This window comes from Variovorax sp. GW821-FHT09D04, from assembly GCF_059416405.1.
The window spans coordinates 392,687-483,993 of sequence record NZ_JBWKPA010000004.1 but is presented as its reverse complement, the minus strand read 5'-3'; the positions used below and the strand labels follow the sequence as shown (position 1 = coordinate 483,993).

At 69.2% G+C, this 91,307-nt stretch carries 93 protein-coding genes (1 of these 93 cut by a window edge); 47 read left to right on the top strand and 46 right to left on the bottom strand.

Annotated features, from left to right (window positions below; genetic code table 11):
- Positions 1-1,029, bottom strand: a 1,029-nt coding sequence (locus tag AC07O4_RS16615) for an ABC transporter substrate-binding protein (RefSeq protein ID WP_495305134.1), incomplete at its 3' end; no start/stop codon positions are given.
- A gap of 228 nt (positions 1,030-1,257) precedes the next feature.
- Here AC07O4_RS16615 and AC07O4_RS16610 point away from each other — a divergent pair.
- Genes AC07O4_RS16610 through AC07O4_RS16595 form a run of 4 tightly spaced genes read left to right on the top strand, consistent with a single transcriptional unit; the run spans position 1,258 to position 8,745 of the window.
- A complete protein-coding gene (locus AC07O4_RS16610; protein ID WP_495305133.1) occupies positions 1,258-5,994 on the top strand; it encodes an Ig-like domain-containing protein in 4,737 nt (1,578 codons plus the stop codon).
- A gap of 53 nt (positions 5,995-6,047) precedes the next feature.
- Positions 6,048-6,800 carry a 2-amino-5-chloromuconate deaminase CnbZ gene (cnbZ, locus tag AC07O4_RS16605; protein WP_495305132.1) on the top strand — a complete coding sequence of 251 codons (753 nt, stop codon included), beginning with the start codon at positions 6,048-6,050 and terminating at the stop codon, positions 6,798-6,800.
- 38 nt (positions 6,801-6,838) lie between these two features.
- On the top strand, positions 6,839-7,870 hold the full coding sequence (locus AC07O4_RS16600; protein ID WP_495305131.1) for a TRAP transporter substrate-binding protein: 1,032 nt from the start codon (positions 6,839-6,841) through the stop codon (positions 7,868-7,870).
- Between the two features lie 29 nt (positions 7,871-7,899).
- Positions 7,900-8,745, top strand: a complete 846-nt coding sequence (locus AC07O4_RS16595; RefSeq protein ID WP_495305130.1) for a fumarylacetoacetate hydrolase family protein — start codon at positions 7,900-7,902, stop codon at positions 8,743-8,745.
- 56 nt (positions 8,746-8,801) lie between these two features.
- On the opposite strand, the gene AC07O4_RS16590 is transcribed toward AC07O4_RS16595, so the two are convergent.
- Both AC07O4_RS16590 and AC07O4_RS16585 read right to left on the bottom strand, forming a co-directional pair.
- On the bottom strand, positions 8,802-9,272 hold the full coding sequence (locus AC07O4_RS16590) for a hypothetical protein (RefSeq protein WP_095746724.1): 471 nt from the start codon (positions 9,270-9,272) through the stop codon (positions 8,802-8,804).
- A 5-nt stretch (positions 9,273-9,277) separates the two neighbouring features.
- The gene (locus AC07O4_RS16585) at positions 9,278-9,547 is read right to left on the bottom strand and encodes a hypothetical protein (RefSeq protein ID WP_307589336.1); all 270 of its coding nucleotides are present in this window, start codon (positions 9,545-9,547) and stop codon (positions 9,278-9,280) included.
- A 304-nt stretch (positions 9,548-9,851) separates the two neighbouring features.
- Here AC07O4_RS16585 and AC07O4_RS16580 point away from each other — a divergent pair, with 304 nt between their 5' ends.
- Positions 9,852-12,065, top strand: a complete 2,214-nt coding sequence (locus tag AC07O4_RS16580) for a TonB-dependent receptor domain-containing protein (protein ID WP_495305129.1) — start codon at positions 9,852-9,854, stop codon at positions 12,063-12,065.
- 24 nt (positions 12,066-12,089) lie between these two features.
- Here the strand turns inward: AC07O4_RS16580 and lhpI are convergent, their stop codons facing one another.
- The 5 genes from lhpI to rtcR are packed head-to-tail and all read right to left on the bottom strand — an operon-like array spanning position 12,090 to position 16,434.
- Positions 12,090-13,040: a bifunctional Delta(1)-pyrroline-2-carboxylate/Delta(1)-piperideine-2-carboxylate reductase gene (gene lhpI, locus AC07O4_RS16575; RefSeq protein WP_495305128.1), complete on the bottom strand. Its 951-nt coding sequence runs from the start codon at positions 13,038-13,040 to the stop codon at positions 12,090-12,092.
- Positions 13,037-13,906 carry an alpha/beta hydrolase gene (locus tag AC07O4_RS16570; protein ID WP_495305127.1) on the bottom strand — a complete coding sequence of 290 codons (870 nt, stop codon included), beginning with the start codon at positions 13,904-13,906 and terminating at the stop codon, positions 13,037-13,039. Before AC07O4_RS16570 ends, lhpI begins: the two co-directional genes overlap by 4 nt.
- Complete coding sequence (locus AC07O4_RS16565) at positions 13,903-14,211, bottom strand: hypothetical protein (RefSeq protein WP_495305126.1); 309 nt, start codon at positions 14,209-14,211, stop codon at positions 13,903-13,905. Before AC07O4_RS16565 ends, AC07O4_RS16570 begins: the two co-directional genes overlap by 4 nt.
- A gap of 49 nt (positions 14,212-14,260) precedes the next feature.
- Positions 14,261-14,788: a 2'-5' RNA ligase family protein gene (locus tag AC07O4_RS16560; RefSeq protein ID WP_495305125.1), complete on the bottom strand. Its 528-nt coding sequence runs from the start codon at positions 14,786-14,788 to the stop codon at positions 14,261-14,263.
- A gap of 23 nt (positions 14,789-14,811) precedes the next feature.
- Positions 14,812-16,434, bottom strand: coding sequence for an RNA repair transcriptional activator RtcR (rtcR, locus tag AC07O4_RS16555; RefSeq protein WP_495305124.1), 1,623 nt, complete (start codon positions 16,432-16,434; stop codon positions 14,812-14,814).
- Between the two features lie 684 nt (positions 16,435-17,118).
- Here rtcR and AC07O4_RS16550 point away from each other — a divergent pair.
- The 5 genes from AC07O4_RS16550 to rtcA all read left to right on the top strand — a co-directional run bounded on the left by AC07O4_RS16550 (position 17,119) and on the right by rtcA (position 21,619).
- Positions 17,119-18,270, top strand: a complete 1,152-nt coding sequence (locus AC07O4_RS16550; protein WP_095746717.1) for a slipin family protein — start codon at positions 17,119-17,121, stop codon at positions 18,268-18,270.
- Between the two features lie 300 nt (positions 18,271-18,570).
- On the top strand, positions 18,571-19,791 hold the full coding sequence (locus AC07O4_RS16545; protein WP_070061937.1) for an RtcB family protein: 1,221 nt from the start codon (positions 18,571-18,573) through the stop codon (positions 19,789-19,791).
- A 2-nt stretch (positions 19,792-19,793) separates the two neighbouring features.
- On the top strand, positions 19,794-20,081 hold the full coding sequence (locus tag AC07O4_RS16540) for a hypothetical protein (RefSeq protein WP_139140277.1): 288 nt from the start codon (positions 19,794-19,796) through the stop codon (positions 20,079-20,081).
- 59 nt (positions 20,082-20,140) lie between these two features.
- On the top strand, positions 20,141-20,494 hold the full coding sequence (locus AC07O4_RS16535) for a zinc-ribbon domain-containing protein (protein WP_495305123.1): 354 nt from the start codon (positions 20,141-20,143) through the stop codon (positions 20,492-20,494).
- Between the two features lie 24 nt (positions 20,495-20,518).
- Positions 20,519-21,619: an RNA 3'-terminal phosphate cyclase gene (rtcA, locus tag AC07O4_RS16530; RefSeq protein ID WP_495305122.1), complete on the top strand. Its 1,101-nt coding sequence runs from the start codon at positions 20,519-20,521 to the stop codon at positions 21,617-21,619.
- Here the strand turns inward: rtcA and AC07O4_RS16525 are convergent, their stop codons facing one another.
- Together AC07O4_RS16525 and AC07O4_RS16520 are read right to left on the bottom strand one after the other, a co-directional pair.
- Positions 21,620-21,979, bottom strand: coding sequence for an alpha/beta hydrolase (locus AC07O4_RS16525; RefSeq protein ID WP_495305121.1), 360 nt, complete (start codon positions 21,977-21,979; stop codon positions 21,620-21,622).
- Between the two features lie 117 nt (positions 21,980-22,096).
- On the bottom strand, positions 22,097-23,755 hold the full coding sequence (locus AC07O4_RS16520) for an adenylate/guanylate cyclase domain-containing protein (protein ID WP_495305120.1): 1,659 nt from the start codon (positions 23,753-23,755) through the stop codon (positions 22,097-22,099).
- Positions 23,756-23,810: 55 nt separating this feature from the next.
- On the opposite strand from AC07O4_RS16520, the gene AC07O4_RS16515 reads away from it, so the two are divergent.
- Positions 23,811-24,524, top strand: a complete 714-nt coding sequence (locus AC07O4_RS16515; protein ID WP_495305119.1) for a Crp/Fnr family transcriptional regulator — start codon at positions 23,811-23,813, stop codon at positions 24,522-24,524.
- 1 nt (position 24,525) lies between these two features.
- On the opposite strand, the gene AC07O4_RS16510 is transcribed toward AC07O4_RS16515, so the two are convergent.
- From AC07O4_RS16510 to AC07O4_RS16495, 4 genes are all read right to left on the bottom strand, one after another.
- Positions 24,526-24,999 (bottom strand): DoxX family protein, encoded by a 474-nt coding sequence (locus tag AC07O4_RS16510; RefSeq protein WP_492744341.1) that lies wholly within the window; start codon positions 24,997-24,999, stop codon positions 24,526-24,528.
- 139 nt (positions 25,000-25,138) lie between these two features.
- On the bottom strand, positions 25,139-26,143 hold the full coding sequence (locus tag AC07O4_RS16505) for a tripartite tricarboxylate transporter substrate-binding protein (protein WP_495305118.1): 1,005 nt from the start codon (positions 26,141-26,143) through the stop codon (positions 25,139-25,141).
- A 46-nt stretch (positions 26,144-26,189) separates the two neighbouring features.
- Entirely contained in the window at positions 26,190-27,602 is a 1,413-nt protein-coding gene (locus AC07O4_RS16500; RefSeq protein WP_495305117.1) for an amidase family protein, read from the bottom strand.
- Between the two features lie 117 nt (positions 27,603-27,719).
- The gene (locus AC07O4_RS16495; protein ID WP_070061946.1) at positions 27,720-28,502 is read right to left on the bottom strand and encodes a FadR/GntR family transcriptional regulator; all 783 of its coding nucleotides are present in this window, start codon (positions 28,500-28,502) and stop codon (positions 27,720-27,722) included.
- Positions 28,503-28,677: 175 nt separating this feature from the next.
- On the opposite strand from AC07O4_RS16495, the gene AC07O4_RS16490 reads away from it, so the two are divergent.
- Positions 28,678-29,436: a sulfite exporter TauE/SafE family protein gene (locus tag AC07O4_RS16490; protein ID WP_062479543.1), complete on the top strand. Its 759-nt coding sequence runs from the start codon at positions 28,678-28,680 to the stop codon at positions 29,434-29,436.
- 6 nt (positions 29,437-29,442) lie between these two features.
- Here AC07O4_RS16490 and AC07O4_RS16485 read toward each other — a convergent pair whose 3' ends face one another.
- The 5 genes from AC07O4_RS16485 to AC07O4_RS16465 form a co-directional block, all read right to left on the bottom strand.
- Positions 29,443-29,805: a DUF1428 domain-containing protein gene (locus AC07O4_RS16485; protein WP_062479540.1), complete on the bottom strand. Its 363-nt coding sequence runs from the start codon at positions 29,803-29,805 to the stop codon at positions 29,443-29,445.
- Between the two features lie 70 nt (positions 29,806-29,875).
- On the bottom strand, positions 29,876-31,351 hold the full coding sequence (locus tag AC07O4_RS16480) for a DHA2 family efflux MFS transporter permease subunit (RefSeq protein ID WP_495305116.1): 1,476 nt from the start codon (positions 31,349-31,351) through the stop codon (positions 29,876-29,878).
- Between the two features lie 52 nt (positions 31,352-31,403).
- Positions 31,404-31,823: a VOC family protein gene (locus AC07O4_RS16475; RefSeq protein WP_062479535.1), complete on the bottom strand. Its 420-nt coding sequence runs from the start codon at positions 31,821-31,823 to the stop codon at positions 31,404-31,406.
- 47 nt (positions 31,824-31,870) lie between these two features.
- Positions 31,871-32,398: an SRPBCC family protein gene (locus tag AC07O4_RS16470; RefSeq protein WP_492684830.1), complete on the bottom strand. Its 528-nt coding sequence runs from the start codon at positions 32,396-32,398 to the stop codon at positions 31,871-31,873.
- 46 nt (positions 32,399-32,444) lie between these two features.
- The gene (locus AC07O4_RS16465) at positions 32,445-32,888 is read right to left on the bottom strand and encodes a VOC family protein (protein WP_062479529.1); all 444 of its coding nucleotides are present in this window, start codon (positions 32,886-32,888) and stop codon (positions 32,445-32,447) included.
- A 121-nt stretch (positions 32,889-33,009) separates the two neighbouring features.
- Here AC07O4_RS16465 and AC07O4_RS16460 point away from each other — a divergent pair, with 121 nt between their 5' ends.
- Complete coding sequence (locus AC07O4_RS16460) at positions 33,010-33,663, top strand: TetR/AcrR family transcriptional regulator (protein ID WP_062479525.1); 654 nt, start codon at positions 33,010-33,012, stop codon at positions 33,661-33,663.
- 24 nt (positions 33,664-33,687) lie between these two features.
- Here the strand turns inward: AC07O4_RS16460 and AC07O4_RS16455 are convergent, their stop codons facing one another.
- The 6 genes from AC07O4_RS16455 to AC07O4_RS16430 are packed head-to-tail and all read right to left on the bottom strand — an operon-like array spanning position 33,688 to position 40,396.
- Positions 33,688-34,179 (bottom strand): MarR family winged helix-turn-helix transcriptional regulator, encoded by a 492-nt coding sequence (locus AC07O4_RS16455; RefSeq protein WP_062479522.1) that lies wholly within the window; start codon positions 34,177-34,179, stop codon positions 33,688-33,690.
- Between the two features lie 36 nt (positions 34,180-34,215).
- Positions 34,216-35,955 carry an acyl-CoA dehydrogenase family protein gene (locus AC07O4_RS16450; RefSeq protein ID WP_495305115.1) on the bottom strand — a complete coding sequence of 580 codons (1,740 nt, stop codon included), beginning with the start codon at positions 35,953-35,955 and terminating at the stop codon, positions 34,216-34,218.
- Between the two features lie 5 nt (positions 35,956-35,960).
- On the bottom strand, positions 35,961-36,953 hold the full coding sequence (locus tag AC07O4_RS16445; protein ID WP_062479517.1) for a Bug family tripartite tricarboxylate transporter substrate binding protein: 993 nt from the start codon (positions 36,951-36,953) through the stop codon (positions 35,961-35,963).
- 34 nt (positions 36,954-36,987) lie between these two features.
- Positions 36,988-37,752 carry an SDR family NAD(P)-dependent oxidoreductase gene (locus tag AC07O4_RS16440; protein ID WP_489057682.1) on the bottom strand — a complete coding sequence of 255 codons (765 nt, stop codon included), beginning with the start codon at positions 37,750-37,752 and terminating at the stop codon, positions 36,988-36,990.
- A 20-nt stretch (positions 37,753-37,772) separates the two neighbouring features.
- Positions 37,773-39,626, bottom strand: coding sequence for a feruloyl-CoA synthase (locus tag AC07O4_RS16435; RefSeq protein WP_495305114.1), 1,854 nt, complete (start codon positions 39,624-39,626; stop codon positions 37,773-37,775).
- Positions 39,623-40,396 carry a crotonase/enoyl-CoA hydratase family protein gene (locus AC07O4_RS16430; RefSeq protein WP_062479508.1) on the bottom strand — a complete coding sequence of 258 codons (774 nt, stop codon included), beginning with the start codon at positions 40,394-40,396 and terminating at the stop codon, positions 39,623-39,625. Before AC07O4_RS16430 ends, AC07O4_RS16435 begins: the two co-directional genes overlap by 4 nt.
- 104 nt (positions 40,397-40,500) lie before the next feature.
- Between AC07O4_RS16430 and AC07O4_RS16425 the strand changes: the two genes are divergently transcribed.
- Positions 40,501-41,376: an amidohydrolase family protein gene (locus AC07O4_RS16425; protein ID WP_062479505.1), complete on the top strand. Its 876-nt coding sequence runs from the start codon at positions 40,501-40,503 to the stop codon at positions 41,374-41,376.
- A 3-nt stretch (positions 41,377-41,379) separates the two neighbouring features.
- On the opposite strand, the gene AC07O4_RS16420 is transcribed toward AC07O4_RS16425, so the two are convergent.
- Entirely contained in the window at positions 41,380-42,276 is an 897-nt protein-coding gene (locus AC07O4_RS16420; RefSeq protein ID WP_159275422.1) for a MurR/RpiR family transcriptional regulator, read from the bottom strand.
- Positions 42,277-42,398: 122 nt separating this feature from the next.
- Here AC07O4_RS16420 and AC07O4_RS16415 point away from each other — a divergent pair, with 122 nt between their 5' ends.
- Together AC07O4_RS16415 and AC07O4_RS16410 are read left to right on the top strand one after the other, a co-directional pair.
- Positions 42,399-43,400 carry a Bug family tripartite tricarboxylate transporter substrate binding protein gene (locus AC07O4_RS16415; RefSeq protein ID WP_495305113.1) on the top strand — a complete coding sequence of 334 codons (1,002 nt, stop codon included), beginning with the start codon at positions 42,399-42,401 and terminating at the stop codon, positions 43,398-43,400.
- A gap of 16 nt (positions 43,401-43,416) precedes the next feature.
- Positions 43,417-44,367 (top strand): M14 family metallopeptidase, encoded by a 951-nt coding sequence (locus tag AC07O4_RS16410; RefSeq protein WP_495305112.1) that lies wholly within the window; start codon positions 43,417-43,419, stop codon positions 44,365-44,367.
- Between the two features lie 9 nt (positions 44,368-44,376).
- On the opposite strand, the gene kefC is transcribed toward AC07O4_RS16410, so the two are convergent.
- Positions 44,377-46,239 (bottom strand): glutathione-regulated potassium-efflux system protein KefC, encoded by a 1,863-nt coding sequence (gene kefC / locus AC07O4_RS16405; protein WP_495305111.1) that lies wholly within the window; start codon positions 46,237-46,239, stop codon positions 44,377-44,379.
- Between the two features lie 2 nt (positions 46,240-46,241).
- Positions 46,242-46,967, bottom strand: coding sequence for a glutathione-regulated potassium-efflux system oxidoreductase KefF (gene kefF / locus AC07O4_RS16400; RefSeq protein ID WP_495305110.1), 726 nt, complete (start codon positions 46,965-46,967; stop codon positions 46,242-46,244).
- 92 nt (positions 46,968-47,059) lie between these two features.
- Here kefF and AC07O4_RS16395 point away from each other — a divergent pair, with 92 nt between their 5' ends.
- Both AC07O4_RS16395 and AC07O4_RS16390 read left to right on the top strand, forming a co-directional pair.
- Complete coding sequence (locus tag AC07O4_RS16395; protein WP_070061962.1) at positions 47,060-47,680, top strand: nucleotide-binding protein; 621 nt, start codon at positions 47,060-47,062, stop codon at positions 47,678-47,680.
- A 73-nt stretch (positions 47,681-47,753) separates the two neighbouring features.
- The gene (locus AC07O4_RS16390; protein WP_062479484.1) at positions 47,754-48,224 is read left to right on the top strand and encodes a MaoC family dehydratase; all 471 of its coding nucleotides are present in this window, start codon (positions 47,754-47,756) and stop codon (positions 48,222-48,224) included.
- A gap of 25 nt (positions 48,225-48,249) precedes the next feature.
- Here AC07O4_RS16390 and AC07O4_RS16385 read toward each other — a convergent pair whose 3' ends face one another.
- The 3 genes from AC07O4_RS16385 to AC07O4_RS16375 form a co-directional block, all read right to left on the bottom strand.
- Positions 48,250-48,540 carry a DUF4148 domain-containing protein gene (locus tag AC07O4_RS16385; RefSeq protein ID WP_495305109.1) on the bottom strand — a complete coding sequence of 97 codons (291 nt, stop codon included), beginning with the start codon at positions 48,538-48,540 and terminating at the stop codon, positions 48,250-48,252.
- Positions 48,541-48,656: 116 nt separating this feature from the next.
- The gene (gene trmL, locus AC07O4_RS16380; RefSeq protein ID WP_495305108.1) at positions 48,657-49,118 is read right to left on the bottom strand and encodes a tRNA (uridine(34)/cytosine(34)/5-carboxymethylaminomethyluridine(34)-2'-O)-methyltransferase TrmL; all 462 of its coding nucleotides are present in this window, start codon (positions 49,116-49,118) and stop codon (positions 48,657-48,659) included.
- 31 nt (positions 49,119-49,149) lie between these two features.
- The gene (locus tag AC07O4_RS16375) at positions 49,150-49,866 is read right to left on the bottom strand and encodes a ComF family protein (RefSeq protein ID WP_495305107.1); all 717 of its coding nucleotides are present in this window, start codon (positions 49,864-49,866) and stop codon (positions 49,150-49,152) included.
- A 22-nt stretch (positions 49,867-49,888) separates the two neighbouring features.
- On the opposite strand from AC07O4_RS16375, the gene AC07O4_RS16370 reads away from it, so the two are divergent.
- From AC07O4_RS16370 to AC07O4_RS16335, 8 genes are all read left to right on the top strand, one after another.
- Positions 49,889-50,803 (top strand): class I SAM-dependent methyltransferase, encoded by a 915-nt coding sequence (locus AC07O4_RS16370; RefSeq protein WP_062481352.1) that lies wholly within the window; start codon positions 49,889-49,891, stop codon positions 50,801-50,803.
- A 163-nt stretch (positions 50,804-50,966) separates the two neighbouring features.
- Positions 50,967-51,443, top strand: coding sequence for a DUF2244 domain-containing protein (locus AC07O4_RS16365; protein WP_056578078.1), 477 nt, complete (start codon positions 50,967-50,969; stop codon positions 51,441-51,443).
- A 59-nt stretch (positions 51,444-51,502) separates the two neighbouring features.
- Positions 51,503-52,681, top strand: coding sequence for a cytochrome c oxidase subunit II (gene coxB, locus AC07O4_RS16360; RefSeq protein ID WP_062481354.1), 1,179 nt, complete (start codon positions 51,503-51,505; stop codon positions 52,679-52,681).
- 43 nt (positions 52,682-52,724) lie between these two features.
- Positions 52,725-54,362: a cytochrome c oxidase subunit I gene (gene ctaD / locus AC07O4_RS16355; protein WP_062481356.1), complete on the top strand. Its 1,638-nt coding sequence runs from the start codon at positions 52,725-52,727 to the stop codon at positions 54,360-54,362.
- Between the two features lie 40 nt (positions 54,363-54,402).
- Entirely contained in the window at positions 54,403-54,519 is a 117-nt protein-coding gene (locus AC07O4_RS16350) for a cytochrome oxidase small assembly protein (protein ID WP_217493469.1), read from the top strand.
- Positions 54,520-54,556: 37 nt separating this feature from the next.
- The gene (locus AC07O4_RS16345; protein ID WP_056577955.1) at positions 54,557-55,186 is read left to right on the top strand and encodes a cytochrome c oxidase assembly protein; all 630 of its coding nucleotides are present in this window, start codon (positions 54,557-54,559) and stop codon (positions 55,184-55,186) included.
- A gap of 53 nt (positions 55,187-55,239) precedes the next feature.
- Positions 55,240-55,407 (top strand): DUF2970 domain-containing protein, encoded by a 168-nt coding sequence (locus AC07O4_RS16340; protein ID WP_082818316.1) that lies wholly within the window; start codon positions 55,240-55,242, stop codon positions 55,405-55,407.
- A gap of 82 nt (positions 55,408-55,489) precedes the next feature.
- Positions 55,490-56,371 carry a cytochrome c oxidase subunit 3 gene (locus AC07O4_RS16335; protein WP_062481365.1) on the top strand — a complete coding sequence of 294 codons (882 nt, stop codon included), beginning with the start codon at positions 55,490-55,492 and terminating at the stop codon, positions 56,369-56,371.
- Positions 56,372-56,451: 80 nt separating this feature from the next.
- Here AC07O4_RS16335 and AC07O4_RS16330 read toward each other — a convergent pair whose 3' ends face one another.
- Complete coding sequence (locus AC07O4_RS16330; protein WP_062481367.1) at positions 56,452-56,682, bottom strand: twin transmembrane helix small protein; 231 nt, start codon at positions 56,680-56,682, stop codon at positions 56,452-56,454.
- Between the two features lie 27 nt (positions 56,683-56,709).
- Between AC07O4_RS16330 and AC07O4_RS16325 the strand changes: the two genes are divergently transcribed.
- From AC07O4_RS16325 to AC07O4_RS16300, 6 genes are read left to right on the top strand one after another with little or no spacing between them, the layout of a single operon-like run.
- Positions 56,710-57,585, top strand: coding sequence for an SURF1 family protein (locus AC07O4_RS16325; RefSeq protein ID WP_495305106.1), 876 nt, complete (start codon positions 56,710-56,712; stop codon positions 57,583-57,585).
- Positions 57,569-58,252, top strand: coding sequence for a redox-active disulfide-containing membrane protein (locus AC07O4_RS16320; RefSeq protein ID WP_062481371.1), 684 nt, complete (start codon positions 57,569-57,571; stop codon positions 58,250-58,252). The genes AC07O4_RS16325 and AC07O4_RS16320 overlap by 17 nt, the downstream gene beginning before the upstream one ends.
- A gap of 24 nt (positions 58,253-58,276) precedes the next feature.
- Positions 58,277-59,500, top strand: coding sequence for a COX15/CtaA family protein (locus AC07O4_RS16315; protein WP_495305105.1), 1,224 nt, complete (start codon positions 58,277-58,279; stop codon positions 59,498-59,500).
- Positions 59,497-60,402 carry a heme o synthase gene (gene cyoE / locus AC07O4_RS16310; RefSeq protein ID WP_095950890.1) on the top strand — a complete coding sequence of 302 codons (906 nt, stop codon included), beginning with the start codon at positions 59,497-59,499 and terminating at the stop codon, positions 60,400-60,402. The genes AC07O4_RS16315 and cyoE overlap by 4 nt, the downstream gene beginning before the upstream one ends.
- 17 nt (positions 60,403-60,419) lie before the next feature.
- Positions 60,420-61,040, top strand: a complete 621-nt coding sequence (locus AC07O4_RS16305; protein ID WP_082818315.1) for an SCO family protein — start codon at positions 60,420-60,422, stop codon at positions 61,038-61,040.
- Between the two features lie 16 nt (positions 61,041-61,056).
- Positions 61,057-61,887 carry a DNA alkylation repair protein gene (locus tag AC07O4_RS16300; protein ID WP_495305104.1) on the top strand — a complete coding sequence of 277 codons (831 nt, stop codon included), beginning with the start codon at positions 61,057-61,059 and terminating at the stop codon, positions 61,885-61,887.
- A gap of 67 nt (positions 61,888-61,954) precedes the next feature.
- Here the strand turns inward: AC07O4_RS16300 and rpoH are convergent, their stop codons facing one another.
- Together rpoH and AC07O4_RS16290 are read right to left on the bottom strand one after the other, a co-directional pair.
- Positions 61,955-62,896: an RNA polymerase sigma factor RpoH gene (rpoH, locus tag AC07O4_RS16295; RefSeq protein ID WP_056577975.1), complete on the bottom strand. Its 942-nt coding sequence runs from the start codon at positions 62,894-62,896 to the stop codon at positions 61,955-61,957.
- A 136-nt stretch (positions 62,897-63,032) separates the two neighbouring features.
- The gene (locus AC07O4_RS16290; protein WP_495305103.1) at positions 63,033-63,950 is read right to left on the bottom strand and encodes a LysR substrate-binding domain-containing protein; all 918 of its coding nucleotides are present in this window, start codon (positions 63,948-63,950) and stop codon (positions 63,033-63,035) included.
- A gap of 114 nt (positions 63,951-64,064) precedes the next feature.
- On the opposite strand from AC07O4_RS16290, the gene AC07O4_RS16285 reads away from it, so the two are divergent.
- Positions 64,065-64,883 (top strand): aminotransferase class IV family protein, encoded by an 819-nt coding sequence (locus tag AC07O4_RS16285; RefSeq protein ID WP_495305102.1) that lies wholly within the window; start codon positions 64,065-64,067, stop codon positions 64,881-64,883.
- Positions 64,884-64,927: 44 nt separating this feature from the next.
- Here the strand turns inward: AC07O4_RS16285 and AC07O4_RS16280 are convergent, their stop codons facing one another.
- Complete coding sequence (locus tag AC07O4_RS16280; protein WP_495305101.1) at positions 64,928-65,392, bottom strand: Mpo1 family 2-hydroxy fatty acid dioxygenase; 465 nt, start codon at positions 65,390-65,392, stop codon at positions 64,928-64,930.
- A 155-nt stretch (positions 65,393-65,547) separates the two neighbouring features.
- Here AC07O4_RS16280 and AC07O4_RS16275 point away from each other — a divergent pair, with 155 nt between their 5' ends.
- The 3 genes from AC07O4_RS16275 (at position 65,548) to AC07O4_RS16265 (ending at position 69,294) form a co-directional block, all read left to right on the top strand.
- A complete protein-coding gene (locus tag AC07O4_RS16275; RefSeq protein WP_495305100.1) occupies positions 65,548-66,267 on the top strand; it encodes a response regulator transcription factor in 720 nt (239 codons plus the stop codon).
- Positions 66,264-68,063, top strand: a complete 1,800-nt coding sequence (locus AC07O4_RS16270) for an ATP-binding response regulator (protein ID WP_495305099.1) — start codon at positions 66,264-66,266, stop codon at positions 68,061-68,063. Before AC07O4_RS16275 ends, AC07O4_RS16270 begins: the two co-directional genes overlap by 4 nt.
- Positions 68,064-68,256: 193 nt before the next feature.
- The gene (locus AC07O4_RS16265) at positions 68,257-69,294 is read left to right on the top strand and encodes a hypothetical protein (RefSeq protein WP_495305098.1); all 1,038 of its coding nucleotides are present in this window, start codon (positions 68,257-68,259) and stop codon (positions 69,292-69,294) included.
- A gap of 128 nt (positions 69,295-69,422) precedes the next feature.
- Here the strand turns inward: AC07O4_RS16265 and ftsY are convergent, their stop codons facing one another.
- A complete protein-coding gene (ftsY, locus tag AC07O4_RS16260; RefSeq protein WP_495305097.1) occupies positions 69,423-70,739 on the bottom strand; it encodes a signal recognition particle-docking protein FtsY in 1,317 nt (438 codons plus the stop codon).
- Between the two features lie 29 nt (positions 70,740-70,768).
- Here ftsY and AC07O4_RS16255 point away from each other — a divergent pair, with 29 nt between their 5' ends.
- Together AC07O4_RS16255 and AC07O4_RS16250 are read left to right on the top strand one after the other, a co-directional pair.
- Positions 70,769-72,214, top strand: a complete 1,446-nt coding sequence (locus AC07O4_RS16255) for a M16 family metallopeptidase (protein ID WP_159272995.1) — start codon at positions 70,769-70,771, stop codon at positions 72,212-72,214.
- A gap of 19 nt (positions 72,215-72,233) precedes the next feature.
- The gene (locus tag AC07O4_RS16250; RefSeq protein ID WP_495305096.1) at positions 72,234-73,598 is read left to right on the top strand and encodes a M16 family metallopeptidase; all 1,365 of its coding nucleotides are present in this window, start codon (positions 72,234-72,236) and stop codon (positions 73,596-73,598) included.
- Between the two features lie 7 nt (positions 73,599-73,605).
- Here the strand turns inward: AC07O4_RS16250 and AC07O4_RS16245 are convergent, their stop codons facing one another.
- Entirely contained in the window at positions 73,606-74,517 is a 912-nt protein-coding gene (locus tag AC07O4_RS16245; RefSeq protein WP_070061978.1) for a LysR family transcriptional regulator ArgP, read from the bottom strand.
- 79 nt (positions 74,518-74,596) lie between these two features.
- On the opposite strand from AC07O4_RS16245, the gene AC07O4_RS16240 reads away from it, so the two are divergent.
- From AC07O4_RS16240 to pcp, 7 genes are read left to right on the top strand one after another with little or no spacing between them, the layout of a single operon-like run.
- Positions 74,597-75,232, top strand: coding sequence for a LysE/ArgO family amino acid transporter (locus AC07O4_RS16240; protein WP_095746682.1), 636 nt, complete (start codon positions 74,597-74,599; stop codon positions 75,230-75,232).
- A gap of 36 nt (positions 75,233-75,268) precedes the next feature.
- Positions 75,269-75,931 (top strand): RsmD family RNA methyltransferase, encoded by a 663-nt coding sequence (locus AC07O4_RS16235; RefSeq protein WP_495305095.1) that lies wholly within the window; start codon positions 75,269-75,271, stop codon positions 75,929-75,931.
- A gap of 43 nt (positions 75,932-75,974) precedes the next feature.
- Positions 75,975-76,478: a pantetheine-phosphate adenylyltransferase gene (coaD, locus tag AC07O4_RS16230; protein ID WP_062481439.1), complete on the top strand. Its 504-nt coding sequence runs from the start codon at positions 75,975-75,977 to the stop codon at positions 76,476-76,478.
- Between the two features lie 40 nt (positions 76,479-76,518).
- Positions 76,519-77,166: a 5-oxoprolinase subunit PxpB gene (gene pxpB, locus AC07O4_RS16225; protein ID WP_070062022.1), complete on the top strand. Its 648-nt coding sequence runs from the start codon at positions 76,519-76,521 to the stop codon at positions 77,164-77,166.
- On the top strand, positions 77,163-78,161 hold the full coding sequence (locus AC07O4_RS16220) for a 5-oxoprolinase subunit C family protein (RefSeq protein ID WP_492731064.1): 999 nt from the start codon (positions 77,163-77,165) through the stop codon (positions 78,159-78,161). The genes pxpB and AC07O4_RS16220 overlap by 4 nt, the downstream gene beginning before the upstream one ends.
- 55 nt (positions 78,162-78,216) lie before the next feature.
- Positions 78,217-78,957 (top strand): 5-oxoprolinase subunit PxpA, encoded by a 741-nt coding sequence (gene pxpA / locus AC07O4_RS16215; RefSeq protein ID WP_095949159.1) that lies wholly within the window; start codon positions 78,217-78,219, stop codon positions 78,955-78,957.
- Positions 78,958-78,962: 5 nt separating this feature from the next.
- Positions 78,963-79,634: a pyroglutamyl-peptidase I gene (gene pcp / locus AC07O4_RS16210; protein ID WP_492745880.1), complete on the top strand. Its 672-nt coding sequence runs from the start codon at positions 78,963-78,965 to the stop codon at positions 79,632-79,634.
- A 9-nt stretch (positions 79,635-79,643) separates the two neighbouring features.
- Here the strand turns inward: pcp and AC07O4_RS16205 are convergent, their stop codons facing one another.
- A complete protein-coding gene (locus AC07O4_RS16205) occupies positions 79,644-80,354 on the bottom strand; it encodes an alpha/beta fold hydrolase (RefSeq protein WP_172438372.1) in 711 nt (236 codons plus the stop codon).
- Between the two features lie 116 nt (positions 80,355-80,470).
- On the opposite strand from AC07O4_RS16205, the gene AC07O4_RS16200 reads away from it, so the two are divergent.
- Positions 80,471-81,166 carry a histidine phosphatase family protein gene (locus tag AC07O4_RS16200; RefSeq protein ID WP_139706433.1) on the top strand — a complete coding sequence of 232 codons (696 nt, stop codon included), beginning with the start codon at positions 80,471-80,473 and terminating at the stop codon, positions 81,164-81,166.
- 9 nt (positions 81,167-81,175) lie between these two features.
- Here AC07O4_RS16200 and AC07O4_RS16195 read toward each other — a convergent pair whose 3' ends face one another.
- From AC07O4_RS16195 to AC07O4_RS16185, 3 genes are all read right to left on the bottom strand, one after another.
- A complete protein-coding gene (locus AC07O4_RS16195) occupies positions 81,176-82,768 on the bottom strand; it encodes an N-acyl-D-amino-acid deacylase family protein (protein ID WP_495305094.1) in 1,593 nt (530 codons plus the stop codon).
- A gap of 117 nt (positions 82,769-82,885) precedes the next feature.
- Entirely contained in the window at positions 82,886-84,247 is a 1,362-nt protein-coding gene (locus AC07O4_RS16190) for a tetratricopeptide repeat protein (protein ID WP_495305093.1), read from the bottom strand.
- Between the two features lie 50 nt (positions 84,248-84,297).
- A complete protein-coding gene (locus AC07O4_RS16185) occupies positions 84,298-84,696 on the bottom strand; it encodes a tautomerase family protein (protein ID WP_062481337.1) in 399 nt (132 codons plus the stop codon).
- Between the two features lie 125 nt (positions 84,697-84,821).
- On the opposite strand from AC07O4_RS16185, the gene AC07O4_RS16180 reads away from it, so the two are divergent.
- Positions 84,822-85,685 (top strand): LysR family transcriptional regulator, encoded by an 864-nt coding sequence (locus AC07O4_RS16180; protein ID WP_495305092.1) that lies wholly within the window; start codon positions 84,822-84,824, stop codon positions 85,683-85,685.
- A 12-nt stretch (positions 85,686-85,697) separates the two neighbouring features.
- Here the strand turns inward: AC07O4_RS16180 and AC07O4_RS16175 are convergent, their stop codons facing one another.
- The 5 genes from AC07O4_RS16175 to AC07O4_RS16155 all read right to left on the bottom strand — a co-directional run.
- Entirely contained in the window at positions 85,698-87,107 is a 1,410-nt protein-coding gene (locus tag AC07O4_RS16175) for an amidase (RefSeq protein WP_492697507.1), read from the bottom strand.
- Positions 87,108-87,115: 8 nt separating this feature from the next.
- On the bottom strand, positions 87,116-88,603 hold the full coding sequence (locus AC07O4_RS16170; RefSeq protein WP_139706421.1) for an ABC transporter substrate-binding protein: 1,488 nt from the start codon (positions 88,601-88,603) through the stop codon (positions 87,116-87,118).
- A gap of 275 nt (positions 88,604-88,878) precedes the next feature.
- Entirely contained in the window at positions 88,879-89,700 is an 822-nt protein-coding gene (locus AC07O4_RS16165; RefSeq protein WP_095949168.1) for an ATP-binding cassette domain-containing protein, read from the bottom strand.
- Positions 89,697-90,686 (bottom strand): ABC transporter ATP-binding protein, encoded by a 990-nt coding sequence (locus AC07O4_RS16160; protein ID WP_495305091.1) that lies wholly within the window; start codon positions 90,684-90,686, stop codon positions 89,697-89,699. Before AC07O4_RS16160 ends, AC07O4_RS16165 begins: the two co-directional genes overlap by 4 nt.
- An 11-nt stretch (positions 90,687-90,697) precedes the next feature.
- On the bottom strand, positions 90,698-91,307 hold the 3' portion of the coding sequence (locus AC07O4_RS16155) for an ABC transporter permease (RefSeq protein WP_495305090.1). The gene runs 266 nt beyond the window's last position; 610 of the gene's 876 nt are visible here — the last part of the coding sequence; the start codon falls outside the window, past its right edge — the gene reads right to left on this strand; it ends in the stop codon at positions 90,698-90,700.

Genomic DNA, 91,307 nt, shown 5'->3' with positions numbered 1-91,307 from the left:
CTTGGGGAAGTGGTTGGCCTCGGCCACGAAGAAGCGCGTGTCGCCGAAGCCGGCCGCGAGCATCTCGCCCTGGCCCATCGCCGTCTGCAGGGCCTGGCGCACGGCCTGGCTGGCGAGCGGGCCTTCCTTGGTGTTGAAGACCACCAGCGGAAAACCGAAGGCGGGCGTGATGATCGGCAGCGTCTTGCCACTGGCCTTCTCCAGGCGCGGCAGCGCTTCCACCGGCAGCAGGTCGGCAAAGTCGTACTGGCCCGCGAGTGCACCCTCGACGCGCGTGCTGGCGTTGGGCACGGGCACGAAACGCAGTTCTTCGATGACCGCTTCGCGCTTGCCGCCGTAGCCGCTCGCAGGTTCCTTGCGCGGGCTGTACTTGTCGAAGCGCGAGAGCAGAACGAACTGGTCGGGGCGGCGCTCCTTGAACTTGTAGGGGCCGGTGCCGACGAAGTCCTTCAGCGGCGAGGCCATCGATTCCTTGGCCATCATCGCGGCGGTGCCATTGCTGGGCAAAGCCAGTTGCGAGAGCAGCGGTGCATAGGGCGCCTTCAGCACGATCTCCACGCCCAGAGGGCCCTTGGCCTTGAGGCTCTCGATTTCCTTGCCCACGGCCTTGCCGCGCGGCGACTGGTCCATCCAGCGCTGCAGGCTGGCGACCACGTCGTCGGCCGTGAGCTCGCGCCCGTTGTGCAGCGCCACGCCCTTGCGCAGCGTGATGGCGTAGGTTTTGCCGTCTGCGGAGATCTTGGGCATCGTCTCGGCCAGCATCGGCACCACGTTCCACTTGGCATCGAAGGTGTACAGCGTCTCGTACACGTGCTGCATGATGGTTCCGACCAGATCGGCCGTGGAGGCCATCGGGTCGAGCGTCTGCGGCTCGGCCACCATCGCCAGCGTGGCGAAGTTGCGCGGGCTTTGCGCGTGGGCTGGATGGTGGGGCAGCGTGGTGCACAGCATGGCGAGCAGCGAAGCGCCCAGCAGGCTGCGCTTGGACAGACGAGGCAGGCGCTGGACAACAAGACCGGCGTGAGACATGGGGTGTTCCTTCATGGGCGATCGGTGGGCAATGAATTCACTTTTTTCAGGCCCGAACTTTGAAGCACAACCTATGCCAAAACATCACCATTTACCCTGAGCAATGATCTAAATATTCGAACTCTCCCTTCGAAATTCAATGCCGTTCGCGCACGCATCCGCTGCTAGATTCCGGTCGAATCTTTTCCCACCGAAAGATGGCGTCCGATCGAATTTGCGAGGATGAAAATGAGCACCAAGAAAGTTCTTGCGGTAGGTTTTCTGTTCGGCTGTGCGTTGCTGACGCATGCGGCGATCACCGGGGTGAACCCCCTCGACACGATCAAGAAGGCCGCCACCAGCATGGCCTCCGCGGCCGCTGACCTGGTGGCCGATCCCTTGCCGCTGCAGGGCCCCGGACTGGGCAACCTGACCTACACGCAGGCCGAGCTGTTCAAGCCCATCTCGATGATCAAGGAGGAGGTCGACACCGGCGTCGGCGCCGGCACCGGCGCCGACGTGCCGAAGATCCCCGGGGGCAGCGTGACGCACCCCACCGCCGGGTACACGAAGTACCACTACGGCCAGAACGTGGGCCTCATGATCAACGGCTACTTCCTGACGACGTTCACGCCCGACGGCGGGCTGGGCCCTGGCGGCTTCCTGCTCTACGACGTCTCCGATCCGCGCAACCTGCGGCTTGTCAAGCGCATCTACGAGCCGGACGGCCGCACCAAGGAACTGAGGGAGCCGCATTCCATCGGCATCGCCACCATCGGCGGCAAGCAGTACGTTGCCGTTCCCAGCGTGTTCGGCATCGAGTTCTGGGACTTCACCGACATCAACGACGTCAAGCAAGTGAAGAAGCTGGTGCTGCCCAACGTCAACAAGGGCGACTACAACAACGTGAGCTGGCAGCTGTGGTGGCAGGCGCCCTACCTGTACGTGGCGGCGGCGGAGCAGGGCGTGTTCGTCATCGACGCCGCAGACCCCGCGAACGCACAGCTCGCGAACCGCGGCGCCGGCAAGCCCAACCCGATACCGACCGGCGAGCTCGGCGGCTTTCGCGTGGGACCGATTTTCACCATGGGCAACCACATGGTGCTGACGTCCATGACCAACACCAGCGGCTTCGCCAGCCTGGACATCTCGGACCCGCTGAATCCCAAGGTGCTCGACACCGTCTCCGGGTCCACCGCCAGCTACTACTCCACCTGCTTCGACGGCAAGAAGGTCTACGCCTCCGCACAGGAGAGCGGCGGCAAGATGTACGGCTACGACCTGAGCGACCGCTCGCGCTTCGTGGCCGAGGACAACCGGCTGGTGATCAACCAGCAGCTGTACTGCAGCACGCAGGACAACTTCGTGTTCCAGGGCGCGCAGAACTACATCCACAAGGTCGATGTGAGCAACCCGCTCAACCACGTCGAGGTCGGGCGCGGCGGACTGTTCGCAACGACGCATCCCGATTTCTCGAGCTCCGACCATGGCCAGGTGTCGCCGTTCGGCAATCTGATCTACGTCGGCAACGACCACGGCTCGGGCAGCGGTTTCATCGTGCATGCGGTGGACCCCGACACCACCAAACCCGAAGTGAAGCAGGTCTCTCCCGTGAACGGTGCGAAGCAGCAGGCCCTCACCTCGCGCATCGGCCTGGGCATGACCGACAGCATCCGGCCCGAGAGCGTGAACGCCAACACCTTCATCGTGCGCCCGGTCGGCGGCAACACGCTCGCGGGCACCTACAGCGTGCAGCTGGGCATCGTCAACTTTCACCCCGCGCAGCCGCTGCAGCCGGGCACCGCCTACGAGGTGTTCCTGCCCGCCAACGGCCTGAAGGACTATGCGGGCAATGCCATCGCGGCCGACTACCGCTCGACCTTCAACACCGGCAACGCCAACGACATCAACCTGATGCACCACTGGGCGCTGACCGGCAACCTGGGTGACCAGATCAGCGCCAACAACGGCACGCCCGCCACCGGCGACGCGTTCGAGAGCATCGGCCTGAACTTCGCGAACCGTACCGCGGGCGTGCAGCTGAAGAACGACAGCGTGTCCACCACGCTGGGCGGCACCGCCTCGCTGAGCTTCTACATGAAGACCACGCAGGCCGGCGCTGCGAACTCGTGGACCGCGCCCGGCATCTTCGGGCGCGACCAGTCGCCGGGCGTCGACGACGTGTTCTGGGGCTGGCTCGACAGCACCGGCAACATCAAGCTGTCGGTGGGCGACCACGCAGGCACGCGCTCGCAAAGCGCCGTGAACGACGACAACTGGCACCACGTCGTGCTCACGCGCGATGCAGCTTCGGGCGCGCAGGCGGTGTACGTGGATGGCGTGAAGACCACCTCGACTGGCCCGACCGGCACCAAGGGCTTGTCGACCAAGTTCCAGCTGCTGGGGCAGATCCAGGGCAACGCCGCACTCTTCAAGGGCACGCTGGCCGAGGTGCGCGTGTACGGCCGCGTGCTCGGCGACACCGACGTGGCGGCGCTGCGGGCGCAGGCCGTGATCGGCGATCCCGGCATCGTGGGCGCACCGAAGATCGTCAATGGCCAGCTGAACTTCAACCCGGCCACGCTCGGTGCCACCGGCGCGCAGTTCCGCTGGAACTTCGGCGACGGCACGCAGAGCGCGTACGCCTCGCAACCCGGCGTCACGCACACCTACAGCAGCCCCGGCCACTACACCGTGACGCTGACGGTGAAGGCCGCGAACGGCCAGGAGACCTTCTACACCTACAACCTCACGGTGATCGCACCCGTCACGGCGGCGGCGCCGACGCACACGACCAACATCGCGGGCGATGCGAACGCGGTGTATTCGGTGAACCCCGACAGCGGCACGGTGGCCGCCATCGACGCGCAGACCTTCGCCAAGCGCTGGGAAGTACGTGTGGGTGACGAGCCGAAGACGCTGGCCGTGGGGCCCGACGGACGCATCTGGGTCACGGTGCAGGGCGAAGACAAGCTGGTGGCGCTCAACGCCGCCGACGGCACGCTGTCGACGACGGTGCCGCTGGCCTACGGCAGCGGCCCGTACGGCGTCGTCTTCACGCCCAACGGCACCAAGGGCCTGCTGACGCTGGAAAGCAAGTCGGCGCTGGTCAGCTTCGACCCGACCACCGGCGCCGCTACGGGCACGCTCGCCCTGGAAGGCAGCGTGCGCGGCATCGCGGTCGATGCGGGTTCGCAATCGGCCTACGTGACGCGCTTCAAGTCGAAGATGACGGGCGGGCAGCTGCACAAGGTGAACCTGCAGAGCTTCAGCGCCGCCACCCCCATCGCGCTGGCGGTCGACACGACCACGGTCGACACCGAGGCCGCCTCGCGCGGCGTGCCCAACTACCTGAGCCAGGTGGTGATCTCGCCCGACGGGGCGCGTGCGCTGCTGCCTTCGAAGAAGGACAACATCGTGCGCGGCACCTTCCGCGACGGCCTGCCGCTGGAGCACGACAAGACGGTGCGCTCCATCCTGTCGCAGGTGAACCTGCAGACGGCGGCGGAAGTGTTCAGCGAACAGCTCGACTTCAACGACCGCGCCCCCGCACGCGCCGCGCTGTACTCGCCGGCCGGCGACTACATCTTCGTGGCGCAGATGGAAGGCAACCGCATCGCCATCGTCGATGCCTACAACCGTTCGGTGCGCGGCGAGATCAACGCCAGCAGCGCGCCGCACGGCCTGTACCTCGATGCGGCGCGCAAGCGGCTGTACGTCAACAACTTCCTGGCGCGCTCGGTGTCGGTGCACGACGTGGCGCAGGTGCTGTCCTCGGAGTCGGCCGCGCCGGCCTTCCTGCAGAACATCACCACGGTCGCGCAGGAGCCGATGGCCGCCGCGGCGCTGCGCGGCAAGCAGGTGTTCTACAACGCGTCCGACCGGCGCATGAGCATGAACAACTACATGTCCTGCGCGAGCTGCCATGCCGATGGCAGCGACGACGGCATGGTGTGGGACTTCACCCAGCGCGGCGAGGGCCTGCGCCGCACCATCAGCCTGCAGGGACGGCGCGGCACGGGCCACGGCAAGCTGCACTGGACCGCCAACTTCGACGAGGTGCAGGACTTCGAGCACGACATCCGCAACGAATTCGGCGGCACGGGCTTCCTGACGAACGCCGACTTCTCGGCCACGGGCGACCCGCTCGGCGTGCCGAAGGCCGGCCGCAACGCGCAGCTCGACGATCTCGCGGCCTACCTGAACTCGCTGAACAAGTACATGCGCAGCCCGGCCCGCGCGGCGGACGGCAACCTCAGCGTGGACGCGGTGCGCGGACAGACCGTGTTCAACACGGCACAGTGCGCGACCTGCCACACGGCCGGCAGCCTGCGCGACGGGCTGCGGCACGACGTGGGCACGATCCAGCTCTCGTCGGGCAAGGGCAGCAACCAGCCGCTGGCCGGCGTGGGCTTCGACACCCCGACGCTCTACGGCACCTGGAGCAACCCGAGCTTCTTCCACAACGGGCAGAAGGCCACGCTGCAGGACGTGCTCGCGGGCGGCCACGGCAATGCCTCGGGCCTGCCGGCGGCCGACCTGCTGGCGCTGGGTGAGTACGTGAAGTCGTTCGACACCGCACCGGCGATCGACACGCGCATCCGCTCGGAAGTCAACAACCTGTGCGTCAACGTGTCGGGCGGCTCGACGGCCAGCGGCACGACGGTGGTGCAGTGGGCCTGCGGCAACGGCGCCAACGAAACCTTCACCGTCAACAGCAGCGGCGGCTACAGCCAGTTCGTCGCGAAGCACAGCGGCCTGTGCCTGGCGCAGGGCAACACCAACGCGGGCGGCGGCCCGGTGGTGCAGCTGGCGTGCACGGCGGGCGCGGCCACGCAGTGGAGCGTGGTCGGGGCGACGCTGCGCAACCGAGTGTCTTCGGGTGCGTGCCTCGATGTGCCCGGCTCGACCACCACGCAGGGCACGGCGCTGTCCACCTACGCCTGCCATGGCGGGGCCAACCAGCGCTGGAGCCAGATTCCCTGAGCTCTTCTGCCCGTTCTCTCTCTTTTTCTCTCGCTCTCCAAAAAGGAAATCACGTGTCGGCACTCCAACTCTCCCTCCCAGGCGGCTATCGGTTCATTCCGGGCGTCCAGCAGTACTCGGCTGGCGTGGCCGCCGAACCTGGGTTTCGCATCGAGCGCGTGCGGTTCCTGGAGCCTCTGCCCCTGAAGCAGGGCTTTCAGCGCATCAAGGAAATCCTGGAGGAGGCCTCGCGTCCGCTGGCCGCCTTCTGCGCGTGCGAACTGCGGTCCCCGGCACCGTTCACCGAACAGGGCTTCGTCGAGTTCAACAACCTCTACGTGGGCACTTTGAAGGAGTGGGGCATCTTCATCGGCGACCTGAACCCGGTGGCGCGAAGCAACGTGTGCCCCGCGCTGTCGCCGCCGTCGGAGCCCTCGTTCCATGCCTTCAGCTACACCGTGCCCGACGCCGAGGCGGCGGCGTCGTTCGTGGTGGCCGGCAGCGCCGAAGCGCCGGAAGGCAAGGGGCACTACCGCGACCATGCCGTGCGCCTGGGCGACACCTCGCCGCCCGCCATCCTGAAGAAGGCGCAGTGGGTGCTCGACGAAATGGAACGCCGCCTGGCGTCGCTGGGCTTCACCTGGGCCAGCACCACGGGCTCGCAGCTGTACACGGTGCACGACATCCATCCCTTCATCGCCGACGAGATCGTCAAGCGCGGTGCCGCGCGGCACGGGCTGACCTGGCACTACAACCGCCCGCCCGTGGTCGATCTCGAGTACGAGATGGATTGCCGCAGCGTCCAGTTCGAACGCGTCGCGGTCTGATCGCACGCGGGTCGCCACACCCTTTCACCGAGACGCCCATGCCCAAGAAATTGCCGCATCGCCTGGCCGCCACCTGCCTCGTCCTGAGCGCGTTCCTGGCCGCCGGCCTCGCCGCTGCGCAGAACATCCAGGAGCGCACCTTCAAGTTCGCCTTCGTGAACCAGAAGGAGCATCCGCAGGGCATGGGGGCGCAGCGCTTCTCGGAGATCGTCGAGAAAAAGAGCGGCGGCAAGATGAAGGTGAAGCTCTTTCCTTCGGGCGTGCTGGGCGGCGATGCCTCGGTCATCGCCTCGCTGCAGGGCGGCACGGTGGAAATGACGATGGCGATCCCGGGCCTGCTCTCGGGCATGGCCCGGGAGTTCTCGCTGTTCGACCTGCCGTTCCTGTTCAACAACGAGAAGGAAGCCGACTTCGTGCTCGATGGTCCGGTCGGCCGCAAGCTGCTGGACAAGCTGCCCGAGAAGGGGCTGATCGGCCTCACCTACTTCGAGCACGGCTTTCGCAACGTCACCAACAGCCGGCGGCCGGTGGCGAAGATGGAAGACCTGCAGGGCCTGAAGCTGCGCGTGATGCAGATCCCCGTGATGATCGATGCCTTCCGCGCGCTGGGCGCCAACCCGTCGCCGCTGCCGCTGCCCGAGGTCTACACCGCGCTGGAGCAGAAGGCCGTCGACGGCCAGGAAAATCCGTACTCGCTGGTGGAAGCCTCGAAGTACTACGAGATCCAGAAGTACGGCTCCAACACGCGGCACGTGTTCAACCCCGTCGTGCTGCTGTTCAGCAAGAAGCGGTGGGAGCAGCTGTCGGACGACGAACGCAAGATCCTTCTCGATGCGGCCCGGGAGACGCAGCCCTTCCAGCGCGCCGCCAACCGCGACGTCAACGCCAGGGCCGCCGAGTTCCTGAAGGGCCAGGGCATGGTGTTGACCGAGTTCCCCGCCGCCGAGCGCGAGCGCCTGCGCGAGAAGCTCGCGCCGGTCACGGACAAGCATGTCAGGCAGATCGATCCGGCGCTGGCCCAGGAACTGTTCTCCGAGCTCGGCAAGGCGCGCAGCAGCGCCGCCAGATAGCCAGCCAACCAACCACCAAGGAATGACGAATGAAGCTGTTGCGTTACGGGGCCGTCGGCCGGGAAAAGCCGGCGATGCTCGACGCAGAAGGCCGCTTGCGCGACCTCTCCATGCACGTGAACGACATCGCACACGAGGTGCTGTTGCCTTCCGGCCTGGCGCGCCTCGCCGCGCTGGACCCGCAGAGCCTTCCGCTGGTGGAAGGCGCCCCGCGCATCGGCGCCTGCGTGGCCGGCTCGGGCAAGTTCATCTGCATCGGGCTCAACTACTCGGACCACGCGGCCGAGACGGGCGCCACGGTGCCGCCCGAGCCCATCGTTTTTTTGAAGGCCACCTCGGCGATCGGCGGACCGAACGACGTGCTCGAGATTCCACGCGGTTCCACGAAGACCGATTGGGAGGTGGAGCTGGGCGTGGTGATCGGTAAGACCGCGAAGTACGTCAGCGAGGCGGATGCGATGGAGCACGTTGCGGGGTACTGCCTGATCAACGACGTGTCGGAGCGCGCCTTTCAAACCGAACGCCAGGGCCAGTGGACCAAGGGCAAGTCGGCCGACACCTTCGGACCGATCGGGCCCTGGCTCGTGACGCCCGATGAAGTGCCCGACCCGCAGCAGCTGGACATGTGGCTGGAGGTCAACGGCGTGCGGCGCCAGAGCGGCTCCACGGCCACCATGGTCTACGGCGTGCGCTACCTGATCGCGTACCTCTCGCAGTTCATGAGCCTGCGCCCGGGGGACATCATTTCCACCGGAACCCCGCCCGGCGTGGGCATGGGGTTCAAGCCGCCGGTCTACCTGAAGGGCGGCGATGTCGTCACGCTGGGCATCGAAGGGTTGGGCACCCAGCGGCAGGTCGCGACACAGTTCGACTGAAGGGGAGGTGGCAGGGGGCGGCAGCGGGCCGTGAGGCGCCCGCTGCTGCCGCTGTGTCAGACCAGCGTGGCGCTCACGCCGCGCTGCACCACGGGCGCGATGCCGGCGTAGAAGAACGCCAGGCTGTCTTCCGGCCCGTTGACGGCGCGCCCGCGCACCTTGGCCATGGCGCAGACGCCGACCTGTGCGCTGTCGGGGCCGATCACGAGGACGAAGGGGTTGTCGTCGTCGCCGCGCAGGTAGCGTCCGCCGAACTCGCGGCGTGCGGTTTCGAACACGTAGGCCGACGCCAGGAAGTGCAGGTCGTCGGGCAAGGGCGCCTGCTGCTGGAAGAAGTCTTCGAGCACCTGGTCGACCAGGACCAGCGAGGCTTCGGAGTAGTCGAGCGCCGCGCTGTCAATGGGCGCGCCGGGTTGCGAGAAGGCGCCGATGAAGTCTTCCGCCTGCGAGGCCATGCCGGCCTCGAGCGTCGACGGCATTTCCACTTCCGGCTGCTTTTTCTTCTTCAGGAAATCGAACAGTCCCATGGTGCTCAGGCCTGCACCGCGGCCGACAGTTGCCGCAGCATGGCCGACTGCCGCGCCTCTTCGGCGTCGCGCAGGCTCTTCGCGGCGCGCGCCGCGACGTAGGTGACGTACAGGGTCTCGACGGCCCGCGCCCATTCGTGCGCCTTCTGCGACACGCCTTCCGCCTTCACCGGCGAGCCGGTGGCCATCGGCGTCGACAGGTCGTCCAGCGGACGGGCCGGTACGTCGACGCCGGCCTTCCCGAGGATCACGGCTTTCTGAAGGATGGTGAGCATGGCGGACCTCTCTTTTTTCTTGTTCCAGAGTAACAGCGCCCTTCGTGGGCTGCCATTCGCCAGATGACGTATCCGCCTCCGAATTCAAGATGAACTTTCGGCTGACATGGGGTTTGTCTGGGTGGCCGGAAGCAGGGCCTACACGAAGCGCCATCGGCCTCTCGCAATGTCCCTTCGATGGTTCTGGATGCAAATAATATTTGTTTTCATTCTCAATAGAATTGATGCTGATCAGTTGGTACGCAACAACAACGCATCCCGAGAGCGGCCCTGTTTTTCCTGCCGTTTCCCCTGGAGTTTTTGCATGTTGTTTTCGCGTTGCGGCCGTCGGCCGCGTCCGTCGGTGCTGGCGCTGGCCGCCGCATCTCTTTTTTCTCCCGCCCTGTTCGCCCAGACGCCCGCTGACCAACAGCTGCGCGAGGTCGTCGTCAGCGCGACCGGCTTCGAGCAGGAGCTCAAGGACGCGCCCGCTTCCATTTCGGTGATCACGCGCCAGGAGCTGGAAACGCGCCAGTTCCGCGACCTGGCCGAGGCGCTGCAGAACGTCGAAGGCATCGACGTGGGTGGCTCGACCGGCAAGACCGGGGGCCTGGACATCTCGATCCGCGGCATGCCCAGCGACTACACGCTGATCCTCATCGACGGCCGCCGCCAGAACGTGGCCGGCGACGTGACGCCCAACGGCTTCGGCGCCGCGCACACCAGCTTCATGCCGCCGCTGGCGGCCATCGAGCGCATCGAGGTCATCCGCGGCCCGATGTCCACGCTGTACGGCTCCGACGCCATGGGCGGCGTGGTCAACATCATCACGCGCAAGGTGGCGCGCGAATGGGGCGGCCAGGTCACGATGGAAACCGGCATTCCGCAGGACAGCGAGTGGGGTTCGCAGACGCGCTCCAGCGTCTACCTGAGCGGCCCCGTGGCCACCGACCTGCTGGGCCTGACCCTGCGCGGCAACATCTACCGCCGCGAAGCCGCCGACTGGGTGCTGGCCCCCGGCCAGGCGCAACCCGCGACGGCGCGCAACCCCGCGCCCGCCGAAAGCCGCCAGCACAGCGTGGGCGGGCGCCTGATGCTCACGCCCAACCGCCAGCACGACATCTGGCTCGACGTCGAATCGGGCCGCAGCTGGTACGACAACGAAGACGGGCGCCTGGGCACGCGCGACGCCGCCGCGCCCAACCGCACCGGCAACAACCCGCCGGGTTACCTGGACGCGCTGCGCTTCAACCGCGACCAGGTCGCCATCGGCCATACCGGGCGTCTGGGCTTCGGCACGGTGGAAAGCAGCCTGATGCACACCACCACCGAGACCGTCGGCCGCACGATTCCCGGCGGTGCCATCCCGCGCAATGCCGCGGCCCGCCGCACCGTGTACTGGCTGAACGAAGCCGACCGCGGCCGCGCGCGCGAACTCAAGACCACCAACCTCGTGCTCGACAGCAAGCTCGTCGCGCCGGTGGGCGACGCCCACGTGCTCACCGTCGGTGGCCAGTGGTGGGACGCCAAGCTGGTCGACGGCCTGCTGCCGCGCTCGCAGAGCCAGACCATGTGGGCGCTGTTCGCCGAAGACGAATGGCGCCTCGCGCCCGGCCTCACCGCCACACTGGGCGGGCGCTACGACCACCACAGCGCCTTCGGCGGCCACGTGAGTCCGCGCGGCTACCTGGTCTGGGACGCCACGCCGCAGTGGACCTTCAAGGGCGGCGTCAGCAAGGGCTTTCGTGCGCCGCGCCTGAACCAGCTGATCGACGGCATCAGCGGCGTGAGCGGCCAGGGCGCCACGCTCAACATCGGCAACCCGAACCTCAAGCCCGAGACCAGCACCAGCACCGAGCTGTCGGCGCTGTTCAACAACCAGAAGGGCCTGACCGCCTCGGCGACCCTGTTCCACAACAAGGTGAAGGACAAGATCGCCAGCGGCGGCGACTGCAGCGTGGCGCGCATCTCCAGCTGCGTGGTCGACCCGACCGCCAACTACTCGGTCAACGTCGACCAGGCCAAGACCTGGGGCATGGAACTGAGCAGCCGTGTGCAGCTCACCAAGGCCTGGGGCCTGAAGGCGGGCTACACCTGGACCGACAGCGAAGTGATCGAAGGCGGCGTGAAGAACGGCAAGCTGGCCGACACCGCGCGCCACCTGCTGCATGCGCAGCTCGACTGGAACCCCGACGCCAAGTGGCGCTTCTGGCTGCGCGGCGAGTACCGCGGCAAGAGCCCGCGCTTCACCGGCGACCCGGCGCGCCTCACGGGCAACAACCTGGCGATCTACCGCGCGGTGGGCGACATCAAGGCCTACCACCTGTTCCACCTGGGCGGCTCCTACCAGGTGTCGAAGAACGTGCGCCTGAACGCCAACATCAACAACCTGTTCAACAAGGACTTCCGCAAGTTCCAGCAGGTGAACCTGGCGGGCACCTCGGCCTGGGTCAACGAGTACTTCCAGGGTGGCGCGTCGGTGGCGGGCACCACGCCGGCCGGACGCACGATCTGGCTGTCGGCGAACGTGACGTTCTGACGCTGGCGATGGGCGGCGCGGACCTCAGGGGTCCGTGCGTGCCTGCCACACCAGCGTGGCCGCGCTCAGGTCTTCGAGCGCGCTGCCCACGGCCTTGAACACCGTGCGCTCGGCATCGCCCGTGCGCCCGGGCCGCGCGCCACGGCACAGCTCGGCCAGCGTGCCCTGCACCGCGTCGGCGCGCAAGGTGCCGGCGGCGATCGCATCGAGCAGATCGCCGGCCTTCTGCAAGGCCTCGGGCGTGTCGATGAAGGTGCGCGTGCCATCGAAACAGCGCACATCGGCTTCGCGCATCGCGGGCGTGAAGCTGCCGATCAGGTCCAGGTGCGCGCCCGGTGCGAGCCATTCGCCACGCACCAGCGGCGTGGTCGCCAGCGTGGCGCAGCTCACGATGTCGGCACTGCGCACGGCCGCTTCGAGGTCGGTGCCGGCCGCTTGTGCATTCCATCCTTCGGCACGCCATTGCTCGGCCAGCGCCTCGGCGCCTTCCGGCCGGTGGTTCCACACCCACACCTCGTCGATGGGTCGCACGCTCGCGTGCGCGGCGGGCAGCATGCGCGCGATGCGGCCGGTGCCCAGCACCAGCAGCTTGCGCGCATCGGTGCGGGCCAGGAACGAGGCGCCTAGCGCCGATGCGGCCGCCGTGCGCCGCGCGGTGATCTCGTTGCCGTCCATCATCGCCAGCGGCACGCCGGTGCGCGCGTCGTACAGCACGTAGGTCGCGTGCAGCCCGGGCAGGCCGCGCGCGCCGTTGCCCGGAAAGATGTTGATCGTCTTGATGCCCAGGAAGCCCGCGTCGCTCCACGCCGGCATGATCAGCACCGTGCCGCGCGTGGCCGCGTCGCCGCCGGTCTCGATGCTGTGCACGTGGCGCGGCGGCACCTGCGCCTCGGCCGCGAAGGCGGCGCGCAGCGCGGGCACCAGCCGCTCGAAACCCAGGGGTGCGGCGGTGGCGGCTTCGTCGAAGTGTTTCATGGGCGTGCAGGCAGCGCCGGGGCGCTGTCGAAGAAGGTGGTGAGGGCTTGCTGGTAGGTGGCGCCGAAGCGCGGCGCCGCCATCGGCTCGAGGTGACCGGCGCCCGGCACTTCGATCAGCTGCTTGGGTTCTTTCGCATCGGCCAGCAGGCGCTGCGAGTGGCCGTGCGGAATCACCGCGTCGGCCGTGCCGTGGATCAGCAGCAGCGGAATCGGCGCGATGGCCGCGACGAACTTCGAGGCTGCGTAGTCGTCGCGCACCAGCAGGCCGGCGCCCGGCAGCTTGTCGTTGGCGATCGAGCGGTACGAATAGAAGGTCGACTCGATCGCCACCGCCTTCACGCCGGCCCGGTTGCCCGAGCCCACGGCCGCGATCGCGTTCGTGCCGCCCAGGCTCTGCCCGAAGACGAACAGCCGCGACGCATCGACGTCCGCGCGGGCGCGCACATGGTCGAGCGCGGCGTTCGAATCCTCGAACACGCCCCGGGGTTCGGGCTCGCCGTCCGATTCGCCATAGCCGCGGTAGTCGAACACGAAGACGTTGTAGTCCTGCGCGGGCAGCCACGCCACGAAGCGCCAGTGGCTGCTCATGTTCTGCGCGTTGCCGTGGAAATGCACCACGGTGCCCTTGGCCGCCTTCGGGTCCGCCCGGCCTGCGGCGGGAATGAACCAGCCGCTCAGGCGCGTGCCGTCGGCGCTGGTGAAGCGCACGTTCTCGTAGTGCAGGCCCAGCGCGTCGGGCGTTTCGTAGCGCACGCGGTCGGGGTAATAGAACATCGACTGCACGCAGCCGCCGAGCAGGAAGAGGGGCAGGGCGGCGAGCGGCAGCTGCCACCAGCGGCGCGTGGGTGTCGCGGTTCTGGTCATATGCGGCGCGATGTCGGCGTTTCCGGTGGTGGAGTCTGTCGGTTGAAGAACTTCAGCAAGAGGTTGATGCAAAGCGCGTGCAGGCCGAACGCAAGCAAGCCAGGTACATAGACCATGAAGAAATCGCGCCAAAAAAAGTCAGGCCTGCCGCTAGAGCCAGCAATCAGTGAAGCAAGAAACAACGCGGCGATCAGTGTGGAAACGGCGAACGGACGAGAGGTCGAGCGACAGCAAAGATAGAGGTAGTACGCGGTAAGGATGGCACCGAGCCAGAGGCCCGGAATGATCAGTGCTTCGGGGCCCATGCAAGTTCCTTGTTCGGGTGAATCGAGTCCTGGCTGCCGCCGACCTGGATCAGGTAGCGGCTCTCGGCAACTGAAAGACATGCATGTCCAACCACTGCCCCGACGCGTTCTCGATGAGCACGACCTCCGTGCAGCGCGCCTGCACCGGCCCCGACGCAAGCAGCCGCGCCTGCAGCTCGATGGCCGCTTCTTCCGCGTGCAGCGCGTTGCCGTGCGCCACCGACAGATGCGCAACGATGTCGTCATGCGCGCCGTCGTACGGCGGGAAGTCGGGAAACTCTTTCACCAGCGCGCGCGTCATTTCGATGAACGGCGCAGCGGGCTCCGGTGCGAGGTAGGCGGTCTCGGGAAAGCGCCCAACCTTGCCGAGCACGAACGAGAACGGCGCCGTGCGCTGCAGCACGCGCCGCGCACGGGCGAGCACCTCGTCGGTGATCAACGCGGGGTCCATGAAAGGAACGAGCAGCGTGATGTGCGCGGGCACGCCGAGCGCCACGGTGGGGTCGAAGCGGCGGCGAAGGTCTGCGGCGATGGTTTCAGCCGCGGGAACCTTCACGGCGAATGCGGAGATGGGCATCGGGCGGAGGATAGCCCACGCCCTCAGGGGCGCGCATCGGCTGAAACGCGCGCCCAGTCCAGCCCCATCTTGGCCAGGTATTTGCGCAGCCGGTCTGCATCGTTGACCACGCTGCGCTGCGTCCGCGAGGCCTGGAACAGCTGGCGCCCCGCCTCCGACAAGCTGCGCGCCGGCCGGCACACACGCACCACCGCTTCGAGCTGCAAGCGGTCGAACAGGTCGAGCGCCGCGAACTTCTCTTCGCCGAGCAGGGCTTCCAGGTCGACGTCGTCGCCCGCCGCTGCCGCCGATGTGCCCGTGCCTTCGTGCTTCCACAGCCAGCGCAGCCGCGCGATCTCCGCCTCGACCAGCGCGACGGCGATGCGCCCGCCGTCGGCCAGTGTGGCAAGCCGCGTCACGCTGGCCGACAGGTCGCGGAAGTTGCCGCGCCAGATCGCCTCGCTGCTTTGTGCAAAGCGCAGGTAGGCCGTGCGCGCCTCGGCGTTGAAGCGCACCACGCGGTGGTTCTCGGCCGCGTGCAGGGCCAGCAGGTGGTCGAGGTTGGGCTCGATGTCCTCGGGCCGCTGCGCGAGGCCGGGCAGGTCGTAGGTCCAGAGGTTGATGCGCGCGAACAGGTCTTCGCGAAAGCGCCCCTGCGCCACGTCGCGGCGCAGGTCGCGGTGGGTGCCGGCGATGAGCTGGAAGTCGCTCTCCACCTCCTTGTCGGCGCCCACGGGGAAGAAACGCTTTTCCTCGATGGCCTTGAGCAGCATCGCCTGTTCGTCCAGGCCGAGCTCGCCGATCTCGTCGAGAAAGAGCGCGCCCTGGTGCGCGGTGCGCAGCAGCCCCGCGCGGTCGCTCGCTGCGCCGGTGAACGAACCCTTCTTGTGACCGAACAGCGTGGAGGCCGCGCCGTCGCCGCGCAGCGTGGCGCAGTTCACCTCGACGAACGGCCCCGTCACCTGGTGGCGCGCCTGCTTCAGTTCGAACATGCGGCGCGCCAGGAACGACTTGCCCGCGCCCGTCGGCCCCACCAGCAGGATCGGCGCGCGCGAGCGCACGGCCACGCGCTCGATCTCGTCGATGAGCGCGTTGAAGCGCGCGTTGCGTGTGGCGATGCCGCTCTTCAGGAAGGCGACCGCGTCGCGCTGGTCGGCATCGAAGCGGCGCGCAATCGGGTCGTAGCGCGACAGGTCGAGGTCGATGAGCGCGACCTTGCCGGCGTCGCCCTGGCGCTGCTTGCGCGGCGGCGAGGTCTGGGCCAGCACGCCGGGCACCACGCGCGATTCCGACAGCAGGAACATGCAGATCTGCGCCACGTGCGTGCCCGTGGTGATGTGCGTCCAGTACTGCTCGCGCTCGGGCTGGAAGGGGTAGGCGCGCGCCCAGTCGTACAGGCGCGTGTAGACCTCGCCGAAGTCCCACGGGTCTTCGAGGTCGAAGGGCACGAGGTTGACGGTGGTCTCGGGCGACACGGCGGCGATGTCGGCCTTCACCAGCTCGGCCAGCGCCGTGTGCTTGCGCGTGTGCAGCAGCTCGATGCGCGCCACCACCATGTCGTCGTGCTGCGCGAGCGAGACCGTGGGGCGCCACTTGTTCCAGCGGCCCGCGCCCTGGCCGGCATCGAGCTGGGTGCCGAGGAAACCGATGACGACGATGGGCTTCATGGATAAAGGACTAGCTGAATTTCTAGAAATTATCTGAATGCTAGCAAGGGATGGGCGCCGTGTCATACCGGGCGAAGAAGAAATTTCCCTTTTCGGTCAATGACTTGCATCGCCGTCGCCGTGTTTTCTGCCGGCGTGCACGCAAGTTGGCACGCTCGCTGCAATAGAGAACCTGTCCGGATGCAGTTCATCCGCTCCCAGGTGCCGCATGAAAGCGGCCCGGTGCCGCAGGCCAGACCTGTTCTTGGGTCCGCGGTATGCCGCTGTTGAACTGTGCTGGTCACTGGACTTGTTCCAGTCTGCTCATGGTGGAGCACCGTGCTAACCACGCGGCGTGGCGGGTTCGATTCCCGCAAACAACCTTCGGCGGTGTTCGCACCGCCGCTTTGATGGGGGCGAAAGCCCCACCGCCCCGGCACACCGGAGCGAGGCGCAGGGCAGGGCCCGGCCGAGCGACACCGTGCCAGTGCAGGCGGCTTGCGCATCGCGCGTTCTGCAAGGAACCGCATGCAGCCATCGACGCAGAAGGAGGCGATGGCGCAGCCACCGCACCGACCCGTCGACCGCTGTGTTGCTGACCTCGCAAGCCACGGTGCCCGCCGCCTGCCCTTCGTGGGCCCCGATACGAAACGTAGACGAACAACGAACGACAACCGCAACGAAGAAGAAGAGAGAGGAAAAAAAATGCTGGGATTCACCCAATTCACCGTGAAGAAGAACGAACGCGTGCTGCTGCTGCGCAACGGCGATTTCGAGGGCCTGTACGCCGCCGGCAAGTACCGTGTGTTCACGGGCTTCGACACCGTGCAGCTCGAGCGCTTCTCGCTGGCCGAGCCGGCCTTCGAGCACGAGCTGGCCGACTACTTCCTGGCGCGCGAGCCGCAGCTGGTGCAGCGCGAGTTCGTGCAGGTGTCGCTGGGTGAGACCGAGGTCGGCCTGCGCCATGAAGACGGCGTGCTGGTGCAGGTGCTGCCGCCCGCCACCCGCAAGCTCTACTGGCGCGGCCTGCGCGAGCAGCGCGTCGACGTGATCGACGTGGCTGCCGATGCACGCCTGCCGGCCGAGCTGCTGGCCAAGCTGCAGAGCGTGGCGTTGCGTCCGCGTGCGGTGCAGGGGCTCGAAGGCGTGCTGCTGGTGCAGGTGCCCGAGTTCCACGCCGGCGTGCTGACCCTCGAAGGCCAGATGCAGGCCCTGCTGCCGCCGGGCAACCACGGCTTCTGGCGCTTCAACCGGCAGGTGGCCGTGACCAGCGTGGACCTGCGCTCGCAGATCGCCGAAGTGAGCGGCCAGGAAATCCTGACCCGCGACAAGGTGGGGCTGCGGCTGAACCTGTCGGCGGTGTGGCGTTTTGCCGATGTGCGCCAGGCCCTGGCGCAGATGCCCAAGCCGGCCGAGCATGTGTACCGCGAGCTGCAGTTCGGCCTGCGCGCGGCGGTGGGCGAGCAGACGCTCGACGCCCTGCTGGAGAACAAGTCCGCCATCGACCAGACGGTGTTGGCGCAGGTGCGTGAGCGGTTGGAAGGTTCGGGCCTGGTGCTGGAGAGCGTGGGCGTGAAGGACATCATCTTGCCGGGCGAGATGAAGACCATCCTCGCGCAGGTGGTGGAGGCCGAGAAGTCGGCCCAGGCCAACGTGATCCGCCGCCGCGAGGAAACCGCGGCCACGCGCTCGCTGCTGAACACCGCCAAGGTGATGGAGGGCAACCCCGTCGCCTTGCGCATGAAGGAACTCGAGACGCTGGAACGCGTGGCCGAGCGCATCGACAAGATCTCGGTGGTCGGCGGCCTGGACCAGGTGCTCAACGGACTCGTGACGCTGCGGCCGAACGGGTCCTGAGCGGTAGAGAAAAGAGAAAGAGACACGGGCACGCAGGCACAGAAGGGAGCGCCACTGCCAAAAATGTTTGAAATTGCCGGCAGCCTGGGTAAGACGAGGTACGGCGGGCAAGTCGGTTGACGAGCAAGGTTGAGGATGCAGGTGCTGGCTCCGATGACGGGTCTGTCACTGGCGCGCGTTTCCAATCGTCGACTGGGCCATCGGACTCAAACACCATGGTCGCCGTATTGATGCGGGTTCGAATCCCGCCGTGTCCACCAACGAGTGTGAAGAATAGACAGAGATAGAGAGGAAAGAAAAATGACGAACTACAAACTGCATGAAGTCGCCAACGGCGTCCCCGTGAAGATGTGGACCAATGGCGTGCCCGTGGAAGACGAGGCGCAGAAGCAGCTCGAGAACGCTGCGCGTCTGCCCATCGTGTTCAAGCACATCGCGGCCATGCCCGACGTGCACTACGGCATCGGTGCGACCGTGGGCTCGGTGATCCCGACCTTCAAGGCCATCATTCCCGCCGCTGTCGGTGTGGACATCGGCTGCGGAATGATGGCCTGCAAGACCACGCTCAACGCACGCGACCTGCCCGACAACCTGGGCCCGCTGCGTTCGGCGATCGAGAAGGCCGTGCCGCACGGAAGCAACCCCAAGCGCATGGGCCGCGACAAGGGTTCGTGGGAAACCCCCCCCGACGAAACCGATGCCGCCTGGGCCAAGCTGGTGGACGAGTTCGAACTGATCTGCGAGGACCATCCACGCATCAAGAACACGAACAACCACAAGCATCTGGGAACGCTGGGTACCGGCAACCACTTCATCGAGGTGTGCCTCGATGAAGCGGGCGCCGTGTGGTTCATGCTGCACTCGGGTTCGCGTGGCGTGGGCAATGCCATCGGCACGCACTTCATCGAACTCGCGAAGAAGGACGCGCAGCTGCACCAGCGCAACCTGCCCGATCAGGACCTGGCGTACTTCGAGGAAGGCGCCCAGTACTTCGGCGACTACGTGCGCGCAGTGGGCTGGGCCCAGAAGTTCGCACGGGCGAACCGCGAAGTGATGATGCAGCGCGTGGTCGCGGCCGCGCGCAAGGTCATCGCCAAGCCCTTCGAAGCGCACGTGGAAGCGGTGAACTGCCACCACAACTACGTGAGCCGCGAGACGCACTTCGGGCAGGACGTGCTCGTGACGCGCAAGGGCGCGGTGAGCGCGAAGCTCGGCGAGCTGGGGATCATCCCCGGCAGCATGGGCGCCAAGAGCTACATCGTGCGCGGCAAGGGCAACCCAGAGAGCTTCATGAGCTGCAGCCACGGCGCGGGCCGGAAGATGAGCCGGACGAAGGCCAAGAAGCTCTTCACCGTCGCCGACCAGATCGCCGCGACCGAAGGCGTCGAATGCCGCAAGGACGCCGACGTGATCGACGAGATCCCGATGGCCTACAAGGACATCGACGCGGTGATGGAGGCGCAGAAGGACCTGGTGGAGGTGGTTTACACGCTCAAGCAGGTGGTGTGTGTGAAGGGCTGACCGTGGGCATCGAGTACCGCGTCAAGGTCGCATTGCCGTCGCGCGAAGTCGCGCAAGGCATCTGCAGGAAGGCAGGCATCGGCGGCCATCTGAACGTCGAGGGCGAGCGCGCGGATTTCTATCCGGCGCCGCCGTCGACGCCTTCGGAATGGGCGCAGGCCGTGGTCAGCATCGAGGCCGATGGCTTTGTGGTCTGCCTGCTTGCGAACACCGACTTTGCACGACAGGTGTTGGGCAGCATCGTTCAACTCGCTGCGGGCGAAGGTATCGTGACAGTGGAAGAGCTATAGGAGGGGATCGGAAGACCGACCTGCCTTCGTAGCGACGTATTGCGGAGGTTCAAAGAAAAATGAAAAGCAACAAACAACGCCGCGCCGAAATCAAGGCGCACCGCCTCGAACGCGCCGCGCGCGCCGTGGCACTGCAGAAGCGCCAGGCCGATGCACGGCTGCTGCGCGCCGAAGGCATGGTCGCTGCCGACACGGCCTTGCTGGCCGCGCACAACAACACCTACGGCCCGCTGCCCAGCTTCTACGTCGACAAGGCGTTCACCTGCCGCGATTGCGGCGCGCAAGAGGTGTGGACGGCCAAGCAGCAGAAGTGGTGGTACGAGGTGGCGCTCGGCAGCATCCACAGCACGGCGGTGCGCTGCCGCGCATGCCGGCTCGGAACCGCGCGAACAGGAACAACGACAAACGACTGAACAAAAAAAGAAAGAAGTGTCCCGATGACGGAAGCACAAGAAGAACAACGAGCACTCGATGCCGTCGAACTCGACGGCTCCCAAGGCGAAGGCGGTGGCCAGATCCTGCGCACCGGCCTCGCGCTGTCGATGGTCACGGGCCGGCCGCTGGCCATCGCGAAGATCCGCGCGGGCCGGGCCAAGCCGGGCCTGATGCGCCAGCACCTGGCGTGCGTGCATGCGGCGGCGCAGATCAGCGGCGCGCAGGTCGAAGGTGCCGAGCTGGGCTCGCAGTCGCTGCGCTTCGTGCCGGGGCCGGTGCGCGCGGGTGACTACCGCTTTGCGATCGCCGGCGCGGGCAGCTGCATGCTGGTGCTGCAGACGGTGCTGCCGCCGCTGCTGCTGCAACCCGCGGGGCAGGTGAGCCGGCTGCGGCTGAGCGGTGGCACGCACAACCCGATGGCGCCGCCGTTCCACTTCCTGGAGCGTGCGTTCGCGCCGCTGGTGCGTCGCCTCGGCGGCGACCTGCAGCTCGAGCTGCGCCGCTGCGGCTTCTATCCGGCCGGTGGCGGCGAGGTGGACGCGACGATCGTGCCGGCGGCGGATGGCGCGCGGCTGCAGGCCTTCGACCTGCTGTCGCGTGGTGAGCTGCGCGCGGGCCATGCGGAGTGCCTGGCGCCCGGCCTGCCGCGCCATGTGGCGGCGCGCGAACTTGAGACGGTGGGGACGGCGATGGGCTGGTCGGTGGAAGCCGAGCAGCTGCGCACGGTGCCGACGCGCCAGAACGAAGGTCCGGGCAATGCGCTGCTGGTGACGCTGGCCTACGCCCACCTCACCGAGGTGTTCACGGCCTTCGGCGAGAAGACGCTGAGCGCGGAGCAGGTGGCGCACGGCCTCGTGAAGGAGGTGCGTGCGTTCCAGAAGCACGAGGACGCGGCCGTGGGGCCGCACCTGGCCGACCAGCTCGCGCTGCTGCTGGCGCTGGCGGTGTTCCGGCAACCGGGGCAGTCGGGCGCGTTCACCTGCAGCGAAGTGACGCCGCACACGCGCACGAACTGCGCGGTGATCGAGCGCTTCCTGCCGGTACGCTTCACGATCACCGAGGCCACCGGCCCGCGCGCGGCGCGGGTGCAGGTGGCGTCGTGATTACAGGCCGGCCTGGCGCGTGAAGCTCACGGCCGGCTTCTTGTAGGCGGCGGGCACTTCGTCGCGGTAGAAGGCGCGGCGGTCCAGGCTTTGCAGCGGGTTGTGGGCAGCGGCCACGGCCTGGTCGCGCACGGCCTGGCGGTCGAGCGTGGAGGTCACGGCGACAGTGCCTTCGGCGGCAGCGTCCGAGTACTCGTTGCCATTGCGCGCGGCGGCGACGGCCTGGGTGCGCACGTCGGCACGGCTGGCGGCCGAGGTGATGGCGTGCACGCCTTCATACGTTTCGGCGTGGGCCGCGCCCACGGTGCCCAGCAGGGCGAAGGCGGTGGCGGAAATGGCGAGGAGTTGCTTGCTGTTCATGGTGAGATTTCCCTTGAGTCTGTGGGCGGCGGACAGTCGTCGTTGCCACAAGCTGCAGTGTGAAACCGCTTCACGGAAGGCGCTGTGCGTTTGCGCACCGAATCCGGCAGGTGGTGCTCAGGCCGCTTTCCCGGCGCGTGAATACATCACGGCCAACGGTTCGGAGCGCCCGCGCACGTTCAGCGTGTCGACCGGCCCGAGCGTTGCTTCGGCACCGGCCTGTTGCGCCGCGAACTGCGAGACCACGAGCCGCGCTGAAGCAGTCTTCGATTGGTCCTGCAGGCGGCTCGCGGTGTTGACCACTTCGCCGATGGCGGTGAAGGTGGTGGTCTCGAGGTAGCCGACCTCGCCGACGGCCGCGCGTCCGGCGTGCAGGCCCATGCCGAAGTCCAGGTGCTGGCCGAACTGGGCCTGGAAGTCGATGTTCCATGCGTCCATGCGCTCGCCGATGAGCTGGGTGGCGTGCAGGGCCTGCCGGCAGGCGGTGGGCAGGTCGCTCTCGAGGCCGAAGATGGCCATCACGCTGTCGCCGATGAACTGGTTGGGCACGCCGCCGCTCTCGCGCACGGCAGCACCGACGATGGCGAAGTAGCGGTCGAGCACGTAGGCCAGGTCGAAGGGCCACTGCCGCTCCGACAGGCCCGACCAACGCCGCAGGTCGACGAACAAAATCGCCACGTCGCGCTCGTGCCCGAAGCGGCCGACCGGCGCGGGCCGGCCTTCGCGCGGCAGCGGCGCGAACAGCGGCGTCACCTCGATGCTGCCGCGCGGGCGCAGCTGGCAGGCCAGCCGCACGTCGTGCGGGGCGCGCACGCGTTCGAGTGTGCGCTGCTCGTCGCGGCCCGGCGTGCCGATGTGTTCGGGTGCGCCGCCCACGCGCACGCGGCAGGTGGAGCAGCGCGCGCGCCCGCCGCAGATCGACACATGCGCGATGCCGTGCGAGCGGCTGGCTTCGAGCACGCTCCAGCCGGGCGGCACGTGCACGGTGCGGTCGGGGTAACGCAGCGCGACGGTGGCGCCGCTTGCGCGTCGCGCGAGTCTGCTGCGCGCCGCGTAGGCCGCGAGCAGGGCCAGCAAGGCCAGCGCGTAGTAGAGCTTGAGGTTGGTCTCGGCGGTGTTGAGCGCGCGGCCCTGTTCGGGCGTCGGCAGCACGACGGGCGGTACGCCGGTCCACTGGAACTCGCGCCCCATCGAGACGAAGCCCATCGCGGCGGTCACTGGCAGCAGCACGGCCACGGCGAGCAGCGGCGCGAACAGGCGTCGGTAGAGCGGGCGCACGCGCAGCGCGAAGTGCAGGCCGAGGCAGCCGTGGGCCCAGGCGGCGAGCATCATGCCCAGCTGCGCGCCCGCGCCGGCCAGGTCCCACAGGCCCCAGACCACGCGCACGTACGAGCCCTCGATGCCGTAGGCCAGCCAGGCGCCGCGCATGGCAGTGAGGTGGGTGGCCAGCAGCAGCGGCAGCGCAAAGCCCAGCAGCACGCGCAGGGCTTCGAGTGGCGGCATGCGCAGGGTGCGGCGTTCCCACAGGGCGGCCACGGCGAGCACGAGATGGGTGACGGCGGCGCCGTACAGCAGCAGCGTGCCGGGCAGGCTGTGCCAGAACTTCTGCACGCCGCGCAGCACGGTCTCGGCCGCGGCGAAGGAGACGATGCCCAGCGAATGGTTCAGCAGGTGCGCCGTGATGTAGGCCATCAGCACCAGCCCGCTCGCCCAGCGGAGGTTGCGCCGTGTCGGCGTTCTCAGCAAAAAAGGGGAAGGAGGGGAACGTCTGTCCATGAACGGGTTCGAAGCGGCACCCGAGCATAATGCGCGCGCTTCGATGACCACCGGCATGGCCCTACCCGAACCCACCCCCCGCTCCAGCCTCGCGCTGCGCCGCATCGCGCTGCTCGAAGGCCTGTCCGACGACCGTTTCGACCATCTGGCGCGCCAGTGCCTGTGGCACAGCGTGGCGGCCGGCAAGCCGCTGATGCTGCGCGCCGACCTGCAGGGCGAGGTGTTCCTGCTGGTGTCGGGCCGGGTGCGGGTGACGACCTACGCGGCCAACGGCCGGCAGGTGACGTTCCGCGATTCGGAAGCCGGCGCGCATTTCGGCGACATCGCCGCATTGGACGGCGGGCCGCGTTCGGCCGACGTGGTCACGCTCGAACCCTGCGTGGTCGCCAGCCTGGACCGCACGGCCTTCCTGGCGCTGCTGCGCGAGGAGCCGCTGGTGGCCGAGCGCGTGATGCAGCGGCTGGCCGCGCTGGTGCGGCAGCTGTCGGAGCGGGTGATCGATCTGAGCACGCTGGGCGTGCAGAACCGCCTGCATGCCGAACTGCTGCGCCTGGCGCGCGAGGCGGGCATCGACGGCAACGAGGCCCGGCTGGAGCCCGCGCCCAAGCACGCGGCGCTGGCCAGCCAGATCAGCACCAACCGCGAGCAGGTGACCCGCGAACTCAACACGCTGGTGCGCGGCGGCGTGCTGCGCAAGGACGGCAAGGCGCTGGTGGTGGCCGATGCCGAGCGCCTGGCGCTGATGGTGTCGCAGGTGCGCGGGGACTAGATCAGTTCCAGCGGCCGTTGGAGCCAGCCACGCTGTAGCGGCCGGCGCCCATCAATGCCACGCTCAGTGCGCCGAACAGGTACAGGCCCTGCAGTTCCAGCGCCCAGCCGCCCTGCTTGGTCAGCGCGAACAGGTCGGCCATGTGCACGAGGCCGAAGGCGAAGAGCATGTTGATCACCACCACGGCGGCGGCGGCGCGCGTCCACAGGCCCGCGATCATCAGCAGCGGCGCGACGATCTCGCCCACGAACACGAGGTAGGCCAGCCCGCCCGGCAGGCCGGCCTTGGCCAGCATGCCGCCGATGAAGCCGACGCCGGCCGAGAGCTTGAAGATGCCGTGCAGCAGCATCAGCACGCCGACCGACACGCGCAGCACCAGCTTGCCGGCGTCGTCGCGGGCCGCGGGCGTGGCAAGGAACGACGAGGAGGAAGACGCCGAAGCGGCGGAGGCGATCGGGGCAGCCTGGGTGTTCATGGCGAATCCTTGAGTGGAAGAAAAAAGGAAGAAGGCCGCCGCGGACTGCGGCGGTTGCCATGCCAGTGTGAGAGCCCCGCCGCCGCCGGTCGGTGCGTTTACGCACACTTTTCGGCGGTTGGGGCGCTGCCGCCGGGCCTCAGTCGCCCTTGTAGCCCGAGGCCTTGATCACCGGCAGCCAGCGTGCGGCCAGCGCGTCGGTGTAGCGCACCACCTCTTCGCTCGACGCGCCGGGCAGCAGGTCGTAGCCCACGCGGCCCAGCTTTTCGCGCACGTCGGGCAGGGCCAGCACCTTGCGCACGGCCCGGTTCCACTGCGCCAGCGTGGCGGGCGCGGTGTTGGCGTGGGCGTACAGCACGTAGCGCGACGAGGCCACGAGCGTCGGGTAGCCCGACTCGGCGAAGGTCGGCACGTCGGGCAGGCCGTCGGCGCGCTTGTCGCCGGCCACGGCCAGCACGCGCAGCTTGCCGGCGCGGTGGTACTCGGTGAGGGTGGTGGTGGCGTCCATGCCCGAGGCCACCTGGCCGCCGATCAGCTCGGTGACCATGGCCGCGCCGCCGCGGTAGGGCACCAGGGTGGCGCCGCTGCGCGACAGGGCCACGAAGTCCATGGCCAGGAAGTGCAGCAGCGAGCCCACGGTGGTGATGCCGATCGAGCCCTGGTCGGGGTGGGCCTTGGCGGCCTGGACGAACTGGGCCAGCGTCTTCACCGGCGAGGCGGCGCTCACGGCCAGGCCGAACTGGATGCCGCTCACGTCGGTCACGGGCTTGAAGTCGGTGGCCGGGTTGAAGCGCATGTTGGCGTAGATGGCGGGGCCGATGAACATCGGGTCGACCGGCGCCAGCAGCATGGTGGTGCCGTCGGCGGGGCTGTTCTTCAGCACCTCGGCCGCCAGCCGCGTGCCGGCGCCGGGGCGGTTGTCGACCATGACCGAGCGGCCGAGCTCGTCCTTGAGCTTTTCGGACAGCAGCCGGCCCATGAAGTCGGCCGGGCCGCCGGCGGGGAAGGGCACGATCAGGCGGTTGACCGCCGGCTGCGCGTTCGCGCCGTACGGCAGCAGGCCGCCCAGGCCCGTGGCCGCTGCCGCGCGGATGAGGCCGCGCCGCGAGAGCGCGGGGCCGGTGGGGAAAGAGAAGGGGTTCATCGAAAGTCTCCGAGTGGTTGGAATCGTTGGAACAGGGAAAGAAAGCTCAGGCCTGTGCGACCAGCGGTATGAAGCGGGCCGCGTCCTCGATCGCCTGGCCGGCCTCCAGCAGCAGGTCTTCGCGGAAGCGCCAGGCCAGCAGCTGCACGCCCATGGGCGCGCTGCCGGCCATGCCGGTGGGCACCGCGAGGCCGGGCATGCCCAGCGCGGCGGTCGCGAGCAGCGGGCTCTGGGCGTCGATGAGGGCGCGGGCGCGCTCCAGGCTCGCGACGTCTTCGTCCTGCGGGCAGGGGCGCTGCCACGACACGGGCATCAGCACGAGCGGATGGGTTTGCATGAACACCGACCAGCTGCGCAGCAGCGCCTGGCGCCGCGCGAGCGCGTCCAGAAAACCGTCGCGGTCGGTTTCGGCCATGCCTTCGAGCAGGTAGCGCTGGCTGCGCCGCATGAGGTCGTCGCCGTGCTGCTCGACGCCCGCGATGATGTTGCGGCGGGTGTCGTCCACGATCAGCGTGCGCCACAGGGCGGCGGCTTCGCCGAAGCAGGGCAGCTCGGCTTCGTCGACCGCGTAGCCCGCCTGCTGCAGCCAGCGCGCGGCGTCGTCCAGGGCCTGGGTGACGGCCGGGTCGACCGGAATGCCCGGCGCGCGCTTGAACAGCGCCACGCGGATCGGGCCGGCGGGGCGCGGCAGCTCGTGCGGCACCGGCACCCAGTTCGGGTCGCGCGCGTCGGGGCGCGCCATGGCCTCGTAGCCCAGGCGCAGGTCGGCGATGCTGCGCGCCAGCGGCCCCTGCACCGACATGAGCTGCGGCGTGATGCCGCGCTCGCTGGTCGCGCTCGGGTTGAAGGCCGGCACGCGGCCGGTGGTGGGGCGCAGGCCGGCCACGCCGCAGGCGTACGCGGGGTAGCGGATCGAGCCGCCGATGTCGTTGCCGTGCGCCAGCGCGCCCATGCCGCTGGCCACCGCCGAGGCCGCGCCGCCGCTGGAGCCGCCGGGGGTGATGGCCGCGTCCCACGGGTTCAGCGTGCGGCCGTGCACGCCGTTGTCGGTGAACCAGCGCGACGAGTAGGTCGCGGTGTTGCTGCGCCCCACGATGACGGCGCCCGCGCTGCGCCAGTGCGCCACCACCGGCGCGTCTTCGCGGGCGATGTGGTCCTTCAGCGGGATCACGCCGTTGGTGGTGGCGTGGCCGGCCTGGTCGACGTTGACCTTGATGCTCACGGGCACGCCGTGCAGCGGGCCCAGCGGCTCGCCGCGCAGGGTGCGGGCGTCGGCCACGTCGGCGCTGGCCAGGGCCTCGTCGGCCAGCACCTCGGCCAGGGCATTGAGGCGCGGGTTGAGCTCGGCGATGCGCGCGAGCACGCTGGTCGTCACTTCGCGGCAGGACACCTCGCGGCGGCGCACGGCGTCGGCGAGGTCGGTGGCGCTGCGCTGCCAGAGGGCGGGGGATGCAGTCATGGGTGGTCTCGAGGAAAGTTCAGGCAAAGGAAACCCCGCACCCCGGCGCGACCGGGGTGAAGGCAAGAGAGAGCAGGAGAAGAGGGCAGCGGCGGGTCAGCCCGCGCCGCGCGGGCGTCAGCCGGTCGGTTTCTTCATGAGCAGGCTGCCGCGGTCGACGCGGGATTCGGCCTCCAGGGCCAGGGCTTCGGCGTGTTCCATGTGCACGCGCATGACCTCGCGCGCACGCGCGGGGTCGCGGGCGCGCAGCGCGTCGAGCAGTTCGGTGTGGCTGTCGACGATCTCCTCGTCGAACTGGTCGAACTCGGTGAGCGCGTTGCGCACGATGATCACGCGGCGGATCACGTCGTTGAGCAGGCGGCACACCAGCGCCAGGAAGGGGCTGCTGCAGGCCTCGGCCAGGCGGTCATGGAACAGCAGGTCGGCCTCGCGGCGCTCGTTCCAGTCGGCGCTGCCGCCGTGGGCCGGGTGGCTGTGGCCGATCAGCGCCTCCAGCGCGGCCAGGTCGGCCTCGGTGAGGCGCGTGGCCACGTTGGCGGCCAGCTCGGGCTCGACCACGCGCCGCAGCGCGTACAGCATCGTGATGTCGACCGGCTGGAAGTACAGGAAGTTCGACACCGCTTGCAGGCACTGCTCGTACGAGGCCTGCGTGAGCGTGGCGCCCCCGTTGGGGCCGGTGCTGATCGCGACCAGCCCCTGCACCTGCAGCGCGGCCAGCGCCTCGCGCACGGTGCCGCGCGACACGCCGAGCTGCTCGATCAGCTCTTTCTCCTGCGGCAGCTTGTTGCCGACCTGCTGCTGGGTCTGCACGACCCAGCGCTTGATGTTGTCGACCACCTGGTCGGAACGCTTCACGCGCTTGTCGCGCGTGAGCGAAGGCTTGGGTTGGGAAGGGGGCATCTGCGTTCCGTCTATTTATGATCATAAATGTCATAAATCTCGAAAACGCTGTCAAGCGGGTTGTCCCGTGAGGCGTGTGCCGGGCGGGCCGCCGGCAGGAATCCGGGCTTCCTGCTACGCTCCCCGACGGCCCGCCTGCCCCTGGCGGGCTTTTTTCTGCGCTGCTGGTTTTCCCATGGTTTTTCCCCTCATCACCGACCCGTCGTTCTACGCGGTCGCCGTCCCCGCCGTGCTGCTGCTCGGCATCAGCAAGAGCGGCTTCGGCGCCGGTTTCGGGTCGCTGGCCGTGCCGATGATGGCGCTGGCCGTCACCGTGCCGCAGGCGGCGGCCATCCTGATGCCGCTGTTGCTGCTCATGGACCTGCTGGGCCTGGCCGCGTTCCGGCGCGACTTCGACCGCTCGCTGCTGAAGTTCCTGATTCCGTTCGGGCTGGTCGGCACGGTGATCGGCACGCTGCTGTTTCGCGTGCTGTCGGCCCACACGGTGGCGGGCATCGTGGGCGTGTTCACGCTGGTGTTTCTGGCGCAGCGCCTGCTGTTTCCGCCCAAGCCCAACGACCCGCTGCCGTCGCGCGCGGTGGGCGCGGTGCTGACGACCGTGTCGGGCTTCACCAGCTTCATCGCGCATGCGGGCGGGCCGCCGATCAATGCCTACGTGATCCCGCTGAAGCTCAAGCCCGTGGTGTTCACGGCGACGATGGCCTACTTCTTCTTCGTGGTGAATCTCAGCAAGTGGATTCCCTACGCGTGGCTCGGCCTGCTCGACTTTCGCACGCTGGCCACCTCGCTCGTGCTGATGCCGATCGCACCGCTGGGCGTGTGGATCGGCATCCGCATCGCACGCCGCATCGATGCGACGTGGTTCTATCGCTTCGTCTATCTGGGCATGCTGCTCACGGGCCTGAAGCTCGTCTACGACGGCTTCCTGGCCTGAGCATGCTCAGAGCTCGACGATGCTCTTGAAGCCGCCGAAGATCATGCGTTTGCCGTCGAACGGCAGGTTCTTCATGTCCATCATGGCCTCCAGGCGCGGGTCGGCCATGACCTTCTTGTTGATCGTGTCGCGGTGCTTGCGCGACTTGTAGGTGATCCACGAGAAGGCCACGGTCTCGTCGGCCTTGAGCTTCACGCTTTGAGGGAACGACGTGAGCTTGCCGGGCTTCACGTCGTCGGCGATGCACTCCACGTACTCGAGCGCGCCGTACTCCATCCAGACCTTGCCGGCCTTGCGTGCGAGCTTGCGGTAGGCCTCGACGTTCTTGGTGGGAATGGCGACGATGAATCCGTCTACATAACGAGCCATGTCTGTTCTCCTGAATAGGGGATAGAAACGTTGAAAAAGAAAAAGCGGGGGCTGCATGGCGCCGTCGCGTTCACGACGACGCCGTCTCGCCCGCCGCGCCCGGGGCCGACGCTGCTTCGTTGTTGTTCTGGGTGTGCCCCGGCAAGGCCGGGCGAAGCAGCAGGACCCCGATCAGACCCGCCGCCGCCGCGAACACGGCGCCGACCAGGAATGCCAGGTTGTAGCCACCGGTGAGCGCCAGCGGCGTCTGCGCGCCGGCGGTGGCCATGGCGGTGGTGCGTGCCGCCGCGGCACTGGCCAGCACGGCCAGGCCCAGGGCGCCGCCCATCATGAAGGCGGTGTTGACCACGCCCGAGGCCAGGCCCGAGTCGGCCGGGTCGACCTCGCTCATGGCCGCCAGCAGCACCGGGTTGAAGGCCATGCCCGCGCCCAGGCCCAGCAGCACCATGCCGGGCAGCACGTCGAGCACGAAGCTGCCGTTGACCGGCGCGCGCGCGAACAGCGCCAGCCCGAGGGCCGCGAGCCACAGCCCCGCCGCCAGCGGCTTGCGGATGCCGAAGCGCATCACGATCTTGGCCGAGAGGCCGAGCGAGAACACCGCCATGATCACGTTGGCCGGCAGGAAGGCCAGCCCGATCTGCATCGGCGTGTACTGCAGCACCAGCTGCATGTACAGCGCCGAGATGAAGAACCACGCGAACATGGCCGCAGCCCACAGCACGCCCACCACGTTGGCCACCGACACGCTGCGCAGCTTGAACAAACCCAGCGGCATCAGCGGATGCTGCACGCGCGCCTCGATGGCGATGAAGACGGCCAGCAGCACCACGGCCGCGCCCAGCAGCCCCATCGTCTGCGTGGAGCCCCAGCCCGCCTCGTTGCCGTTGACCACGCCGTACACCGCGAGCATCAGCGACGAGGTGACGGTGATGGCGCCGGCCACGTCGAGCTTCTCGCCGTGCGCATGGCCGCGCGCGTTGGGCAGCAGCGCCACGCACAGCGCGTACACCGCCACGCCGATCGGCAGGTTGACCAGGAAGATCCAGTGCCAGCTCAGCGTGCTCGTGAGCAGGCCGCCCAGCAGCACGCCGATGCTGCCGCCGCCCGCGCACACGAAGCCGTACACGCCCATCGCCTTGGCGCGGTCGGCCGGCTCGGTGAACAGGTTCATGATCAGCGAGAGCGCCACGGCCGACACCACCGCGCCGCCCAGGCCCTGCACCGCGCGCGCCGCCACCAGCAGTCCCTGCGAGGTCGAGACCCCGCAGGCCAGCGAGGCCAGCGTGAACAGCACCAGGCCCGCGAGGAACACGCGGCGGTGGCCGTACAGGTCGCCCAGCCGCCCGCCCAGCAGCAGGAAGCCGCCGAAGGTCAGCATGTAGGCGTTCACCACCCAGACCAAAGACGTCTCGGAAAAACCGAGGTCGGTGCGGATCGAAGGCAACGCCACGTTCACGATCGTGGTGTCCAGCACGATCATCAGCACGCCCAGGCACAGCACCATCAGGGCGAGCCAGCGCTTTCGGTTGTCGAGGGTTTCGGTCATGGAAGGTGCTTCCTGCGAAGAAGGGAAAAAGTAAAGAGAGGCGGCTCCGTGCTCAGACCAGTGCCTTGCCGCCGTTGATGAGCCACGGCGTGCCGAAGCGGTCGGTCACCATGCCGAAGCCTTCGACCCAGAAGGTCTTCTCGAAAGGCATGCCGATCGAGCCGCCGTCGGCGAAGGCGTCGAAGATGCGCCGCGCTTCGGCCACGGTGTCGAGCGTGAGCGCCACGCCGAAGCCCTTCATGCCTTCGAAGGGCTGGCCCGGCATGGTGTCGGAGGCCATGAGGATGCCGTCGCCGTAGGTGAGCGACGCATGCATGATCCGCTTCTTGGCCTCGGCCGGCATCTGCTCGGTGTCGGGCGCTTCGCCGACGGTCATCATCATCTGCATGGTGCCGCGCAGCGTCTTCTCGTAAAAGCGCATGGCCTCGGCGGCGTTGCCGTCGAACGTGAGGTAAGCGTTGATGGGGGACATGAGAGTTCCTTGAATGATTGAGGTGAGTCGATGAGGGGAGGAGGCGTTTACTTTTCGGTTGCGCTCTTCAGATTGGCCAGGCCCGCCTCGAAGTCCTTGCCGATCATCTGGTCCATGTCGAAGAAGATGCCCATGAGCTTGGCCATGTAGGGGCTGGGGCCGTACATGGCCCAGGTGACCTGCGTGGCGCCGCCCTGCGGCTGCAGCGTGAACTCGGCCGTGTTGTGGCCTTCGAAGGGCTTCACGAAGTCGAGCTTGATCGCGACCTTCGACGAGGGCTGCGACTCGGTGATTTCCATCGTGCCCGCGCCCGCCTTGCTGTTGCCTTCCCAGGCGTAGGTGGCGCCCTTGCCGCTGGCGGCGCCGCCGTAGGTGCGCTTCATGGCCGGGTCGAGCTTCTCGTAGGGCGACCACGCGCTCCAGCGGTGGAAGTCGTCGATCAGCGGAAAGATTTTTTCGGCCGGCGCGTCGATGCGCGTGGTGCGCTCGACGCGGAAGCTGTCGGGCCGCGTGGCGCCGTAGATGAGCAGCGCGGCAATCAGCGCGAGGACGGCGAGGACGATGGTCTTGAGCATGATGAAGAAAAGCGTGTGGGAAGAGTGAAGAACGAGCCCCCGCGCATCACGCGGCGGCCGGGTCCGCCACCAGCAGCCAGCCCACGCCGAAGCGGTCGCTGAGCATGCCGAAGCTGGTGGTGAAGAAGGTCGGGATCAGCGGTTGCATCACCTGGCCGCCATCGGCCAGTGCGTCGAACCACTTGCGGGCGTCGGCGTCGCTGTCGGCCGACAGCGACAGCATGATTCCCTTGAACTCGGCCTGGCCGGAGCAGCGTCCGTCGGACAGCATGAGCTCGGTCTGGCCGATGCGCAAGACCGAATGCATCACTTTGTCAGGGCCGGGCATGCCGCCTGCGCAGCCGGCTTCGGGGTTGCCCTCGGGGCCGCCGGTGGCCGGCGCCTCGCTGTAGCGCATGAGCTGCACGACTTCGGCGCCGAGCGCCTTCTTGTAGAAGGCAATCGCTTCGTCGCAACGACCTTCGAAGGACAGGTAAGACTGGACTTTCATGGCGTTTCCTTTTGGTTGGTTCACGGGCACAACGGGTCTGCGCGAAAACAATGGAATTACTTTGTGTACACCGTCCACAAAGAATAGCAGAGATAATGGACAGTGTCCACATGGAGTCGCGATGAAGCTCAACAACGTTCCCGAAAGCCTGCCGCCCGCGCGCAGCACCTACCGCCACGGCGATCTGCGCCGTGCGCTGCTGGATGCCGGCATCGAACTGGCGCGGGACGGGGGCCCCAGTGCCGTGGTGCTGCGCGAGGCCACGCGCCGCGTGGGCGTGGTGCCGAACGCGGCGTATCGCCACTTCGCCAGCCGGCACGACCTGCTGCTGGCGGTGCGCGCCGCGGCGCTGTCGGAGGCGGCCAAGGCGATGGAGGGCGAACTCGCCGTGCTGCCCTGCGACCAGCCGCCCGCCGACTTCGCGCGCGCCCAGGTGCGCGCCATCGGCACCGCTTATCTGCGCTTTGCGCAGGCGCAGCCGGGGCTGTTTCGCACGGCCTTCGTGGTGTCGGAAGACGCGCAGGGCGACGTCGGTCCCGACGGCGCGGGCGCCAGCGGCATGAACCCGTTCGAGTTGCTGGGCGCGGCCGTCGACCGGCTCGTGGACGCGGGCCTGCTCGACCCGGCGCGGCGCCCGGGCGCCGAATACCTCGCGTGGTCGGCGGTGCACGGGCTGGCGTTGCTCATCATCGACGGCCCGCTGCGCGGGGTCGACGCAACGGCCACGCACGCGCTGGGGCAGCGCCTTATCGACATGGTGGAACGCGGCCTGTAGCCGCAGCGTCGCCGCGCTCCGGTCTCAGAGATAGATCTTCTGCAGCAGCTTGATGAGCGTCTCGCGCTCGCGCGTGCTCAGGCGGCTGCTGGCTTCGGTTTCCAGTTGCACCACGGCCTGCTCGGCCTCGCGGATCAGCGTCTCGCCGGCCGGCGTGAGGTGCAGGCCGACGGCGCGGCCGTCGTGCGGATGCGGGCGGCGTTCGATGAGGCCGCGGCCGTCCAGCGTGGCCACCAGGCTCACGAGATTGGGCGGCAGGATGTCCAGCGTGTTGCACAGCTGCCGCGAGGTGGCGCCCGGGTTGTGCGCCAGCAGCGAGAGCACCGAGAAGTCGATCTGCTTGAGGCCGTAGGGCGCCATGCGGTCGGCGAACACGGTGCTCACGATCAGCCAGGCGCGCCGGGCGTTGTAGCCGACCAGCCCTTCGAGCACGCGGGCGTCGAGCCGGTCCGTGCGGGGCGACGGCGCAGCGGCGGATTCGGTTTTGGCGGACGGTGTTTTCGCGGGAGGAGGCATGCGGCGAGCGTAACCGCGCGTTGCTTTCTCGAACAACTAGCGTGACGCCTCTTGTGCGGAATGCGCCAGTGCGACACCCTCACAAGCCCGCTTGACGATGCCCAGTCGCATCTCGAACTCGGGCAGCACCCAGCGCCGGAAGGCCGCCGCGGCGCGAAGGCGATCCGCATCGTCGGGCGCGGCCACCTCGATGCGGGCCCAGGCCCACGCCATCAGCGTGAGCGCGGTCACGCGCAGGAAGTCGTCCGCCACCTCGTAGGGCAGCACGGGGTTGGCGTGCGCCGCCATCGCCACCGTGGTGCCCAGGTAGCGCAACTGCGCCAGCCGGCGCTGCACGTCGGCATCGGCCTCGCGCGAGGCGTCGAGCGTGTCGCGCAACTCGAGCAGCACGGCCGACAGCGCCGCGCCGCCGTCGGGCAGCACCTTGCGCACCAGCAGGTCGATGGCCTGGATCTCGTTGGTGCCCTCGTAGATCATGGTCACCCGCGCGTCGCGCACCACCTGCTCGACGCCCCATTCGCGCACGTAGCCGTGGCCGCCGAACACCTGCAGGCAGTCGCTCGCGCCGTGGAAGGCCTGGTGCGTGCAGGCGGCCTTGAGCACCGGCGTGACCAGCGAGCACCAGCGCTGCGCGCGCTCGCGGGCCTTGGGGTCGCTGTCGTGCGTGGCGATGTCGAGCATCAGCGCGCTGCGGTAGGCCAGCGCGCGCGAGCCGTCGATCCAGGCGCGCTGGGTGTCGAGGATGCGGCGCACGGCCGGGTGCTCGGCGATCAGGTCGGCCGCCTCGCTGCCGCGGCTGGCGGGCGCGGCGCCGGGCGCGCGCATCTGGCGGCGCTCGGCGGCGTAGGCGTCGGCCTTCTGCCAGGCGGCGTCGAGCAGGCCGATGCCCTGCAGCGCCACGTGCAGGCGCGCCGCATTCATCATCACGAACATCGCGGCCAGCCCGCGACCGGGTTCGCCGACCAGCCAGCCGGTGGCGTCGTCGAAGCGCATCGTGCAGGTCGGGCTGCCGTGCAGGCCCATCTTTTCTTCGATGCGCTCGCAGTGCACTGCGTTGCGCGCGCCGTCGGGCAGCCGCTTCGGCACCAGCGCCAGCGACAGGCCCTTGGGCCCCGGCGGTGCATCGGGCAGGCGGCACAGCACGAGGTGCACGATGTTCGACGTGAGGTCGTGCTCGCCGCCCGAAATGAAGATCTTGCTGCCGTTCACGCGCACGCTGCCGTCGGCCTGCGCCGTGGCGCGCGTGCGCACCTGGCCGAGGTCGCTGCCGGCATGCGCTTCGGTGAGGCACATGGTCGCGAGCCATTCGCCGGTCGCGATCTTCTGCAGATAGCGGCCTTTCAACTCGTCGCTGCCGTGGTGCTTGAGGCAGGCGTACGCGCCGTGCAGCAGCCCCGGCGCCATGGTGAAGCCGTGGTTCGCGGCGCTGAGCCATTCGTAGAGGATGGCCTCGAGCACCGCGGGCAGGCCCTGGCCGCCGTCTTCGGTGGCGGCCGACAGGGCGGGCCAGCCGCCGTCCACGAAGGCCTGGTAGGCCGCGCGAAAGCCTGGCGGCGTGACGACCTCGCCGCCGTCGAAGCGGCAACCGACCTCGTCGCCCTCGCGGTTCAGCGGCGCGATCACCTCGCCGACGAAGCGTGCGGCTTCTTCGAGCACCTGCGACTGCAGCGGCTCGTCGACCTCCGCGAAGGGCGCGAGTGCGCGCAGGCGCGTGGGTGCATCGAGCACCGCGTTCAACAGGAAGCGGACGTCTTCGGGGTGAGGCTGGTAGTGCATGGGGCTCAGGACTCGGCGGTGAAGCCGATCTTCTTGACCAGCGGGCCCCAGCGTTCGTACTCGGACTGCAGCGACTTCTTCATCTCCTCGGGCGAGGAGCCGTGCGCGATCAGGCCCACCGACAGCAGGCCGTCGGCCACGGCCTTGTCCTTCAGCGCGGCCTGGATCGCGGTGCTCGCGACGGCGATGGTCGCGGCCGGCGTCTTCGCCGGTGCGAAGAAACCGAACCACTCGTCGGCCACGATTTCGGGGAAGCCCTGCTCGGTGAAGGTGGGCACGTCGGGCAGGTAGGCCGGGCGCTGCGCGCCCGAGGTAGCGAGCACGCGCAGCTTGCCGGCCTTGGCGAACGGCAGGCAGTCGCCCGCGGGCGTCAGGCACGAGGCGATCTGGCCGCCCACCACGTCGTTGATGCCGGGCAGCGAGCCGCGGTAGGGCACGTGGCGCAGGTCGGTGCCGGTGCTCAGGCCCAGCAGCGCGCCCAGGAAGTGCGGCGTGGAGCCCGCGCCCGGCGAGCCGTAGCTGGCCTGGCCGGGGTTGGCCTTGGCCCAGGCGATGTAGTCCTTCAGCGTCTTCACGCTGGCCGGCACCATCGGCCCGACGGCCAGGCCGTGCGTCATCACGGCGCCGATAGAGATGGGCGCGAAGTCGGGGATGGCGTAGCTGAGCTTGGTGTAGATGTGCGGGTAGATCGACAGCGCCGAGGCCTGCGCGAGACACAGCACCGAACCGTCGGCCGGCGAGGTCTTGAGCGTGTCGAGCGCGATGCGCCCGCCCGCGCCGGGCTTGTTCTCGACCACCGGGTTGGTGGCGGTGAAGGGCGTGTTGCCCAGCTTGTCGGCCACGCGGCGGGCCACGCTGTCGCCCGCGCTGCCGGCCGGGAAGCCGTAATAGATCTTCACCTGCTGCTGCACCGCCTGGGCGAGTGCGGCAAGGGGATGCAATGCGGCGAGCGCGGCGGTGCCGCCGAGCGCCGCCGTGAATTGGCGTCGGGTGGTCATGGTCTTGTCTCCTGGTTGTCTGCGGGGGCGGGAATCAGCGCGGCGCCATTCGGAGGGCGCCGTCGAGGCGAATCACTTCGCCGTTCAAGTGGCCGTTGGTGACGATGTGGCAGGCCAGCTCGGCGAACTCCGACGGCTTGCCCAGGCGCGGCGGGAACGGGATCGACGCGGCCAGCGAGTGCTGCACCGGCTCGGGCAGCTCCAGCAGCAGCGGCGTGGCGAAGAGGCCGGGCGCCACGGTGCACACGCGGATGGCGTGCTGCGCGAGGTCGCGCGCCATCGGCAGGGTCATGCCGACGAGGCCGCCCTTCGAGGCGCTGTAGGCCTGCTGGCCCACCTGGCCGTCGAAGGCCGCGACCGAGGCGGTGAAGAGCATCACGCCCTTCTCGCCGTTGTCGAGCGCGTCGAGCTTCGCGCAGCGCGCCGCGAACAGGCGCGCCATGTTGTAGCCGCCGATGAGGTTGATGTTGACCACGCGCACGAAGTCTTCGAGCGGCGCGGGGTTGCCGTCCTTGCCGACGATGCGCTTGGCGCTGCCGATGCCGGCGACGTTCATCAAGATGCGCGCGGGGCCGTGTGCGGCCTCGGCCTTGTCGAGCGCGGCGTTCACGCTGTCGGTGTCGGTGATGTCGCAGACGCAGGCGACGCCGCCGATCTCTGCGGCCACCTTTTCGGCGAGTGCGGCGTTGCGGTCGAGCACCGCGACCTTGGCGCCCAGGCGTGCGAGTTCGCGCGCGGTGGCCTCGCCGAGGCCCGAGGCGCCGCCGGTGACGAGTGCGGCTTGTCCTTCGATCTTCATGGGTTGTCTCCTGGATGGGGTTAGCGGGGCTTGAGCGTGAAAGGCAGCGTGTCGGCGTGCAGCGCGTCGGCCAGTGCGGCGCGGTGCTTGAGCACGGCGCGCTGGTTGATGGAGCCCTTGTCGGTCACTTCGCCCTTGTCGATCGAGGGCGACTCGGCCATCAGGTGCAGCCGCGCGATGCGGTTGGCGCTGCCGGTGGCGCCGGCCGCGAGCGTGTCAACCACCTGCTGGAAATGCGCCTGCACCGGCGCGCTTTCGAGCACCTGCTGCAGCGGGGCGTCGCCGGGCAAATCGCAGAGCTGGCGCACCTTCTGCGTAGTGAAGATCAGCGCGCCGACTTCCTTCAGGTTGATGCCCGTGAGCACCGCGTCCTGCACGTAGGGCGAGCCGGCCGCGATGATCTTCGCGCGCAGCGGACCCACGCTCACGAAGGTGCCGGTGGCGAGCTTGAAGTCTTCGGCGATGCGGCCGTCGAAGCGCAGGCCGCGATGGATGTCGTGGTCGTCGATCCACTTCACCGCGTCGCCGGTGGAGAAGAAGCCTTCGTCGTCGAAGGCCTCGGCCGTGGCCTCGGGCGCGCGCCAGTAGCCGGGCGTGATGTTGGGGCCGCGGTAGCGCACCTCGGTCTTGCCGTCGACCTCGATCAGCTTGAGCTCGATGCCGGCGGCCGGCAGGCCCACGTCGCCCGACTTCACGTCGGGGCCGGTCACGTACAGCGCGAAGGGGCCCGACTCGGTCATGCCCAGGCCGGTGCCCATCACGATGCGCTCGCCGACTTCCGACTCCTGCGTGCGGTGCAGGCTGTCCCACACGGGCTGCGCGAGCGCGGCACCCGAGTAGAAGAACATCTTCACGCGCGACAGCAGGTTGCGGCGCAGCACGGCGTCGCTTTCCATCGCGTTGGCGATGGCCTCGAAGCCGGTGGGCACGTTGAAGTAGATGGTGGGCGCGACTTCGCGCAGGTTGCGCAGCGTCTCGGCCATGCCGGCGGGCGTGGGCTTGCCGTCGTCGATGAACAGCGTGCCGCCGTTGTCCAGCACGATGCCCACGTTGTGGTTGCCGCCGAAGGTGTGGTTCCAGGGCAGCCAGTCGACCAGCACGGGCGGCTCGTCGCCCAGGGCGGGAATCGACTGGCGCAGCTGCTGCTGGTTGGCGCACCACATGCGGTGCGTGTTGATCACCGCCTTGGGCATCTTGGTCGAGCCCGAGGTGAAGAGGAACTTGGTGATGGTGTCGGGGCCGGTGGCCTGCATCGCCGCGTCGATGGCGGGCGTGGCCGGCGTGGCGGCAAGCACGTCGAAGCGCGTGGTGGTGCGGCCTTCGAGCGTGCCTTCGGCGAGCACGACCTCGGTGCCGGCCGGCACGGTGGCCGCGATGGCCTTGGCGAAGCGCGCGGCGTCGGCGGCGAACACCAGGCCGGGCGTGAGCGTGTCGATGACGTGGCGCAGCTTGTCGTAGTCCTGGCTCACGATCGCATAGGGCGGCGACACGGGGCAGTAGGGCACGCCCGCGTAGAGGCAGCCCAGCGCGAGCAGCGCGTGTTCGATGCCGTTCTCGCTGAGGATCACGACCGGGCGCTCGGCATTCAGGCCGCGATCGAGCAGGGCCTGTCCGATGCCGCGCGCTTCTTCCAGCGCCTGCGCGTAGCTCACGCGCAGCCAGTCGCCGGTGCGGCCGTCGGGCAGGCGCTCGCGGCGCGCGATGAAGGTGCGATCGGGCGCCACCTGCGCCCAGTGCGCGAGCCGGTCGGTCATGCGCTCGCGGTAGGCCTGCAGCGGCGTCTCGGCCGTGAGGTAGCGCGTGCCCGGCGCGCCGTCGCGCAGCACCGCGCGCGTCACGCCGAAGGCCAGCGGGCGGTAGCGGACGGCGGTCATCCCTTGCTCACCTTGGCGCCGCGACCTTCGAGGAAGTCGCGCACGCGTGCCTTGGCCTCGGGCGCGGCCTGGACGATGCCCGACATCAGCGCTTCGGTGAAGAAGCCGTGGTCGGCCGATTGCTCGGAGATGCGCGGCAGCGCGTGCATCAGCGCGTAGTTGGTGAGCGGCGCGTTGGTGGCGATGCGCTTGGCAAGCTCCAGGGCCTTGTCGAAGGCGGTGCCTTCGTCGACCAGGTACTGCGCGAAGTTGGCGCGCTCGCCGTCTTCGGCGTTGTAGACGCGGCCGGTCATCATCATGTCGGTCATGCGGGCCACGCCGATCAGCTTGGGAATGCGCACCGAACCGCCGCCGCCCACGAAGATGCCGCGCGAGCCTTCGGGCAGCGCGTAGAAGGTGGAGCGGTCGGCCACGCGGATGTGGCAGGCGCTGGCCAGCTCGAGCCCGCCGCCGACCACCGCGCCGTGCAGCGCCGCCACCACCGGCACCGGGCCGTGCTGGATCAGGTCGAGCGCGCTGTGCCACAGGCGCGAGTGCTGCATGCCCTGGCCGGCGTCGCGCTCCTTGAGCTCGCTCAGGTCCAGGCCGGCGCAGAAATGCGGGCCCTCGCCGTCGAGCACGGCCGCGCGCACGGTGGCGGGCAGCGTCTCGAAGGTGTCGCGCAGCGCGAGGATCAGGCCGTCGGACAGCGCGTTGCGCTTGGCGCCGCGCGTGAGACGAACGATGGCGACGTCGTCGCGGATGTCGAGGTGGAGGTCTGGATTGGTCATGATGGTGTTCGGGGTTGCGTTGGATTATGGTTATGAGAAATAATCAATTCAAGGCATTGGAGCCTCCCGAAACCTAGGGACTTACCCGAACCGGAGACAACGACATGGACCCACGGAACCTGATCGCGATCGACATCCACACCCACGCCGAAGTGAGTTGCTGGAACCCTTTCGACAACTACGGCGAGGAATACGACCGCGCGGCCGACAAGTTCTTCGGCTCGAACCGCCGCCCCACCATCGCCGAGAGCGTGGCGTACTACCGTGAAAGGAAGATCGGGCTGGTGATGTTCATGGTCGACGCCGAGTCGAACATGGGCCGCCGGCGCATCCCGAACGAGGAGATCGCCGAGGCCGCGCAGCAGAACAGCGACATCATGATTGCCTTCGGCAGCGTCGATCCGCACAAGGGAAAGATGGGCGCGCGCGAGGCGCGCCGGCTCATCGAGGAGCACGGCGTGAAGGGCTTCAAGTTCCACCCCACCGTGCAGGGCTACCACCCCTACGACCGCATGGCCTGGCCGATCTACGAGGTGATCGCCGAGTACAAGCTGCCGGCCATCTTCCACACCGGCCACAGCGGCATCGGCTCGGGCATGCGCTGCGGCGGCGGCCTGCGGCTCGAATACAGCAACCCGATGCACCTGGACGACGTGGCCATCGACTTCCCCGACATGCAGATCGTCATGGCCCACCCCAGCTTCCCCTGGCAGGACGAGGCGCTGAGCGTGGCCACGCACAAGCCCAACGTGTGGATCGACCTGTCGGGCTGGAGCCCCAAGTACTTTCCGAAGCAGCTGGTGCAGTACGCCAACACGCTGCTGAAAGATCGCGTGCTGTTCGGCAGCGACTACCCGCTGATCACGCCCGACCGCTGGATGAAGGACTTCGAGGCCGCCGGCTTCAAGCCCGAGGTGATGCCCGGCATCCTCAAGGACAACGCGGTGCGCCTGCTGGGGCTCGGAACCCCGGCGGCCTGAGGCTCAGGCGGCGCGCGGCGCCGCCTCGTTCCAGTGCGGCTCCCACAGCGCCGCGCCGCGCTCGAACACGGCGGCCAGCTCCTTCTTGCGCCGCTGCGCCACCGCGGTGATCAAGGCATTGCAGACCGACAGCGCCGCCGTGTACGAATCGAAGGGCGAGGCGCTGGAGGTGCGCACCAGCAGCAGGTGATCGGCCGAGGCCGCCGCGGGCGCCGTGGGGCTGTCGGTGACCATGACGACCTTCGCGCCCTTCTCGCGGAAGTAGGCCGCCGTGCGCGCGATCGCGAGCGAGTGGCGGCGGAAGGTGAGCGTGAGCAGCAGGTCGTTGTCGTCGATGCGCAGCAGCTGGTCTTCGAGCGGCAGCGCGCCCGCGCCGCCCAGCAGCCGCACGTCGGGCAGGCACAGGTTCAGGTTCAGTGCGAGGTGGCTGGCCAGCGGCAGGCCGTTGCGCTGGCCGAGCACGTGCACGCGCACCTTGCGCTGCGTGAGCAGCTTCACCGCCGCCTCGAACGCGCCCACGTCGAGCGCCGCGAAGGTGGCGGCCAGGTTGTGCTGGTCGTGCAGCAGCGCGTTGTCCAGGCAGCTGCGCACGGAGGTGTCGTCGCCGATGACCGCGTCGGCGCGCGTGGCGGGCGAGGCCAGCAGGGCGGTGACTTCGGCGCGCGCCTCCATCTGCGCCTGGGCGTAGCTCTCGTAGCCCAGCTTGGCGAGCAGCCGCACCACGGTCGAGGCGCTGGTGCCCACCTTTCTTGCAAGGCTCGTTGCAGATTCGAGCAGCCCCTGCGGGTGGTGCGCCTGCAATTCCTCGATGAGGCGTCGCTCGCTTTTCGTGAGCTTCTTGCCGTAGCCCGAGATGCGCTGGTTCAGGCTGGGGGCGGCGGGGGTGTCTGCGTGCGGCATCGGAGAAACCTCATGTTTGCAACGAGTATTGCAAAAATTAGACCTCCTTGCAAAAATGAATGCACGATTTCGGCCGGACCTGTCCGCCCGATTGCCCGCTTCTTCTGCAGAAAGACCTTGCCATGCGTTCCACCACCCCCGCCGTGCCCGCCCTGCGTCGGCGCGAGATCCTCGGCGCCGGCCTGACGGCGGCGCTGCTGCCCCTGTCCGCGCGCGCCCAGGCCTTTCCGGCCCGTCCGGTCACGCTGGTGGTGCCGTTCCCGGCCGGCGGCTCGGTCGACCTGATCGCGCGGCTGTACGCCGAGCCGCTGTCGAAGGCGCTGGGCACGCCGGTGGTCATCGACAACCGCGCCGGCGCCGGCGGCTCCATCGCCAGCGCCCAAGTGGCGCGCGCCAAGCCCGACGGCTACACGCTCGTGGTGTCGTCGCAGAGCTCGCACCTGGCCAACCCGCTGACGCAGGCCAACCCGGGCTACGACCCGATCAAGGATTTCCTGTCGATCAGCCAGCTCGCGCGCTCCATCAACGTGCTGCTGGTGAACCCGGCCGTGCCCGCCAAGACCTTCAAGGAGTTCGTGGCGCTGGTGAAGTCGCGCCCGGGCGAGCTCAACTTCTGCAGCGCCGGGCCGGGCAGCATGGGCCAGCTCAACGTGGAGCTGATGAAGTCGCAGTTGCAGCTCAACGCCACGCACGTGCCCTACCGCGGCGGCGGCCCGCTGGTGACCGCGCTGATCTCCAACGAAGTGCAGTTCGGCCTGGACAACCTCGCGCCCTTCCTGCCGCACATCCAGGCCGGCAAGCTGCGCGCGCTGGCCGTGGCTTCGCCCACGCGCGTCGCGGCGCTGCCCGACGTGCCGACCTTCACCGAACTGGGCTACCCGGTGCTGAACACCACCTCGTGGATTGGCCTGGCCGCGCCCGCGAAGACGCCGCCCGAGGTCATCGCCGCGCTGCACAAGGCCGTGCGCACGGTGGCCGAGCAGCCGGCGATGGTCGAGGCGCTGCTGGCGCGCGGCTCGCTCGCGCCCGAGGCGCAGTCGCCCGCGCAGTTCACGGCCATGATGTCGGAGCGGCTCGCGCTGTACGGCGAGATGGTCAAGCGCGCCGGCATCCGCGGCGAGTGAGCGGGCGGCTGGTTCCATGACGCAGACACTGCCGACCTTCGCTCCCGACACCGCACCGCTGGAGGTGCTGCCGCGCGACCTCTCGGCCTACCGCCAGGGCAACACCGGCATCGACTACGTGCACCGCTTCGCGTCCGGCAAGCCGGGCCCGCACGTGCTCGTCAACGCGCTCACGCACGGCAACGAGATCTGCGGCATGGTCGCGGCCACGCACCTGCTCGACACCGGCGTGCGCCCGAAGATCGGCACGCTCACCGTGAGCTTCGCGAACGTCGAGGCCTACGAGGCCTTCGACATCGACCGGCCCTACGAGAACCGCCAGCTGGTGCACAACCTGAACCGCATCTGGTCGCCCGAGCTGCTCGACGGCACCGGAGACAGCCCTGAGCTGCGCCGCGCGCGCGAGCTGCGGCCGGTGCTCGATGTGGCCGACTACGTGCTGGACATCCATTCCACGCGCGCCCCCGTGCAGCCCTTCTGGGTCTACCCGGAGTTCGAACGCAATGCAGGCTTGGCGCAGGCCGTCGGCGGCCCGGCGGTGCACCTCGTGATGCCCGTGGGCGCCGCGCCCGGCACGGGCGTCACGGCGTATGGCCGGCACGGCGAGCCGGGCATCGACGGCGGCGCGGTGGTGGTCGAGTGCGGACAGCACTTCGCGCAGCCGGCGGCCGATCTGGCCACGGATGTGTCGCTGCGCTTTTTGGCGCACCTCGGGCTCGTCGACCCGGTGCCGCGCGTGCCGGTGGCCGCGCGCCGCTTCCGGCTGCTCGAGGTCCACATGGTCACGTCGGACGACTTCGCCTTCGTGCGGCCCGTGCTCGGCTTCGAGACCTTCGACCAGGGCGCACTGATCGCGGTGCAGGCCGGGCGCGAGATCCGCTCGCCCTGCGACGGCTGCACGATCTTCATGCCGACCCGTGCGCCGGTGATCGGCCGCGAGGGCGTGTACCTGACCGTGCCGGTTTGACCCCGGGCCTCAGGGCGCCTTCGCGTCGCCCGTTGGCTCGTCTTCGCCGAGCCGGTCCCAGTCCTGGCCCGAGCGCAGTTTGCGCTCCTCGCGCTCGCGCGCCATCTGTTCCTCGAACTGCTGGCGGCCCGCCTTGTTGGCGGCGATCAGCTTGGCGCGGTCCTTGTAGTGCGGGTAGATCTCGTCGCTGAGCTTGAGGTTTCGCTGGCGGAAACGCATCGACGCCTCGCGCGCCTCGGCCGCCGGCCAGCCCAGCGCCTCCAGCGCCGAGCGCGCGCTGCGCAGCGACGACTCGAACACCTCGCGCTCGATGTCCTGCACACCGCGGTCGCGCAGCTGGAACAGGTGGGTCACGTTGCGTGCGCGCGCAATGATGCGCGCCTGCGGAAAGTTCTCGCGCACCAGGTCGACGATGTCCAGCGACTGCTCGATGTCGTCCACCGCCACCACGATGGCGCGCGCCGTGCCGGCGCCCGCGGTGCGCAGCAGGTCCAGCCGCGTGGCGTCGCCGTAGAACACCCGGAAGCCGAACTGGCGCAGGCCTTCGACGGTGTCGGCGTCGTGGTCGAGCACCGTCACGCGCAGGCCCTGCGACATCAGCAGGCGACCGACGATCTGGCCGTAGCGCCCGAAGCCGCAGATCAGCACCTTGGCGTCCTGCTGCTCCGAAATCTCTTCGAGCTGCGGCCCGCCCGCGTGGCTGTAGCGCGGCAGCACGAACTTGTCGAGCAGCACCAGCAGGAGCGGCGACAGCAGCATCGACAGCGCCACCGCTCCGATCAGCAGCGAGGTGGTCTGCGGCGGCAGCACGTCGGGCCCGGCGGCCTGGAACACCACGAAGGCGAACTCGCCGCCCTGCGCCAGCAGCAGCGTGAACACCGGCCGCTCCTGGTAGGCCAGGCCCATGGCCTTGGCCAGCGCGTAGATCACCACCAGCTTGATGACCAGGAAGCTCACGACCAGCAAGGCCATGATGCCCGGGTTGGCCAGCAGCACGCCGAAGTTGATCGACATGCCCACCGCGATGAAGAACAGCCCGAGCAGCAGGCCCTTGAAGGGCTCGATGTCGGTCTCGAGCTCGCGCCGGTACTCGCTCTCGGCCAGCAGCACGCCGGCAAGGAAGGCGCCCAGCGCCATCGACAGTCCGACGAACTGCATCAGCGCCGCGATGGCCACCACCAGCAGCAGCGCGGCGGCGGTGAAGATCTCGGGCGTGTCGCTGCGCGCGATCCAGCGCAGGATGGGGCGCAGCAGCAGCCGGCCGCCAAGGATGATGCCGGCGATCACGCCGACGATCTTCAGCGCCTCGAGCGCGCGGTCCAGCCCGCTCACGGCCTGCTCGGCCGCGGTGGCGCCGGCCAGCAGCGGCAGCAGCGCGAGGATCGGGATCGCCGCCACGTCCTGGAACAGCAGGATCGAGAAACCGGCCTGGCCGCTGGGCGTCTTCAGCAGGTTGCGTTCGCCGAACACCTGCAGCGCGATGGCAGTGGACGACAGCGCCAGCCCGAGCGCGGCCACCAGCGCCACGCGCCACGGCGCGCCCACGGCCCAGCCGACGGCGAACAGCACCGCCGCGCAGCTGAGCACCTGCGCCGACCCCCACCCGAAGATCGGGCGGCGCAGGCTCCACAGGCGCTTGGGCTCGAGTTCGAGGCCCACGAGGAAGAGCATCAGCACCACGCCGAACTCGGCGAAATGCAGCACGTCCTCGACGCTGGACACGAGGCCCAGGCCCCAGGGGCCGATGGCGATGCCGGCCACGAGGTAGCCGATGATCGAGCCCAGGCCCAGGGCCTTGGACAGCGGCACCACCAGCACGGCGGCGCTCAGGTAGATCAGGCTGCTGGTCAGCCAGGCGGGTGCGTGTTCCATGCTCAGGCCGCCTTGTGGGTGCTGCTGCCGTTGGCGACGGCCAGGCCGTGCGTCATCGCGCTGTGGAACGCGCCGGCCATCACCTGGCCCACGTCGTCGGATTCGGCGGGGCGGTCGGTCTCGGGCACCGGGCAGGCGATGCAGGCATCGAGCTCGTCCATCTCCGGCCAGACCGGGTAGCTTTCCAGGCGCTGCACGAACACCTCGACGTGCGCGGCCACCTCGGCCTCGCTGGCGCGGCGCGCGCCGTGCAGCAACAGCGGCGGCAAGAAGCGCATGCCGCACAGCGCGGCGGTCTGCTCGTAGGGCGGCAGGAAGGCGTCGAAGAAGTAGCGGTTGTAGCTTTGCGGGTGGTAGCTCGGCTCGGGGCCGCCGGTGGTGGCGACCAGCCAGCAGTCCTTGCCCTGCAGGGCCGTGCCGCCGGGGCCATAGGCCCAGCCGTAGCCCAGCACGTCGTCGACCCAGAGCTTCTGCAGCGGCGGCATCGAATACCACTGGATCGGGTGCAGCAGCACCACGAGGTCCGCGCGCGCCAGCCGCTCGCGCTCGGCCTCGACGTCGATGGCGAAATCGGGGTAGCTGCCGTACAGGTCGTTCACGTCGGCGCCGGGCACGCGCTGGGCCGCGGCGAACAGCCGGCGGTTCACGCGCGAATCGCGCCAGTGGGGGTGGGCCGCCAGCACATAGATGCTGCTGGCGGGGTTCTCCGCGGATGTTGTTGTCGTCATGTGGCGAACATAACGCAGACGGCCCGCCGTCGCCGACGCGCAACCCGGGGCGACTACCATCCAGCCCTGTTCCCGTTCTGGAGGAGATCCTCATGCCGGTGGTTCTGGTCGCCAATCCCAAGGGAGGCGTGGGCAAGTCGACGATTGCAACGAACATTGCGGGCTACTTCGCGAGCCGCGGCCATGCCGTGATGCTCGGCGACGTGGACCGCCAGCAGTCTTCGCGGCTGTGGCTCGGCCTGCGCCCGCCGCAGGCCCGCCCCATCGCCACCTGGGAAGCCACCGGCGACAGCACCGTGGTGCGCCCGCCGCGCGGCACCACCCACGCGGTGCTCGACACGCCGGCCGGCCTGCACGGCTGGCGCTTCAAGGAGGTGCTGGCGCTGGCCGACCGCGTGATCGTGCCGCTGCAGCCGAGCATCTTCGACATCTACGCCACGCGCGATTTCCTCGACCGCCTGCTGGAAAGCCGCCGCGCCGAGAAGACCCGCATCGGCCTGGTCGGCATGCGCGTGAACGCCCGCACGCTGGCGGCCGACCGGCTGCACGAGTTCATCGCCGGCCTGGGCGTGCCCGTGCTGGGCGAGCTGCGCGACACGCAGAACTACGTGCAGCTGGCCGCGCGCGGGCTCACGCTGTTCGACATTGCGCCGGGGCGCGTGCAGCGCGACCTGGACCAGTGGGCGCCGATCTGCGAATGGCTCGACGCCTGAACTGATCCCCCGGATTTCCCTGAATCCCGGTTGTCGCAAGTCCGACAGCCAGCCTTGTGCCCTTGGCACCAGAATGCCCCGCATGACCAAAAAGACATTCCAGACCCTTCAGGATCTCGCCGCCTGCGTCGGCCAGGAAGTCGCCGTGAGCGACTGGATTTCCGTGACGCAGCAGCAGGTCAACCAGTTCGCCGAGGCGACGGGCGACCACCAGTGGATCCACGTCGATGTGGAGCGGGCCAAGTCCGGCCCCTTCGGCGCGCCGATCGCGCACGGGTTTCTCACCTTGTCGCTGCTGCCGAAGTTCTTCGAGACCGCCATCGACGTGGTCGAGTCGCGCATGGGTGTGAACTACGGCCTGAACCGCGTGCGCTTCATGTCGCCGGTGCCGGTGGGCCAGCGCCTGCGCGCGCGCATGAAGCTGCTGAGCGCCGAGCCGATTCCCAACAACGGCCTGCAGATGACCTGGGAAACCACCATCGAACTCGAAGGCGCCGCCAAGCCGGCGTGCGTCGCCGAGTCGGTGGTGCGCCGTTTTCCCTGAGCGGACTTTTTCTTCTTCTCTTTGCTTACATCCGGCGGTTGGTGACTTCGCCGTAGGTGGCGGCACCCTGCCGGGTGATGCCGACGGCGCTCGCGCGCACCGCTGCACGGTCGACGTTGCCGGCGGTCGGGCGGGCCACGCCGGTGCCGCCGTTGCTGATCTGCAGCGGCTGCAGGGCTTGCTGCTGGACCTGGGCGCGCGTCAGCGACGACTGGAAGGGCGCGGGCGGCAGCGGGTTCTGCTCGCCCTGGAAGGCATGGGCGCCGCCGGCGCAGGCGAGGGCGGCGAGGGTGATGAGGCGCAGAGTGGTGTGCATGGCGGGACTCCTTGGCAGTCAGCGTTGAGGGGGCGGATGCCGGTGCGAATCACCGGCATGCCTTCCCATACGCCGCGCGGTGCCGATCGGATGTGCCCCTGCCGTGCGAAGGGCCGTCAGGCGAAACCGTTCTGCCGCCAGGCCTCGAACACCGTGACCGCCACCGCGTTCGACAGATTCAGGCTGCGCTGGCCGGCGCGCATCGGCAGCCGCAGGCGCTGCGCTTCGGCAAAGCCGTCGCGGATCGGCGGCGGCAGGCCGGCGGTTTCCGAGCCGAACACCAGCCAGTCGCCGGGCTGGAAGCGCACGTCGTGCACGGCGCGGGTGCCGCGCGTGGTCAGCGCGAACATGCGGTCGGCCGGCGGCTGCTGCGTGGCCAGCAGCGCGGCCCAGTCGGCGTGGCGCTTGACCTCGGCGTACTCGTGGTAGTCGAGCCCGGCGCGGCGCAGCAGGCGGTCGTCCATCGAAAAGCCGAGCGGCTCCACCAGGTGCAGCGTGCAGCCGGTGTTGGCCGCGAGCCGGATCACGTTGCCGGTGTTCGGCGGAATTTCAGGGTGGACCAGGACGATATGGAACATGCGCCGATTGTCGCGGGCGCCGCCGGTGGGTTCAGCGCGGCGGATCGGTCCGCGCCAGCACCACGCCGGTGATGTGCGCCGCGCCGGCCAGGCGCAAGGTGGCGGCCGCGGCGAACAGCGAGGCGCCGCTGGTCATCACGTCGTCCACCAGCACCACGCGCCGCCCCCGCAGGCCGTCGGCGCGCAGCGGTTCCACGGCGAAGGCGCCGCGCAGGTTGCGCAGCCGGTCGGCGCGCGGCAGGCCGCTCTGCGCGGGCGTGTCGCGCGTGCGCAGCAGCAGGGTGGCGTCGGTCTTGGCCGGTGCCAGCCGGCGCGCGAGCTCGTGCGCCTGGTTGAAGCCGCGCTCGCCCAGTCGGCCGGGCGCCAGCGGCATCGGCAGCACGAGGTCGCACTGTTCCAGCGCCGGCTCCACCCACGGCGCGCTGCGCAGCAGGGTGGCCAGCGGGCCGGCCCAACCCGCCTCGCCGCGGAATTTGAACTGGGCGATGCAGTCGGGCCACGGCCAGGCGTAGGTGCAGGCGGCGAGGCAGGCATCGAGCGGCGGCGGGTGTTTGATGCATTCGCCGCAGCGCGCCACGCCCTCGGGCATCGGCAGGGCGCAGCCGCCGCAGCGCGGGGTCGGCGGCGCGAAGCGGGCCACGCAGGCGTCGCACACGCGCTGCGCCGGCCAGGCGCGGCAGACCTCGCACTGGCTGGGCAGCCGCGCGAGCAGCGAGGTGAAAGGCCTCAGGGCCCGGCGGTTGTGCATGCCTCAATATACTCACGGCCCCATGGCCACCGACCCCGCAAGAAGACCGCCGACCATCGATCCCACGGCGGCCGACCGCTGGCGCCGGCTCGCGCCCGCCGAGGGCTCGCCCTGGCTGCACGAGGAAATCGGCCGCCGGATGGAAGACCGGCTGCAATGGATCAAGGCCCAGCCCCGCACCTGGGCCGACTGGTCGCCGCTGCGCGGCGGCCTCGAGGCCCACGCGCTGCTGGCCCGCCGCTACCGCGACGCCGAAGCCTTCGTCATCGAATCCGAACCCGCATTGGCCGACCGGACCGGCGAGGCGCTGACCGCCCCCTGGTGGAGCGCGCGCCGCTGGCAGGGCGGCAAGGCCCGCTTCGACGCAACGCCCGAAGACGGCGTGGACCTGCTGTGGGCCAACATGTCGCTGCACATGGCGGCCGACCCCGAGGCGCTCATCGCGCAGTGGCACCGGCTGGTCGCGACCAACGGCTTCCTGATGTTCTCCTGCCTCGGCCCGGACACGGTGCGCGAGCTGCGCGCCCTGCACGCCCGGCTCGGCTGGCCCGCCGCCGGCCATGAATACACCGACATGCACGACTGGGGCGACATGCTCGTGCACGCCGGCTTCGCCGAGCCCGTGATGGACATGGAGCGCATCGTGCTCACCTGGGCCACCCCCGAGGCCGCCCTGGCCGAGCTGCGCACGCTGGGGCGCAACCTGCATCCGGCGCGCTTCCCCGCACTGCGCGGCAAGGCCTGGCACCGCGCGCTCAAGCAGGCCCTGCCCGAGCTGGCGCCGGCCGCGGAAGGCGAGGGCCGCATCGCGCTGACCTTCGAGGTCATCTACGGCCACGCCTTCAAGCCGACGCCGCGCGTCGCGCTGTCGCCCGAGAGTGCGGTCTCGCTGCGCGAGATGCGATCGATGCTCCAGCGCGGCCGCCCTGGCGCCTGAGCGACCCGGCAGCCCTCATTCGGTGCGCGGGCCCCGCGCTCTACCCGCTACAATCCGCCGTTGCGTGAAACTCGCGGGTATTGTCCCGTGATCGAGGGGTGTCGGATCCTGTTTGTACGAGGGGTTTGGCCACCATCGACGCACCGATTTGCTGAACTCGCCCGTGTCGAATTCCGTGTTTCGTTTTGCCACCGTCTCAGGCCAGAACATCCACTGGTTCCTGAAACGCAATTGCTCGGTGACGCCGAGCCAGCTGGGCTGGCTCTACGCCTCGCTGTGCGTGGTATCTCTGGGAACGGGCATGGTGTTCTGGCTGCACGGTGCGCCGCTGGTATTGCCATTCGCCTGGCTCGAACTGGCCGCGGTGGGCTTTGCGTTCATGATGTACGCGCGGCATGCCACCGATGGCGAACGGATCGCGCTGCAGGGCGGACGCCTCGTCGTGGAGCTCGAGAACGGTGGGCACTACGAACGCACGGAATTTCTTCCGCACCAGGTGCGGATCGAACCGCAGACCGGCGATCGTTCGCTGATCGAGGTCTCGGGGCAAGGTCGATCGGTCAGGGTGGGGCGCTATGTACGCCCGGAGTTGCGAGCCGCACTGGCGCGCGAGATTCGCATGGCGTTGCGTGGCGCCTGAGGGGGCTCGCGCGGTGCTGCACGGTTGGGTTTTCGAAAAATTGAAGAAACGTGAACACGATGAAGAGCATTTGGCGCAATAAGTACAGGCCGGCGAATCTGTTGCTGGCGGCCGGCGCGGCGTTCAGCAACGCGGCGCACGCAGTCAACGATCTGCCCGGCGGCCCCGCGGTGCGCCAGCTGAATCTTCCGGTCGGCGTGACCAAGATCGCGCAGGAGCAGCATCTGCTCCACACGATCATGATGATCATCTGCACGGTCATCTTCGTCGCCGTGTTCGCGGTGATGTTCTATTCCATCTGGAAGCACCGCAAGTCGGTGGGCCACAAGGCCGCGAACTTCCATGAGTCGGTGGTGGTCGAGGTCATCTGGACCATCGTGCCCTTCCTCATCGTGATCGTGATGGCGCTGCCCGCCACCAAGGTGCTCGTGGCCCAGAAGGACACCACGAACGCCGACCTCACGATCAAGACCACGGGCTACCAGTGGAAGTGGGGCTACGACTACCTGAACGGCGAAGGCGAGGGCCTGGCCTTCATCTCCACGCTCGACAGCTCGCAGCGCGCCATGTCCGACGCCGGTGCCAAGGGCGCCATGCCCGACGACTACCTGCTCAAGGTCGACAACCCGATGGTCGTGCCGGTGCAGAAGAAGGTCCGCATCATCACCACCGCGAACGACGTGATCCACGCCTTCGCCGTGCCGCAGCTGGGCCTCAAGCAGGACGCCATTCCCGGCTTCGTGCGCGACACCTGGTTCCGCGCCGAGACCGTGGGCGACTACTACGGCCAGTGCCAGGAACTGTGCGGCAAGGAACACGCCTACATGCCGATCCACGTGAAGGTGCTGTCGGCTGCCGACTACACCGCCTGGGTCGCCACCAAGCGCAAGGAAGCCGCAGCCAAGCTCGACGACCCGACCAAGGTCTGGACGCTGCCCGACATGCTGGCACGCGGCGAGAAGGTCTACGCCGCCAACTGCGCGGCCTGCCACCAGGCCAACGGCAAGGGCGCAGGCCCGATCAAGCCGCTCGACGGCGCAGCCAAGGTGACCGATTCCGACCACAAGGTGCAGCTGCTGGTGCTGCTCAACGGCCAGAACAACGGTGCCATGCCTGCCTGGAAGCAGCTGAGCGACACCGACCTCGCGGCCGTGGCCACGTACACCAAGAACAGCTGGTCGAACAAGACGGGCCAGCTGGTGCAACCGGCTGAAGTGCTGGCCCTGCGCGGCAAGTGATCCGACGGCGCCCCGCGAAGAAGAAATTGCAAGGAACAACGACATGAGCGCAGTCCTCGACCCCCACGGTCACGCCCCCGGCGGCCACGCACACGACGACCATCACGATCACCACGCGCCCACCGGCTGGCGCCGTTGGGTGTTCGCGACCAACCACAAGGACATCGGCACGCTCTACCTGCTGTTCAGCTTCACGATGCTGATGATCGGCGGCGTGCTCGCTCTGCTGATCCGCGCCGAGCTGTTCCAGCCCGGCCTGCAGATGGTGAACCCCGAACTGTTCAACCAGTTCACCACCATGCACGGCCTGATCATGGTGTTCGGCGCCATCATGCCGGCCTTCGTGGGCTTCGCGAACTGGATGATCCCGCTGCAGATCGGCGCATCCGACATGGCGTTCGCGCGCATGAACAACTTCAGCTTCTGGCTGCTGATCCCGGCGGCCATCATGCTGGCGGGTTCGTTCTTCATGCCCGGCGGCGCGCCCGCGGCCGGCTGGACGCTGTACGCCCCGCTCACGCTGCAGATGGGCCCCTCGATGGACGCCGGCATCTTCGCGATGCACATCATGGGCGCCTCGTCGATCATGGGTTCGATCAACATCATCGTCACCATCCTGAACATGCGCGCCCCCGGCATGACGCTGATGAAGATGCCGATGTTCTGCTGGACCTGGCTCATCACCGCCTACCTGCTGATCGCCGTGATGCCCGTGCTCGCAGGCGCCATCACGATGACGCTGACCGACCGCCACTTCGGCACCAGCTTCTTCAACCCCGCCGGCGGCGGTGACCCGGTGATGTACCAGCACATCTTCTGGTTCTTCGGCCACCCCGAGGTCTACATCATGATCTTGCCGGCCTTCGGCATCATCAGCCAGGTGGTCCCGGCCTTCGCCCGCAAGAAGCTCTTCGGTTACGCCTCGATGGTGTACGCCACCTCGTCGATCGCCATCCTGTCGTTCATCGTGTGGGCCCACCACATGTTCACGACCGGCATGCCGCTCACGGGCCAGCTGTTCTTCATGTACGCGACCATGCTGATCGCCGTGCCCACGGCCGTGAAGATCTTCAACTGGATCGCCACGATGTGGCAGGGCTCGATGACCTTCGAGACGCCCATGCTGTTCGCGGTCGGCTTCATCTTCGTGTTCACGATGGGCGGCTTCACCGGCCTGATCCTCGCGGTCGCGCCGATCGACACGCAGCTGCAGGACACGTATTACGTGGTGGCCCACTTCCACTACGTGCTGGTGGCCGGCTCGCTGTTCGCCATGTTCTCGGGCTTCTACTACTGGGCGCCCAAGTGGACAGGCGTGATGTACAACGAAACGCGCGGCAAGGTCCACTTCTGGTGGTCGCTGATCTCGTTCAACGTCACCTTCTTCCCGATGCACTTCCTGGGTCTGGCCGGCATGCCGCGTCGCTATGCCGACTACCCCATGCAGTTCGCCGACTTCAACGCCATCGCTTCGGTGGGTGCGTTCTTCTTCGGCTTCGCGCAGGTCTACTTCTTCCTGTTCATCGTGCTGCCTTCGATGCGCGGCAAGGGTGAAGCAGCGGCTCAGAAGCCCTGGGAAGCGGCCGAAGGCCTCGAGTGGGAAGTGCCGTCGCCGGCCCCGTTCCACACCTTCGAGAACCCGCCCAAGCTTGACGTGACCGCCACCAAGGTGATCGGCTGATCACCCGCGCTCACCGCACAAGCACCACGACCGCACGACGATGACGACGCCCGAACAAAGAAAGAACAACCGACGCATGGGGCTCACGCTGGCCTCCATCGCGGTGATCTTCTTCATCGGCTTCATCGTCCGCATGGTCTGGTTCAGCGGTCGCTGACCGCGCCGCATCGCACCCCCCGAACGGAAGCAACAGCATGAGCCTCGGTCAACGCATTCGCCGCGCCAATGTCCGCATGGTCGGCAAGCTGGCCGTCGTGACCTGCGGCATGTTCGCCTTCGGCTATGCGCTGGTGCCGATGTACCGCGCCATCTGCGAGATGACCGGCATCAACATCCTCGCGCTCTCCGAGCTCCAGGTGCCGGGCGGTGCCAGCGGCGCCAAGAACGTGCGCGTGCCGGACAACACGCAGGTCGACATGACCCGCACGATCAAGGTCGAGTTCGACTCCAACGTGCGCGGTGGCCTGTGGGACTTCAAGCCGGCCGAGCGCTTCATCGAAGTGCACCCGGGCCAGCTGAACACGGTGATGTACGAGTTCCAGAACACGCAGAATCGCCGCATGGCCGCGCAGGCCATCCCGAGCTACGCACCGCAGCAGGCCGCGGCGCATTTCAACAAGCTCGAGTGCTTCTGCTTCAACCAGTACACGCTCGATGCGGGCGAAAAGAAGCAGTGGCCGGTCGCCTTCGTGATCGATCCGAAGATCTCGAAGGACGTCAAGACCATCACGCTGTCGTACACCTTCTTCGAGGTGGGCGGCAAGACGCCTCCGGCCCCGGTGGCCGCCGTTTCGCATGCTGTCGCCGATGAGCCGCGCTCGTGACCTCGCCGTTGCCGCCCGAAGCCCCGCGCCGCAAGCCCACGCTGTGGGACACGATGAAGGCGGTGGGCTGGTCGTTCTTCGGGGTGCGCCGCAACAGCGCCTACAAGGAAGACCTGGGCAAGCTCAATCCGCTGCACGTCATCGTGGTGGCGTTTGCCGCAGTGATCGTCTTCGTGGTCGGGCTGGTGCTGCTGGTGCGGCATGTGGTCGCGGCCGCCTGAGCGCTGCCTGCTGAGCCGAAGATAAGAAACCACGATCTCCAGAATCATTGAATCGAGAGAAGAAAGAAAGCCAGGAGCTGATATGAGTTCAACCACCCACGGCACCACGCCCTACTACTTCGTGCCCGGACCCTCGGCCTACCCGGTCGTGTCCGCGATCGGCTTGTTCTTCGTGATCCTCGGCGCGGGGCAATGGATCAACAGCCACCAGTGGGGCGCCTGGTCGCTGCTGCTGGGCATGGTGATCTGGCTCGGCACGCTCTTCGTGTGGTTCCGCGCCGCCGTCGGCGAGAGCGAGAGCGGCCAGTACGGCCACAAGATCGACCTCTCGTACCGCTGGAGCATGAGCTGGTTCATCTTCTCGGAAGTGATGTTCTTCGGCGCCTTCTTCACGGCGCTGTGGTGGGCCCGCACCCACGCGCTGCCGACGCTCGGCAGCCTGGACAACGCGATCCTCTGGCCCGACTTCAAGGCCGTGTGGCCCAGCGTCGCCGCCGGCGTGACCGGTTCGCCGGCCGGCATCATCGAGCCCTTCCAGACCGTCGGCCCGTTCTGGCTGCCGACCATCAACACCGCGCTGCTGCTGAGCTCGGGCGTGACGCTGACCATCGCCCACCACGCGCTGCGCGCCGACCACCGCGCACAGTGCATCCGTTTCATGTGGCTCACCGTGCTGCTGGGCGTGATCTTCCTGGGCGTGCAGGGCTACGAGTACTTCCACCTGTACACCGAACTGAACCTCAAGCTCAGCTCGGGCACCTACGGCTCGACCTTCTTCATGCTGACCGGCTTCCACGGCCTGCACGTGTTCATCGGCATGCTGATGCTGCTGTTCATCACGCTGCGCCTGCAGAAGGGCCATTTCACCGCCGAGCGTCACTTCGGCTTCGAAGGCGCCGCCTGGTACTGGCACTTCGTGGACGTCGTCTGGCTGGGTCTCTACGTGCTGGTCTATTGGCTTTGAGCGAGAAACCTCACGGCATTCCAGAAAAAAGGCGCCGTAAGGCGCCTTTTTCATGGTTCTCGTGGAACGAGCACCATCTGTTACTTCCCGAGCGGGAGCCCGGTGGGCTGGATGTAGCCGAGTTTCCAGGCCAGCAGCATGCACAGGAACAAAAAGACCGACAGGCCGATCCGAAAGGTGAGGGCGCGGGCCATGCCGCCGCGCTTGTTCTGCCCGTCGCGACCGTCCTTCAGCATGAAGTAGAGCGCGAAAGCGAGGCTCGCGAAGATGCCCAGAAAGATCAGGGCGACGAAATATTTCATGACCCGCATTATCGGCCGCACGCCCCGTCCGCTCCAGTGACCCCCGAGCCTCTCGTTTCCTCTGCCACGCCGCGCCGCCGCGCGAGCCGGGGCCGTTTCCTGGTCGTCACGCTGGCGGCCGTGCTGGCGCTGGCGGCCACCGTGTCGCTGGGCCGCTGGCAGCTGTCGCGCGCCGCGCAGAAAGAAGCGCTGCAGGCCCGCATCGATGCGCAGAAGCTGAAAGCCCCGCTGTCGCAGGCCGAGTTCCTGGCGCTGGGCGAAGCAGCCGGCGAGATGCACCGGCCGGTGCGCCTGCGCGGCCTGTGGCTCACGGCGCAGACGGTCTACCTGGACAACCGCCAGATGCACGGCACGCCGGGCTTCTACGTGCTGACGCCATTCGCGCTCGAGGGCAGCGAGCAGGCCGTGATGGTCCAGCGAGGCTGGGTGCAGCGCAATTTCGTCGACCGCACGCAACTCGGCGTGGTCGAGACGCCGCCCGGCATCGTCGAACTCACGGCGCTGATCGAGCCGCCGCCGAGCCATCTATTCGAACTCGGCGCGAAGACTGCGGCCGCACCGGCACCCGCGGCATCGGCCGCCGCGCCGGCCCCTTCGGCTGCCGGCGCCAGCGCTCCGGCACCGGGCATTCAGGGGTCTTCCCCCATCCGGCAAAATCTCGACCTGGAGGCATTCCGCGGCGAGACCCAACTGCCGCTGCGCACCGACGTGTCGCTGCAGCAGAGCGGGCCGGCGTCCGAGGGCCTGCAGCGCGACTGGCCGGCCCCGGCGTTGGGCCTGGAGAGGCACTACGGTTACGCATTCCAGTGGTTCGGCCTGTCGGTCCTCGTTGTCATCCTCTATGTCTGGTTCCAATTCATCTCCCCCTTCCGGCGCGCGCGGCGCCGCTCACGCGATGGCCGCGGCCTCTGACGAGCCGCTGGGCCTGACCGTGCACTCGATGCCGTCGCCGGGCCAGGCGCTGGACGAGGCCGAGAACCGCCGCACGGTCCACGGGCGCTGGAAGATGATCGCCGTGCTGCTGATGTGCGCGGCGCCCGTCATCGCCTCGTACTTCACCTACTACGTGATCCGGCCCGAGGGCCGCAGCGTGTACGGCGAGCTGATCGATCCGCAACGCGAGATGCCCCGCCTCACGGCAACCGACCGCAGCGGCGCGCCGGTCGAGCTGGCCACGCTCAAGGGCCAGTGGCTGCTGGTGGCGGTGGCCGACGCGGCCTGCGACGCGCTGTGCGAGCAGCAGCTGTACCTGCAGCGCCAGCTGCGCGAGAGCCTGGGCCGCGAGAAAGACCGCCTGGACCGCGTCTGGCTCGTGAGCGACGCGGCGCCCGTGCCCGAGCGCCTGACCAACGGCCTGCACGGCGCGACCGTGCTGCGCGTGCCGGCCGACCAACTCGCCCGTTGGCTCGCGCCCGTGCAAGGGCACGCGCTGTCCGAGCACCTCTACGTGGTCGATCCGATGGGCAACTGGATGATGCGTTTCCCGGCCCGCATGGACGCCGCCGGCGCGAGCCGCGCCAAGCGCGACATCGACCGCCTGCTGCGCGCCTCGTCGTCGTGGGACGAAGCGGGCCGCTGAGCCCGCGCGAACCACCACCGTCTCATGGACACGAGCTCCCTCTACGACCTCACGCCGATCGCCTGGATGATGGGCGCCGGCGTGCTGCTCGCGCTCGGACCGCTGGTCTGGGTGTGGCGCCGCAACGCCGGCTCCGGCCCCGCGCGGCGTCTGCACGCGCTGACCGTGCTCACGTTGTTCCTCACCTTCGACCTCACGCTGTTCGGCGCCTTCACGCGGCTCACCGATTCGGGCCTGGGCTGCCCCGACTGGCCCGGCTGCTACGGCAACGCCAGCCCGGCCGGCGCACGCCACGAGATCGCCATGGCGCAGGCGGCCCAGCCGACCGGCCCCGTGACGCACAGCAAGGCCTGGATCGAGATGGTCCACCGCTACCTCGCGACCGGCGTTGGTGTGCTGATCCTCACGCTGGCCGGTGCCACCTGGATCGTCCGCCGCCGCCAGCGGCGCCAGCCCGCGCCACCGGTCGACAGCGCGCACCACCATGTCGTGCTCAGCGCCTGGTGGCCGGCGGCCACGCTGGTTTGGGTCTGCCTGCAGGGTGCCTTTGGCGCCATGACCGTCACCTGGAAGCTGTTCCCCGCCATCGTCACGATGCACCTCATGGGCGCCATCGTGCTGCTCGCGCTGCTGTGCATCCAGGCCGTGCGCTACCGCCAGGTGGCCGCGCAGCGCATGCCCACGGCCGTGTCGCCGGCCCTGCGCAACGGGCTGATCGCCACGGCGGTGCTGCTGGTGCTCCAGATCGCCCTGGGCGGCTGGGTCAGCACCAACTACGCGGTGCTGGCCTGCACGCAGTTCCCGACCTGCCAGGACAGCTGGTGGCCGCCGATGAATTTCGCGCAGGGCTTCGAGATCTGGCGCCATCTCGGCGTGACCGGCGACGGCCAGCCGCTCGACTTTTCCGCCCTCACCGCCATCCATTACGCGCACCGCCTCATGGCGTACGCCGTGTTCGTCGCGCTCGGCCTGTTGGCCTGGCGCCTGCGCCGCCTCGAAGCGCTGCGTTCGCAGGCGCACTGGCTGGCTGGCCTGGCACTGCTGCAACTGGCCACGGGCCTGGGCAACGTGCTGCTCGGCTGGCCGCTGGCCGCCGCCGTGCTCCACACCGGCGGCGCCGCGGCGCTGGCCGTGGTCCTGACCTGGGCGCTGTGCGAGAGCCGTCGCGAAAGCGCCGCCGCTGCACCGATTCCGCGCGCCGCCGACAATGCGCGCGGCACCCCCAACCCGAAGAAAGCCACCGCGTGAGCACCCCGATTCCTGTTCAGCACGCCAGCACCGCCAACGTGCTGCGCCAGTTCTACGCGCTCACCAAGCCGCGCGTGGTGCAGCTGATCGTGTTCTGCGCGCTCATCGGCATGGTGCTGGCCGTGCCCGGCCTGCCGTCGTGGGCCGACGTGCAGCGCGGCGTGCTGGCCTGCATCGGCATCTGGCTCGTGGCCGGTGCGGCCGCCGCATTCAACTGCCTGGTCGAGAAGGGCATCGACGCCAAGATGAAGCGCACCGCCTGGCGCCCCACGGCGCGCGGGCAGCTCAGCGACATGCAGGCGCTGGTGTTCTCGGCGCTGCTGTGCGCGGCCGGCTCGGCGCTGCTGTGGTTCACGGTCAACCCGCTGACCATGTGGCTCACGTTTGCCACCTTCGTCGGCTACGCGGTGATCTACACCGTCATCCTGAAGCCGCTGACGCCCCAGAACATCGTGATCGGCGGCGCCTCGGGTGCCATGCCGCCGGTGTTGGGCTGGTCCGCCATGACGGGCGATGTCGGCCCCGAGGCGCTGATCCTGTTCCTGATCATCTTCCTGTGGACCCCGCCGCACTTCTGGGCGCTGGCGCTGTACCGCGTCGAGGACTACCGCAAGGCCGGCCTGCCGATGCTGCCCGTGACGCACGGCAACGAGTTCACGCGGCTGCAGGTGCTGCTGTACACCTTCATCCTGTTCGCCGCCTGCCTGATGCCCTTCATCTACGGCATGAGCGGCTGGCTCTACCTCGTGGTCGCCATCGGCGTGAGCATCGGCTTCACCGGCTATGCCTTCGCGCTGTGGCGCAACTACTCCGACACGCTGGCGCGCAAGACCTTCCGGTTTTCGCTCATCCACCTGAGCGTGCTGTTCGCGGCGCTGCTCGTCGACCATTACCTCCGCTGACCGGACCTGACCTGCCCATGAACAAGCGCAATGCCCTGAAATCGATCGCCGCCACGGCCGGCTGGGTGGCCGCCTCGGCCACGCTGGGCCTGGGCCTCTCGGCCTGCAGCGAGCAGCCGAAGCAGAGCTTCCAGGCGGTCGACATCACGGGCGCCGACTACGCGAAGGACTTCTCGCTCACCGACGCCGACGGCAAGGTGCGCACGCTGGCCGACTTCAAGGGCAAGGCGGTCGTGCTGTTCTTCGGCTACGTGCAGTGCCCCGACGTCTGCCCGACCACCATGACCGAGATGGCGCAGGTCAAGCAGCAGCTCGGCGCCGACGGCAGCAAGCTGCAGGTGCTGTTCGTCACCGTCGATCCGGCGCGCGACACGCCCGAGGTGCTCAAGGCCTACATGGGCGCGTTCGACCCGAGCTTCGTGGCACTCATTCCCACGCCCGAGCAACTGGCCGCCGTCGCGAAGGACTTCAAGGTCTACTACAAGAAGGTCGAGGGCAAGACGCCGACCAGCTACGCCATGGACCACTCGGCCGCCAGCTACATCTACGACCCGCAGGGCCGGCTGCGGCTCTACGCGCGCTACGGCGCGGGCGTGCCGGCGATGGTGTCGGACCTGAAGACGCTGCTCGCGTCCTGAGCCGGGCGCCCGGGGCATGGACGCCGCATCGGTCGCGCGCCTGAAGTCGCGCAAGGGCGCGTTCCGCATCGCGCTCATTCCGCCCGAGGTGCTGGGCGCGCTGAACGGCGGGCTGCTCGAGACCGTCAACCTCAACGAATTCCTCGCGCTCGAACTGCCGCTGCTCGCGCGCAGCGTGGCGGGCCATGTCGGCCTCGATGCCGCGCACGAACGGCTGGACGACACGCTCGCCATGCTGGCCGCCTTCAAGCCCATGCAGCGTCACAGCCACATCGCGCGGGCGCTGTACGACATGACGGCCGAACACGCCGAGCGCGACGCCGTGGCACACCGGCTGGCCACGCACGCGAGCGACGTGGCGCGCTGCTGGGCGGTGCAGTGGATCACGCTGTCGGGCCTGCCGCTGGCGGCCCAGCTCGACGCCGTGCGCCGCTTTGCCGCCGACCCGCATTTCGGCGTGCGCGAGTTCGCCTGGATGGCGGTGCGCGACAGCGTCATCGATTCGCTCGACGAAGCGCTGGCGCTGCTGCAGCCCTGGGTGGCCGATGCCGACCCGAACGTGCGCCGCTTCGCCAGCGAGCTCACGCGCCCGCGCGGCGTGTGGTGCGCGCAGGTCGAGACGCTGAAGGCCGAGCCCTGGCTGGCGCTGCCGCTGCTGGAGCCGCTGCGCGCCGACGCGCATCGCTACGTGCAGAACTCGGTCGCCAACTGGCTCAACGACGCGAGCAAGACACAGCCCGAGTGGGTCGAGACGCTGTGCACGCGCTGGGTGGCCGAGTCGCCGACCGCCGAGACCCGCTACATCGCGAAGCGGGCGCTGCGCACGCTGACCAAGTCGACGCCCTGAAGCGCCCCCGAACGAAAAAAAGCCCGGCACTGCCGGGCTTTTTTGTGGAGGAGGGCGGTCGTGACGCTTACGCGTACTCGGCCAGCGCCTTCTTCATCTTCTTCATCGCCGCCACTTCGATCTGGCGGATGCGCTCGGCGCTCACGCCGTACACCGCGGCCAGGTCGTGCAGCGTCATGCCGCCCGAACCGTCGTCGTTCACCTTGAGCCAGCGCTCTTCGACGATGCGGCGGCTGCGGTCGTCCAGCGCCTCCAAGGCGGTGGCGATGCCGTCGCTCGACAGGCGGTCGCGCTGCTGCGATTCGAGCAAAGCGGTCGGTTCCTGCGTGGCGTCGGCCAGGTAGGCGATGGGGCCGAAGCCTTCGTCGCCGTCATCGGACGGACCCGGATCGAGCAGCACGTCGCCACCCGACAGGCGGGTTTCCATCTCGAGCACTTCCTCGGGCTTCACGTTCAGGCGCGTGGCCATCTGCGAGACCTCGTCGGGGCTCAGCGTCTCGCGGTGCGTGCCGTTGTCGGCCGCGGCCGAGTCGGCCTTGAAACCCTGCTTCATCGAGCGCAGATTGAAGAACAGCTTGCGCTGGGCCTTGGTCGTCGCGACCTTGACCATGCGCCAGTTCTTCAGGATGTATTCGTGGATCTCGGCCTTGATCCAGTGCATGGCGTAGCTCACCAGCCGCACGCCCTGGTCGGGGTCGAAACGCTTCACGGCCTTCATGAGACCGACGTTGCCTTCCTGGATCAGGTCGCCGTGCGGCAGCCCGTAGCCCAGGTACTGGCGGGAAATGGACACGACCAGGCGCAGGTGCGACAGGATCAGCGCACCGGCGGCTTCGAGGTCGTTCTGGTCGCGCAACTTGCGTGCGAAGCCCTGCTCTTCTTCGAGCGTGAGCAGCGGCAGGCGGTTGGCGGCCGAAATGTAGGCATCCAGGTTGCCCAGCGGGGGGACCATCGACCAGGGGTTGGCGACGGCCAGCTGGTTGGCAGAGACTCCAGACAGCGTTGTCATCAGGGGAAACTCCTTTGTGTTGGCCATATTAGCACTCGGTTAGAGGGAGTGCTAAGCCAAGGGTTCCCTTGGGTTTCTATCGTTGCGATAGCTTTTGTCGCGATTTGTTGGATATTTGTATGCCGTTTGGCGTTTTTCAAGTCCTGGAGGCCTGCCCCAGCAGCCAGTTCTGGAACGCCAGGATGCGCGGGTCCTGGGCGCTGCCTTCCGGGTAGACCAGGTGGTAGGCGTAGCCCGCCGCCATGGGCACGCCGATGTCGAACAGCCGCACCAGCCGGCCCTGGGCGAGGTCGGCGCCGATCATGTCCAGGTCGGCCAGGCCGACCATGCCGCTCTCGGTGACGGCGCGCACCACGTCGCTCGAGTCGGCGAAGCCGATGCAGCGGCTGTCGTCGACGCCTTCGATGCCCGCCGCGGCCATCCACATTGGCCAGTTCGGCCAGACCATGCCGTCGGTCTTCCAGTCGACGTAGCACAGCGTGTGCTGGAGCAGGTCGCGCGGCGTTGCCAGCGGGGGCCCGCTGGCCAGCAGCCTGGGGCTGCAGACCGGCACGATGACGGTGTCGAACAGCCGCTGCGCGCGCGTGCCTGGGTCTTGCCCGTTGCCGAAGCGGATCGCCACATCGATGTCGTCGGCGCCGAAATCCCGCAGCGCGTCGGAAATATCGAAACCCAGTTCCAGCCCCGGGTTGGCGGCGCGGAACTGCGGCAGCCGGGGCAGCAGCCAGTTGGTCGCGAAACGGGCGCTGGTCGACAGCCGCAGCGTCGCCGCCCCGCGCGCCATGCGCCGGGCGCGGCCGGCGGCGCGGCGCAGCGTGTCGAGGGCGTCGGCGGTGGCCTCGAACCACACGGCACCGGCCGGCGTGAGGCGGATGCTGCGGCTGGTGCGCGTGAACAGCACCACGCCGAGCTGCTCCTCGATCTCCTTGATCTGGTGGCTCACGGCCGCCGGCGTCAGCCCGACTTCTTCGGCAGCCCGCGTGAAGTTCAGGTGCCGCCCGGCGGCCTCGAAGGTGCGCAGGGCGCGGGTGCCGGGGAGCAGTCTGGGGTGCATCGATATTCAAATGGTTTTTGATGATTTTCCAAAAACTATTCGTTTCTCTTGGGGAAGTCAACGCGGGATAGTTCAGGAACTTGATGATCCATCCCCTCGAGGAGCCACGAAACCATGTCCGCCAGCGTCCCTTCTCCTTCTTCCTTCGTCGTGCAGCGCAACGGCCAGCCGGTGCCCGCCGCGGACCTGGCCCCGCTCGCCTTCGCCGGCCACGCGCACTTCACGGCCATGCAGGTGCGCGGCGGCCGGGTGCGGGGCCTCGACCTCCACCTGGCACGGCTGCGCTTCGCCTCGCAGACCCTGTTCGGCCAGGCGCTGCCCGACGACACGGTGCGCGCCCACCTGCGGGCGGCGCTCGCGGCCGGCCCGGCGGACCTGTCGCTGACGGCCACCGTCTACTCCCCGGCCGGTGAGTTCACCGCGGTCGACGCGGTGCCCGAGGTGCTGATCCGCACCGGCCCACCTTCCAACGGCCCCGCCGGCCCGCTGACCCTGGCCGCGATCGAGCACGAGCGCTTCCTGCCGGCCGTGAAGCACGTCGGCGAAGGCGCCAAGACCCAGCTGCTGCGCCAGGCCGTCGCGCAGGGTTTCGATGACGCGGCCTTTCTCGACCGGCACGGCCGGCTCGGCGAAGCGTCGATCTGGAATCTGGCCTTCTGGGACGGCGAGGCGGTGGTGTGGCCCGAAGCCGAGGTCCTGGCCGGCACCACGATGGGCATCGTGCGCCGGCAGCTCGAACGCCTCGGTGTCCCGCAGCGCAGCCAGGTGCTGCGGATGGCCGACCTGCCCGCGCTGGCCGGCGCCGTGGTCATGAACTCGTGGACGCCGGGCGTGGCGGTGCACCGCATCGGCGAGGTGGCGTTGCCGCCAGCGCCGGCTTTCGTGGAACTGCTGCACCGGGCCTATGAGGCCGAGCCGCTCGCGTCGCCTTGAAGGAGCCCTCGCGCGCGGACGCTGCGCACCAGATCACTCGCCGGCTACCAGCGGATGCCGAGCTTGACGAACAGCTTCGACAGCACGAACAGCGGACCGACCCAGAGGTACTGGATGTCCTCGAAGAACGAAGGCTTCTTGCCTTCGATCTTGTGGCCGACGAACTGGAAGATCCACGCCACCACGAAGATCGCCGCCGACACCGGCGCCACCGCGGTGCCCATCGCATGCACCGCCACCAGCGCCAGCACCGTGAGCGCCAGCATGGTGACGAGGAAGGCCGGCGAGCGCAGCAGGGCGTAGTACACGAGGCTGGCCGCCACGAAGCCGTAGGCCACCCACGGATGGATCGCGAACAGCAGCCCGACGATGCTCAGCATGATCGCGGGGATGGCCACGAAGTGGATCAGCTCGTTGGTCGGATGGCGGTGGCTCTCCTCGTAGTGGGCGAGCAGGCGGTCGACCTTGCGCTCGCTGGTGGCGAGCGGGGCGGCGGCAGTGTGGGTCATGGCAGGTCTCCGGGGCGCCGTGCGTTGCGGCAAGAGTCTCATGGTGCCCACGGCGCCGGGCGATGGCAAGTGGCGTCGTCCCGGGGGAGGATGAGGGCCGGGCGCCATGACTTAGGGCACTGTCGCGTGGGGCTTGCGCCGCTAAGATGAAATCCGTGGCCTCTTTCGACTCCCCCTCCGCACCCCCGCCGCCCCTCACCGACATCGGTGTGCCCGCCGGCGTGTCCGGCGCGATCCTGGTGGTCGACGACCACGACCTGCTGCGCCTGGGCGTGAGCGCGCTGGTGCAGGCCCAGGCCGCCACCTCGGGCGCGCGCATTTCGGTGTTCGAGGCCGGCAACATCGCCGACGCGCTCGCGCTCTACGCGGCGAACGAGGCGGCCATCGGCCTCGTGCTGCTCGACCTCGCGCTGCCCGACACGCACGGGCTCAGCGGCCTGGCCGAGTTCCGCCTGCGCTTTCCGGCGGCGCGCGTCGTCGTGCTCTCGGGCACCGCCAACAGCACGCTGGCGCAGGGCGCGCTCGCACTCGGTGCCAGCGCCTTCCTGCCCAAGTCCGCCGACCTGAAGGAGATGGTGGGCTTCATCCGCGCCTGCGGCCTGTTCGAGGCCGACGGCACGCCGCCGCAGCCGCTGCCGCCGGCGGCGCTGCCCAAGTCACTGTCGGGGTACGCGGAGTTCGCGCACGCCAGCGCCTGGCAGGAGCTCACGCCGCGCCAGATGCAGGTGCTGCAGTGGGTGCTCGAAGGCAAGGCGAACAAGGAGATCGCGCAACTGGCCAACCTGAGCGAGGGCACGGTGAAGAACCATGTCTCGACCATCCTGCTGCTGTTCGGCATGCGCTCGCGCGCCCAGCTGATCAGCATGCTGCGTTGAGCGGCGCCACGCTGGCGGGCCGCGGCGACGCCGCCGCCGGCCAGTTGCTGGGCCAGCGCGTGCTGCGCGAGCACGTCGGCTCGGTCTACGACACCTACGGCATCTCCACGCTGACCCACCTGGGCTTCGTGATCGTGTTCGGCTGCATCATCTACTCGCAGCTCAGCGATGCGCGCCTGCTGTTCTGGATGGCGGCGCTGGTGGCGGTCGACATCTACGTGTTCTTCACGCCGCGCTGGACGCCCGACAAGCCGGCCTCCGAGAGCCCGTACTGGGCGCGCAAGATATCGCGCATGGTCACGCTGGTGAGCATGATCACGGCGGTGGTGCCCTGGTTCATCGTGCCGCACGAGAACCTGCCCATGACCTCGCTGCTGATGGCCGTGATCGTCGGCAGCTGCGCGCGCGCCGCGCAGTCGCTGTGGCCGCTCAAGCCCGCGCTGTTCGGCTACACGCTGCCCATGTCGCTGGGCATGATCATCGCGCTGGCCTGGCAGGGCGACGGCCTGCACCTGTTCCTGGCGGCGGCCGGCTCGGCCTACCTGATGCTCACGCTGCACGCCGGCGTGCGCCAGCACCGGCTGCTGACCGACTCGCTCATGCTGCGCTTCGAGAACGAGGCGCTGGCCGCGCGCCTGGGCGAGCAGATCGCCGCCACCGAGCGCGCCAGCGAAGAAAAGACCCGCTTCCTCGGTGCCGCCAGCCACGACCTGCGCCAGCCGCTGCACGCCATCGCGCTGTTCGGCGCCGCGCTCGAGAACGAGCTGCGCGGCCGTCCCGAGAGCCGCAACGCCGAGCGCCTGATGCGCGCGGTGAACTCGCTGGGCGCGTCGCTGGACACCATGCTCGATGTGTCCCGGCTCGACGCGGGCGTCATCACGCCTTCGCCGCAGCCGGTGGAGCTCGATGCGCTGTTCCTGCCGCTCAACCACACCTTCTCGGCGCAGGCCGAGCAGAAGGAGCTGCAGCTGCGCGTGCGCGCCAGCGGCCTGTGGGTGCGCAGCGATCCGCAACTGCTGCACCGCATGCTGTCCAACCTGATGGACAACGCCCTCAAGTACACCGTGCAGGGCGGCGTGACCGTCACGGCACGCGACCGTGGCGACACCGTGTGGATCGAGGTGCGCGACACCGGCATCGGCATCGCGCCCGAGCAGTCGCACCGCATCTTCGAAGAGTTCTACCAGATCGACAACCCGGGGCGCGACCGCGCGCGCGGGCTGGGCATCGGCCTGTCGATCGTGCGTCGCCTGTCGCGGCTGTTGGGCCATCCGGTGCAGATGCATTCGCGCCCGGGCCGGGGCACGCACTTCCGCGTCGTGCTGCCGACCGTGCCGCCGCAGGTCAGCGCGCTCGTGGGCCCGTTTCCGGCCGGCAGTGTCGAACTGGCTGCACGTCGGCGCGCGGTCACGCTGCCCGGTCGCGTGCTGTTGATGGACGACGAACTTGAAATTCGCGAAGCCATGACCGGCCTGCTGCGCTCGCACGCGATCGATGCGCACGCCGTCGCCGACGAGGCCGCCGCAGCCGAGGCACTGCACCAGGCCCGCGCCGAGGGCCGGCCCTTCGGCCTGCTGATGTGCGACTACCGCCTGGCCGACGGCGTCGACGGCCTCGACGTGGGCCTGCGCCTGAGTCGGCACCTGGGCACCGAGCTGCCGCTGCTGCTGATCACCGGCGAGACCTCGCCCGACCGCCTGCAGCGCGTGCGCGAGTCGGGTGTGCCCGTGCTGTTCAAGCCCGTGGCGCCCGATGCGCTGCTGCAGGCCATGGCGGGGCTCGCAGCGGCGTCGTAGCGTCCCGTACACAGCTTGCGGTCGAAAGTGAATACGTTGTAGTTCATTGCGTGCCGATCGATTCGGATGGGCACACATGCAATGACTTTTGGCACTGCCGGGAACATCGGCCCCGTCGTAATTTCGGGTTTCCACGGCGTCGACGGACTGCGGTCCGCGTTGCCCTCGAACAAGAATCGACAAGGGAGTGCCCATGAATTTCAAACCTGCTGCAGTGGCCGCCGCGACGGCCGCGCTGCTGGCCCTGACGGCGTGCGGAGGTGGGGGCAGCGGCGGCGGTGGTGGTGGTGGCTTCGTGTTGCCGCCGCCCGCGCCGGCGCCAGCCCCGGCGCCTGCGCCCACACCAGCACCGGCCCCGGCGCCGGCGCCGGCGCCGAATCCGGGCGCGACCACTTTCCTGTACGAGGGCTTGCCGGCTGCGACCACCGCGTCGGCCTTCTTCGACAGCCTCGCTGCGCAGGGCGCGCGCGGGTTCCGTTTCCTGAGCGGTTTCGCTTTCACGACCGGCCCCACCACCTTCGAGCACATCGATGGGTTCGTGAAGACGGTCGACGCCACCTACAGCTACGAGAAGAAGGCCCCGGCCACATCCAACGCGGACTTGCAGAACCAGCTGAACGAAGCCGGTGCGCGGGGCTTCCAGTGGGTGGGCGCCCAGTCGATCGGTGGCGAGATGTTCAATGTCTATCGCAAGAGCAGCGCCGACAGTGCCACCTACAGCTACCGTGTCGAACTGCAGCCCGCCAGCAAGGCGGCCTACCTGGCGCAGGCGAACAGCCAGGGCGCGAGCGGCTTCTACAACCGCACCATCGCGTTTCTGACCGGCGACTCGGCGGGCACGGCGGCCGTCTACGAAAAGAGCTCGGTGGGCAACTCGACCTTCGGCTACGAACTGGGCGATCCCATCGGCGACCACGCAGGCTACCTCGCGCAGTTCAACGAGCGCGGCGCTCGCGGCTTCCGCTTCCGCACGGAGTTCGTGTTCTCGGACGGTGGCGGCGTGGTCTACATCAAGGACCTGTCGCAGTCGGCGACCTTCAACTTCTATTCGCTCGCACCGAGCACCAACACCACGGCCCTCATCCAGCAGGCGAACGCCGAAGGGGCCAAGAAGGCGGCGCTGCTCGGTCACCTGGCGCTGGGCACCAGCGAACAGAAGGCCTACTACTTCACGCCGACCAACTGCAACGCCAGCCCGGTGTGCGGTCCGACGTCATTGTTCGGTTTCTGATTCCCGAAGAGGCACACACGCAGGGGGAAATACAAAGGGAGAAAAAAGAAAGACAGGGAGCTGACGGTCCCCGGCGCGAGTCGGGGACCGTTTTTTTTGACCGAAGCGAAAAGCGGCGAAAGCGCCGGTCAGCCCAGCAGCGCCTGCGCGAATTCGCGGGCGTTGAAGGTCTCGAGGTCCTCGAGCTTTTCGCCCACGCCGATGAAGTACACCGGAATCGGCCGCTCGCGCGCGATGGCGCACAGCACGCCGCCCTTGGCGGTGCCGTCGAGCTTGGTCACGATGAGGCCCGTGAGGCCCAGCGTCTCGTCGAAAGCCCTGACTTGCGCCAGCGCGTTCTGGCCGGTGTTGCCGTCGATCACCAGCAGCACCTCGTGCGGCGCGGTGGCGTCGGCCTTGGTGACGACGCGCTTGATCTTCTTGAGCTCGTCCATCAGGTGCAGCTGTGTGGGCAGGCGGCCGGCCGTGTCGACCAGCACCACGTCCTTGCCGCGCGCCTTGCCGGCGTTCACCGCGTCGAAGCTCACGGCCGAGGGGTCGCCGCCTTCGTTGCTCACGATCTCGACGGTGTTGCGGTCGGCCCAGACCAGCAGCTGCTCGCGCGCCGCCGCCCGGAAGGTGTCGGCCGCGGCCAGCAGCACCGAAGCGCCCTCGGTGGCCAGGTGCTTGGTGAGCTTGCCGATGGAGGTGGTCTTGCCCGCGCCGTTGACGCCGGCCACCATGATCACGGTGGGCGTGTACTCGCCGATGACCAGTGGCTTCTCCAGCGGCTTGAGCAGGTCGGTGACGGCATCGGCCAGCAGGCGCTTGACCTGCGAGGCGTCGGTGGCCATCTGGCGCTTGACGCGCACCTTCAGGTCGTCGAGCAGGAACTCTGTGGCCTTGACGCCGGTGTCGGCCATGAGCAGCGCCGATTCGAGCTCTTCATACAGCGCGTCGTCGATCTGCGCGTTGACGAACACGGCCTGGATGCCGGTGCCGGTCTTGCGCAGGCCGGTCTTGAGCTTGTCGAACCAGCTCTTGCGCTCGGTGGCGATGGGGGCCGGTTCGGCGACGGCGGCGACAGGCGCGGGAGGCGGTGCGGGCACGGGCGCCGGAGGGGGCGGCGGTGGCGCGATGACGGGCGCGGGTGCAGGAACAGGAACGGGGGCGGGCGCTGGCGCAGGAGTCGGCGCTGGTGCAGCGACCGGAACTGGTGCGGGCGCCGGCGCCACCACGGGCGCGGCCGGTGCCGGCTCGGGGGCCGGCGCAGGGGCGGGTGCGGGTGCAGGTGAGGGAGCAGGCGCTTCCGCTGCCGGCTTCGACCCGAACCAGCTCGACGGAGAGAACACCGAGCGTACCGGCGCGGGTTCCTCGGCCGGGGGCGGCGCGGGTTCGGCGGTCGGCGGCGGGGCCGGTGTCACCGGGGCATCGGCAGGTGGTTTTTTCTTGAAGAAACTGAACATCGGGAGCTTTTTACAATCCGACCCATTCTATGAAACACCTCTCGCCACGCCGCGCTGCGTCTGGTGCGGTGCTGGCCCTGGCGCTTTCGGCGCTGTGGACCGTGCCCGCGCAGGCCCAGTCCACCCCCGCTCCCGCCGCGTCGACCCCTGCTGCCGCGGCCCCGGGCCCCCAGCAATTCACCCTCGCCAACGGCATGACCGTGATCGTGCAGACCGACCGGCGCTCGCCGACCGCGGTGCAGATGGTCTGGGTGCGGGTCGGCTCCATGGACGAGGTCGACGGCACCACGGGCGTGGCGCACGTGCTGGAGCACATGCTGTTCAAGGGCACGAAGAGCGTGCCGGCCGGCGAGTTCTCGCGCCGCGTCGCGGCGCTGGGCGGCCAGGAAAACGCCTTCACCATGCGCGACGCCACGGGCTACTACCAGCAGATCCCGGTCGGCAGCCTCGAGCAGGTGATGAAGCTCGAATCGGACCGCTTCGCCAACAACCAGTGGCCCGACGACGAGTTCAAGCGCGAGATCGAGGTGGTCAAGGAAGAGCGCCGCCTGCGCACCGACGACCAGCCGCGTGCGCTGCTCGGCGAGCAGCAGAGCGCGGCCGTCTTCACCGCGTCGCCGTACCGCCGCCCGGTGGTGGGCTGGATGAGCGACCTCGAATCGATGACACCCGCCGACGCGCGCGCCTTCTTCCAGCGCTGGTACGTGCCGGCCAACGCCGTGCTCGTGGTGGCCGGTGACGTCGACGTGGCGCGCGTGCGCGCGCTGGCCGAGAAGTACTACGGCAGCATCCCCGCGCGCGCCGTGCCGGAGCGCAAGCCGCGCACCGAGCCCACGCAGCGCGGCATCCGCCGCCTCGAATTCAAGGCCCCGGCCGAGCAGGCGTACGTGTCGCTCGCCTTCCGCGTGCCGCAGCTCACGAACATCGACGACGCCAACAGCGACGCCTGGGCGCTGGTGGTGCTCTCGGCCGTGCTCGACGGCTACGCCGGCGCGCGGCTCGACCGCGCGCTCACGCAGGGCCCCGGCCGCGTGGCCGATTCGGCCGGCGCGTACGCGGGCTTCATCGGCCGCGGTCCGCAGCTGTTCATGCTCGACGGCGTGCCGGCCGCCGGCAAGACCGCCGAGACGGTCGAGGCCGCGCTGCGCGCCCAGGTGGCGCGCGTGGCGAAAGAGGGCGTTGGCGAGGCCGAGCTGGCCCGCGTCAAGACGCAGTGGGTGGCGAGCGAGACCTACAAGCGCGATTCGGTGATGGCGCAGGCGCGCGAACTCGGCAGCAACTGGATCCAGGGCCTGCCGCTGGACGCCAGCGAGCGCATCGTCGCCCGGCTGCAGGCCGTGACGGCGGCGCAGGTGCAGGCCGTGGCCGCCAAGTACTTCGGCGATGACCAGCTCACGGTCGCCACGCTGCGGCCCCTGCCGCCCGAACCCAAGCGCGGCCGCGGCTTCGCAGCCCCCGTGGGCGAGATGCGCTGAAAGGCACCGGATTCCCCTCATGAAGAACCTCCACAAGATTGCAAGCACCGCCCTCCTGGCGGGCATCACCGCGCTGTTCGGCATGGGCAGCGCGCAGGCCGCGCTGCCCATCCAGCACTGGACGCTGGCCAACGGCGCCAAGGTGTACCTGGTGTCGACCAACGCATTGCCGATCGTCGACGTGCAGATCGATTTCGACGCCGGCAGCCGGCGCGACCCGGCCGCGCAGGCCGGGCTGGCCAGCACCAGCGCCGCGATGGTCGAGAAGGGCGTGCGCGCCGGGCGCAACGGCGAGCCCGCGCTCGACCAGAATGCGCTGGGCGAGGCCTGGGCCGACCTGGGCGCCAGCTTCGACGTGAGCGCCGGCACCGACCGCACCAGCTACACGCTGCGCACGCTGTCCGACCCGGCGCTGCTGACCAAGGCCGTGGCGCTGGCCGCGCGCGAGATCGGCGAGCCCTCGTTCCCCGACGACATCTGGCCGCGCGAGCGCGAGCGCATCAACGCCGCCATCAAGGAAGCCAACACCAAGCCCGCCACCGTCGTCGGCCGCGCCTTCGCGCAGGCCGTGTACGGCACGCACCCCTACGGCCAGGAAGTGACCGAAGCCACGCTGGCGCGCATCGACACCGCCGCCATGCGCCAGCGCTACGAGCAGCTGATCCTGCCGTGCCGCGCCAAGCTCAGCATCGTGGGCGCGGTCACGCGCGCCGAGGCCGAGGCGCTCGCGACCACGCTGCTGTCGCGCCTGCCCAGCCCCGCCGCCTGCGCACCGCTGCCGGCCGTCGCGCCGGTGGTGGCGCTCACGGCGCCGAAGGACGAGCGCATCGCGTTCGACTCGGCGCAGGCCCACGTCTTCATCGGCCAGCCCGGCTACCCGCGCCAGGACCCGGACCACTTCGCGCTCACGCTCGGCAACTACGTGCTCGGCGGCGGCGGCTTTGTCTCGCGGCTGACCGAAGAGGTGCGCGAGAAGCGCGGCCTGGCCTACAGCGTGTACAGCGGCTTTGCGCCGGGGCTCGACGCGGGTGCCTTCCGCATCGGCTTCCAGACCCGGCCCGACCAGGCCGAGGCGGCGACGAAGGTCTCGCGCGACGTGCTCGCGAAGTTCGTGGCCGAAGGCCCGACCGAGAAGGAGCTGAAGGCCGCCAAGGACAACCTGATCGGCGGCTTCCCGCTGCTGCTGGACAGCAACCGCAAGCTGATCGGCAACGTCGCCAACATCGCCTGGTACGGCCTGCCGCTGGACTACCTCGACACCTGGACCGCGCGCATGAACGCGGTCACGGCCGCCGACATCCAGGCCGCGTTCGCCCGCAAGCTGCAGCCGCAGCGCATGGTGACGGTGGTGGTGGGCGGCAAGCAGGCCGCCGCAGCGCAGTAAGAAAAGTTCAGGCCAGCGCGTGCGGCCCGCTGCGCGCGGCCTCGCGCACCGCGGCGCCGAGCTGCGCCAGCAGGCGCGGCGCCGCGCGGGCGTGCTGCCAGTACAGCGGCACCGGCAGCGTTGCGCCGGGCACCAGTTCGACCAGCGTGCCGTCGCGCAGCGCATCGGCCACCATGCTGGTCGGGTGCATGCCCCAGCCGATGCCGCGGCAGGCCGCCTCGACGAAGGCGGCGGGCGAGGGCACCCAGTGGCGCGGCGTCTCCACGTTGCGGTGGCAGATGCGGCGCACCCAGCGCGCCTGCAGCCGGTCCTTGCGGTCGAACACCAGGTTCGGCGCGGCGGCCAGCGTGCGCGCGCCCACGCCCTTGGCGAAATACCGTTCCACGAAACCGGGGCTCGCGGCGGCCACGTAGTGCACCGTGCCCAGCGCCTCGCTGTTGCAGCCCGTGACCGGCTGGGCCAGCGCGGTCACGGCCGCCAGCACCGCGCCGCTGCGCAGCCGCTCGGCCGTGTGGTCTTGGTCGTCGGCCGTGAGGTCGAGCAGGGCGTCGGGCGCCTGCGCGGCGAAGGCGGCGGCGCCCGCCATGAACCAGGTCGCGAGGCTGTCGGCGTTGACCGCCACCCGCACCGTGACCCGCTCGTGCGCCTCGCCGCTGCCCATGCCCAGCGCGGGCAGGGCCTCGCGCAGCTCGTGTTCCAGCATGCCCACGCGCTCGACGTGCCGGCACAGCTGCAGGCCGGCCTCGGTCGCCACGCAGGGCTGGCCGCGCACCAGCAGCGCACCGCCGGTGCGCTCCTCGAGCAGCTTCACGCGCTGCGACACCGCCGAGGGCGTGACGTGCAGCGCGCGGGCGGCGCGCTCGAAACTGCCTTCGCGCACCACGGCGGCAAGGGCGTGCAGGGCGGCGTAGTCGAGCATGGTGGTGAATGAAGTAAAACTGAATCGGCGTTAGAAAGTTTAGTTTGATTGAATCCACTGCGGACGGCAAGCTCGGACCATGACCGCCGTTCACGCCTCCACCGCTTTCCTCAACGGGCTCTTCATGAGCCTGGTGCTCATCGTCGCCATCGGCGCCCAGAACGCCTACGTGCTGCGCCAGGGCTTGCGCCGCGAGCACGTGAGCGCGGTGGTGCTGTTCTGCGCCGTCTGCGACGCGGTGCTGGTCGCCGCCGGCGTGGCCGGCATGGCGCAGGCGCTGAAGGGGCGGCCGATGCTGGCGACGCTGCTCGCGGGCTTCGGCGCGGCCTTTCTCTGCGGCTACGGCCTGCGCGCGCTGTGGCGCTCGCGCCAGCCGGGCGCGCTGCAGACGGTGTCGCAGGGCGCCTCGCGCTCGCGCGCCGCGGTGGTCGCGCAGGCCGCCGGCTTCACGCTGCTGAACCCGCACGTCTACCTGGACACCGTGCTGCTCGTGGGCACGGCCGGGGCGCAGTACCCGGGCCTGCTCAAGGCCTGGTTCGTGGTCGGGTCGACGCTGGCCAGCGTGCTGTGGTTCACCGCGCTGGGCTTCGGCGCGCGGCTGCTGGCGCCGGTGTTCGCTCGGCCGCGCGCCTGGCAGATGCTCGATGCGCTCATCGGCGGCACGATGCTCGTGCTGGCCGCGCTGCTGGCCCGTCGCGCGTTCATGGGCTACTGAGTGAAGTGGGGCCAGCTGCGGCGTTAAGCTCGCCGCATGCCCCAGAAGCCCCCGAAGAAGAACGCCGCCGCGCCCGTCGCGCGCGCCCCCGCCGCCAAGCGCCCGTCGCGGCCCAGCGAGGTCCGCATCATCGGCGGCGAATGGAAGCGCACCCGCCTGGCCGTGGCCGACAAGCCCGGCCTGCGCCCCACGCCCGACCGCGTGCGCGAAACGCTGTTCAACTGGCTTGCGAGCCTGGCCGGCGTGGGCGGTGGTGCATTGCCGGGCTGGCACTGCATCGATGCCTTCGCGGGCACTGGGGCGCTGGGCCTCGAAGCCGCCTCGCGCGGCGCGGCCCACGTGCTGCTGTGCGAGCAGGACGCCGCGCTGGTCGCCCAGCTGCAGGCCGCAAAGGCCAAGCTCTCGGCCGAGGCCGTGCGCGTGGAGCGCGGCAACGGCGTCACCGCGCTCGAACGCGCGGCGGCGGGCAGCCTGCAGGCGGTGTTTCTCGATCCGCCCTTCGACAACCTCGCGCTGTACGAGCCGGCCCTGCGCGCCGCCGCGCGCGCGCTGCATGCCGACGGCGCGATCTACCTCGAGGCGCCGCGCCGCTGGGCCGCCGAGGAGCTCGCCGCGCTGGGTCTGGCCGAATTCCGCTACCTGAAGGCCGGCGCCGTGCATGCCCATCTGCTGCGCCGCGCTGTGTCCGTGCCTGCATAATCCGCCGGACAAGCCGCACCGGCAGCATGAGGAAGAAGCAACCATGGCCAGCAACGTGATCGCGGTTTATCCCGGCACTTTCGACCCCATCACCCTCGGTCACGAGGACGTGGTGCGGCGTGCAACCCAACTCTTCTCCAAGGTGATCGTCGCCGTCGCGGCGGGCCACCACAAGAAGGCGCTGTTCACGCTCTCCGAGCGCATGGACATGGCCCGCGAGGCGGTGAAGCCCTACAGCGACCAGGTGACGGTCGAGAGCTTCTCGGGCCTGCTGCGCGACTTCGTGGTCGCGCGCGGCGGCAAGGCCATGGTGCGCGGCCTGCGCGCCGTGACCGACTTCGACTACGAGTTCCAGCTCGCCGGCATGAACCGCTCGCTGATGCCCGACGTCGAGACCGTGTTCCTGACCCCGAGCGACAAGTACCAGTTCATCTCCAGCACCTTCGTGCGCGAGATCGCCATGCTCGGCGGCGAGGTCAACAAGTTCGTCTCGCCGAACGTCGAGCAGCAGCTGACCGCCAAGGTCCGCAGCCTCGGTAGGGAATGAGCCCGCTCTCAGGCTTCGCGCTGAGGTGAGCGCCACCCCCTTGCCCCGCCTGCATCCGCTGGGCGATGCGGCGCTGGTGTGCGACCTGCCCGCGCCCGCCACGCTGGCGCAGCAGCAGCGCATCTGGGCGCTGGCCGCCGAGGTGCTGGCCTGGCCCGGCGTCGGCGAGGCGCTGCCGGGCATGAACAACCTCACGCTGACCTTCGACCCGACCGCCGTGGCGTTCGAGGAACTCGCGGCGCGCGTGCTCCAGGCCTGGCCGGGGCTCGCGGCCCATGCCGCCGAGGGGCGGCGCATCGAGATTCCCGTGGCCTACGGCGGCGAGCACGGTCCCGACCTGGCCGACGTGGCGGCCCACACCGGGCTCTCGGCAGCCGAGGTGGTGCGCCGCCACAGCGGCGGCGATTACGTGGTCTACCTGCTCGGCTTCCTGCCGGGCTTCGCCTTCATGGGCGGGCTGGCGCCCGAACTCGCGACACCGCGCCGTGCCGAACCGCGCACCGCCGTGCCCGCGCGCTCGGTCGGCATCGGCGGCGAGCAGACCGGCATCTATCCGCTGGTGTCGCCGGGCGGCTGGCAGCTCATCGGGCGCACGCCGCTCGAGCTGTTCGACCCGTCGGCGGAGTCGCCCACCTTGCTGCGTCCGGGCGACCGCGTGCGCTTCGTCGTCGAAAGCTTGCAGACATGATCCTCGTGCGCAAACCCGGCGTGCATGCCTCGGTGCAGGACCTCGGGCGGCCCGGCCTGCGCCAGCTCGGCATCTGCCCGGGCGGTGCGCTCGACATGCTCGCGCTCACGCTGGCGAACCGGCTGGCCGGCAACGCCGACGCGGCGGCGGGCATCGAATTCACCATGGGCGGCTGCGAGCTGCAGTTCGAAGTCGACACCCGCATCGCGCTCACCGGCGACGACTTCGGCGCCACCCTCGACGGTGTGCCGCTGTGGCCCTGCTGGAGCGTGCCCGTGCGCGCCGGCCAGACCTTGCGCCTGGCCGGTGCCAACGCGCCCGGCACGCCGAAGGCCGGCCTGCGCAGCTGGCTCGCGGTGGCCGGCGGCATCGACGTGGCACCCGTGCTCGGCTCGCGGAGCACCGACCTCAAGGCCGGCTTCGGCGGCCACGAAGGCCGCGCGCTGCGCAAGGGCGACCGGCTCGCGCTGGGCGCTTCGCGGCTCGGTGCAGACCAGAACGCGCGCCGTCCCTTCGGCCTGCGCGCGCCCGACTGGGGCACGGCCGAGCCTGACGGCGCGCTCGCGCTGCGCGTGCTGCCCGGCCCCGAGTTCGATCTGTTCACGCCCGACGCGCAGGCGCTGCTGTGGAACGAGCGCTGGCGCATCACGCCGCAAAGCAACCGCATGGGCAGCCGGCTCGCCGGCGCCGAGCTGCAGCGCAAGGCGGGCGGCGACATGCTCTCGTCGGGCGTGATCCCCGGCACGATCCAGGTGCCGCCTTCGGGCCAGCCGATCATCCTCATGGGCGACGCGCAGACCACCGGCGGCTACCCGCGCATCGGCGTGGTGATCCGCGCCGACCTCTGGAAGCTCGCGCAGGCGCCGCTGGGTGGCCGGCTGCGGCTGGTGCGCACCGACCTGTCGCACGCGCTCGCGGCCTGGGCTGCGCAGCAGCGTTACCTGGCGCAGGTGGCGCAGGGGCTCGCCGCTGCGGGCTGGCCCGGCGCGGCCTAGACTGTGGCCTGAAGCAGGTGGCTCCCGCACCTGCCCCCGAGACGGAGAACACCCCATGCAGATCGACCTGAACGCCGACCTCGGCGAAGGCGCCGGCAGCGACGAAGCGCTGCTCGGCCTCGTGAGTTCCGCCAACATCGCCTGCGGCTGGCATGCGGGCGACGCCAGGACCATGCAGCAGTGCGTGCGCTGGGCCATGGCGCATGGCGTGGCGATCGGCGCGCACCCGAGCTTTCCCGACCGCGAGAACTTCGGTCGCAGCACCATGCACCTGCCGCCCGAGGAGATCGTCGCGAACGTGCTCTACCAGGTCGGCGCGCTGGCCGCGATCGTCAAGGCCGAGGGCGGCCGGCTCGCGCACGTGAAGCCCCACGGCCAGCTCTACAACCAGGCGGTGAAGGAGCCCGAGCTGGCCGAGGCGCTGTGCGAGGCGGTGCGCCGCTTCGACCCCTCGCTCAAGTTCTTCGGTCTGGCCGGCAGCAACATGATCGATGCGGCCCGCCGTGCCGGCCTGCAGCCGGTCGAAGAGGTGTTCGCCGACCGCGGCTACATGCCCGACGGCAGCCTCGTGCCGCGCAGCCAGCCCGGTGCGCTCATCGAGAGCGAGGAACAGTCGCTCGCGCAGACCCTGTCGCTGGTGCGCGACCACCGCGTGGTCGCCATCGACGGCAGCACCGTGCCCGTCAACGCCCAGAGCGTGTGCCTGCACGGCGACGGCGCGCATGCGCTGACCTTCGCGCGGCGCATCCGCGAGCGGTTGCAGCAGGAAGGCATCGACGTTCGCGCGATGGCTTGAACAGGATGCCGGCGAAGCGCGCTTCTCCCAACGTCCTGCTGACGGGCTTCGAGCCCTTCGAGCAGGAGCTGCTCAACCCGTCGTGGGAGGCGGTGCGCTCACTAGACGGTTGGAAGTGCGGTCGCGCCACCGTGCATGCGCGCCTCGTGCCCTGCGTCTTCGGCGAGGCGCTCACCGCACTCGATCGCGCGATGGACGAACTCCAGCCGACGCTGGTGATCTGCATCGGCCAGGCCGGTGGCCGCGCCGAGTTCACGCCGGAGCGCATCGCGATCAACGTCGACGACGCCCGCGTGCCCGACAACCTCGGCCGCCAGCCGATCGACGTGCCCGTGGTGCCCGGCGCGCCGGCGGCCTACTTCTCGAGCCTGCCCGTGAAGGCCATCGTGCGCGAACTGCGCGCGGGCGGTGTGCCGGCCTCGGTGTCGAACAGTGCGGGCACCTTCGTGTGCAACCACCTCTTCTACGGGCTGATGCACCGCATCGCGACGCACGCGGCGGCGAAGGGCGCGCGCGGCGGCTTCATCCACATTCCCTACCTGCCCGCGCAGGCGGCGCGCTTTCCGGGCGCGCCGAGCATGTCGCTGGAGACGCTGGTCGATGCGTTGCGCATCACCGTGAAGACAGCACTTGCGGTGAAGCAGGACGTCGCGGAAACCGGCGGCCAGCTGCACTGACCGGGGTTCTCAAGCGCGGGGGAAGTGCTTGCCCAGCCAGGCGTTGAGCGCCGTGTTGACGAACGCAGGCTTCTCCATCGTCAGCATGTGGCCGCACTGCGGCACCCACACCACCTGGGCGCGCGGCAGCAGCGCCGCCATCTCGCGGGTGCATTCGGGTGGCGCGAGGCGGTCGTCGTCGCCGCACATCAGCAGCACCGGCGCGCGCAGCAGGGCCAGGTGCGTGCGCGCGTCGGGGCGGCGCATCACGGCGTGGTTCTGGCGGATGAGCTGGGCCGCGCCGGCACCGAGCACGATGTCCAGGTAGCGCTGCACCAGCGCCGGGTTGGCGGCCTGCGCGGGATGGAAGGCGAAGGCGACATTGGGCTCGATGATCTCGCGCACCTCGCCGCGCTCGAACCATTCGATGGCGCCTTCGCGCAGCGCAAACATGTCGGGCGTCTCGGGCCGCGCGCTGGTGCCCAGCAGCATCAACCCGGCGATGCGCTCGGGCGCCTGGCGCGCCGCTTCCATCGCGACCATGCCGCCCATCGACGCGCCGCACAGCACCAGCGGGCCGTCGTGCTCGCGCAGCACGGCGCTGGCCATGCCTTCGATGGTGTCGTGGCGCGTCTGGACGTCGCTCACGCGGGCGCCGAAGGCGGCGGGAAGTGCGGGCAACTGGGCCTCCCAGAGGCGTTCGTCGCAGGCAAGGCCGGGCAGCAGGACAAGATGGGGCATGGGCCGATTTTGCGCGATCGGACGCGCCCGGCGCACGGTCCGTACGCGGTGGCGACGGTGCAACAGCGGGTTGGCACGAAGCCGCCGTGTCATGCACTCGGGGGACAATGCATGCAATGTCCACCACCACCCCCGACTCCGCCCCCACCGACCTCATCCTGATCCGCCACGGCGAAACCGCCTGGAACCGCGAGCTGCGCTTCCAGGGCCACGCGGACGTCCCGCTCAACGACATCGGCCACGAGCAGGCGCGCCGCCTCGGCCTGCGGCTGGCGGGCGAGACGGCACGGCACCTCATCAGCAGCGACCTCATGCGCGCCCAGCAGACCGCGGCGCCCGCGGCGCAGCAGCTCGCGCTGCCGGTCGTCACCTCGGTGGCGCTGCGCGAGCAGCACTTCGGCGTGGTCGAGGGTATGCGGGCCGACGAGATCCAGAGCCAGCATCCGCGCGCCTGGGAAGAGTGGCTGGAGTTCCGCGAAGACCACGCCATGCCGCAGGGCGAGAGCGCGCGCGAGTTCCATGCGCGCGTGATCGGCGCGCTCGGCGCCGTCGCCGCCGCGCACCGCGGCCAGCGCCTGATCGTCGTCACGCACGGCGGCGTGCTCGACATGGTGTGGCGCACCGCGCGCGGCCTGAGCCTCAGCGGCCCGCGCCAGAGCGAGATCCCGAACGCGGGCTTCAACCGCATCCGCATCGCCGACCCGGCCGCGCCGGACGCCATCGAGATCGTCGAGTGGGCCGACACGCGCCACCTCGCCGACCTACCGCCGCAGCCGACCTACGACCAGCGGCGGCACCTGAAGAAGGACTGATCTTCCAGTTCAGGCCGGGCAGCTGCCCGGCTTCGGCGTGCGCAGCAGCGGCACGCCGGCGCCCACGCCCGTGGGTTGGCCGCCGTCCACCGCGAGGCGGCCGTTCACCAGCACCGTGACCACGCCTTCGGACAGCAGCGTCGGCTGCGTGTAGGTGGCCTTTGCTGCAAAGCGCTTCGGATCGAACACCACCACGTCGGCGTGGTAGCCGGGGCGCAGGTGGCCGCGCTGCACCAGCCCCAGCGTGTCGGCCGTGTACGCGCTGCTGCTGCGGATGAACTGCGCCAGCGAGATCGCGCGCTCCTTCACCACGTACTGGTCGTACTTGCGCGCGAAGGTGCCGTAGGCGCGCGGATGGCCCAGCGACGAATCGGACGAGGTCATGACCCACGGCCGCTTCATGAAGGCGCGCACGTCGTCGTCGCTCATGTTGAACGAGGCGATCATCAGGTCGCCGTCGCGCAGCACGGCGATGGCGGCGTCGACCGGGTCGGCGTTCGAGGCCTTGGCCACGTCGGCCAGCGTCTTGCCCACGTACTTCGTGCTGCCGGCCGAGAACAGGATGGCCTCGGGCCCGCCGCGCAGGCGCAGGTTCTCGCGCATGTCCTTGCGCAGGCGCTCCTGCTGCGCCGCATCGTCGAAGCGTTGCAGCGTCGCGGCGCGGCCGCCTTCGTTGGCCCAGGGCGGCAGCAGCGCGGCCGAGAAGCGCGTGCTCGACGCGGTCCAGGGGTAGTGGTCGGCCGTGATGTCCAGGCCCGCGGCGCGCTCCTTCTCGATGCGCCGGATGATGTCGCCGCTCTGGCCCTGCACCGCCACGCCCAACGCCTTGATGTGCGCCACGTGCACCGGCAGCTTCGCCTCGTGACCGATGCGGATCACCTCGTCGATCGAGCCTTTGAGGCCGATGTTGTACATGGCCTCGTCGCGGATGTGGCTGTCGTACAGGCCGCCGTGCGCGGCCGCCACCTTGGCCAGTTCGATGACCTCCTCGGTCTTCGAGAAATTCTGCGGCGGATAGAACAGGCCCGTCGACAGCCCGAGCGCGCCGTCGCACATCGCGCGGCTCAGGTGCTGCTTCATGGTGTCCATCTGCGCGGGCGTGGGGGCGCGGTTGGCCTCGCCGAGCTGGCTGATGCGCAGCGGCCCGAAGCCCGCGTACATCGCGACGTTGGTGCCGACCGGCACGGCGCGCAGTTTCTGCGTCTGCGCCGCGATGTCGTAGCCGCCGAAGCCGTCGTTGCCGATCACCGCCGTGGTCACGCCCTGCGTGAGAAAGGGAATGTTCAGGCGCTTGCGCGCGTCGCTCGAGAGCAGGTCGGCGTCGGCGTGCGTGTGGGCGTCGATGAAGCCGGGCGCCACCACGAGGCCGGTGGCGTCGATGGTGCGGCGTGCGCTGAACTGCGCCGGCATGGCGCGGCCCGCGAACACGATGCGGTCGCCCGCGATGCCGACGTCGCCGACCACGGGTGTGTCGCTGTCGCCCGTGTAGATCGTGCCGCCGCGCAGCAGCAGGTCGAGCTCGACGGGGGCTTCAGCGGCGGTGGTGTGGAAGGGCGAGGCGAGGGCCGCGAGAACGGCCAGCGTGACGAGGGAGCGCTGCATGGGCGAACGGGAGGAGAGCGGGAGGAGCGGCCAGTTTAGGAGTCGCTCCCGCGCAGCCGTTAATTCCTTTTGCGGCACGCCCCATGACCGGAAGGCATGGGTGGTGCCGTGCGCCGCTCAGCGCGCCGTGATCTGCCCGAGCCCCAGTCGCGCGTAGACCGCGTCCGCCTGCCGCCGCAGCCGCAGCGATTCGGGCTGTCCGTTGAGCTGCTGCTGCAGCAGGCCTTGCGCGCCCGCGAGCGCGGACTCGGTGCCGGTGCGCACCAGCGCGTCGAGGTACAGCTGCTCGAACAGGTCGCGCTGCGCGTGGCTGCCACCGATCTCGATCATGCGCGGCAGCGCGACGCCCAGGCCTTCGACCGCGCCCGCCACGTCGCCGCGCGCATGGGCCACGAGGCCGCGCGCGGCCGGCACGCACACGCGCTGCCACGCGGCGCGCGTGGACGCTGGCGCCACGGGCGCGAAGGCCTCGATGTTGTGCAGCAGCACCTGCGCCTCGGGCCGGCCGGCGCGCGCCAGGCCGTAGAGGTACTGCAGGTCGAGAAAGGGCAGCACGTGGTCGGCCTGGCGCTGCCGCAGGTGGTCGGCCACGTCGTCCCAGCGCGCACCGACGTCGATGCCCGCCAGCTCGAGCCGCGCGAGCAGCGACACGGCGCCGATCTGGTCCTGCGAATAGTCCTTCACCACGCCCCAGGCGTGCTCGTCGTACACCGCGAGCGCTTCGGCGTCGCGGCCCAGGTCGATGAGGAACAGCGCCACGTGCCACCAGTTGTGCGTGACCATGAAGGAGTTGAGCCCGGTCCAGGTGTCGCTCACGCCCTGCATGAACGCCAGCCCCTCGGCCAGCCGGCCTTCGGTGAGCATCACGTGCGCCAGCGCATGGTGCGCCCAGGGCTCCTTGCGGCACAGGCCGATCGCGCGGCGTGCGCTGGCCTCGGCCTCGCGCAGCAGGTGGCACTGCTCGTAGCCGAAGGCCGCCATGCCGTGCACGTAGGGCACCTCGGCCGCGGCCGGCAGCGCTGCGAGCGCCAGCCGCAGCATGCCGGGGCAGTCGCCGGTGTTGAAGCAGTGGTACTGGCCCAGCTTCACCGACACCAGGTCGCGTGGATGCTCGCGCGCCTGCTCGGCATGCAGCGCGATGGCGCGCGCGATGTCGCCGTCGGCCCAGGCCTGGACGGCAGCGATGTAGCGCTGCTCGCGCGGCGTGGCGTGCGCCGCACCGGCGCGGGCCTTGTCGAGGAAGGGCTGCGCGTTGGTCGCGGCCTCGCGCGATTCGGCGAACAGGTGCAGCGTCGCGCAGTAGGCCTGCACGATCGGGCTGGCATCGCGTTCGGCCAGCGCCAGCAGGTTCACGGCGCGCGCCTCGGTCGAGAGAAAGCCCATGACGAAGTCGTCGACCAGCGCGAGGCTGGCGGCGTCGTCGAGCGTGAGCGGATTGCCGAGGCTGTCGGCGGCATGCGGGGTTCCGTGGGAGGGCATGGCGGCATGGTGCCACGCCCTCGGCGTCTTTCAAGTCCCTGTGAGACGCCCTAGACACCCGCCTGCTGGTGGCGGTACTCCTGCGTCTGGCCGCCATAGCCGTAGGCCGCGGCGCGCGCATCGATCACGTGGATGTACGACACCTCGTGCAGGTCGGGCCGCAGCCGCGCCATGGCCGCGTGCACCTCGCGCAGGTAGCGCGCCTTCTCGGCCTTGGTGTTGGTCTCGTCGGTCACGCTGATGTCCAGGTGGAAGGCCGACTTGCCGAGCTCGGCCAGCGACTTGCCGCCGATGAACCAGCTGTCGGCGGCGATGTACTGCACCGTGACGGCGATGACCGGCAGCGCCTTGCCCAGCACGCTCTGCGTGAGCTCGGCGACCGTGTCGACGGTCTTGCGGGTGAGGGCGGCGTCAGGCTGGCCGGAGAGGTGGACGACGATGTGGGGCATGGTGGACTCCTTTTTGCGTTGAAGAACGGGTGGTCGATGGGGTGATTGTGGGCTTCGCCTAGTCATCGAAAAAGTGGGAAGATATGATGGAATCCATCGGATCAGCGAATGGATAGGCAGACACCATGCAAGGCTTCGACCTCGAACAGTTGCGCACCCTGGTGGCGGTGGCCGACGCCGGCAGCCTCACGGCCGCGGCGCCGCGCGTGTACCTGTCGCAGTCGTCGGTGAGCGAGCAGATCCGCAAGCTCGAGGAGCGCGCCGGCCAGTCGCTGCTGACCCGCAGCAAGGCCGGCGTGGCGCCCACCGAGGCGGGCCTGCGGCTGCTGGGGCATGCGCGGCGCATCCTCGCGCTGAGCGACGAGGCCTTTCGCGACCTGCGCGGCGAAACGCTGCAGGGCGAGCTGCGGCTGGCCGTGACCGACTACTTCCGCCCCGGCGACCTCACCCGCCTGCTGGGCCGGCTCGGCGAGCGCTATCCGCAGGTGCGGCTGCACGTGACCATCCTGAAGAGCGACGCGCTGCGCACCGCCTACGCGCATGGCGATTTCGACGTGGGGTTGGCGATGAACATCGCGGGGGCGAATGCGGCAGCGGCCAGCAGCGGTGCCGTACTGCGGCGCGAATCGCTGGCTTGGCTTGGCGCGACCGGCCTGCGCCTCGTGCGCGGTGAGCCGGTGCGGCTGCTGGCGCTGCCCGACACCTGCTCGCTGCACCAGTTCACCGTGTCCCTGCTGCGCCGCCGCCGCGTGCCCTACGTGCTGGCGCACGTGGCGTCAGGCGTGGCGGGCCTGCAGTCGGCCCTGGCCGCGGGCCTGGGCGTGGCCTGCCTCAACGAATCGGCGATCGGGGAGGGCATCGCGCGGCTCGCACCGCCCCACGGGATGCCGGCGCTGCCGCGCGTGGCGTTCCAGTGGCTGCCCGCGCGGCGGGGCGAGACCGCGTTCGTGACGCGGGCGCGGGAGATGCTGTCGTTGCAGCTGGCCTGATGAAGGCCGTGCTCAGACCTGCGGCCAGGGCCGCTGCACTTCCCGGATCTGCTCGAACGCACGCGCCACGCGCAGCACGCCGAGGTCGTCGAAGCGCTGTCCTGCAATCTGCAGCCCGATCGGCAGGCCGCCGGCCGAGTACCCGCAGTTCACCGACGCCGCCGGCTGCTCCGACATGTTGAACGGCACCGTGAAGCCGATGTGCTCCAGCGGCCGCAGCGGGTCGTTGGTGGGCGAGGGCGCCTCGGCCGCTGCCGGCATGTTGGGCGACACCGGCGAAATCACGTAGTCGAAGCGGGCGCAGGCGTTCACCGTGGTGACGCGCGTGGCGTGGAACTGGCTGAAGCTGCGGAACACATGCTCGCCGCTGAACTCGGCGGCGCTCTCGGCCCATTCGCGGATGTAGGGCAGCACCTTGGCGCGCTGGTCGGGGCGCAGGGCCTTCAGGTCCACGAGCGAGCGCATGCGCCACAGGTGGTCCATGCCGTCGAGCAGGGCCTGCGACATGAAGGGCTGCATGGGCTCGACGGTGGCGCCGGCCTTCTCGAACAGGCGCGCGGCCTGCTCGACCGCGGCCTGGATCTCGGGTTCGACCGCGAGGCCGCAGCCGGCGTCCAGCAGCAGCCCGATGCGCAGGCCGCGCAGGTGGTCGGGCGCGACGTCGAAGGCGGCCCAGTCGATGTCCTGCGCGGGCAGGCTCATGCTGTCGCGCGCGTCGGGCCGGGCCAGCGCCTGCATCATGAGCGCGGCGTCGCCGACGGTGCGCGTCATGGGGCCGGCGGCGCGGCCCATGTAGGGCGGGTCGATCGGGATGCGTCCCAGGCTGGGCTTGAGCGTGAAGATGCCGCACCAGCTGGCGGGCAGCCGCAGCGAGCCGCCGATGTCGGTGCCCAGGTGCAGCGGGCCGTAGCCCGCCGCCGCCGCGGCTCCGGCGCCAGCACTGGAGCCGCCTGGCGTGCGGCTCAGGTCCCAGGGGTTGCGCGCCAGCGTGTGAAAGCTCGACAGCCCCGACGACAACATGCCGTAGTCGGGCATGGTGGTCTTGCTGACGATGACGGCGCCGGCCTCCTTCAGGCGCGCGGCCGGCGGGGCGTCGGCGGCGGCGGGCATGAGGTCGACGGCGGCGGTGCCCGCGGGCAGCGGGTCGCCGCGCGTGGCGATGTTTTCCTTGATGGTGGTCGGCACGCCGTCGAGCGGGCCGCGTGCATCGCCGCGCTGCCAGCGCTGCTCCGAGGCACGCGCCTGCTCCAGCGCGGCCTCGGGCCGGAACAGCCACGTGGCCTGCAGCCGGGGCTCGCAGTGCTCGATGCGCGCGATGACGGCGCGCGTCACCTCGACCGGCGACAGGCGCTTCTCGCGGTAGGCCGCAGAGAGCTCCTGCGCCGACAGGTCGCTCAATGAAGGCAGGGAAGCGTCAGGCACTGCGGGGCTCATCCCCACGACAGCGCGGACAGGTCGTTCACGAAGATCGGGTTCTCTTTCCAGAGGCCCTTGACGTTCTTCTTGGCCACGGTCGGGAACTGCGGCTGGTAGAGGAAGCCGTTGGCCGCGTCGGTGGCCAGCAGCTTCTGCGCCTCGCCCAGCAGCTTGTTGCGCTCGGCCGCGTTGCCGGTGGACTTGATCTTGTCGAACAGCGTGTCGAAGGCCTTCGACTGGTAGCCCCAGTAGTAGTCGGGCTTGGCGTAGTTGCCCAGGTCGAAGGGCTCGACGTGCGAAATGATCGACAGGTCGTAGTCCTTGTTGCCGTAGGTGCCGCTGAGCCACTGCGCCCACTCGACGTTCTGGATCTTCACGTTGATGCCGATCTTGGCGAGCTGGGCCACGATGACTTCGCCGCCCTGGCGCGCATACGGCGGCGGGGGCAGGGTCATGCGCAGCTCGAGCGGGGTCTTCACGCCGGCCTCGGCCAGCAGCTTCTTGGCCTTCTCGATGTCGAAGGGGTTGATGCCCGTGGTGTCGACATAGCCTGCGGCGCCCGGCACGTAGTGGCTGCCGATCGGCACGCCCAAGCCGTCGGCCGCGCCCTCGATGAAGGCCTTGCGGTCGATGGCCGCGAGGATGGCGCGGCGCACGCGCACGTCGTCGAGCGGCTTCTTCTTGTTGTTGATCGAGAGGATGGTCTTGGCGCGCGAACCGGCCAGGATGGTCTGGAACTGCGGGTTGTTGCGGAACTGCGGCACGGCGCGCGTGCCGATGCGCGTGAACACGTCGACGTCGCCCGAGAGCACGGCAGCGGCCTGCGCGGCGGTGTCCGAGATGAAGCGGAAGGTGACCTTGTTGATCTTGGCGACGGCGGGGGCGCGGAAGCCCTCCCACTTGCTCAGCGTGATCGACGAGCCCTTGGCCCAGTTGTCCAGCTTGTAGGGGCCGGTGCCGATCGGCTTGGTGGCGTTGCCCTCGGCGCTCTTGGGCTCGACGATGGCGGCCGTGGCCTGGCCCAGCACGAAGGGCAGGTCGGGGTCGATCTCCTTGTTGATGACCACCACCGTGTGCTCGTCGACCACCTGCGTGGCGAGGTTGGCGAAGGTGCGCTTGTCCTTGTTGGTGCTCTTCTCGCCGCCGGCGCGGTCGAACGCGAACTTGACGGTGGACGCGTTGAAGGGCTCGCCGTTCTGGAACTTGACGCCCTTGCGCAGCTTGAAGGTGTAGGTCTTCAGGTCGGGCGAGATTTCCCAGCTCTCGGCCAGGAGCGGCGTGACGCTGCCGTCGACGTTGATCTTGGTCAGCGTTTCCAGGATGTTGTACTGCACGACCTCGGCGATGGCGGCGGCGGCGCCGGTGGTCGGGTCCAGGCCCGGCGGCTCCAGGGCCATGCCGATCACGATGGCGTCCTTGCGGCCCTGCGCCATGCCGGCCAGCGGGGTGGCCAGGGCGACGGTGGCGCCGGCGGTGGTAAGGAGGGTGCGACGGTTCAACATACGGGGTGATCTCCGGAAAACGGTCAGTGTCGAATGACTGCTTCGGCGCGCACCGTGCCCCAGGGGGAAGCGCAGCGCCACGAAAGAAAGACACACAGCACGAAAGATGCCACGTGCAGCGGATCATTCTCTCGCAGCAGGCCCTCCGGTGCGCGCCGGCGCGGGCGGTTTTTCCTCGGGACGTTCCCGGATGGGCGAGCGATCTTGCGCGAAGCCCACCGCTTGCGCCACCAGATGCTCATGACCGATGTGTCCGAGGCCGCGCCCCGGGGACTTCAGGCCGCGCGCAGCGTGCCGCCGGGCGGCGTGTGCAGCACCGCCGACAGCAGGGTGCGGGTGTACGGATGCTGCGCGTGATGGAACAGCTCGGCCGGCGGCCCCTGCTCCACGATCTGGCCCTTGAACACCACGCACACCTCGTCGCACAGGTGGTTGACCACGGCGAGGTCGTGGCTGATGAGCAGGTAGCTGATGCCGAACTGCTGCTGCAGGTCCTGCATGAGGTTGAGCACCTGGGCCTGCACGGACACGTCGAGTGCGCTCACGGGCTCGTCGGCCACGATGAGCTTGGGGCGCGTGATGAGCGCGCGTGCGATCGCGATGCGCTGGCGCTGGCCACCCGAGAACTCGTGCGGGTACTTGTCGAGGTCGGTGGTGCGCAGGCCCACAGCCGCGAGCGCTTCGGCGGCGCGCTCGCGCTGCTCGGCGCGGCGCGTTTCGGCCAGCGCTTCGAGCGGCTCGGCGACGATGCGGGCGACGGTCTGGCGCGGGTCGAGCGAACCGTACGGGTCCTGAAAGACCATCTGGAAGTCGCGCCGCGCGGTGCGCAGCTCGGCCTTCGAGAGCGCGTGCAAGTTGCGGCCTTCGAGCGCGACGCTGCCCGAAGTCGGCGTGTCCAGCGCCATCACGAGGCGCGCGATGGTCGACTTGCCCGAGCCCGATTCGCCGACGATGCCCAGGCTCTTGCCGGCCTGCACGCTGAAGCTCACGCCATTGAGGGCCTTCACGGTGGGCGGCGGGCCGAAGAGTTTTTCGCGCGGCAATGCGTAGTGCCGCACGAGGTCGGTCACCTGCAACAACGGGGTCGATGAATTCATGGCGCAACAGCCTGCGCGGCTGCAATTTCTTCGAGACGCATGCAGCGCACCGCGTGGTCCGGCGGCAGCACCGTGGCGGACGGCCGCGTGGTGTGGCAGGCGTCGACTGTGTAGGCGCAGCGGCCCGCGAACGGGCAGCCCGGTGGCAGGTCGACCAGCTCGGGCACGCTGCCGCGGATGGTCGCCAGGCGCAGGCCGCGCGGCGCGCCGATGGTGGGGCGCGCGGCGAACAGGCCTTGCGTGTAGGGGTGGGCGCGCTTGGCGAACACGGCGTCGGTGGGGCCGCTCTCGACCACGCTGCCGCCGTACATCACGAGCATCTTCGAGACCGTCTGCGAGATCACGCCGAGGTCGTGCGAGATCAGGATGAGCGCCATGCCGCGCTCGGCCACGAGGCCCTGGATGAGCTCGAGGATCTGCTTCTGGATCGTCACGTCGAGCGCGGTGGTGGGCTCGTCGGCGATCAGCAGGTCGGGGCTGCAAGCCAGGGCCATCGCGATGCCGATGCGCTGGCGTTGGCCGCCGGAGAACTGGTGCGGGTAGGCATCGAGGCGCGAGGCGGCGTCGGGAATGCCGACGCGGTCGAGCAGCGCAAGCACTTCCTTGCGCGCTTCGGCTTTCGACAGGCCGCGGTGCAGCCGCAGCGGTTCACCGACCTGGCGCACGATGGTGTGCACGGGGTTCAGCGCCGTCATCGGCTCCTGGAAGATCATGCCGATGCGGTTGCCGCGGATCTGGCACATGTCCTTTTCGTCGCGCCCGACCAGCTCGGTGCCGTCGAAGCGGATGCTACCCGTGACCTTCGCGGTCGCGGGCAGCAGGCCCATGAGCGACATGACGGTGATCGACTTGCCACAGCCCGACTCGCCCACGATGCCCAGCGTTTCGCCGCGCTCCAGCGAGAAGGAAATGCCGCGCACGGCTTCGGCCGGGCCGCGTTGCGTCTGCAGGCCGATGTGGAGGTCGTTGACTTCGAGAAGTGCCATGACGTGCTTGTTTACCTCGCGCGCGCCAGGCGCGGATCGAGCAGGTCGCGCAGACCGTCGCCCATCAGGTTCAGGCCGAGCACCGCCAGGGCGATGGCCATACCGGGGAACACCGCGAGCAGCGGCTGCTGGAACATGAGGGTCTGGGCTTCGCTGAGCATGCGACCCCACGAGGGCTGCGGCGGCTGCGTGCCGAGGCCGAGGTACGACAGCGCAGCTTCGGCCAGGATCGCAATGGCGAAGCGGATCGTGATCTGCACGATCAGCACGGCGGAGATGTTGGGCAGCACGTGCTGCATCGTGATCGCGAACGATCCCTTGCCGCAGGCGCGCGCGGCGGCGACGTATTCGCGCGACCAGATGGCGTTGGCCGAAGCGCGCGTGATGCGCGCGAAGGTCGGGATGTTGTAGAAGCCGATCGCGATGATGGCGTTGACGATGCCTGCACCGAACACGGCGGTCATCATGATGGCCGACAGGATCGCGGGGAAGGCGAGCGTGAAGTCCGACAGGCGCATCACCGCCTCTTCGATCCAGCCGCGCCTCGCAGCAGCGAGCAGGCCCAGCGCGGTGCCGACCACGAGGCCGATGCCCACGGCGATCACGCCCACGAGGATGGAC

Bases quoted from the DNA above. Each gene is read 5' to 3' on its own strand.
- AC07O4_RS16610 (WP_495305133.1), top strand. From the start codon at position 1,258: ATGAGCACCAAGAAAGTTCTTGCGGTAGGTTTTCTGTTCGGCTGTGCG.
- AC07O4_RS16600 (WP_495305131.1), top strand. From the start codon at position 6,839: ATGCCCAAGAAATTGCCGCATCGCCTGGCCGCCACCTGCCTCGTCCTG.
- AC07O4_RS16595 (WP_495305130.1), top strand. From the start codon at position 7,900: ATGAAGCTGTTGCGTTACGGGGCCGTCGGCCGGGAAAAGCCGGCGATG.
- AC07O4_RS16590 (WP_095746724.1), bottom strand. From the start codon at position 9,272: ATGGGACTGTTCGATTTCCTGAAGAAGAAAAAGCAGCCGGAAGTGGAA.
- AC07O4_RS16585 (WP_307589336.1), bottom strand. From the start codon at position 9,547: ATGCTCACCATCCTTCAGAAAGCCGTGATCCTCGGGAAGGCCGGCGTC.
- AC07O4_RS16580 (WP_495305129.1), top strand. From the start codon at position 9,852: ATGTTGTTTTCGCGTTGCGGCCGTCGGCCGCGTCCGTCGGTGCTGGCG.
- lhpI (WP_495305128.1), bottom strand. From the start codon at position 13,040: ATGAAACACTTCGACGAAGCCGCCACCGCCGCACCCCTGGGTTTCGAG.
- AC07O4_RS16570 (WP_495305127.1), bottom strand. From the start codon at position 13,906: ATGACCAGAACCGCGACACCCACGCGCCGCTGGTGGCAGCTGCCGCTC.
- AC07O4_RS16565 (WP_495305126.1), bottom strand. From the start codon at position 14,211: ATGGGCCCCGAAGCACTGATCATTCCGGGCCTCTGGCTCGGTGCCATC.
- AC07O4_RS16560 (WP_495305125.1), bottom strand. From the start codon at position 14,788: ATGCCCATCTCCGCATTCGCCGTGAAGGTTCCCGCGGCTGAAACCATC.
- rtcR (WP_495305124.1), bottom strand. From the start codon at position 16,434: ATGAAGCCCATCGTCGTCATCGGTTTCCTCGGCACCCAGCTCGATGCC.
- AC07O4_RS16550 (WP_095746717.1), top strand. From the start codon at position 17,119: ATGCTGGGATTCACCCAATTCACCGTGAAGAAGAACGAACGCGTGCTG.
- AC07O4_RS16545 (WP_070061937.1), top strand. From the start codon at position 18,571: ATGACGAACTACAAACTGCATGAAGTCGCCAACGGCGTCCCCGTGAAG.
- AC07O4_RS16535 (WP_495305123.1), top strand. From the start codon at position 20,141: ATGAAAAGCAACAAACAACGCCGCGCCGAAATCAAGGCGCACCGCCTC.
- rtcA (WP_495305122.1), top strand. From the start codon at position 20,519: ATGACGGAAGCACAAGAAGAACAACGAGCACTCGATGCCGTCGAACTC.
- AC07O4_RS16525 (WP_495305121.1), bottom strand. From the start codon at position 21,979: ATGAACAGCAAGCAACTCCTCGCCATTTCCGCCACCGCCTTCGCCCTG.
- AC07O4_RS16520 (WP_495305120.1), bottom strand. From the start codon at position 23,755: ATGGACAGACGTTCCCCTCCTTCCCCTTTTTTGCTGAGAACGCCGACA.
- AC07O4_RS16515 (WP_495305119.1), top strand. From the start codon at position 23,811: ATGGCCCTACCCGAACCCACCCCCCGCTCCAGCCTCGCGCTGCGCCGC.
- AC07O4_RS16510 (WP_492744341.1), bottom strand. From the start codon at position 24,999: ATGAACACCCAGGCTGCCCCGATCGCCTCCGCCGCTTCGGCGTCTTCC.
- AC07O4_RS16505 (WP_495305118.1), bottom strand. From the start codon at position 26,143: ATGAACCCCTTCTCTTTCCCCACCGGCCCCGCGCTCTCGCGGCGCGGC.
- AC07O4_RS16500 (WP_495305117.1), bottom strand. From the start codon at position 27,602: ATGACTGCATCCCCCGCCCTCTGGCAGCGCAGCGCCACCGACCTCGCC.
- AC07O4_RS16495 (WP_070061946.1), bottom strand. From the start codon at position 28,502: ATGCCCCCTTCCCAACCCAAGCCTTCGCTCACGCGCGACAAGCGCGTG.
- AC07O4_RS16490 (WP_062479543.1), top strand. From the start codon at position 28,678: ATGGTTTTTCCCCTCATCACCGACCCGTCGTTCTACGCGGTCGCCGTC.
- AC07O4_RS16485 (WP_062479540.1), bottom strand. From the start codon at position 29,805: ATGGCTCGTTATGTAGACGGATTCATCGTCGCCATTCCCACCAAGAAC.
- AC07O4_RS16480 (WP_495305116.1), bottom strand. From the start codon at position 31,351: ATGACCGAAACCCTCGACAACCGAAAGCGCTGGCTCGCCCTGATGGTG.
- AC07O4_RS16475 (WP_062479535.1), bottom strand. From the start codon at position 31,823: ATGTCCCCCATCAACGCTTACCTCACGTTCGACGGCAACGCCGCCGAG.
- AC07O4_RS16470 (WP_492684830.1), bottom strand. From the start codon at position 32,398: ATGCTCAAGACCATCGTCCTCGCCGTCCTCGCGCTGATTGCCGCGCTG.
- AC07O4_RS16465 (WP_062479529.1), bottom strand. From the start codon at position 32,888: ATGAAAGTCCAGTCTTACCTGTCCTTCGAAGGTCGTTGCGACGAAGCG.
- AC07O4_RS16460 (WP_062479525.1), top strand. From the start codon at position 33,010: ATGAAGCTCAACAACGTTCCCGAAAGCCTGCCGCCCGCGCGCAGCACC.
- AC07O4_RS16455 (WP_062479522.1), bottom strand. From the start codon at position 34,179: ATGCCTCCTCCCGCGAAAACACCGTCCGCCAAAACCGAATCCGCCGCT.
- AC07O4_RS16450 (WP_495305115.1), bottom strand. From the start codon at position 35,955: ATGCACTACCAGCCTCACCCCGAAGACGTCCGCTTCCTGTTGAACGCG.
- AC07O4_RS16445 (WP_062479517.1), bottom strand. From the start codon at position 36,953: ATGACCACCCGACGCCAATTCACGGCGGCGCTCGGCGGCACCGCCGCG.
- AC07O4_RS16440 (WP_489057682.1), bottom strand. From the start codon at position 37,752: ATGAAGATCGAAGGACAAGCCGCACTCGTCACCGGCGGCGCCTCGGGC.
- AC07O4_RS16435 (WP_495305114.1), bottom strand. From the start codon at position 39,626: ATGACCGCCGTCCGCTACCGCCCGCTGGCCTTCGGCGTGACGCGCGCG.
- AC07O4_RS16430 (WP_062479508.1), bottom strand. From the start codon at position 40,396: ATGACCAATCCAGACCTCCACCTCGACATCCGCGACGACGTCGCCATC.
- AC07O4_RS16425 (WP_062479505.1), top strand. From the start codon at position 40,501: ATGGACCCACGGAACCTGATCGCGATCGACATCCACACCCACGCCGAA.
- AC07O4_RS16420 (WP_159275422.1), bottom strand. From the start codon at position 42,276: ATGCCGCACGCAGACACCCCCGCCGCCCCCAGCCTGAACCAGCGCATC.
- AC07O4_RS16415 (WP_495305113.1), top strand. From the start codon at position 42,399: ATGCGTTCCACCACCCCCGCCGTGCCCGCCCTGCGTCGGCGCGAGATC.
- AC07O4_RS16410 (WP_495305112.1), top strand. From the start codon at position 43,417: ATGACGCAGACACTGCCGACCTTCGCTCCCGACACCGCACCGCTGGAG.
- kefC (WP_495305111.1), bottom strand. From the start codon at position 46,239: ATGGAACACGCACCCGCCTGGCTGACCAGCAGCCTGATCTACCTGAGC.
- kefF (WP_495305110.1), bottom strand. From the start codon at position 46,967: ATGACGACAACAACATCCGCGGAGAACCCCGCCAGCAGCATCTATGTG.
- AC07O4_RS16395 (WP_070061962.1), top strand. From the start codon at position 47,060: ATGCCGGTGGTTCTGGTCGCCAATCCCAAGGGAGGCGTGGGCAAGTCG.
- AC07O4_RS16390 (WP_062479484.1), top strand. From the start codon at position 47,754: ATGCCCCGCATGACCAAAAAGACATTCCAGACCCTTCAGGATCTCGCC.
- AC07O4_RS16385 (WP_495305109.1), bottom strand. From the start codon at position 48,540: ATGCACACCACTCTGCGCCTCATCACCCTCGCCGCCCTCGCCTGCGCC.
- trmL (WP_495305108.1), bottom strand. From the start codon at position 49,118: ATGTTCCATATCGTCCTGGTCCACCCTGAAATTCCGCCGAACACCGGC.
- AC07O4_RS16375 (WP_495305107.1), bottom strand. From the start codon at position 49,866: ATGCACAACCGCCGGGCCCTGAGGCCTTTCACCTCGCTGCTCGCGCGG.
- AC07O4_RS16370 (WP_062481352.1), top strand. From the start codon at position 49,889: ATGGCCACCGACCCCGCAAGAAGACCGCCGACCATCGATCCCACGGCG.
- coxB (WP_062481354.1), top strand. From the start codon at position 51,503: ATGAAGAGCATTTGGCGCAATAAGTACAGGCCGGCGAATCTGTTGCTG.
- ctaD (WP_062481356.1), top strand. From the start codon at position 52,725: ATGAGCGCAGTCCTCGACCCCCACGGTCACGCCCCCGGCGGCCACGCA.
- AC07O4_RS16350 (WP_217493469.1), top strand. From the start codon at position 54,403: ATGACGACGCCCGAACAAAGAAAGAACAACCGACGCATGGGGCTCACG.
- AC07O4_RS16345 (WP_056577955.1), top strand. From the start codon at position 54,557: ATGAGCCTCGGTCAACGCATTCGCCGCGCCAATGTCCGCATGGTCGGC.
- AC07O4_RS16340 (WP_082818316.1), top strand. From the start codon at position 55,240: ATGAAGGCGGTGGGCTGGTCGTTCTTCGGGGTGCGCCGCAACAGCGCC.
- AC07O4_RS16335 (WP_062481365.1), top strand. From the start codon at position 55,490: ATGAGTTCAACCACCCACGGCACCACGCCCTACTACTTCGTGCCCGGA.
- AC07O4_RS16330 (WP_062481367.1), bottom strand. From the start codon at position 56,682: ATGCGGGTCATGAAATATTTCGTCGCCCTGATCTTTCTGGGCATCTTC.
- AC07O4_RS16320 (WP_062481371.1), top strand. From the start codon at position 57,569: ATGGCCGCGGCCTCTGACGAGCCGCTGGGCCTGACCGTGCACTCGATG.
- AC07O4_RS16315 (WP_495305105.1), top strand. From the start codon at position 58,277: ATGGACACGAGCTCCCTCTACGACCTCACGCCGATCGCCTGGATGATG.
- AC07O4_RS16305 (WP_082818315.1), top strand. From the start codon at position 60,420: ATGAACAAGCGCAATGCCCTGAAATCGATCGCCGCCACGGCCGGCTGG.
- AC07O4_RS16300 (WP_495305104.1), top strand. From the start codon at position 61,057: ATGGACGCCGCATCGGTCGCGCGCCTGAAGTCGCGCAAGGGCGCGTTC.
- rpoH (WP_056577975.1), bottom strand. From the start codon at position 62,896: ATGACAACGCTGTCTGGAGTCTCTGCCAACCAGCTGGCCGTCGCCAAC.
- AC07O4_RS16290 (WP_495305103.1), bottom strand. From the start codon at position 63,950: ATGCACCCCAGACTGCTCCCCGGCACCCGCGCCCTGCGCACCTTCGAG.
- AC07O4_RS16285 (WP_495305102.1), top strand. From the start codon at position 64,065: ATGTCCGCCAGCGTCCCTTCTCCTTCTTCCTTCGTCGTGCAGCGCAAC.
- AC07O4_RS16280 (WP_495305101.1), bottom strand. From the start codon at position 65,392: ATGACCCACACTGCCGCCGCCCCGCTCGCCACCAGCGAGCGCAAGGTC.
- AC07O4_RS16265 (WP_495305098.1), top strand. From the start codon at position 68,257: ATGAATTTCAAACCTGCTGCAGTGGCCGCCGCGACGGCCGCGCTGCTG.
- ftsY (WP_495305097.1), bottom strand. From the start codon at position 70,739: ATGTTCAGTTTCTTCAAGAAAAAACCACCTGCCGATGCCCCGGTGACA.
- AC07O4_RS16255 (WP_159272995.1), top strand. From the start codon at position 70,769: ATGAAACACCTCTCGCCACGCCGCGCTGCGTCTGGTGCGGTGCTGGCC.
- AC07O4_RS16250 (WP_495305096.1), top strand. From the start codon at position 72,234: ATGAAGAACCTCCACAAGATTGCAAGCACCGCCCTCCTGGCGGGCATC.
- AC07O4_RS16245 (WP_070061978.1), bottom strand. From the start codon at position 74,517: ATGCTCGACTACGCCGCCCTGCACGCCCTTGCCGCCGTGGTGCGCGAA.
- AC07O4_RS16240 (WP_095746682.1), top strand. From the start codon at position 74,597: ATGACCGCCGTTCACGCCTCCACCGCTTTCCTCAACGGGCTCTTCATG.
- AC07O4_RS16235 (WP_495305095.1), top strand. From the start codon at position 75,269: ATGCCCCAGAAGCCCCCGAAGAAGAACGCCGCCGCGCCCGTCGCGCGC.
- coaD (WP_062481439.1), top strand. From the start codon at position 75,975: ATGGCCAGCAACGTGATCGCGGTTTATCCCGGCACTTTCGACCCCATC.
- AC07O4_RS16220 (WP_492731064.1), top strand. From the start codon at position 77,163: ATGATCCTCGTGCGCAAACCCGGCGTGCATGCCTCGGTGCAGGACCTC.
- pxpA (WP_095949159.1), top strand. From the start codon at position 78,217: ATGCAGATCGACCTGAACGCCGACCTCGGCGAAGGCGCCGGCAGCGAC.
- pcp (WP_492745880.1), top strand. From the start codon at position 78,963: ATGCCGGCGAAGCGCGCTTCTCCCAACGTCCTGCTGACGGGCTTCGAG.
- AC07O4_RS16205 (WP_172438372.1), bottom strand. From the start codon at position 80,354: ATGCCCCATCTTGTCCTGCTGCCCGGCCTTGCCTGCGACGAACGCCTC.
- AC07O4_RS16200 (WP_139706433.1), top strand. From the start codon at position 80,471: ATGTCCACCACCACCCCCGACTCCGCCCCCACCGACCTCATCCTGATC.
- AC07O4_RS16195 (WP_495305094.1), bottom strand. From the start codon at position 82,768: ATGCAGCGCTCCCTCGTCACGCTGGCCGTTCTCGCGGCCCTCGCCTCG.
- AC07O4_RS16190 (WP_495305093.1), bottom strand. From the start codon at position 84,247: ATGCCCTCCCACGGAACCCCGCATGCCGCCGACAGCCTCGGCAATCCG.
- AC07O4_RS16185 (WP_062481337.1), bottom strand. From the start codon at position 84,696: ATGCCCCACATCGTCGTCCACCTCTCCGGCCAGCCTGACGCCGCCCTC.
- AC07O4_RS16180 (WP_495305092.1), top strand. From the start codon at position 84,822: ATGCAAGGCTTCGACCTCGAACAGTTGCGCACCCTGGTGGCGGTGGCC.
- AC07O4_RS16170 (WP_139706421.1), bottom strand. From the start codon at position 88,603: ATGTTGAACCGTCGCACCCTCCTTACCACCGCCGGCGCCACCGTCGCC.
- AC07O4_RS16165 (WP_095949168.1), bottom strand. From the start codon at position 89,700: ATGAATTCATCGACCCCGTTGTTGCAGGTGACCGACCTCGTGCGGCAC.
- AC07O4_RS16160 (WP_495305091.1), bottom strand. From the start codon at position 90,686: ATGGCACTTCTCGAAGTCAACGACCTCCACATCGGCCTGCAGACGCAA.